General features: G+C 37.3%; 91 protein-coding genes and 1 rRNA gene. 34 read left to right on the top strand and 58 right to left on the bottom strand.

The genetic code is table 11. From position 1 onward, the window contains the following. Nucleotides 1–3 precede the first annotated feature (3 nt). Nucleotides 4–115, top strand: a 5S ribosomal RNA gene (gene rrf, locus D0T08_RS17760). 856 nt (nucleotides 116–971) lie between these two features. Further along, on the top strand, nucleotides 972–3,200 hold the full coding sequence (locus tag D0T08_RS17755) for an LruC domain-containing protein (protein ID WP_158561288.1): 2,229 nt from the start codon (nucleotides 972–974) through the stop codon (nucleotides 3,198–3,200). Between the two features lie 177 nt (nucleotides 3,201–3,377). On the opposite strand, the gene D0T08_RS17750 is transcribed toward D0T08_RS17755, so the two are convergent. The 3 genes from D0T08_RS17750 to D0T08_RS17740 form a co-directional block, all read right to left on the bottom strand. Then, nucleotides 3,378–5,045, bottom strand: a complete 1,668-nt coding sequence (locus D0T08_RS17750; RefSeq protein ID WP_116984013.1) for a glutamine--tRNA ligase/YqeY domain fusion protein — start codon at nucleotides 5,043–5,045, stop codon at nucleotides 3,378–3,380. Nucleotides 5,046–5,245: 200 nt separating this feature from the next. After that, nucleotides 5,246–5,416 carry a hypothetical protein gene (locus tag D0T08_RS17745; RefSeq protein WP_158561287.1) on the bottom strand — a complete coding sequence of 57 codons (171 nt, stop codon included), beginning with the start codon at nucleotides 5,414–5,416 and terminating at the stop codon, nucleotides 5,246–5,248. 33 nt (nucleotides 5,417–5,449) lie between these two features. Next, the gene (locus D0T08_RS17740; protein ID WP_116984011.1) at nucleotides 5,450–5,779 is read right to left on the bottom strand and encodes a hypothetical protein; all 330 of its coding nucleotides are present in this window, start codon (nucleotides 5,777–5,779) and stop codon (nucleotides 5,450–5,452) included. 467 nt (nucleotides 5,780–6,246) lie between these two features. Between D0T08_RS17740 and D0T08_RS17735 the strand changes: the two genes are divergently transcribed. The 3 genes from D0T08_RS17735 to D0T08_RS17725 all read left to right on the top strand — a co-directional run bounded on the left by D0T08_RS17735 (nucleotide 6,247) and on the right by D0T08_RS17725 (nucleotide 8,150). Continuing rightward, entirely contained in the window at nucleotides 6,247–6,612 is a 366-nt protein-coding gene (locus tag D0T08_RS17735) for a VanZ family protein (protein ID WP_116984010.1), read from the top strand. Between the two features lie 146 nt (nucleotides 6,613–6,758). After that, entirely contained in the window at nucleotides 6,759–7,649 is an 891-nt protein-coding gene (locus D0T08_RS17730; RefSeq protein WP_116984009.1) for a hypothetical protein, read from the top strand. Between the two features lie 42 nt (nucleotides 7,650–7,691). Further along, nucleotides 7,692–8,150 carry a PA2169 family four-helix-bundle protein gene (locus D0T08_RS17725; RefSeq protein WP_116984008.1) on the top strand — a complete coding sequence of 153 codons (459 nt, stop codon included), beginning with the start codon at nucleotides 7,692–7,694 and terminating at the stop codon, nucleotides 8,148–8,150. Here D0T08_RS17725 and D0T08_RS17720 read toward each other — a convergent pair whose 3' ends face one another. The 3 genes from D0T08_RS17720 to D0T08_RS17710 all read right to left on the bottom strand — a co-directional run bounded on the left by D0T08_RS17720 (nucleotide 8,151) and on the right by D0T08_RS17710 (nucleotide 11,831). Continuing rightward, on the bottom strand, nucleotides 8,151–10,562 hold the full coding sequence (locus tag D0T08_RS17720; protein ID WP_116984007.1) for a penicillin acylase family protein: 2,412 nt from the start codon (nucleotides 10,560–10,562) through the stop codon (nucleotides 8,151–8,153). A gap of 155 nt (nucleotides 10,563–10,717) precedes the next feature. After that, on the bottom strand, nucleotides 10,718–11,047 hold the full coding sequence (locus tag D0T08_RS28240) for a LytTR family transcriptional regulator DNA-binding domain-containing protein (protein ID WP_116984006.1): 330 nt from the start codon (nucleotides 11,045–11,047) through the stop codon (nucleotides 10,718–10,720). A 106-nt stretch (nucleotides 11,048–11,153) separates the two neighbouring features. Then, nucleotides 11,154–11,831 carry a response regulator transcription factor gene (locus D0T08_RS17710; protein ID WP_116984005.1) on the bottom strand — a complete coding sequence of 226 codons (678 nt, stop codon included), beginning with the start codon at nucleotides 11,829–11,831 and terminating at the stop codon, nucleotides 11,154–11,156. A gap of 137 nt (nucleotides 11,832–11,968) precedes the next feature. Here D0T08_RS17710 and D0T08_RS17705 point away from each other — a divergent pair, with 137 nt between their 5' ends. Both D0T08_RS17705 and D0T08_RS17700 read left to right on the top strand, forming a co-directional pair. Then, the gene (locus D0T08_RS17705) at nucleotides 11,969–13,897 is read left to right on the top strand and encodes a histidine kinase (RefSeq protein WP_116984004.1); all 1,929 of its coding nucleotides are present in this window, start codon (nucleotides 11,969–11,971) and stop codon (nucleotides 13,895–13,897) included. Nucleotides 13,898–13,956: 59 nt separating this feature from the next. Continuing rightward, on the top strand, nucleotides 13,957–15,852 hold the full coding sequence (locus D0T08_RS17700) for a sensor histidine kinase (protein ID WP_116984003.1): 1,896 nt from the start codon (nucleotides 13,957–13,959) through the stop codon (nucleotides 15,850–15,852). Here D0T08_RS17700 and D0T08_RS17695 read toward each other — a convergent pair. The 4 genes from D0T08_RS17695 to D0T08_RS17680 form a co-directional block, all read right to left on the bottom strand. Next, complete coding sequence (locus D0T08_RS17695) at nucleotides 15,849–17,765, bottom strand: T3SS effector HopA1 family protein (protein WP_116984002.1); 1,917 nt, start codon at nucleotides 17,763–17,765, stop codon at nucleotides 15,849–15,851. The two genes, D0T08_RS17700 and D0T08_RS17695, sit on opposite strands and share 4 nt — an antisense overlap. Beyond that, nucleotides 17,762–18,829: a phosphotransferase gene (locus D0T08_RS17690; RefSeq protein ID WP_116984001.1), complete on the bottom strand. Its 1,068-nt coding sequence runs from the start codon at nucleotides 18,827–18,829 to the stop codon at nucleotides 17,762–17,764. Before D0T08_RS17690 ends, D0T08_RS17695 begins: the two co-directional genes overlap by 4 nt. Nucleotides 18,830–18,900: 71 nt before the next feature. Continuing rightward, a complete protein-coding gene (locus tag D0T08_RS17685) occupies nucleotides 18,901–19,296 on the bottom strand; it encodes a hypothetical protein (protein ID WP_116984000.1) in 396 nt (131 codons plus the stop codon). A 167-nt stretch (nucleotides 19,297–19,463) separates the two neighbouring features. After that, on the bottom strand, nucleotides 19,464–20,117 hold the full coding sequence (locus D0T08_RS17680; RefSeq protein ID WP_116983999.1) for a response regulator transcription factor: 654 nt from the start codon (nucleotides 20,115–20,117) through the stop codon (nucleotides 19,464–19,466). A gap of 252 nt (nucleotides 20,118–20,369) precedes the next feature. Here D0T08_RS17680 and D0T08_RS17675 point away from each other — a divergent pair, with 252 nt between their 5' ends. Further along, a complete protein-coding gene (locus D0T08_RS17675; protein ID WP_116983998.1) occupies nucleotides 20,370–21,332 on the top strand; it encodes an alpha-E domain-containing protein in 963 nt (320 codons plus the stop codon). Between the two features lie 129 nt (nucleotides 21,333–21,461). Continuing rightward, on the top strand, nucleotides 21,462–22,199 hold the full coding sequence (locus tag D0T08_RS17670; RefSeq protein WP_116983997.1) for a peptidase: 738 nt from the start codon (nucleotides 21,462–21,464) through the stop codon (nucleotides 22,197–22,199). 2 nt (nucleotides 22,200–22,201) lie between these two features. Here D0T08_RS17670 and D0T08_RS17665 read toward each other — a convergent pair whose 3' ends face one another. The 9 genes from D0T08_RS17665 to D0T08_RS17630 form a co-directional block, all read right to left on the bottom strand. Continuing rightward, nucleotides 22,202–24,379, bottom strand: coding sequence for a sialate O-acetylesterase (locus D0T08_RS17665; RefSeq protein WP_158561286.1), 2,178 nt, complete (start codon nucleotides 24,377–24,379; stop codon nucleotides 22,202–22,204). Nucleotides 24,380–24,660: 281 nt separating this feature from the next. Continuing rightward, nucleotides 24,661–26,832, bottom strand: coding sequence for a 3-coathanger stack domain-containing protein (locus tag D0T08_RS17660; RefSeq protein ID WP_116983995.1), 2,172 nt, complete (start codon nucleotides 26,830–26,832; stop codon nucleotides 24,661–24,663). 590 nt (nucleotides 26,833–27,422) lie between these two features. Further along, nucleotides 27,423–28,832, bottom strand: coding sequence for a phosphoglucosamine mutase (gene glmM, locus D0T08_RS17655; protein WP_116983994.1), 1,410 nt, complete (start codon nucleotides 28,830–28,832; stop codon nucleotides 27,423–27,425). Between the two features lie 172 nt (nucleotides 28,833–29,004). Next, nucleotides 29,005–29,844, bottom strand: coding sequence for a transglutaminase family protein (locus D0T08_RS17650; protein ID WP_116983993.1), 840 nt, complete (start codon nucleotides 29,842–29,844; stop codon nucleotides 29,005–29,007). 42 nt (nucleotides 29,845–29,886) lie between these two features. Continuing rightward, nucleotides 29,887–31,065: an efflux RND transporter periplasmic adaptor subunit gene (locus D0T08_RS17645; RefSeq protein ID WP_158561285.1), complete on the bottom strand. Its 1,179-nt coding sequence runs from the start codon at nucleotides 31,063–31,065 to the stop codon at nucleotides 29,887–29,889. A 12-nt stretch (nucleotides 31,066–31,077) separates the two neighbouring features. Next, the gene (locus D0T08_RS27975) at nucleotides 31,078–32,286 is read right to left on the bottom strand and encodes a TolC family protein (RefSeq protein ID WP_229238986.1); all 1,209 of its coding nucleotides are present in this window, start codon (nucleotides 32,284–32,286) and stop codon (nucleotides 31,078–31,080) included. Beyond that, entirely contained in the window at nucleotides 32,283–35,405 is a 3,123-nt protein-coding gene (locus D0T08_RS17640; RefSeq protein ID WP_229238985.1) for an efflux RND transporter permease subunit, read from the bottom strand. The genes D0T08_RS27975 and D0T08_RS17640 overlap by 4 nt, the downstream gene beginning before the upstream one ends. 116 nt (nucleotides 35,406–35,521) lie before the next feature. After that, nucleotides 35,522–35,908, bottom strand: a complete 387-nt coding sequence (locus D0T08_RS17635; protein ID WP_116983991.1) for a hypothetical protein — start codon at nucleotides 35,906–35,908, stop codon at nucleotides 35,522–35,524. A 118-nt stretch (nucleotides 35,909–36,026) separates the two neighbouring features. Beyond that, a complete protein-coding gene (locus D0T08_RS17630) occupies nucleotides 36,027–37,019 on the bottom strand; it encodes a glycoside hydrolase family 43 protein (protein WP_116984027.1) in 993 nt (330 codons plus the stop codon). A 399-nt stretch (nucleotides 37,020–37,418) separates the two neighbouring features. On the opposite strand from D0T08_RS17630, the gene D0T08_RS17625 reads away from it, so the two are divergent. Both D0T08_RS17625 and D0T08_RS17620 read left to right on the top strand, forming a co-directional pair. Next, nucleotides 37,419–39,566: a glycoside hydrolase family 97 protein gene (locus D0T08_RS17625; protein WP_116983990.1), complete on the top strand. Its 2,148-nt coding sequence runs from the start codon at nucleotides 37,419–37,421 to the stop codon at nucleotides 39,564–39,566. Between the two features lie 261 nt (nucleotides 39,567–39,827). Then, entirely contained in the window at nucleotides 39,828–42,104 is a 2,277-nt protein-coding gene (locus D0T08_RS17620) for a PQQ-dependent sugar dehydrogenase (RefSeq protein ID WP_116983989.1), read from the top strand. 42 nt (nucleotides 42,105–42,146) lie between these two features. On the opposite strand, the gene D0T08_RS17615 is transcribed toward D0T08_RS17620, so the two are convergent. Together D0T08_RS17615 and D0T08_RS17610 are read right to left on the bottom strand one after the other, a co-directional pair. Then, nucleotides 42,147–43,217: a Gfo/Idh/MocA family protein gene (locus D0T08_RS17615; protein WP_116983988.1), complete on the bottom strand. Its 1,071-nt coding sequence runs from the start codon at nucleotides 43,215–43,217 to the stop codon at nucleotides 42,147–42,149. Between the two features lie 74 nt (nucleotides 43,218–43,291). Next, nucleotides 43,292–46,777: a M4 family metallopeptidase gene (locus tag D0T08_RS17610; RefSeq protein WP_116983987.1), complete on the bottom strand. Its 3,486-nt coding sequence runs from the start codon at nucleotides 46,775–46,777 to the stop codon at nucleotides 43,292–43,294. Between the two features lie 574 nt (nucleotides 46,778–47,351). Here D0T08_RS17610 and D0T08_RS17605 point away from each other — a divergent pair. Beyond that, a complete protein-coding gene (locus tag D0T08_RS17605) occupies nucleotides 47,352–47,894 on the top strand; it encodes a hypothetical protein (RefSeq protein WP_116983986.1) in 543 nt (180 codons plus the stop codon). A gap of 20 nt (nucleotides 47,895–47,914) precedes the next feature. Next, a complete protein-coding gene (locus D0T08_RS17600; RefSeq protein ID WP_116983985.1) occupies nucleotides 47,915–48,844 on the top strand; it encodes a c-type cytochrome in 930 nt (309 codons plus the stop codon). A gap of 292 nt (nucleotides 48,845–49,136) precedes the next feature. Here the strand turns inward: D0T08_RS17600 and D0T08_RS17595 are convergent, their stop codons facing one another. The 5 genes from D0T08_RS17595 to D0T08_RS17575 form a co-directional block, all read right to left on the bottom strand. Beyond that, nucleotides 49,137–49,904 (bottom strand): LytTR family DNA-binding domain-containing protein, encoded by a 768-nt coding sequence (locus D0T08_RS17595; RefSeq protein ID WP_116983984.1) that lies wholly within the window; start codon nucleotides 49,902–49,904, stop codon nucleotides 49,137–49,139. 116 nt (nucleotides 49,905–50,020) lie between these two features. Next, nucleotides 50,021–51,073: a sensor histidine kinase gene (locus D0T08_RS17590; RefSeq protein WP_116983983.1), complete on the bottom strand. Its 1,053-nt coding sequence runs from the start codon at nucleotides 51,071–51,073 to the stop codon at nucleotides 50,021–50,023. Beyond that, on the bottom strand, nucleotides 51,063–52,133 hold the full coding sequence (locus D0T08_RS17585; RefSeq protein WP_116983982.1) for a sensor histidine kinase: 1,071 nt from the start codon (nucleotides 52,131–52,133) through the stop codon (nucleotides 51,063–51,065). The genes D0T08_RS17590 and D0T08_RS17585 overlap by 11 nt, the downstream gene beginning before the upstream one ends. A 74-nt stretch (nucleotides 52,134–52,207) precedes the next feature. After that, nucleotides 52,208–55,222 (bottom strand): two-component regulator propeller domain-containing protein, encoded by a 3,015-nt coding sequence (locus tag D0T08_RS17580; protein WP_116983981.1) that lies wholly within the window; start codon nucleotides 55,220–55,222, stop codon nucleotides 52,208–52,210. A gap of 217 nt (nucleotides 55,223–55,439) precedes the next feature. Next, complete coding sequence (locus tag D0T08_RS17575) at nucleotides 55,440–55,709, bottom strand: hypothetical protein (RefSeq protein ID WP_147322796.1); 270 nt, start codon at nucleotides 55,707–55,709, stop codon at nucleotides 55,440–55,442. Between the two features lie 381 nt (nucleotides 55,710–56,090). Here D0T08_RS17575 and D0T08_RS17570 point away from each other — a divergent pair, with 381 nt between their 5' ends. The 3 genes from D0T08_RS17570 to D0T08_RS17555 all read left to right on the top strand — a co-directional run bounded on the left by D0T08_RS17570 (nucleotide 56,091) and on the right by D0T08_RS17555 (nucleotide 58,091). Continuing rightward, nucleotides 56,091–56,645, top strand: a complete 555-nt coding sequence (locus tag D0T08_RS17570; RefSeq protein WP_116983979.1) for a cupin domain-containing protein — start codon at nucleotides 56,091–56,093, stop codon at nucleotides 56,643–56,645. Between the two features lie 137 nt (nucleotides 56,646–56,782). Continuing rightward, a complete protein-coding gene (locus D0T08_RS17565; protein ID WP_116983978.1) occupies nucleotides 56,783–57,316 on the top strand; it encodes a cupin domain-containing protein in 534 nt (177 codons plus the stop codon). Nucleotides 57,317–57,524: 208 nt separating this feature from the next. Beyond that, nucleotides 57,525–58,091 (top strand): dihydrofolate reductase family protein, encoded by a 567-nt coding sequence (locus tag D0T08_RS17555; RefSeq protein ID WP_116983976.1) that lies wholly within the window; start codon nucleotides 57,525–57,527, stop codon nucleotides 58,089–58,091. A gap of 125 nt (nucleotides 58,092–58,216) precedes the next feature. Here D0T08_RS17555 and D0T08_RS17550 read toward each other — a convergent pair whose 3' ends face one another. From D0T08_RS17550 to D0T08_RS17540, 3 genes are all read right to left on the bottom strand, one after another. Continuing rightward, a complete protein-coding gene (locus D0T08_RS17550; protein WP_147322795.1) occupies nucleotides 58,217–61,237 on the bottom strand; it encodes an ELWxxDGT repeat protein in 3,021 nt (1,006 codons plus the stop codon). A gap of 308 nt (nucleotides 61,238–61,545) precedes the next feature. Continuing rightward, nucleotides 61,546–61,935, bottom strand: a complete 390-nt coding sequence (locus tag D0T08_RS17545) for a hypothetical protein (RefSeq protein WP_116983974.1) — start codon at nucleotides 61,933–61,935, stop codon at nucleotides 61,546–61,548. Nucleotides 61,936–62,175: 240 nt separating this feature from the next. Further along, nucleotides 62,176–63,426, bottom strand: a complete 1,251-nt coding sequence (locus D0T08_RS17540) for a hypothetical protein (RefSeq protein WP_147322794.1) — start codon at nucleotides 63,424–63,426, stop codon at nucleotides 62,176–62,178. A 127-nt stretch (nucleotides 63,427–63,553) separates the two neighbouring features. On the opposite strand from D0T08_RS17540, the gene D0T08_RS17535 reads away from it, so the two are divergent. Continuing rightward, a complete protein-coding gene (locus tag D0T08_RS17535) occupies nucleotides 63,554–64,375 on the top strand; it encodes a DUF3298 and DUF4163 domain-containing protein (RefSeq protein WP_116983972.1) in 822 nt (273 codons plus the stop codon). Nucleotides 64,376–64,400: 25 nt separating this feature from the next. Here D0T08_RS17535 and D0T08_RS17530 read toward each other — a convergent pair whose 3' ends face one another. The 10 genes from D0T08_RS17530 to D0T08_RS17485 all read right to left on the bottom strand — a co-directional run bounded on the left by D0T08_RS17530 (nucleotide 64,401) and on the right by D0T08_RS17485 (nucleotide 73,109). After that, nucleotides 64,401–64,721: a hypothetical protein gene (locus tag D0T08_RS17530; RefSeq protein ID WP_116983971.1), complete on the bottom strand. Its 321-nt coding sequence runs from the start codon at nucleotides 64,719–64,721 to the stop codon at nucleotides 64,401–64,403. A 122-nt stretch (nucleotides 64,722–64,843) separates the two neighbouring features. Beyond that, nucleotides 64,844–66,037 carry a M20 family metallopeptidase gene (locus tag D0T08_RS17525; RefSeq protein ID WP_116983970.1) on the bottom strand — a complete coding sequence of 398 codons (1,194 nt, stop codon included), beginning with the start codon at nucleotides 66,035–66,037 and terminating at the stop codon, nucleotides 64,844–64,846. 200 nt (nucleotides 66,038–66,237) lie between these two features. After that, nucleotides 66,238–67,761, bottom strand: a complete 1,524-nt coding sequence (locus D0T08_RS17520) for a flotillin family protein (RefSeq protein WP_116983969.1) — start codon at nucleotides 67,759–67,761, stop codon at nucleotides 66,238–66,240. A gap of 14 nt (nucleotides 67,762–67,775) precedes the next feature. Continuing rightward, nucleotides 67,776–68,456, bottom strand: a complete 681-nt coding sequence (locus D0T08_RS17515; RefSeq protein ID WP_229238984.1) for an NfeD family protein — start codon at nucleotides 68,454–68,456, stop codon at nucleotides 67,776–67,778. Between the two features lie 115 nt (nucleotides 68,457–68,571). Continuing rightward, nucleotides 68,572–69,828 carry an asparagine synthetase B gene (locus D0T08_RS17510; RefSeq protein ID WP_116983968.1) on the bottom strand — a complete coding sequence of 419 codons (1,257 nt, stop codon included), beginning with the start codon at nucleotides 69,826–69,828 and terminating at the stop codon, nucleotides 68,572–68,574. Between the two features lie 219 nt (nucleotides 69,829–70,047). Continuing rightward, nucleotides 70,048–70,449 carry a VOC family protein gene (locus tag D0T08_RS17505; protein WP_116983967.1) on the bottom strand — a complete coding sequence of 134 codons (402 nt, stop codon included), beginning with the start codon at nucleotides 70,447–70,449 and terminating at the stop codon, nucleotides 70,048–70,050. Nucleotides 70,450–70,542: 93 nt separating this feature from the next. After that, nucleotides 70,543–71,388, bottom strand: coding sequence for a ThuA domain-containing protein (locus D0T08_RS17500; protein ID WP_116983966.1), 846 nt, complete (start codon nucleotides 71,386–71,388; stop codon nucleotides 70,543–70,545). A 109-nt stretch (nucleotides 71,389–71,497) separates the two neighbouring features. Next, on the bottom strand, nucleotides 71,498–71,728 hold the full coding sequence (locus D0T08_RS17495) for a DUF4287 domain-containing protein (RefSeq protein ID WP_116983965.1): 231 nt from the start codon (nucleotides 71,726–71,728) through the stop codon (nucleotides 71,498–71,500). A gap of 153 nt (nucleotides 71,729–71,881) precedes the next feature. Beyond that, nucleotides 71,882–72,277 (bottom strand): hypothetical protein, encoded by a 396-nt coding sequence (locus D0T08_RS17490; RefSeq protein ID WP_116983964.1) that lies wholly within the window; start codon nucleotides 72,275–72,277, stop codon nucleotides 71,882–71,884. Between the two features lie 100 nt (nucleotides 72,278–72,377). Then, nucleotides 72,378–73,109: an NrtR DNA-binding winged helix domain-containing protein gene (locus D0T08_RS17485; protein WP_116983963.1), complete on the bottom strand. Its 732-nt coding sequence runs from the start codon at nucleotides 73,107–73,109 to the stop codon at nucleotides 72,378–72,380. Nucleotides 73,110–73,297: 188 nt separating this feature from the next. Between D0T08_RS17485 and D0T08_RS17480 the strand changes: the two genes are divergently transcribed. The 3 genes from D0T08_RS17480 (at nucleotide 73,298) to D0T08_RS17470 (ending at nucleotide 76,162) form a co-directional block, all read left to right on the top strand. Continuing rightward, nucleotides 73,298–74,254: a TolB family protein gene (locus D0T08_RS17480; RefSeq protein WP_116983962.1), complete on the top strand. Its 957-nt coding sequence runs from the start codon at nucleotides 73,298–73,300 to the stop codon at nucleotides 74,252–74,254. 19 nt (nucleotides 74,255–74,273) lie between these two features. Further along, nucleotides 74,274–75,680, top strand: a complete 1,407-nt coding sequence (locus D0T08_RS17475) for a Gfo/Idh/MocA family protein (protein ID WP_116983961.1) — start codon at nucleotides 74,274–74,276, stop codon at nucleotides 75,678–75,680. A gap of 116 nt (nucleotides 75,681–75,796) precedes the next feature. Then, nucleotides 75,797–76,162 carry a hypothetical protein gene (locus D0T08_RS17470; RefSeq protein ID WP_116983960.1) on the top strand — a complete coding sequence of 122 codons (366 nt, stop codon included), beginning with the start codon at nucleotides 75,797–75,799 and terminating at the stop codon, nucleotides 76,160–76,162. Nucleotides 76,163–76,310: 148 nt separating this feature from the next. Here D0T08_RS17470 and D0T08_RS17465 read toward each other — a convergent pair whose 3' ends face one another. Together D0T08_RS17465 and D0T08_RS17460 are read right to left on the bottom strand one after the other, a co-directional pair. Next, nucleotides 76,311–76,850, bottom strand: a complete 540-nt coding sequence (locus D0T08_RS17465) for a DinB family protein (protein ID WP_116983959.1) — start codon at nucleotides 76,848–76,850, stop codon at nucleotides 76,311–76,313. A 75-nt stretch (nucleotides 76,851–76,925) separates the two neighbouring features. Beyond that, entirely contained in the window at nucleotides 76,926–77,867 is a 942-nt protein-coding gene (locus D0T08_RS17460) for a YafY family protein (RefSeq protein WP_116983958.1), read from the bottom strand. A gap of 257 nt (nucleotides 77,868–78,124) precedes the next feature. Between D0T08_RS17460 and D0T08_RS17455 the strand changes: the two genes are divergently transcribed. After that, nucleotides 78,125–78,670 carry a fasciclin domain-containing protein gene (locus D0T08_RS17455; RefSeq protein WP_116983957.1) on the top strand — a complete coding sequence of 182 codons (546 nt, stop codon included), beginning with the start codon at nucleotides 78,125–78,127 and terminating at the stop codon, nucleotides 78,668–78,670. Nucleotides 78,671–78,792: 122 nt separating this feature from the next. Here the strand turns inward: D0T08_RS17455 and D0T08_RS17450 are convergent, their stop codons facing one another. Further along, a complete protein-coding gene (locus D0T08_RS17450; RefSeq protein ID WP_116983956.1) occupies nucleotides 78,793–79,191 on the bottom strand; it encodes a DoxX family protein in 399 nt (132 codons plus the stop codon). Nucleotides 79,192–79,280: 89 nt separating this feature from the next. Continuing rightward, on the bottom strand, nucleotides 79,281–80,222 hold the full coding sequence (locus D0T08_RS17445; protein WP_116983955.1) for an NADP-dependent oxidoreductase: 942 nt from the start codon (nucleotides 80,220–80,222) through the stop codon (nucleotides 79,281–79,283). Nucleotides 80,223–80,311: 89 nt separating this feature from the next. Here D0T08_RS17445 and D0T08_RS17440 point away from each other — a divergent pair, with 89 nt between their 5' ends. Beyond that, a complete protein-coding gene (locus D0T08_RS17440; RefSeq protein WP_116983954.1) occupies nucleotides 80,312–81,154 on the top strand; it encodes an AraC family transcriptional regulator in 843 nt (280 codons plus the stop codon). Here the strand turns inward: D0T08_RS17440 and D0T08_RS17435 are convergent. The 3 genes from D0T08_RS17435 to D0T08_RS17425 form a co-directional block, all read right to left on the bottom strand. Then, the gene (locus tag D0T08_RS17435) at nucleotides 81,151–81,744 is read right to left on the bottom strand and encodes a phosphatase PAP2 family protein (protein ID WP_116983953.1); all 594 of its coding nucleotides are present in this window, start codon (nucleotides 81,742–81,744) and stop codon (nucleotides 81,151–81,153) included. The two genes, D0T08_RS17440 and D0T08_RS17435, sit on opposite strands and share 4 nt — an antisense overlap. Before the next feature lie 12 nt (nucleotides 81,745–81,756). After that, nucleotides 81,757–82,302: an acyl-CoA thioesterase gene (locus D0T08_RS17430; protein ID WP_116983952.1), complete on the bottom strand. Its 546-nt coding sequence runs from the start codon at nucleotides 82,300–82,302 to the stop codon at nucleotides 81,757–81,759. A gap of 491 nt (nucleotides 82,303–82,793) precedes the next feature. Next, nucleotides 82,794–85,556: a hypothetical protein gene (locus D0T08_RS17425; protein ID WP_116983951.1), complete on the bottom strand. Its 2,763-nt coding sequence runs from the start codon at nucleotides 85,554–85,556 to the stop codon at nucleotides 82,794–82,796. A 444-nt stretch (nucleotides 85,557–86,000) separates the two neighbouring features. Between D0T08_RS17425 and pfkA the strand changes: the two genes are divergently transcribed. Continuing rightward, a complete protein-coding gene (gene pfkA / locus D0T08_RS17420; protein WP_116983950.1) occupies nucleotides 86,001–86,975 on the top strand; it encodes a 6-phosphofructokinase in 975 nt (324 codons plus the stop codon). Nucleotides 86,976–87,006: 31 nt separating this feature from the next. Next, complete coding sequence (gene upp / locus D0T08_RS17415) at nucleotides 87,007–87,651, top strand: uracil phosphoribosyltransferase (protein WP_116983949.1); 645 nt, start codon at nucleotides 87,007–87,009, stop codon at nucleotides 87,649–87,651. Between the two features lie 4 nt (nucleotides 87,652–87,655). Here upp and D0T08_RS17410 read toward each other — a convergent pair whose 3' ends face one another. The 3 genes from D0T08_RS17410 to D0T08_RS17400 form a co-directional block, all read right to left on the bottom strand. After that, a complete protein-coding gene (locus tag D0T08_RS17410; protein ID WP_116983948.1) occupies nucleotides 87,656–88,258 on the bottom strand; it encodes a DUF4230 domain-containing protein in 603 nt (200 codons plus the stop codon). Nucleotides 88,259–88,333: 75 nt separating this feature from the next. Continuing rightward, nucleotides 88,334–89,281 (bottom strand): MlaD family protein, encoded by a 948-nt coding sequence (locus D0T08_RS17405; protein WP_116983947.1) that lies wholly within the window; start codon nucleotides 89,279–89,281, stop codon nucleotides 88,334–88,336. A 107-nt stretch (nucleotides 89,282–89,388) separates the two neighbouring features. Continuing rightward, on the bottom strand, nucleotides 89,389–90,147 hold the full coding sequence (locus tag D0T08_RS17400) for an N-acetylmuramoyl-L-alanine amidase (RefSeq protein ID WP_116983946.1): 759 nt from the start codon (nucleotides 90,145–90,147) through the stop codon (nucleotides 89,389–89,391). A 194-nt stretch (nucleotides 90,148–90,341) separates the two neighbouring features. On the opposite strand from D0T08_RS17400, the gene D0T08_RS17395 reads away from it, so the two are divergent. From D0T08_RS17395 to D0T08_RS17375, 5 genes are all read left to right on the top strand, one after another. Next, nucleotides 90,342–93,305, top strand: a complete 2,964-nt coding sequence (locus D0T08_RS17395) for a putative LPS assembly protein LptD (RefSeq protein WP_147322793.1) — start codon at nucleotides 90,342–90,344, stop codon at nucleotides 93,303–93,305. Between the two features lie 121 nt (nucleotides 93,306–93,426). Further along, the gene (locus D0T08_RS17390) at nucleotides 93,427–94,275 is read left to right on the top strand and encodes an N-acetylglucosamine kinase (RefSeq protein WP_116983944.1); all 849 of its coding nucleotides are present in this window, start codon (nucleotides 93,427–93,429) and stop codon (nucleotides 94,273–94,275) included. Then, nucleotides 94,265–94,909 carry a carotenoid biosynthesis protein gene (locus D0T08_RS17385; protein WP_116983943.1) on the top strand — a complete coding sequence of 215 codons (645 nt, stop codon included), beginning with the start codon at nucleotides 94,265–94,267 and terminating at the stop codon, nucleotides 94,907–94,909. Before D0T08_RS17390 ends, D0T08_RS17385 begins: the two co-directional genes overlap by 11 nt. Nucleotides 94,910–94,931: 22 nt before the next feature. Beyond that, a complete protein-coding gene (locus tag D0T08_RS17380; protein WP_116983942.1) occupies nucleotides 94,932–95,756 on the top strand; it encodes an amidohydrolase in 825 nt (274 codons plus the stop codon). A gap of 109 nt (nucleotides 95,757–95,865) precedes the next feature. After that, nucleotides 95,866–96,612, top strand: a complete 747-nt coding sequence (locus D0T08_RS17375; RefSeq protein WP_116983941.1) for a glycosyltransferase family 2 protein — start codon at nucleotides 95,866–95,868, stop codon at nucleotides 96,610–96,612. A gap of 135 nt (nucleotides 96,613–96,747) precedes the next feature. On the opposite strand, the gene D0T08_RS17370 is transcribed toward D0T08_RS17375, so the two are convergent. Both D0T08_RS17370 and moeB read right to left on the bottom strand, forming a co-directional pair. Continuing rightward, on the bottom strand, nucleotides 96,748–97,206 hold the full coding sequence (locus tag D0T08_RS17370) for a transcription elongation factor (protein ID WP_229238983.1): 459 nt from the start codon (nucleotides 97,204–97,206) through the stop codon (nucleotides 96,748–96,750). Between the two features lie 39 nt (nucleotides 97,207–97,245). Then, entirely contained in the window at nucleotides 97,246–98,373 is a 1,128-nt protein-coding gene (moeB, locus tag D0T08_RS17365) for a molybdopterin-synthase adenylyltransferase MoeB (protein WP_116983940.1), read from the bottom strand. 131 nt (nucleotides 98,374–98,504) lie between these two features. On the opposite strand from moeB, the gene D0T08_RS17360 reads away from it, so the two are divergent. The 4 genes from D0T08_RS17360 (at nucleotide 98,505) to D0T08_RS17345 (ending at nucleotide 104,830) form a co-directional block, all read left to right on the top strand. Beyond that, on the top strand, nucleotides 98,505–99,248 hold the full coding sequence (locus D0T08_RS17360; RefSeq protein ID WP_116983939.1) for an FKBP-type peptidyl-prolyl cis-trans isomerase: 744 nt from the start codon (nucleotides 98,505–98,507) through the stop codon (nucleotides 99,246–99,248). Nucleotides 99,249–99,422: 174 nt separating this feature from the next. Then, nucleotides 99,423–101,498 carry a carboxy terminal-processing peptidase gene (locus D0T08_RS17355; RefSeq protein ID WP_229238982.1) on the top strand — a complete coding sequence of 692 codons (2,076 nt, stop codon included), beginning with the start codon at nucleotides 99,423–99,425 and terminating at the stop codon, nucleotides 101,496–101,498. Between the two features lie 267 nt (nucleotides 101,499–101,765). Beyond that, nucleotides 101,766–102,116: a PadR family transcriptional regulator gene (locus D0T08_RS17350; RefSeq protein ID WP_116983937.1), complete on the top strand. Its 351-nt coding sequence runs from the start codon at nucleotides 101,766–101,768 to the stop codon at nucleotides 102,114–102,116. 17 nt (nucleotides 102,117–102,133) lie between these two features. Beyond that, nucleotides 102,134–104,830, top strand: coding sequence for an ABC transporter permease (locus tag D0T08_RS17345; RefSeq protein WP_116983936.1), 2,697 nt, complete (start codon nucleotides 102,134–102,136; stop codon nucleotides 104,828–104,830). 175 nt (nucleotides 104,831–105,005) lie between these two features. Here the strand turns inward: D0T08_RS17345 and D0T08_RS17340 are convergent, their stop codons facing one another. The 5 genes from D0T08_RS17340 to D0T08_RS17320 all read right to left on the bottom strand — a co-directional run bounded on the left by D0T08_RS17340 (nucleotide 105,006) and on the right by D0T08_RS17320 (nucleotide 109,604). Then, the gene (locus D0T08_RS17340) at nucleotides 105,006–105,455 is read right to left on the bottom strand and encodes a hypothetical protein (RefSeq protein ID WP_116983935.1); all 450 of its coding nucleotides are present in this window, start codon (nucleotides 105,453–105,455) and stop codon (nucleotides 105,006–105,008) included. A 76-nt stretch (nucleotides 105,456–105,531) separates the two neighbouring features. Beyond that, complete coding sequence (locus D0T08_RS17335; RefSeq protein WP_147322792.1) at nucleotides 105,532–107,112, bottom strand: hypothetical protein; 1,581 nt, start codon at nucleotides 107,110–107,112, stop codon at nucleotides 105,532–105,534. 77 nt (nucleotides 107,113–107,189) lie between these two features. Further along, complete coding sequence (locus D0T08_RS17330; RefSeq protein WP_116983933.1) at nucleotides 107,190–107,729, bottom strand: RNA polymerase sigma factor; 540 nt, start codon at nucleotides 107,727–107,729, stop codon at nucleotides 107,190–107,192. Between the two features lie 142 nt (nucleotides 107,730–107,871). After that, nucleotides 107,872–109,305, bottom strand: a complete 1,434-nt coding sequence (locus tag D0T08_RS17325) for a PepSY-like domain-containing protein (protein ID WP_116983932.1) — start codon at nucleotides 109,303–109,305, stop codon at nucleotides 107,872–107,874. A 74-nt stretch (nucleotides 109,306–109,379) separates the two neighbouring features. Beyond that, the gene (locus D0T08_RS17320; protein WP_116983931.1) at nucleotides 109,380–109,604 is read right to left on the bottom strand and encodes a DUF2905 domain-containing protein; all 225 of its coding nucleotides are present in this window, start codon (nucleotides 109,602–109,604) and stop codon (nucleotides 109,380–109,382) included. Between the two features lie 414 nt (nucleotides 109,605–110,018). On the opposite strand from D0T08_RS17320, the gene D0T08_RS17315 reads away from it, so the two are divergent. Then, nucleotides 110,019–110,696, top strand: a complete 678-nt coding sequence (locus D0T08_RS17315; protein ID WP_310586265.1) for an NUDIX domain-containing protein — start codon at nucleotides 110,019–110,021, stop codon at nucleotides 110,694–110,696. A 65-nt stretch (nucleotides 110,697–110,761) separates the two neighbouring features. On the opposite strand, the gene D0T08_RS17310 is transcribed toward D0T08_RS17315, so the two are convergent. Beyond that, nucleotides 110,762–112,243, bottom strand: coding sequence for a Gfo/Idh/MocA family protein (locus D0T08_RS17310; protein ID WP_116983930.1), 1,482 nt, complete (start codon nucleotides 112,241–112,243; stop codon nucleotides 110,762–110,764). Between the two features lie 328 nt (nucleotides 112,244–112,571). Further along, the gene (locus tag D0T08_RS17305) at nucleotides 112,572–113,102 is read right to left on the bottom strand and encodes a M23 family metallopeptidase (RefSeq protein WP_116983929.1); all 531 of its coding nucleotides are present in this window, start codon (nucleotides 113,100–113,102) and stop codon (nucleotides 112,572–112,574) included. Between the last annotated feature and the right edge of the window lie 88 nt (nucleotides 113,103–113,190).

Raw genomic sequence — 113,190 nt, 5'->3', positions numbered from 1 at the left:
CTTCATGGCGTCCATTGGGCGGGTGTTCACCTCTTCCCATCTCGAACAGAGTAGTTAAGCCCCGCACCGCTGATGGTACTGAGTTCATCCTCGGGAGAGTAAGTAGATGCCAGGATTTTATTATAAAAGCTCCAGAAGTAATTCTGGGGCTTTTTTTGTGCCTTAACACCTCTTCTCACCTCGAACAGAGTAGTTAGGCGCGGACGGCCAGTCGGGGGACGCCTAGTCCGGGGACGCCTAGTCCGCACCGCTGATGGTACCGGCAAACGCTTTGTGACAGTGCGACTGCCGGTTCATCCTCGGAAAAGTAAGTAGATGGGCTGGCCGGGGGCGCCTAGCCGTCCACCCAGTTTTTATTACAAAAGACTCTGAGAGAAATCTTAGGGGCTTTTTTTGAATAATAACCGGCAAAATGGTCACAAAAGATGCAGGTTTTCAAATCTTCATAGTCCGATTCCGCAAATTATATAGGTTATGTTTTCTAAAATTCATAGAATTATAAATTTTAGCGCCTATTTTCCTCTTCCATTAATGTCAACATTGGCTCAGATTTAAACAATTTGCAAAATCGTGATACATATGAAATCTAACTATGTAATATGGTTAGTTTGACTCAAGTTCCTGTTTTCTAATTCGGGTAAAGCTTTTTCTCTACAATCCCTTCTATTTTACATAATTCTTCTCTCCCCTACAAATTCGAGTCCAAAAGCTTGAAAATAACCAAATTCCGGCTTGTTTATTCCAAACATCGAAAATCTAAGTTGAGTCTACATTACTATTAGCAACTTTGTATAAATAGTTAGGAAAGAATGTAGCCGTTTAATAAATCTAGTCTTCTTTTTTCCTGTTTTTCTTTTTCCAACTTAAATTTTCAAATCTTTGGTATAAGATTTGGTCGATAAAGCCAATAGTTAAATATTTTTAAATAGGCCACAAGTATTAATTACTTCACTACCATGCGCACAAAATTTATGCACAAAAAATTTAATTTTCATTTTTTTCTATTAGGTTTAACAGGAATTATTCTATGGTGTACAAGCTGCGTCAAGGTAGATTTCTCTAAGGAAACACAAAAAGCTACTCCAAAATTGTTTACTAATGGAGCGACAGTTCCTTCAGACTTTAAGTGGTCATCAGTAAAGACAATAGATTTTAGGGTTACTGTCGATGATAAATTTGCAGGAAAGTATTTTTATCGCCTGGAATTGTTCGACAACGATCCGAAATTGGGAACAAAAGCTAATTTGTTAGGGGCTGGTGTAGCTAAAAAAGGACAGGATTTTACTGGTAAAATAGTAATACCTACCTTATCTCAGTATGTATATCTGAAACAAACTTCACCTGTTGGCATCGTTTCTGTTACTATGCTTAAGACCGCTGGCGTTACTTCGTTAATAGCTTCTCCGAACGGACTTAGAGAAGGCAATATTAGTACATTTTCTTCATCCAGAATAGCATCGCCAACAGATTCTTCATCCAGAATAGCATCGCCAACAGATGTTGTTGTTCCTCCAGCCGCATTACCTTTAACTGGTGGTGCAACAGTTGTAGTAGAATCAGGTAAATCTTACGTGATTAAATCTGGAATTACTTTCACGGGGCAAATCAATGCTAATAATGGCACAACTGGCGTGAAAATCTACGTTGAGGGAACATGGACTAACAAGAGCTATACCATGACCCTGGGTAATAATAACGCTCTTTATACCACTGCTTCAGGTAAAATTGATCTGAACAACGTAATTCAGAATACAGAGGGAGCTTTCTTAAATTATGGAACAGCTTCATTAGCAGATTTAAGTACTTCTAATCAGGCTTTATATGTAAATTATGGAACTTTAACGGCCACAAAGGCTACTTTCTCAAATGGCAGCTTTACTAATTTTGGAACGGCTACATTTCAGAGCTTGAAGAGTACTACAGCAACTACCAAGATTCGGAATGAAGGGAATTTAACGGTAACAACAGCCGATCTTACTAATGCTACTTTAGAAGCCGCGTGTTATACAAAAATAGGAACCTTAATCACAAATACCGCAATCGTCAATGTAATTGACAAGGCCATTTTAACTATTACCAATGTAGATGGTAGTGGAACGAAATATAATATTGCCTCAGGGGGTATTCTGGAAATAACAGGTATTGCAGAGTTTAGCAGTAATAGAAATTATATAAATGGCCCTTCAACGGGTAAGGCTTTGGCTCGCTTAAAAAAGGTAGATGTGACCAAGCAATGGCAGGCAATTACTTATGGTGGTAATCTTGAGGTAGCTTGTTCTGATCATACGCCTAATGGCGAGTGGAGTACCTATTATATTGTAGAGAGCCCTGCAACAATAGTTGCTTTTGACAAATCCACTGTTGTTATTGCAGGAACCACTTGTAACGCAGGTGGAAATAATGACAAGGGAGCAGGTACAACTCCAACTGATCAGACTGTATCAGAGATTAATCTTGGCACATTTTCTTACGCATTTGAAGACAACTGGCCTGAACTTGGTGATTATGATATGAACGATGTTGTTGTGGATATGAATATTGTTAAGTATCAGAATACTTCAAATAAGACAACAAAAGTTATTTTAAAGGGTAGTCTTATCTCTGTTGGAGCTTCTAAGCGTAATTCGATTGCAGTACAATTGGATGGTATACCTACCGGAAGTGTAAAATCAGTTACCTATTCACGTATAAATTTAGTTGGTAATAATTTAAAACTTGGTTCAAATGGGGTAGAATCAGGGCAGACCAATGCTGTAGTGACTATTGTTGACGATGCACACAAGGCTTTTGGAGTTTCAGATACACCATTTATATCTACGCAAAATGGTGGCAGTCATAAGCCCGTAGATGTAGTGATTACTATAGAATTTACCACACCCCTTGATAATTTCACTTATCAGACATTGAATATGTTTATTATCAATAATACCGAGAATAGCACCGGAAGAAGTGAAGTGCATATGGTAGGTTATGCTGCAACAGATAAGATAGATAAACGTTTGATTGAAAACATGACAGGTAGTAAATTATCATCTGACCCATTCAAATCAGTTAATAATGAGCCGTGGGCATTAAGTACGCCTATATCGTTCTCTTATCCGTTGGAAGGGAAAAATGTTAAGGAATCATATACTAAATTTGAAAGTTGGGCGGTCAGTGGAGGAATTAAAGATACAGATTGGTATTTATCGAAAAAATAACACTGTATAAGTATTCTCAAATGATGCTCTTCTCTGCTTAAATGTAGAGAAGGGCATTTCTGGTTTAAAAGCTTAGCTATTTCTTAAATTTTAGACAATGATTTAAATAAGTTATCCAAAAATCATTATACATAATAAGGCCACACTTTTACATGGCCTTATTATTATTTATAAAAATCATTTTCCGGTTTCTTTTGCCCAGGTATCTTTCAAGCCTACTGTGCGGTTGAATACCAATTGAGTGTCAGTTGAATCTTTATCTAAAGAGAAGTAGCCTTTGCGTAAGAACTGGTATCTGGTGCCTACAGTAGCCTCTTTTAGAGATGGTTCAACATAGGCAGTAATAGTTTGTAAAGACTCGTTATTGATATAGTCCTTAAAATCACCTTCTTCATTACCTGGGTCTTCTACTTTGAAAAGACGGTCGTATAATCTTACTTCTGCTTGTAGTGCATTAGCAATTGATACCCAGTGAATCGTTCCCTTTACTGAAATTCCTGAAGTATCTTGTCCACTTTTTGAGTTTTCAATATATGAGCAATGTAATTCTACTACTTCGCCATTTTCATCTTTAATCACCTCATCACAACGAACAATATAGGCACTTTTCAAACGTACCATTTGTCCCGGAGCTAGACGGAAATATTTTTTTGGAGGATTTTCAAGGAAATCATCTTTCTCTATATAAATTTCACGGCTAAACGGAACATTACGCGTACCGCTATCAGGATCTTCCGGATTATTTTCAGTCGTTAAAATTTCTGTTTCACCTTCAGGATAATTTGTAATGACTACTTTTAGTGGGTCGAGTACAGCCATTACTCTGGCAGCTATTTTATTTAGCTGTTCTCTTATACAAAACTCTAATAAACCTACACTTATCAGGTTATCACGTTTTGCTACACCGATTCTATCGCAAAAATCACGAATAGCTTCCGGTGTATAACCTCTACGGCGTAAGCCTGAAATAGTAGGCATACGAGGGTCGTCCCAGCCACTTACGTGGCCTTCATTAACCAATTGTAAGAGCTTACGCTTGCTCATAACTGTATATGTCAGATTCAGGCGGGCAAACTCATATTGTTTCGAAGGGAAAATCTCTAAGTTATCTATACACCAATCATACAATTCACGGTGAGGTACAAACTCTAACGTACAAATAGAGTGTGTAATACCCTCAATCGAGTCTGATTGACCGTGAGCAAAATCATACATCGGATAAATACACCATTTATCACCAGTACGGTGATGTTTGGCAAATTTGATACGATAGATAATAGGGTCACGCATCAGCATATTCGTTGATGTCATATCAATTTTGGCCCTTAATACATGCGTCCCTTCTGCAAATTCCCCATTTTTCATTTTTTCAAACAGGGCTATATTTTCTTCTATGGTTCGATTTCTATACGGGCTGTTAATACCAGGTTCTGTAGGCGTGCCTTTCATAGCTGCCATCTCTTCCGAAGTGCTGTCGTCAACGTAAGCCAAGCCCTTATTAATCAGCTTCTTAGCAAACTCATATAATTGCTCAAAATAATCAGAGGCATAAAATTCATTAGCCCAATTAAAACCTAGCCATTGTACATCGTTTTTAATTGATTCAACGTATTCTGTATCTTCCGTAACCGGGTTTGTATCATCAAAGCGCAAATTCGTTTGTCCACCATATTTCTGGGCAGCTCCAAAATTTAAACAAATAGATTTTGCATGCCCAATGTGAAGATACCCATTAGGTTCAGGAGGGAAACGGGTTAGTACACGTCCGTCGTATTTTCCTGATTCGAGGTCATTCTCAATGATTTGCTCGATGAAGTTTAAAGATTTTTCTGTCGCTTCTGCCATGATTCAATGGTGGTATTGTTGCTATGTCTGCGAATTTAATATTTTTTATTGTAAAGAATTTGAGTTGTATGCCTTACAACGCATTTTATTCATTAAATATTAAAAAAAATTAGAATCATTATATTTATATAATTGAACTTGTTTAACCTTTTAGGGCAAGGATGTAAAATGATACTGTACACCATCGCTCCAAAAGGTTCCTACCGAATTGGTAACCTTTTTTCGGTTCCACTCTGGTGGTTCGGTACCTGCAAACTATCGCTCCCCTCGGTCAGAAAGGTATTCACTGTATTGGCTACCTTTTCCAGTTCTACTCTGGTGGCTGGTACTTGGAAACTATCACTCGCCTCGCTCCAAAAGGTTCCCACCATATTGGTAACCTTTTCTGGCTCCACCTTAGTGGCTTATACTTGGAAACTATCGCTATTGTCTTCCAAAAAGGTTCCCACCACATTGGCAACCTTTTTTGGCTCCGTTTTAGTGGATGGTACTTGCAACTTATCGCTATTGTCATTTAAAAAGGTTCCTACCATATTGGTAACCTTTTTTTGCTCCCTTTTATTGGCTTGTGTTTTGATAGATTCCTGAAAATCCGAATACTTCTCTATCCATTTTACTATGGTAGTAGAAGATACCTCAAAAAAACGGGTAAGGGGCGCATAGATTGCACCTGGCATGCAATAATTGTTCGTCATAGTTACTAATGCCTCTGTCCTGATTTTCTTTTTCTCCATATCAAAAGTGGTTATGTGCATTGTAATCCAAGATTGGCATCCCAGACTTGGCATCTCTTATATTTCCGATTTTGAATTTTGTTTTCAAAGTGTTCAAGGAGTTTTTTAGTATAATCAGACTATTGGAGAGACTTTATATAATGATTACGTTGTTTTGTACTATCAATACTTTCAGGTGCTTTGTCAGATTTTGACAGGGCACTTGATGTAATGAAGCGTTTTATAGTTAATATTTTTCATTTGATTGTTTAGGGTTTTCACTGCTATTTGAAAATGTAGTACTTTGAACAAACCCAAACACCACATTTTTAAAGGAAAGGAATAAGCTAACATTAGATATTTATTAGCAATAATCTTGCAAAACTCTTTTGATTATATTGTTAGTAAAAAAATAATAGTATAACCTGTTTCTTAATTCTATTTGATGTATTTTTAGGACTGTATTTACTAATAAAAAGCCATTCTTAATGAGTTTCAAGTCAGATATTAATCGGTTCTTTTCTAATAAATATTTAGCTTTCACTATCTCATTAGTTATTTTTGTTTTGTGTAGTTTTCCAAGTACACATCTTCCGGTTGCTCCTAGTCTGAATGATAAAGCAGAACATTTTCTTGCCTTTGCAGCATGGGCATTTTGCTGGCAGGGGGCCTTTGGTAAATACACCCAGACTATTCTGTTGGGCTTCCTGTATGGTATACTGATTGAGTTCTGGCAGGCAATACTTCCTGAATCATTTCATCGTAATTTTGATTGGTACGATGCTGTTGCCGATAGTATTGGTGTACTGATTGGAGTTGCTTTGTGGAGAATAAAAGGCCTTTTGAATCTATAAAATAACTACTTTGGCATAATATAGCCTAATTGGGGTGTTAATTCCTCACTTCGCTGTTTATCTATTGTTAAGACATGCTTTAAAAGCTTGATGGAATGCTTTTTTCATAATTATAAGGGATTGAACCCCTTTAAAAATTTAATATTATGAAAAATTACCTTAATAGCATTCTGCTATTGTTGCTATTGGCAACAGTGGCAACGGCCCAGTCTCAGAAAAATACTACTAAGCGTTTTAGTCAGGATTTTGCACTTCAGAATACTGTATCTGCCTCAAGTCTTATGTACCATGTGTTTACTAATTATGAGCAGATGAACTACTTTTTTAAACCTGCGATTATCAACGAAGCTAATGCGGCTCCTGCCATTAGCAGTAAAGATTTTGTGAACAACTTTATAGTAGCTATATCAGGCTCAAAATCAAGCAAAACCAAACCCGTTATCACAACCGTACAGCCTAAGAATAATAGCCTTTATGTGTATTACGAAGAGGTGAAATCATCAGAAAATGATAAATCGGCCGTGGTGGCGGTGGCAAAAGATGATTTTAAAGAAATTGTTTTTGTAGACAGAACTTCTAATAATCAGAAAAGAATTTACTACAACGACGTGCCCCCGACAGTATCGAAAATTGTATTATCTTATTTAGATATGCCATCTTCAGATGCTTATAAGCATGAGTATCAGATTTCGATAGATGAAATGGGTGAGGTGGTTGTAGTAAAAGATGAGAATGGCGAAATTACGAACAGAACTAATTTTACGGTTGATGAAAAAGCCTTTGAAAATTTGAAAGCCAGTACTATTAATTTAGAGAATGGTGGAGAAAAGATAGATAGAAGCTTGGAAAAAGGCAAAAATTATAGAGAAATTCTGTTGTTAGATGATTCTAATCAGGTTGTGTATTCATTAACATGGGATAATACCAATCAGGTTAACGGAGCTACTCAGAAGTTTGTACAAGCTATAGAAAATCTTGTGCCTGAGAGAGCCATCAGCTTTAAGAGAACCAGAAATCTAGAAGTTGCAAGAAATTAATCTGGCAATTAAATATGAGTTATCAACTAAATTCATACGACTATGGAAAACGCGAAAATAGTAAGAGAAGTGAATTATATTATTATTCATAATCTTGATGCCCAAGAGGTGTATAACGATGCTGCAGGCAATGTAGAGAATGATCAATTACGCAAGGCCATGCTCGACGAAGCAGAAAGAAGAGGAGGCTACGCCAGAGAATTGCAACGAGAAATTAAAGATTTAGGCGAGGAAGTAGCAGATGACACCAGTACTGAAGCTGCCTGGCGTAGAATATGGCTCGACCTCAAAGATATATTTACTACAAAAGATGACGTGGCTATTGTAGAAGAGTGTAAAAAAGCCGACGATGAAACTGTCATTGCTTACGATACCATATTGCAGATAGGTGACGGTTTTTTACCCTCGCGAATTTACAATATCATTAAGCAACAACGAAAAGAAATAGGCCTGACTTACCAGGCGCTGTTAAAATTTCACGAATTGCATATTGCCCATTAATCAGGGTCTAAAAACGATTTTCCCTGTTTGTACTTTTTCAATTTCGGTTCTGTTCATTAACTCAGCGCGTGAGCCACCCTCCACAAATAGGCGAGCCTGGTCGTCATAGTGCTTGCTCATAACATTGCCAGACTGGCCTGTAGGTAGTACACTTCTGCCCTGCTTAGGGTTGCCAAAATCAACAATCCGGCGTAGCGCAGGGCCGTAGCTTACTTCATAGTTGCCAGTAGAATCAATCGGAAAATCTAAGTTATTGATGGTTTCTCGCCCACCTGGCGCTGGAAATGGGCCAACATTAAAGAAACTTCCAACTACAGGCAGAATTCCCAGCGGATGTTTATGCGTAAGTGTATGTACATTTTTCCACTGCCATTGGTCTATATTATTACCTAATTGTTTTTCAAGGCTTGCTACTGCATCATTCAAAGACTTGGTGAGCACTTGTCGGCGAGTTTCCCGTTCTTTAGTATGGATATTATCCCACCAAGGAGAATCCTCTTTCTTGATTAAGGCGATCATATTTCTTTTGAAATTGACGTTATGTTCAAGAGCCTTGAAAACTTCATTACCTAGTTCATCTTTTACTGTATTTGCCAGTATATAGTAGACAAATCGGTAGAAAATAGTTGGTTCGACCTCTTCTAAGCCATGTGTGCCACCCCAGGAAATTAGTTTTGCAATTGATTTTTTAGCCAATGGCGATAATTCTTCCGCAAAAATAATAGGGATAATATCTTTTAATAAACCTTTATAACCAGGAGAGGTAACATCGTTAATAATCTTCCGTACTTCTTCTTGTGTCCAGTCTTTTTTATCAGTGAATAATAATTGTTCAATGCGTCGGGCTCTGTCTCCCGGTACATAATAACCGGGTACAAATCCAGTACCCATGTCGGCAGGTTGATTATTAGCAGTATATAAAACTCCTCTCTGTGGATTCAGAATCTGTGGATTTTGCGAGAAATCATACCAACCCGTTGGATCATCGTTACCAGTTGAACCATCTAAAATCAGCATCGAATTTATGTGTGCCGGTCGCTTAGGTAATTTGGCAGCTGCCCACCAGGCAATATTACCTTCGGTATCTGCCCACATAAAATTTAATCCGGGTGCTGCCAGTTTACTTACAGCTTTACTAGCTTCTGTCGCATTTTTGGCATGAGACATCTCGTAAAAAATCTCTAAAAAATGACTTGGAAATTGATTAAATACCCACCACATAGCAATAGGCTCTTTCTGGTCGGCCATTTGGTCAAAACTATCATTCATCAAAATGCCATGACGAGAGCTTTTGATTGCAATTTTTACATCTGTTTCACCTTTTACTTTAATGTTTTCTTCATATACTTTCAAATCTTCCCAGTGATCTTTATACCAAACCTGATTCGGGTTTTGTGGATTTGCTTTTTCTCTGAAAAAATCAACATCATCGTTCTCAAACATGGTTAGCCCCCAACCGCCGTATTGTGAGTGACCTAAAGTTGCCAGAGGCGTTCCGGCTAAGAAATTACCATAGAATTTAAAATTCGGACATTCAATATGGGCTTCGTACCAGACAGAGGGTTGTGAGAAACCAATATGGGTATCGTTAGATAAAATCGGCTTACCAGACTTTGTTTTAGTACCACTAATGACCCAGCCATTGGAGCCATGATAGGGTGGGAAAGGGGCTGTTTTTTCTATATTAGCCAATTGATTAGCCATCATTGCTAAAGCCTTAGCTGCTTTTGCTACAGAATCCCCTGCTTGTACAGGAATAATCGGCTCACCCTTTGGCCATTGAGACCAGACATCTTTCAGATAAGTATCTCCATATTTACTGTGGATTAAAGTAGCAATAGACTCAGACCTGAAAGCTTCGGCAAAAGTGAAACCCATATAGCCGGCAATAATATAAGTATCTTCTATAGTAAAAGGTGTTTTAGGAATACTGGCTAGTGTAAATTCAAGAGGCGTTTTACCTTGTTGAATATATTCATTGATACCTTTAATATAAGCTTCTGAGGCTTTTACAAAAGGGGCATCATGGTTCTTTTTTACTAAAGAGTCAATTGTCCATCTGGCGTGTTTGCGTAAGCCTAGAGTACGGAAGAATTTATCTGAAGCTAGCGCATCTTTACCAAAAAGCTCGGCTAATCTACCATCAGCCAGGCGTCGGAGAAGTTCCATCTGAAACAGGCGGTCTTGCGCATGCACATACCCAAAGGCATAGAATAAATCTTCTTCATTTTGTGCATAGATGTGCGGCACACCATAATCATCATACAAAACCTCAACCGGATTTTTGAGTCCTTTTAATTGTAATTCTGTATTTAAATCAGGTTTAAAGCTATTTAACCAGAGGAAGATGCCAATTGATATTAAAACAACGAGTATTAATAAACCAAATAATATTTTCTTAAAAAGCTTCATTGATGGTAGAGATAAAGGTCTTATATGCAGTAGCTTTCGCTTCTATCAGGCAAGCAATTTAAAAAAAAACTTTTATATCGGAGACAGCAAATTGAAGCGATCATAAAAAAGCACCTTTAAGACTTCTAAAGGTGCTTTTGGCGAGTAGAGATTAATTAGTTTAATTCTCTGAGTCTGGTTTTTATTTCCTTCCTTCGTCTTCGAGACCAGTCGATTGTTTCATTATTTTTTAATAAAAGACCATTGGAAGTTTGCTGAAGCACGTAAGCCAGATTAATTACATTTCTCCTATGAGTTCTTATGAATTGCCCATGAGGAAGAAGCACTTGGAGTACTCTACTTATAGTAAGTGCCACCATATATTGTTTCCCATCGACTAAATAAATAGTTGTATAGTTAATTGAGGCAACTAACTTAATTACGTTAACAGGCTGTACATATAGCTCTCCGGCTATGTGCACACGGTTTGATGGTGCTGTATTCATTTTTTTGGTTTGATGTCAATGATAGCTTAATAAAGCCATCTTTATAAGACTCGATTTTAATAAACAGTGAAATTAAATTATCCGATAATACATATTTTTGCGAGAGTCAGACCAGCTCCCAGCGATGCGCAAAATTGACTATACTTGCTACATTACGCGCATTTAATTTGCGCGTAATGTTTTTCCTATAGGTATCTACCGTAAACTCACTCACACATAGCTTATTCGCAATTTCGAAGGAAGAGAATTCAAGTGCTATCAGTTTAATTACTTCCACTTCTCTGTCTGTAAGGCTGTATCGATTAATTAATTCCTGCTGAAATGGCGTGATAGAATAAACGTAATTATTTTTAAAAGAAAAACAATTCTTCTTACCCTGATGTACCTCTTCAATTGTATTATGAAGTTGAGTACTATTTGATGTCTTTGGCAAAAAGCCATCAGCATCTATCTGAAGTTTTTTAAGTAGATTCAGGCTTATGGAATCATATAGGATTAGAATTTTATTGGCATAGTTGCCTTTTAAATTCTGAATAAACGGGATATTGCCCTGGAATATCAGGTTAAAGTCAATCAACAAAATGTCAGGAGTAGTTTTTTTTAATCCAGCTAGTAGTTCTTGTTGATTATGGGCAATACCCGTTATTTCGAATTTCTCTGATGAAGCAAGGATAATAGATAGTCCTTCCAAAAATAAGGAATAGCTATCTGCAAGGAAAAGTTTGGTTTTGGGTGTCATAGCAAGGGTCATTTTGGAGCCTTCGGTTAATGATACAAAGTTCATAGATACCTCTAAATTGTTCAATACTCCATTACCAGTATATTGTCTACTGTCTTGACAGTATTTTTAATGAAACGAGTAATAAATTATCAAATAAAAATCTGTACTTTCAATGCGAAATTGCTATAGCTTATGACTAAATGAAAAAACTTATACTTTTAACTCTGCTTTGCTTGGGCGTTACTAGCCTATCAGCTCAATCAAAAAAACAAATTGATAGTTTACGCTTGATTTTATCTGCTACAAGTAAAGTTGTTGATACTACATTAGTAAATATTTACTGTCAATTAGGTAAAGAGTTTATCAAACTTAAAAGTGATTCTACTATTTATTATCTACAAAAAGCACTGACTCTTGCAAAAGCGAGTAACTATAACTTGGGCCTATTAAAAACGTATATACAATTTGGACAATATTATTCTATACAATTTTTACCTGCCAAAGCCATAGAGTATTGGTTTAAAGCTTTAGTAATTGCAGAGCGACTCAAATTATCTTCCGAAATAGGATATATAACAAATAGGCTTGCTGAGGCATATATGAGTATGGGCGATTATAATAGGTCTTTAACTTATTTCAAGAAATACGCTGCTATGTGTAAAATAGCAGGAAAAACAGAAGCTTATCTTTTAAGTCTAAATAGCATTGGGACACTCTATTTTAGTAAAAAAGATTATATCCATGCATTGCGTTACTTTAGGTTATGTGATAGCCTTAATAAAGATTTAAATAGTGCTAAAGCCCAGACAGCAGCGCTAATTAATATTGGAAAAACACAGGTTGAATTAAAAAATTATGATGAAGCACTGGAAAGATTTAAAAAAGCTATTAGAATTGAAGATAATTATATCGATAGAATCGCTTTTGTAGGGAATGAAATAGCCAAAGTCTATTTATTGCAAAATAATAATAAAGAAGCACTTAGGTATGCAAACCTGGCTCAAAATAATATAGCAAGAACTAGTGCTAGAATGAACAGAGATTTAGCAAAAACACTCTCTAAAATTCATGAAAGGATTGGAAATTTACATTTAGCTTATAAATATCATAAAGACTATACAAAAATTAGTCTGGCAGAAGACTCTGTAAAAAATGCACAACTTCTTCGTCTGGTTCAGTTAGATTATGAGAATGAAAAAAGTAATGAAAGGATAGCCGGGTTAAATCTGAATATTCAAGAAAGGCAAAGCAGAGGAAGAATGATGACAGGGGGAATGATATCTTTATTATTATTAGTTATAATTATTGCAGTATACTCTCGATCACTTTCTAATAAAAATAAACTGATTGAGATACAAAAAACCGATATTCAACAATTGAATGGTTCACTCGAAAATAAGGTGGCGGTTAGAACGGAAGAATTAATGAATGCCAATAAAGAGCTTATAAAAAAGAACCAGGAGATAAAAGAGGCAATGTTAAAGGGCCAGACAATGGAACGTGAAAGGGTAGCCTCTGAACTGCATGACAATATTGGAAGTACGCTTTCTGCACTAAAGTGGCGTTTCGAAGCTTTAGATAGAAATAGCCTATCAGAAAAGGAGAAGAAAATTTATGATGGTATATTAAGAAATATGCATAAAGCATATGGAGAAATTCGGCTGATTTCTCATAATATGTTACCAGCTGAGTTTGAGGAACGAGGTTTGATAGGTGCCTTAGAGAAATTCGTAACAGATTTGAATACCTCATCTAGCTTATCAAAAACAACATTTTTGCTTGATAATTCAAGTCTATATAAAGTAATTAGACAAGATGTAGCGCTTGAACTGTATATCTGCTGTTTTGAGACTATTAATAACAGTATCAAACATGCCGAAGCAACAGAAGTAGCAGTGATTCTAAGAGAAAAAGAAGGTGGAGATTTAGAAGTAATTGTTAAAGATAATGGTAAAGGCTTTAGTGATACTTTGAATAATAATGGGAAAGGACTCAAAAATATTAATAATAGATTGGAGAGGATAAATGCTAAACTTAGTATTATAAGTGCCGCAAATGAAGGTTCCCGGATAGTCATATCTGTTCCGGAGTCACTATGGGAAACACATAATAATCTTACTTATATTTAAAATAACAAATTTATGACCCTGGAATTTTTACCTTATACCTGACCTTATCCAAATCTATTATGAAAAAGTATGCTTTTTTTCTCATTTTATTGCTGTGCGCAATAAATACTTTTAGCCAACAAATTTATAAGCAAAAAACAGATAGTTTGAAGAAAGTTTTAGCTGGACTTTCTGCACAAGGAGTATCTTTTGCTAGTGATACTATACGGATACAAGTATTGTGTGAGTTAGGGGAAAAAGGGTTAAAGGAAAATGTAGATTCTTCATTATTATTATTAAAGGAAACACTTACTTATTCTCAAAAAATAAATTTTAAAAGAGGGATACTAAAGGCCAATATAATTTTGGCCGACTATTATAAAAGCCAATCTTTAAGGGCATCAGAATATCTTTTTAAAGCATTACACATTGCCGAAGACTTAAAAAGCTATAAAGATTTAATTAAAGTTTACCTTATGATTTCATTTAATTATACTAAGCTTGATGATTTAACGAACGCATTGAAATACTGTAAGCTACATTCAGACTTATGCAATAAATATGGCACAAAAGAAGACTACTTAATGAGTATAAATAACATTGCTATTACATATTTCGAACAAAAAGATTATGAAAAAACACTGGAATACCTTAATAAATGCGAACTCGCTAATAGATTAGTGAAGAGTAATAAAGTAACAACTGCCACTTTAATAAATAGTGCCAAAGTATATATGCAGACCCAACAATATGATTTAGCTTTGGAAAGATTAAAAAAGGCAATTAATATAGACGATGGCTATAAAGATAGAATTACCTTTATAGCGTATGAAATTTCTCAGATTTACCTTTTAAAGGGAGACTTAAATGCCGCACTTTTCTGGGGAGAAAAAGCGTATGATAACAGAGAAACTGCAGATAATATGGTAGTTGCAGAAATCTCTAAAAACTTATCTGATATTTATGTAAAACTAAATAGAAAAGATTTGGCTTTCTCTTATTTGAATAGCTATATTAAAGCCAGGCTTTACGAAGATTCAATTAAGAATTATCAACTCAATAGATTTATTATCCTTGATTATCAATCTGAAAAACAACTTCAACAAATAGAAGGATTGAATATAAAAACAGAAGAACAAAAAAATGAGAATACTATTCTGGCTATTGGTATAATAACTACAATAATCATAATTGCGGTTATTTTACTACTATATAGGTCGTTATTCTATAAAAGCAGACAAATACGATCTCAAAAGGCTATTATAGAAAATTTTAATAAAGATCTAGAAAGAAAAGTACAGGAAAGAACTCAGGAGTTATCAAAGGTAAATGAAGAACTTGTGAAAAAAAATGAGGAAATACTTGAGGCACTATTTAAAGGACAAAGTATTGAGCGTAAAAGAGTAGCGATAGAATTGCATGATAATCTGGGTGGAACGCTATCAGCAATTAAATGGAGACTAGAGGCGCTAAATGGGAGCAACCTGACTGAGAAAGAGAGAAATATATATGATGGAATATTAGGCATGATGAAAAATGCCTATGCCGAAGTACGTCTTATCTCACACAATATGTTACCTGCCGAATTTGAAGAGAAAGGTTTAGTTGAAGCCATCAGAAAACTTTGCAAAGATGTAAATCAAAGCGGCAAACTTCATATTAATCTGATTTCAAAAGGAGACTTTCAAAACCTTGACAAGCGAATTGCTCTGGAATTATATGGTATCTGTATGGAGTTAATTAATAATATTCTAAAACACTCAGAAGCTACTCAGGCAGAAGTTAGATTAACAATTGATGATAAACAGAATACTTTAATAATTAAAGACAATGGAAAAGGCATTTCAAGTACTTCAGCAACAAATGGAACAGGATTGAAGAACCTTAAAGCCCGCCTTGAGGCGATTAATGGAAAGGTTGATTTCAAAAGTAGTAAACTTTGGACTACTGAAATTATAATCGAAATCAATTCTTAACAAAAGTCAAAAGGAAGCGCCCGAAATGATTTTGAATCATATAAACGCAAGAAAAAATATCCTAATAGGGCATATCCATCCTTAATTGTAGCACAAAATTCATCGGTACCTAAAGCATTGCCAAAAGGGCGTTCTACATCAAAATACTCTTTAAGTAGTTCATCAACTATTTTTAATTCTTCTTCCGATAAGATGAATTTATCAGTACTTACTACTTTATCAATTAAATCCTTAAACTTTACTTTTCTCCAGGCATTAGGCCTTCTTTTTATTTCTATGTTAAAAGGGCCACTATTTTTGGCAATTGCTTTTGCTTTTTTAAAGAATTCTACCTTTAGGGTTTGTTTATCCTCCATTTCATTAATTACCCAGCCTAGTTGGTCAATATATTTACTGTCTGGCTTTTCAGGTAATTGATTTAAGGCTCCTTCTAGTGCTCGATAGCTCGTCCTGTAAAGTGTTTCATCTTTGTACGCCCTATATAACTTTCTTAAGAAAAACGCCACACCCAGACGCCCCTCTACGAAAGTTTCATTAAGTGCCACAAATTGATACCCTATTTTATCTGATAAACTATTAACAATGGTTTCATTAAAACTCATCCAATTACAATTAAGAGGATAGTTATATGATTCATTATGATATTTAGCGCCAGCAGTATTTGGATCTCTCATGTAGTCTTTAGGATCATACCAGATAGCTTCTTTACAAAGCATATTTCCAATTTGTACAGCTGTCTGTAAGTATTTTTTTGTTTTACTGTCTCTATTTTCATAAAGCCAATCATTTTTTATAGATAAGTCGCTCGGAGGTGTTATAATCAGCTGTTTATTATATTTGTAAGTCCTTTCGAAAAACCTAAATTCTTCACTATAGTGAAAATTTGAGAATTCATTTACATAGAATCTATTGCTCCAATTAGCATTATTCTTATTAAGCGACTTAATGATGTCATCAACAGTTGGTAATTCTTTTTTCTTTTGAATAGTATGAAAATCAATAATTGCCATAGCAATATGTATGGCACGATAGCTGCCAAAACTTGTATAGCGTCTATCGTCAGGATTTTCGCCAAAGCTAAGGCCCTTAGCAAGGGAGTAAGTATACATAGGAGAATTGTCTACAAAGAATTTTTCGTCAATAAATTCTTTATGAATATCTCTAACTATTTCTAAACAAATAAGAATGTGTTTTCTGGGTAAGTACAGAACACCTACATCAGAATGAGCCTTATAGTCATTTATATCACACAGAAATTTAAATTGAAAGGGGATTCTACTATTATCAAAACTGGTTTGAATAGCTTTAAGAAATTTTGTTATAATTTTTTTGTCAGGATAAAAATTCCAATAGAATCTGATGAAATAATCATCGACAAAGTCATATTTGCCATTTATCCAATTATACCGCTGTTTGTTATCTTCACTCATATCATTAAATGTATGAGTAGGATGAATCTTTTCGGCATTCTGATAGGGTTTGCCATCGAGCGTATTGGTATCGTTTATTAATTCCTTTTCGTAATATCTGCCCTTAGTTTCAAGTTTTTTTATGCTTTCTTTTCTTAAAAGACCAAACTGGCTATCATACTGCCAGTATGAACTCTGCCAGAATAATTCTTTAACAGGTCTGTTTTCTTTAAAATAGCTATTAAAGTCATCAGTAGGAGTATTATCCAGATACAAACTAATATCCTTATCGCAATGACTGTAAATTTTATAAATAAATTGATGTAAAGCATTAGTAATAGTATAATATTCTCTAAATGTACTATAGTATTCTTCGCTTAGTAGTACTCTTACAGCAGTAGAAGAACTCGAATTTGATGATTTAAAAGTAATTGAATTAGCAAAAAAATCTACTTCCTTTATTCGATCTAATATTTCTTGAAGACAGATAGTAACAGATTTCATTGTGGCAGATAGTTTAAATAAAAATTTTCATCATTGTTTCTTTCAATTAGGTCAACCAAATCAAAAACAACTTGATGATCTTCTTGATTACCATTGATTAAAATTTTAACTATATGGTTTTCAATAATGTTGATTACAGCTAATTGAAGAATTTTCTTTAAATAAGGAGTATCAGGTGGGAGCTTAGTAGAAAACTTCTGATGATAATAAGTAGTAATAAGCCTTTTAATGATTTGAAGCGATGCGCTGATTGTAAGATTAGGATTAATCAATGAATTGCCTTTAATCTTCGTGTCTTTAAGAAATATAGAACAAAAAACGGCAACATCCCAGTCACTATCACCAATTGCCGCCATTTCCCAATCAATTAATTTAAAATTACTTGTACGTAGAAATGGATTAAAAATGAAGTTCTGATATTTTGCATCACAATGAATTATTGTTTCGTAGTCTTTCCATTTGATAGCATCAAGAATGTTTTCAATAGATTCTATTTTATCAGCTATATCTCTTAATGATTTGCTTTCTAGTTTTTTTATTCTTTCTAAAAGAAGATTCCTTTCATCCCGAATTAGTAATTTCGGCTTAAATACATGAAAATAACTAGTTAAGTAAGCACTATGATTCTGTAGTTCATTGTGAATATTGAACAGGGTTTCTGCGAACTTATCAATATAGAAGAAACTATTATTCAAATTTAGAAAGATACTACTTTCAATTGCTTCGTAGTCGGCATTCGTTTCAAAAATCAATATATTGTTTGCCGTATCAAAATAATTAAAATCACCTACAGAAGACAAGAAAATAGATTTTTCTTTGAGGAAAGTATAGAAGTCAGCCTCGTTTTTAATAGTTTTTAAGAATCTTTTATCAGTATTATGTGGCTGTTTCAGAATAAGCGTCTTTTGCGGAGATTGTACCTTAAAAACATTATTTCTACTAGTTTTAAAATGCTCTCTTATTTTTAATTTTCCATCCTTTAAAGAACTATATCCAATATTTGTATCCCGATTTGGATGGTTTATTATATATTGAAACACACTATATCCTGTTATAAGCCACATAATTACTTGATTTAAAATACTATTATACGCATTTAACTTTTTGGGGAATGATAGCCGTATAAAGCAATAATTTATAAGTGGCCATGAGTATAAGTAACCAGCTCTTCTCTCCCAAGCGCTGCGAAAATGTCAGCTGCGTCGAATAGTTGCTTACCTTCTGTTTTATTAATGGCAGAAACATTTTCTTTTCTATCCAAAAGAACCAGAAGAGAAGAACCATCCCAACTTACAAAATCCTTTTTGTCAAACGTAATACCGATTCCTTCAGGTGACTCATTAAAGTAGGCGCATTTTTTAGTAGTACTGTTTACTACATCTCCTACAACTCCTACTCCTCTTAGTTCAACAGTAAGAACTTTCAAACCGGATAATTCGTCGAGAATTGCGGATAGTGAATTATTAGTTACAGCATCTTCAACAGTTTGTGAAGAGTTTCTTAAGCGTTCAATGATTTCTTCTAAAGTCATGATTTTATAAGGGTTTAAATATTAAAAAATTGTTTTAGTGCGCTATTGAGCAAATAAAATCTATTAGAGCCCTGCAATAGGAGTCTATTAAATAAATTAAGTGATTTACTTAAAGATTTCAGTCTAAGGTAAGTACCTTGTGTCAGGATAATAAAACTGTATTCGACTCAATCAATTAAGCCATGTTTCATGGCATACTTATACAACCCAAGAGCCGTATTAACCCCTAGTTTCTTCATCAGATTCCTTCTATGGGTTTCAACTGTAGTAGGGCTGATATATATTTTTTGGGCTATTTCAGCATTCGAAAATTCTTGTACTATCAGTTTCAGAATCTCTATTTCTCTTGGAGTAATTGGAATATTTTCGCTTATTTCCTCTCTACCACTTGGAGTATTCAGATTCGGAATTTCAGCCAGTCGCATTACGGCTTCATCACTCAAATATTTTTTTCCGCTTGCCACAGTTTTAATAGCCGTTTCTAGTTCGGCTTTTTCTATCTTCTTAACAATGTATCCTGAGGCTCCGGCGGTCAAAGCTTCTTTAATAATAGCAGGCTCTTCAGACATGGTTAATAGCATTATACGTACATCAGGATATTTTTCCCTAACTCGCATAGTGGTTTCTATGCCATTCATGAGTGGCATGTGATAATCAATCAGTATAATGTCAGTTTCCTCACTTTCTAAAAACTTTAACACTTGTAGACCACTATTTTTTATTCCTACTACTTCAATCCCATTTATAGTATCAATTAAAAAACCTAAACTTTCGGCAACAATAACGTGATCATCAGCAATTAAAACTCTGATTTTTTGCATAGAAAAATAAATAAAAGGTAAAGTCTAAAGAAGTGGATAAGTGATTTTAATAATCGTTGTGGTTTGTCAGTTCGGCGCAATTTTATGACAAAGCTAATATAGGAGAAAGTAAAATAAAATACCTATAAGTAGTGAATTTTTCATTGCTAATATTTATCCTATATATACAAACGGAATCTTCATAATATTTTGCTTGCATTTCAAAATTCGTTTACTATCTTTGGCTACCATCAATAAAAACCAAAGAATATTATGTTGAGTCGTGTTGCCAATTCCATTTATTGGATAAGTCGCTATATAGAGCGGGCAGAAAATTATTCCCGCTTTGTAAGTGTAAATCTGAACCTTGCCCTTGATGCTCCCGGTATTTTAACAGAACAATGGGAACCCCTACTCATTGCTACTGCTGATAACTATAGTTTTTTTGAATATCATAGTCGGGCTAATCGTAATAATGTGATTGACTTCATGACTTTTGATAAACGTAACCCCAACTCTATCTATAGTTGTTTATCAGCTGCCCGCGAAAACGCCCGTACTATACGTGAGAGCATTACTAAGGATATGTGGGAACACATCAATATTTTCTATCTGAAAATTAAAGAAACGCAATCAGCTAAAAACTGGGATGTAGAGCAGCTTCAGCAATTCTTTACTGAAATCAGAGATGGATGCCAGCTTTTCTGGGGAATTGTAGACTCAACAGTAACACGCAATGAGGCTTTTCATTTTGGTCGAATGGGGCGTTTTTTAGAGCGTGCTGATAAAACATCACGTTTTTTAGATGTACGTTATTTTACTTTATTGCCTGATGATGAAGCCTTTGGCTCACCACAAGAATTACTAATCTGGACATCTGTGCTGAAATCGGTAGGAGCATTTAATATGTATCGTCAGGAACATCGTGTCATTAATCCATCTCATATTGTTGAGTTTTTGGTTTTAGATAAGAGTTTTCCACGGTCGGTTTTTTACTGTATTCGTCAGGCAGAACTTTCTTTGTACGAAATTTCAGGGCATAAAATGACCGAAGGGTATTCAAACCCTGCTGAAAAATCATTAAGTAAGCTGCGCCATGAGATAGAATTTACAGAGGTAGAAGATATTTTTGAGAAAGCGTTGCACCCATATTTAGACGAGTTTCAGATTAAAAATAATAATGTAGCAAAGAATATTTTTGATACTTATTTTGGTTTAAAACCGATTGAACAATAAATTAAAATATTAGTTATAGTAATTACTAAATTAGCTTTTTATACTTTTGTGTTTGTTTTTTTGTACATCGGTAATGAATGCTGCTTTCATTGCTAAGAATCGAGGCGGCGATCCGCTCAACGTTATGATATGACTTTTTGTCTTGGAGTAAAAGTAGCTAAAGGGCTTGTGGCCATAGCTGATACACGTATCACTTCTGGTAGCGAAGTTTCTACGAATAAAAAAGTATTTATTCATCAATCGAACCATCATTCGATGTTTATTATGACGGCCGGCCTTCGTTCGGTTCGCGATAAAGCAATCACTTACTTTAAGGAAGCATTAGAGCAGCAAGACCATAAGTTTGATAAGATGTATAAGGCCGTTAATGCCTTTGGTGAACAGGTGAAGAGAGTGGCCGCAGAAGATAAGTTTTCGCTGAAAGAAGCCGGATTAGCGTTCAATCTGTCGGCCTTAATAGGAGGGCAGCTTGAAAATGACGACGAACATAAATTATACATGCTTTATCCGGAAGGTAACTGGATAGAAGTTACTGAAGGGTCTCCGTTTATTATTATAGGGCAATCTAATTATGGAAAGCCCATTTTATACCGCAATCTAAAATATAATACTTCGCTGCAAGAGGTGCTGAAACTAGGCTTTTTAGCTTTTGATTCCACACGTGTTAGTGCCAATGATGTCGACTTTCCGATTGATGTGATTCTTTGCGAAAAGAATAGTTTTAATATAGTAGAACATCGCTATGAAAAACAGGATTTAGAGCAAATCTCGTATCAATGGAATGCCCTGCTGAATGCTTCTGTACAGAAACTTTCAACAGATTGGATGGAGCCTATTTTCAGCAAATCATTAGAAGTAGGAGAGTAGACCTACTTCTCAATCCAGATATTTCTAGACTCCGAAAACTTGCTATTCTGCAATCGGATAATGTATTTGCCACTTTCCAAGAAAGAAAGGTTTATCTGTCTGCGCTCTGTGAGCGACGGCACAAGTGTAGAATAAACAAATTTCCCACTAACATTATACACTGTTAATAATAAGTCGCTCAGGTCGTCCCGGGCTTCAAGGTATATAATCCCATCCGGAGCCGGGTTAGGATATACTATAAGGTTTTTGATCTCAGTACTCGGAATGAAAGAAAAAGCCTTTGACGCAAGCGAACGACATCCCAATGTCTGACTGCCGCTGATAGCGTAGTTTTTAATAGCCGTTGCCGTGAAAAAGCCAGGTTTAGCAGACTTTATTATAGCGGCTCTTGTAGTCAGGAATGCGTCGTCTTTTTTCCACTCATACGCATCAATCTTTTCAACCTTTTGCTCAGCTTCTAAGCTGAATGCACCAATCTGTGCAATAGTAGGCTGCTCAGGACGAGGCTTAATGCTGGCTTTCATTATATCAGAAGGAGGAGATACACAACCATTATCATCTCGCACTTTTACAGAAACACTATAATCGCCTGGTTTTGTAAATGATATACTTCCTGTACTATCATTGGTACTCCAGAAACTTTTTCCAAAACCAGAGGCATAAAGTATAACCGAAGACCCTTCACACACAGTTGGTCCATTGCCTATAATAATATTTGGTTTAGGCGGAGATGCCAACAATCTCGTAATTACTTCATTAGACGGAGGAGAAAAGCAATCTAAAGAATTGATACCTCGTACAGTAAATGTACCTGAAGTATTAATAGTGATTGAATTATTGGTTTCACCTGTATTCCAACGGAATCGGGTGTAGTGAGTGTCATTGGTTACTAATTCTGTATTTCCGCCTACGCAAAAATTTGGATTTCTTTTTGAAGTAGCAAAAGGAACAGTACTAGGAGGTAAATCTTTGATATTGACAGTATTTGAAAAGAAATAATTGCCTACTCCATCGCGCGCAATGGCATAATAACTGCCCTTATTAGCTGTAAGAGAAGTTTCGGTAGTATTATCAGACCATCGTTGAGAGCTGAAAGTACCAGGTAAACTTAGCTTTGCCGTTTCTGAAAACTGACAACTTGCCTGTAGAGTAATAAGTGATGATGAAAGAAAAGGAGTAGACTTATTAAAGAAATTGTCGTTTAGTTTTGTATCCCAGGCTTTAGCTAAGGAAGAGATACCATCATTAGTACCACCAAGGTTTTTGAAGTGAACGCCTTCTATACGAGGCACCTGAATAGAGTCAGTATAAGGGCCTTCAAACACATTGGCTATATCTTTAATTAATCTATTTTGCGCTCTGATAACATTTGCGTTTGTGTGCACGTTAGCAAAATCGTTAAGCGAGGTACGGCATATCACCCAGCTCAGATTCTTATTTGCATCAGCACGACTCCTTTCAATAACTGTTTTTACATTATTATAATAAACATCTTCGCCCGTTTCAGAATCGTCTTCACCCTGTTCCCATAAAACAGCGCGTATACCCAAGTAAGAAGCATAAAATTGTAGTGAAATTCTAAGACCTGAATAAGGCGCCCCGCCAATATAGGGTAAGTGGAAAGCATTCTGCGTAGGTCTACCAAGAGCACTGCTATACCAGTTTTCAGAAGAACTACCACCATAGGCAGCATTTAAAAATAAAATAGGCACATTCAGGCGTTGTGCCAGATGATCACCCAATTCTCCCCAACACCATGAGCCTTGCCCTTTAGGACCAACCATCGTATTGGTTTCGATATGAGAAAAACTACTGAAATAAGGATAATCCCATAAGTTGTCTTGTACTCTGTAATTGAAGCAGTTGACACGGTCATCAAGAGAAGGTTTCGCCCCATAGTCTAAGACACCTTCGGCATTAGATTGTCCGGCTATCATAAAAACTTCTCCGATACCCACTCGGCTTACCGAACCTTGAATTACAATACTTTCATTGAACCAACCTCTTACTTGCAAAGTATACCAGCCACCTTGTCCTTGTAAGGCTCCAACAAAATATCCTCCTTCGGGCTTTGTAGCAATGATTGTCCAGTCTGTCGGTACTCCCTGCGTAGATTTTACGGGCACTAATCGTGCTTCAACTTTATCTAGTTCACCATCAAAATTCCCTGAAATATTCACCAATGCAGTGTTCTGATTATTTCTTTGAAAAACACTTCTATCTTTAGGGAAGCTAATTTGTATTTGACTAAAACAGGTAGATGTTAAAATTAATAAAATAACAATTAAACTCAGGCTTCGCATTTCTCCAATTCTTCGTATTAAGGTAATATCATATTTAGGTAATAAAGTACAAAAATAATGAGGAAAAACTGAAATAAAAAATCCTTACTTAACAGACTGTAAGTAAGGACTTTATAGGTATTATTTTTCGGTTCTTTGATATGAGCCAAATATACGTTTTATTCAACTTTTCGGAGTTCGACCCTAACAGCTCCATGGCACGGACGATAAGTCGCAAATACCCCGGGCTGTGCCTGAAGATGTGCTGGGAATCCGTTAATACGGCCTGTCATTGTTTTTCCATTTTTCGATATCATGGTTACGTTATCATTATACCACTCTAAAGTCTGGTCAGGAATTAATTCACCTGTCCAGGTAGCAGTAAACGTATCTCCCTCATTATAATATTGCTTATCTAGTATAACATTATCCGTATTTTCCGGACAGTTCAGAGGAGCATCATCATGATCACAAGTACTGGTATAACCCTGAATTACAAAATCTTTATAACCATTTCGGGAAACAGTCAGCAGATAATAGGCATTATGGTTATCCGGCGAATTGTTTTTAGTAATTAATGCATTACCTGAAAATTTAAATTCAATTGACGGGTCAAGATTCTGAATTGACATACGGTATTGCGATAAATCATTATCAGGAGTAAAAGGATGAAAAGTAAATTTCATACCTCCCTCTCTACACGCATTGTTAGTTTTTATTTGAATCGGAATACCGCTGATGCCTGCTGTGCCATTTGTACAACCCTGGAGATTCACCTCCAGAACGCTTCCCGGTTCTATATTGAAACCTGCTGTAAGGTCAACATTTTTATTGGCTGAATATCTTACCGAAGAGTTGTCGCTGATTCTGTCTGAACTATGAATACTTTCAGAAGCAATTACATCGGTGTTAGCAGAAACTAAATCTATACTGGTTGTTACCTCAGGTTGGCAAGGATAACTTAATTTCACTAGCCATATATCGCGTGGGTCTTGTGAACTAGCATGATTACCATTGACATCGCCATTAAAAGATTTTGTAGTACCTGTCGTAATCAGTGTTTCATCTGTTGTTTCCACTAATCCACTGCCCTCATCATCTTCTGAACCACCCATGGTTTTTTCCCAGACAATATCAAAGCTTGAATTTATTTTCATCAAAAACACATCAAATTTGTCGTTGTTATTGCTTGGTATTCTGTTTCTGTCGGTAATGCTTCCATTATTAGAAGTAGTAGAACCTACAAAAACATAACTACCATCGCGTGTCAGAATCAAATCGTTAATAAAATCTCTACCAGAACCTCCAAATATTCTTGAATCAACAAAATTTCCACCAGAATTTAACTTGAATAGCCAGGCATTTTCCTGATAATTATTTGGGAAATCATTGTTAGGGTCTTTGAAGAAATCATCGGTTAAAGAGTTAGAAACAATACCTACTACGAGATCTCCATTAGGCAAGGCTATTACACTACGTGCTTCGTCGTTCTGATTTCCACCATAGGTTTTCTTCCAGATTGTGGCTAGTGATTCATTAATTTTAAGGGTAAAGATATCTTTAGCACCTTTGTTTGGGCCTAAAGATCCATCATCAGAGTTAGTGCTACCAACAATTACGTAGTTGCCATCTGATGTTCTTTTCATATCAAAAGGAAGATCGTCGTTATTGCCGCCAAAACATTTTTTAGACATAATATCTCCATTCTGGCTGATTTTAGCTACCCATATATCACGGTTATAAGAAGCGGTATTCTTTCCTGAATCATTCATGTCCTGGTCGGCAGAAGTAGTATAACCAAGAAGCATGATATTATTGTCTGAGCTTGGTAAAACTCTGATAGGCATATCCTCTCCTGCACCTCCCAATATCTTGAACCAAACTCTCTGTCCCTGAGCATTCAGTTTGGTTATTAAAATATCATAATAACCCTTAGAGAATGTATTATCAACATTACGAAGGTTTGTGCTAACAAAGTTAAGCCTTTGTACACTGACTACTTTTGCTATCAGAATATATCCACCATCTGAATTTTGGATGATGTCTACACCCCTGAATCCGGTATAAATCTGGTTATCAAAAATAATAGTTTCCCAGAGTAATTCCCCTCTGGAGTTTACTTTTGAAGCTACGATTGATTCATAACCGTTCAGCGTTTTTTTGCCGGTAGTTATGTAGTTTCCATCTTGTGAAGGGGCTATTCGCACGCCTTCATCACCATACCAGCTATCCCATCCATAGCATCTTTGCCACTCTATGGCAGTTGCTGAATTCTGGGCGTTCGTTTGTAAAAAAACGGAAAGGGCAAGGAGACACGTAATGAGTGATAGAACTGTTTTTTTTCCTGACATGACAATGATACTTCTAATTTTTAAATGCACGAATTACTTTTATAAATGCTTAGCGAACATTTTAATTGAATCCACATTTGTACTTAAAGTACAATTTTAAAGAAACCGACATTTCTTTAAAATTTATAATTTACTGACGAAAATAATAATGACAAAACTTAGAAAATTGTTTTATAAAAACACGTATTCTTTTCTAAAGGTACCATTTATTATATATTTTACTGAAATATCAGCTTTGGTCGAATATTGATTTTGTTCAATATTCTTAAAGAATCACAAGGAGTATTTTCTTGTATTATTTATATTTTTAACATATAAACATAAAGAGCACTTTCCCTTTATTTTTAAAGGTATCAAGAGTTGTCTTTTAAATCAGTGCAACAGTTAAAATGCCTTTTAAATCTTGTGGCACAAAATTGATGCCAAAAGCAAAAGGTGGTTAAGTAGACATAGACAGTTGTGGAAGTTAAAAGAAGTAGTAGCTAAGATTATAGCTGCAAAGCTAATGAAAAAAGCGTATGTAGTGCTTAAAATACGATTAAAATCGTGGTAATTCCTTAAAATAAGTACGAAATTACCACGATTCTCTATTAAACTCTTTGAGAAATTAATTCTTTAATATCTCTGATAATTTTATCTGCCAGATTAGAAGCAGTAGTTTCAAACTCAGATTCGGCATAAATACGGATGATAGGCTCTGTATTAGACTTACGTAAGTGTACCCATTCTTTCTCAAAATTAATCTTTACACCATCTTCTGTATTAATCGGATAACGCTCATATTTAGATTTAATATCTTCCAATACTTCATCTACATTAATCTCTGGCGTTAGTTCGATTTTCTTCTTGGCTATGTGGTAATTCGGGTAAGTTTTTCTTAAAAAACCTACTGGTTTACCGAATTTTGCCAATTGTGTTAAGAATAAGGCGATACCCACCAATGCATCTCTACCATAGTGTAGTTCAGGATAGATAATACCTCCATTGCCTTCTCCACCGATAATCGCTCCGATTTCTTTCATTTTAACTACCACATTCACTTCACCTACAGCGGCTGATGCATGCTCACCACCAGCCTTTACAGTAACATCTTTCAAGGCGAGAGTGGAGGAAAGATTCGAGACCGTTTTCAAACCTTTTTTCTTTTTTGTATTAGCCAAAATATAATCAGCTACTGCTACAAGAGTATATTCTTCTCCAAATGGCTCACCATCTTCACAGATAAAAGCTAATCTGTCAACATCAGGGTCTACTACAATACCCAAATCATAGTTACCTTTGCGCGTCTCTGAAGAGATCTCTCTAAGGTTTTCAGGCAGTGGCTCAGGGTTATGAGCAAATATGCCTGTAGGCTCACAGTTGATTTGCTTAATTTGTTTTACCCCCAGTGCCTCTAGCAACATTGGTACTGCTATACCACCACTAGAGTTAACGGCATCTACAGCTACTTTAAAATTAGCTTTTTCAATGGCTTTTTTGTCTACCAAAGGCAAGTCTAAAATTAAATCAATATGTTTCTTCAAATAGGAATCATCATAAGTTACTTTGCCTAAGTGCTTAACATCGCAGAATTCAAATGATTCATTCTCAGCAATTTCAAGCAATTCGGCTCCATCACTCGCTGAAATAAACTCACCTTTTTCGTTCAACAATTTCAATGCGTTCCATTGAATCGGATTATGACTAGCTGTGAGAATAATACCGCCGATAGCTTTCTCTAAGGGAACAGCTATTTCAACAGTGGGGGTAGTAGAAAGCCCCAGATCAATTACATGAAAACCCATACCTACCAGGGTAGAGCAAACAAGGTCTGAAACCATTTTACCTGATAAACGAGCGTCTCTTCCAAGAACTACTTTGTGCTCGGCATTCTGATTTTTTTTCTTAAGCCAAGCCCCGTAAGCAGCAGCAAACTTTACAATATCTAAAGGAGTTAAGGCATCACCACTTTTACCGCCAATTGTTCCGCGGATACCAGAAATAGATTTAATAAGGGTCACTTTAAATGCGTTTTGGGAAATTTTAGGAAATAGGTATTATACATTAATCGAAGATAATTCCGAACTAATATAGTGATTGACTAAGGTTAATCACGGACAAAGATAAAAAAAAACTGAATTTTTTCTAGCCTTTATTTTTCAAGGATTAAAATCTATTTTTACAAACGAAATATCAGAGACGTTTAATATTTACATTCGCATTTAATTGTGATTTAGCGGTACCTCTGAATCCTCCTGTGATAGGATTAATTAATTCAGGTTGTGCAGAAGAAGCTAAAGTTATATAGTTTTCATCTACTATTTTGCCTTCAGTAGGGTCGAAACCTCGCCAACCTGCACCAGGCAGATATACTTCAACCCAGGCATGTAATTCATGCGCTTGCAGCAGGCTTCCATAACAATAACCACTTACAAAACGGGCAGCAATACCCAATGCTTTACAAGTGGCAATCATCAGCACGGCATAGTCACGACAAGTGCCCTTTCTGTTTAATAGTGTTTTTTCAGCAGCATTGGCCGGGCCTTCAAGGCGTTTTTCATACACAAAACTCTGTTTGATGTATTTCGAAATCCGGGCAAGAAAATCGGTTGTTTTCCAGTTCGCTTCTGCGGCTATCTGACGGGCAAACTGATGTATCAGGGTAGTTACTCCTGTCAGATTCAGATAGGGGTGGAGCAATAAAGCCTCTTTTTCAGGGTAATTAAAAGGCAGCTTCTCTGCACTAAATGGGAAATAAATAAAATGATAGGGGTTCGTAGACGCTGATTCTATCTCAAAAGTAGCCTTAAATGTAAGTTCCTCGCAAGAAGAATTAATATAGGCAACGTATTGTGCGTTGCCTTCTACATCTATATTTTTATAAAGAATATTTGCTACAGGATTAATTTCGAGTTCAAAACTGCTTACCTCCTGATGTGGAGATGCTTTAGGCGACAAATAAATATAATGAGGCGTCAGAAAAACGGGTTGTGAATATTTATAATGTAAGGTATGTTCAACACTTAGAATCATAAATTGTTTATTGTGAATGGTAAGCTAAAACTGAACAAAATTTTAATCTTCAACAGTTCCACCCATGCCTGATAAAAAATGTCCCTTTTCGATAACTACTAAGGCTGAACTACCTAACTCTTCTGCTAATTGCACTTCAATATTCTTCCCTTGAGTGGCGCCTAATTTAACTGGTATTTTCCTGAAAACTACCTCTTTAGTGTTTTGTTTTTCAAGAACAATAATAGAGTTCCCATCAGACTCGCGCAATACTGCGCTTTCAGGCAATGTCTTAGTTGTGCGAGTGCCTGTTAAAATCTTAGCATTAACAAACATACCCGGAATAAGCTTCTGCTCTATTTGTTTATTATCCAAATGAGCATGAATATTGATTGCTTTCGTATCATCTTCAAATGTTTGTCCGACCATAAATACCGTGGCCTTAATATTTTCACCTAATCGCTTATCGTCTATGACTATTTTTTGCCCTTTCCGGATTTTGTAGGCATCCTTTTCCAGAACTTTCAATTCTACATGCAAATCATCTTTGCTGATAAGCTCAAATAACACATCGTTAGATGTTATAGCTTTCCCGGTATTGATATGGGCAGCCCTGACATATCCGTTAATAGGCGCCACAATATTAATTATCGTCGAAATATCTCCTTTTTTTAAGGTATTGGCATTCACGCCTAATAATTTCAGTTTGGCTTCTAAAGCTTTTATCAATGCCCGATTGCTATTGAATTCGGCATCTGCCTGTTGTAATTTTTTCTTTACGCCTATATCTTCCGAACTAAGTGTTTGCTGACGCTCCAGTTCTTTTTCGAGGAAAGCCGAATGAGCCACAGCCTGAAAATAATCTTGTTGCATCTGGATAAACTCGATGGACTCTACAGTAGCTAAAATCATGCCTTTAGTAACAAACTTACCGGATAATGTTGTATTGGCAAAAATGGTTTTAATAAACCCATTGGTTGGAATGCTGATAAAAACCAGATTTTCTGGTGGCACTTCAACCGTACCTGTAACCTTTATTTCTTCATTCATGACAATCTCACTGAAATTGCCTAAGCTGAGATTAAGATTTTTAAATTGCTCGGCCGTAATTTTTATTTGCTCCGATTTTGGTTGAGCCTTAGTTGTATCAGCGACGGTTGCCTTAGCAGGACTTTCTGTTTTCTTCGAACATGAAGCAAGCCCTGTTAATGCTAATACCGATAGAAAAAAATATATTTTCATGAGAGTGTTCATTTATTCGATTCCTAAAAGTGTTTCTATCTGAATGATAGTATGGTTAAAATCTAAAACAGTTGAGAAATAATTATCTTTGATTTGCCATGCCTGCTGATTGGTTTGTATGAGTTCTACATACTCAATCTCGCCACTCTGGTAGCTTTTGATGGCGTTTTTAATCATTAATTCAGCCTGGGGCAGAGCAAAGTTTTCGTAATACTGAAGCGAGCTTCGATGCTTCTCATATGTCATTTTCAGCATATTCAATTGTGCATTCAATTGTGTCTCTATATGCTTTAATTGAGATTCAGCTATTTTTTCATTGACTTTCGCCGCCTCAACTCTGGCCTTCTGCGCTTTGGTGAAAATAGGTAAACCTATACCCCCCGAAACAACCATTTGATTATAATGATGCTCAATACTCTGGTTGATTAATCCAAGTCTGAAATCTGGCTTAAGTTTCTGTTTTTCGACATTCGTTGTTTGCTGACTGATAACTGTTTGTTGCTCAAATACTGAAAGAAGCGGGTTATTAGTCGGTGATAAAGCATTGATAACTACAGATGTATCTCTTTTTAGAGGAATATTGAAATCAAGTTTAAAATCCTGCTGACTATTTAACAAAAGCTTGAAATGCTGATAGGCTGTTTCTTCATCTTTCGCCAAAACTCTCAACCGATTATTAATTTCCTGCAAGCGTACCTCTGCACTAATCTTCTCCAATGAATTGGTTTCACCTGTCTTATACCTTGCTTCTGCAATACGCAAGGTATTTTGGTAGAGGCTATCCTGCTGCGCAAGTATCAGACGTAATTGCTGATAATAAAAAAGTTGATAATAGACTTGTTTCAGATTCCCCACTACCTCATTCTTCTGCAATGCTTCATTTTTCTGGCTGGCAACTACGCGGCTTTTTTGTAAATCGGTTTGTGCCTGATAAAGTTTGGGGTGCGAGAATTGTTGTACAAGCCCTAAGGTATAATCATTGGTATAATAGGTTTGAGTACGACCTAGCTGCACATCAAGATTGGTCTTTGCCAATTCTCTGGTTGTTTTCACCAATAATTGCTGTCCTTCGGTCTCTAAGCCACTAATTTTTAGCTGATAATTATTTTTATAAGCTAATTCAATACTCTGCTGTAAGGAAAGCGTCTGTGCTAAAACGCTATTGCTTGTGCATACAAGTAGCAGTAATAATATCTGATAGTATTTTATATAAGCTTTCATTGAACTTTGTCTTTATTAAATAAACTGTAAATAACAGGCAGTACAACGAGTGTAAGCAGAGTAGCTGAAATCAAGCCACCAATCACAACCGTAGCTAGGGGCTTCTGAACCTCGGCGCCTGCCGAGTGGGAAATAGCCATAGGCAAGAAACCTAGAGACGCCACGGAGGCAGTCATCAATACAGGACGGAAACGATTCTTAACACCTTGGAAAGTACGTTTGTAAATATCCAGATGTCCTTCATCTTCCAGCTGATTCAGGTGACTGATTAAGACAATTCCGTTAAGTACTGCTACACCGAATAAGGCAATGAACCCGACTCCAGCTGATATACTAAATGGCATGCCCCGAATCCACAGGGCTACAATACCCCCGATAGCCGACAGTGGAATGGCCGTGAAAATCATGAATGCCTGCCTGAATGAACGGAAAGTAAAATAGAGTAGCATAAAAATGAGCAGAAGCGCAATGGGTACAGCAATACCCAAGCGATCTTTGGCTTTTTGCAGATTTTCAAATGCACCGCCATAGACAAAATAATAACCTGCAGGCAGTTTTACCTGCGCATCTAATTTTTGCTGAATCTCACGCACCAGACTTTCTACATCGCGGTTTTGCGGACTAACACCAATGGTGATTCTTCGACGGGTGTTTTCGTGCGAGATTTGTGCAGGAGCTGTTATATAAGAGATTTCTGCTACTTCTTCAAAATTGATATAAGAACCGTTAGCAAGTTTTACATAAAGTGCCTTTACCCCTTCAATATCATTCCGATAAGTTGAATCCAGCCTCAATACCATATCGAATCGTTTTTCTTCTTCAAATACAGTTCCGGTTTTTTCTCCGGCAAAGGCTGTTTTCAGAACCAGATTCAGGTCTTCTATATTCAAGCCATATTGCGCCAGTTTTTCACGCTTATACACCACTGAAATCTGCGGTAAACCCACCAGACGTTCTATTTTTATGCTAGCTACGCCTTCAATTTTCTCAATTATTCTGGCACAGGCATTGGCTCTTTCGGCCAGTTTATCTAAATCGTTTCCGAAAATTTTTACCACAATTTCAGATCTTGAACCAGCAATCATTTCATTGAAACGCATTTGGATAGGCTGGGTAAATTCCACACTCATGCCTGGTACTTCCTGTTCAATTACTTCTGCCATTTTTTCGAACATTTCTTCTTTCGATTCTGCCGAAACCCATTCTGGTTTTTCCTTCATCGAAATCATCAGGTCCGACATCTCAACAGGCATAGGGTCGGTTGGTACTTCAGAAGCACCAATACGGCCTACTATCTGGTCTATTTCAGGAAAATGTTTTTTTAGTGTGTTTTGGGCCTTGGTAGTGGCTTCAATAGTGGCGGTTAAGGAGGTTCCAGGTGGCGTCTGGAAATCAATGGCAATATCACCTTCTTCCAGACTCGGGATAAATTCTCCACCTAATAGAGAAAAAACGACCAGACTGACTACGAACAAACCGAAAGCAATGCCTATCACCAGTTTTTTCTTCATCATTGCCCACTTGAATAGGGGACGATACCCATTGAAAATCGTATTAACGATTGTATCAGATAATTTGAAATGTTTGTTGCCTTCATTTTTTAGCAATAAGGCTGAAACGGCAGGTACGTAGGTTAAGGATAGTATCAAGGCCGATACAATAGCTAAACTTACTGTAATAGCCATAGGTTGGAACATTTTTCCTTCTACTCCTGAAAGGGTTAATAGCGGGAGGTAAACTGTAAGAATAATGATTACTCCAAAAATAGCCGAATTAAGTATTTTTGAAGCAGCTCTGAATACTAACCCGTCCATCTCTGATTGGGATAATTGTGCTTTTTCGGGGATATGATTTTTGTCTTGCAGATAGTGTAAAATTCCTTCAACCACTATAATGGAGCCATCAATAATAAGTCCGAAATCAATAGCCCCCAGGCTCATCAGGTTGGCCGAGATACCCAGAGTATTCATTAAACTCAAAGTTACCAACATGGACAGCGGGATAACTGAAGCCACCAATAGTCCTGCTCTGATACTTCCCATTAATAATACCAATACAAAAACCACAATCAATCCCCCTTCTATGAGATTGGTCTCTACGGTATGAATGGCTTTATCAATTAGTTTTGTGCGATCGATAAAAGCGCTAATCTCTAAGCCCTCCGGTAGTGTTTTCTGAATGCGATCGATGCGCTCCTTTACACCTTTAATAGTTTTTTCTGAATCAGCTCCTTTCAGCATGAGTACTACTGCACCCACAGTTTCACCTTTACCGTTTTGAGTCATGGCACCAAAGCGATTGGCGTGTCCAAACTGTACAGTTGCTACTTCTCTTACTAATAAGGGCGTACTGCCAACCGTCTTGATGACGATATTTTCAATATCTGATAAGGTTTTAGCTGTTCCTTCACCTCTGATAAAGTAAGCCTGATTATTTTTCTCAATATAGCTACCGCCTGTATTAGCATTGTTGCGGCTCAAGGCATCATATAATTCAGCCAGACTGATGTTATTAGCCCGCAAACGCTCCGGATTGGCGCTAACCTCATATTGTTTCACATATCCCCCGAAACTACTGATTTCAATCACACCTTTTACGCCAGCTAACTGGCGTTTGATAATCCAGTCCTGAATAGTGCGTAGGTCAGTCAGCGAATATTTATTTTCATATCCTTTTTTCGGAAGAATAGTATATTGATAAATTTCGCCTAGTCCTGTTGTAATAGGTGCTAATTCTGGTTTGCCAAAATGCGTAGGGATTTTATCTTCGGTTGCTTTTAGCTGCTCAGCTACTAATTGCCTTGCTTGCAGCATTGGCATAGATTCATCAAATACAATAGTAATAACCGATAGGCCCAGGCGTGAAGTAGAGCGTATTTCTTCAACGCCTTGCAGGTTTGCCATTTGCTGCTCAATAGGAGAGGTGATGTATTGTTCAACCTCCTGAGCGGCCAGTGTAGGCGTTTGCGATAGAATAACAACCTGATTATTAGTTACGTCAGGAATGGCATCAATAGGCAATTGAGTAAGCGAATAACCTCCCCAGCCAACCAGCGCCAATACCATCATACCAATAATGATTTTATTATTGATACTGAATTTTATTATGGCATCAAACATGATGAGAATACTAAATAAGAATAAGCAATTGTAAAATGATAAATACAACAACCAGCCCTAAATCTGTGCGCACAGATTTACAGCCCATTGTGATTCAGAAAGAAAATGACAATTGCTTATGCTCGGGGAGGATTCAAAAGGCTTTTCTCAGCAGAAAAGACATAATTATTTAACCAACTGAAATGGTCTTCTTTTTCAACAAAAGACAGCGTAGGAGTATCGTTCGAAAAAGAAATAAACGAAGGAATGACATATAGATAGCTTACACCATGCATATCAAAAGAGGGTAGACTGGGGTGCTTGGTTTTGGCATGTGGTGAGTCGGCGGAATAGTGCATTACCAGAAAATCCCATACGTTAAAATTTTTAGGCGCGTCTCTTTTGTGTAGATAATAATGCGAAACAAGTTCCGAAAGCTTAATGGATTGACCCCAGTTAACTTTCGGAACCAGACTACCTAAAAAGATAGTAACAAACAATATGACGGCAATAAAGCGGCGCAACTATTGAGAAATGTTTTTACAAATATAATAATCTCCCTACTTATGAATCATTAAAATCGACCAAAAGCACTTTTCAGGGGATTTTTGTCGATAATTCATAATAATTTAAATAGTTACCTTACTTAATACTGCTTTTCTCAACACCCTCATTAGTAATGATCACAGGCTTGATTAATCCTTGCTCGTCAAAATACATTTTATCTATACAGGTTGCTCTTGAATTACCATCTTTTTCGCTTAAAGGTCTTCTATGATACACAATATACCAATCCTTGCTTTTGGGGTCATGAATCACCGAATGGTGGCCTGCACCAGTAGCAATTTCAGGGTTTTGTTGCAATATTTTGCCGATACGCTTAAATGGCCCGAAAGGAGAGTCAGCAATAGCATAGGCTACACTATAATTAGGACCTGTCCAGCCACCTTCCGACCACATGAAATAGTATTTTCCATCTTTTTTGAACATAAACGGCCCTTCAACATAACTTTCAGGAGTTATTTCCTTGAATATACTTCCATCTTCAAATGGGATAAAACCTGTGAAATCTTTTTTCAAGTGAGCAATATTACAGTGTCTCCAACCGCCATAAATCAGGTAATATTCGTCTTTGTCTTTATATACAAACTGGTCAATAGGTTGTGCGCCATTGTGAAATTTGTCAACTAAAGGTTTTCCAAGAAGATCTTTATACGGCCCCTCGGGCTTATCTGCAACAGCTACACCAATACCTCCCAATTCTTTATCACTCTGAATATCATTAGCACCGAAAAACAGATAATATTTTTTGTCTTTTTCAATAATCGAGGGTGCCCACATAGCACGTTTCGCCCATTTTACACTGGCTGTATCTAATATTCTTTCGTGCTTTGTCCAATTGACCAAATCAGGTGAAGAAAAGGCATCAAAGAAAACCTGCTTACCATAGGGAGCAGAGAAAGTTGGGTATATCCAGTACTTTTTGCCAAAAATGATAGCTTCCGGGTCGGCATACCAGCCTGGAAAAATTGGGTTGCCAGATGTTTTCTTATCCTGAGCATTGGTCTGGTAATTGATCGTAACTATTAAAAAACTAAAGAGTAAGGTTTTAAGGTTAAATAAGTTTTTAAGCATCATGATGTTTAAGCATTGATATTATTTAAGGACGTAAATATACAGGCAATAACGTACGAATAGAATATAACATTAAAAAATGATGGATAATTTGGTATATACGAAGCTTAAACCCGTAAAACTTTATATTCAATCCTGAAATTTTTGGATTATCTTTACCATTGCTTTGATATAAACAAGAAAAGTTCTCTGCTCCAGTTGTATTGGTAAAGCTTTTGTTGTGTTCAGTTACGCAAGGCATTGCACAAAATTAGAATTATTAAATTTGTCAAGAATTTACCTGTTGAACCAAAGTATAAACTCTATACGTTTGGCTGAAATATCCATTGCTTTATAGATACTTCGTCGTGCGTTCTGAGCAAATCTTCGGTACAGAGGTTGAAAACATTTATCCCTCTTATGAGTAACCGACTCCTACTTATTTTATTAAGTGCTTTCTACTTTTCCACATTACAAAAAACAACCGGACAAAGCTGGAGCGTATCTTCTCCCAATAGTAAAATCAGGGCAACAGTTGAATTAAGGCAACCTGATAAAAATCTGGTCTATTATGTGGATTATATAGAAAACGCAACGACTGACCAGGTGGTAAACCCATCAGATTTGGGTGTGCGAAGAATGGACGAGCTTTTTGCCAGTAACTTCAGCTTTGAAGGAATTACCACCCGAAGCATCGATGAAAATTATCAGAATGCATCAGGTAAAAAGCTAAATCTGAGAAATCATGCCAATGAAATGACTGTCAGTTTCAAAGTCAATAATAAATTGATGAATGTCGTTTTTCGTGCCTATGATGATGGTGTGGCTTTCAGATATGTGTTTCCCGAAACATCCGGTGGAGATTATTATGTAACGGGTGAAAACACGACTTTCCAATTACCAACTGATGGAAACGCCTGGATACAGGAGTATGCCAGTTTTCAACCGGTGAACGAAAAGTTTTTTACTAATGGCACAACAATGAACCAAGGCATCGGGACTCATTCAACATTTCCGGCGCTATTTAAAACTTCGAAGTTCTGGCTTCTTCTGACAGAGGCAGATTTACAGGATAATTTCTTTGCCAGCCATTTTGATGTTTATTATGGTAACGGCACTTTCAGACTTTCGCCACCTGACCAGAATGATGGTAACGGGTTTGTTAACTTTGCTAAGTCGAGCTTGCCCTGGGTAATGCCCTGGCGTGTAATTGTGATAGGCAAGGAGAATAAGACCATTGTAGAGTCAAACCTGGTAAGTAATTTAAGTGCGCCCTCAACCATTGCAGACATTTCGTGGATTCAACCCGGTTTAACGGCCTGGAGTTGGTGGTCAGACCTTTATAGTCCAACTGATTATATAGATTCTAAAAATTATATTGATTTTGCTTCTACTTTTAAATTACCATATGCATTAATAGACGTAGACTGGAATAAAATGAGTAATGGTGGCAATATCAATGACCTTATTAATTATGCCCATACAAAAAATGTAAAGATATGGCTCTGGTATAATTCGGGAGGGCCATCTAATCAGATAGATGCTCAGCCAAGAGACCTTATGCACGTAAGGGAAATAAGAAGAAATGAGTTTCAGCGCATAAAGAATCTGGGTGTAAAAGGAGTAAAGGTAGATTTTTTTCAGAGCGATAAGCAGGAGATAATCAAACTATATTTAGATATACTAAAAGATGCGGCTGATTATCAGTTAATGGTAAATTTCCATGGTTGTACAGTGCCTAAGGGGTGGGAGAGAACCTACCCTAATTTAGTAACGATGGAGGCAATAAAAGGAGCCGAAGCCTATATATTTGACGGAGATAATTTTAGGCCTAATACACCTGCTCATCATACTATTTTGCCTTTTACCCGCAATGCCATTGGCTCAATGGATTATACACCTGTGATTATCGGAGAGGGGCGTGGAGTAGTTCATTATACTACCGATGTACACGAAATTGCCTTGCTAAATACCTTTGAATCAGGCCAAACCCATCTGGTAGATATGGCACAGAGCTACTTGGGCTTGCCACCTATTGCACAGAAAATGGTTCAGGAGTTCCCGACAACCTGGGATGAAACGCATCTGATAGACGGTTACCCTGGTACTCATGTCATAATGGCGAGAAGAAAAGGAAATAACTGGTATATTTCGGGCATTAATGGCTTGAATGAAGAAAAAACAGTCAATCTCAGTTTCTCACTTATTTCTAGTGGAGAGTATACCAAGCAATCTTTAAAAGATGGCAATACGCCAAGAGACATTGTTTCGACAGAAACAAATACTGCCATTCAGACAAACTTTAATATCAACGAAGTGATGAAACCTTATGGCGGTTTCCTTATAGTTTTAAAAAGAAAAGGCTGTCAGGAATCCTATACGATTACCGGCGCAGCTAATGATTTAATGAATGAATATAAAGTATCCAATAAAATAACTTCATCGGTAGAAATACTATCTAATAGAAATGTAATCTACGACGCAGGCAAATCAATTGACTTAATAAATGGTTTTGAAGTAAAGCCAGGAGGAAATTTTACTGCTAAAATGGGAGGTTGTAATAATTAAGATTTAGACTTTAGGTAAAAATCAAGCTAAAATTCGTACCAATTGCTATTGTATTAATAGCAATTAGTGCGAATTTTGGCTTTAAAAGCGACTTGAAAAGTATAGAAAAAATAAATAATTAAAATTTAATTTATCAGCTATCAAACCATTTTAGTGTAATTGCAGTCATAAATTTAATACAAGGTAAATAGCCTTTTATTCGTTATATTTAGAGACTAAACATTACATTCCCGTATTATCCTATATTCACTACAACCAAATATGAAACGACCAGGTTATTATCTACTTTTTTTCTTGTTCTTTTTTTCACTACAGAGTTTTGCGCAACCTACAGGTTTTGTTGATGAACAGGTTTCAGATGGCTGGACGATACCAGTAGGCTTAACCTTTGATAAACAAGGTAGAATGTTTGTATGGGAGAAAGCAGGCAAGGTATTTATGGTTGAAAATGGCGTAAAGAATCCTGCGCCGATTATTGATATTAGTAAAGAGGTTTTAGATTTCAACGATCATGGACTGAATGGCGTAGCACTTGACCCCGATTTTCTGAATAATGGCTATATTTATTTGCTATATGCAGTAAAACGTCACCATGCTTTATATTTTGGCACGCCAAATTATGATACTACCAATGCTGATGGCTTCAAAACTACAATCGGGCGTTTAACGCGTTATACACTTAATAAAGCTGATGGTTTCAAAAAGTTTAATGAAAGCAGCCGGAAAGTATTACTAGGAGAGAGTATCTCGACAGGCATTCCGATTTTGGTAGATAATCATGGGGTAGGTTCTTTAGTATTTGGTACAGATGGTACTCTGTTGGTTACTGCAGGCGATGCTGCTCTTGCCAGTGAGCCACCAAGTGACGATACCCAGAATCCCTGGTTTTTAGAGGCTATATCAGTAGGAATTATTACTGCCGAGCAGAATGTGAATGCTTACAGAAGCCAGGTATTGAGTTCGCTGAATGGCAAAATGCTACGCATTGACCCTGCGACGGGGAATGGTGTAGCTTCTAACCCATTTTATGAATCTAATAATCCTCGTTCTTCCCGCTCGCGTATCTGGGCTTATGGCTTGCGTAATCCGTTTCGTTTTACTGTACAACCCAAAACAGGGAGTACTAATCCGGCAGATGGTAATCCGGGGACAATTTTTGTGGGGGATGTGGGTTGGAGCCATCGGGAAGAAATTAACATTATCAGCAAAGGCGGTCAGAATTTTGGTTGGCCATCTTTCGAAGGTATCAGTTATACCAATGAATCGTACAGCAACCCAACTTTTAAACCAACTAATCCTGTATTACCAATTATTGAATGGCGGGGGCCTCTGGCGCAGGCTCTGGTAAATAGTGAGGTGTATGGGGTAGGGTCTGCTCAATTTAAGGGAAGAGCGTTTACTGGGAATTCTTCTATCGGTGGGGTATTTTATGACCTGACTGCCTTTCCAGAGGCTTTTCGGAATCTCTATTTTCAAGGCGATTATGAAGGTTGGGTAAAAGCTTTTCGTTTAGATGAAAAAAATAATCCGATAGAAGTAATTGATTTTACAGATAGGGTTAATCCTACTTGTTTTGCTGTGAATCCTGCTGATGGGAGCCTTTATTATGTAAGCTACCTTTACCCGGATATACATGAAGTAAGAAAGATAACCTTTGATCCGAATGCTAATTTAAGGCCTGTATTAGTAGCCGAAGCTTCACCAATCTATGGTACCAGCCCATTGACAGTTAATTTTAAAGCTAGTGATTCAAAAGACCCTGAGAATGGTCCTTTAGGCTTCTTCTGGGATTTTGGGGATGGCAAAAACTCAAACCTGGCTAACCCTACGCATACCTATATAGCTGTGTCAACCGAGCCTCAAATCTTCAAAGCAACATTAAAAATTACAGACAATATAGGGAAGTCAGATACAAAGACTTTTGTAATCTATCTGAATAATACACCGCCGACCATTACGAATACAAGCATTGATAAAGTCAATTCATTTGACAATAGCAAAGACTTTGAAGTTAACCTTTCAGCTACGGTAACAGATAAGGAACAAACTGATTTGACCTACCAGTGGTTGGTTGTACTTCATCATGATGAGCATACGCATTTTGTAAGCAGTTTCAGAAAAACAGAGGGAAAAATAGTGTTAGGACAAGTACCTTGCGATAGCCAGGCCTACTTCTACAGAGTAAGTTTGACAGTAGCTGATCCGTTGGGTTTAAGTGCTATTTATTACAAAGATATTAAGCCTCTTTGTCCGGGTGATACAACTTCTGATCCAGATACAGACCCGGTGATTTTGAGTGTTTATCCGAATCCGACAAAAAATACGATTGAATTGCTGGCAAGTAATGATCTAGATAATCATCTGATTAGACTGAGGTTATTACGCAATACAGGGCAATTAATCAGTGAACGAGAGGGCTATTGGAAAATACTCAAAGGACAACTCAATAATGATTTATCAGACCAGAGTTCTGGTATCTATTTATTAAATGTGAGGTTTGGAGAGAAGAATAAAATTTTCAGGATTTATAAGGAGTGAGAAAAAGCCGGATAGCAATGAATGTTATCCGGCTTTTTCGTTTTATAGAAGTACAACTTGTCCTGTTCTTACTGATTCATCGCAGGCAAAAGCAATTTTTAAGCTATTTACTGCATCCTGAACATGGTCTGTCAGGTCAACGTCTTCCTGAATAGCTTTCAGAAAATAGCGTTGTTCTCTATTACAAAGTTCCTGATGGTCCGGCTCATCTGTCAGATTGATCCAGGTATCTTCTTTAACAAAGTTATTGCTGGCATCAATATCTGCATGGTGGAAACGCAAAGATTCTGTTTTGGTATGAGAATCTACATTATCTGATTTCCCACTACCGCCTGCTTCTTTAGCAACAATGGATACACAACCCTTAGGGCCAATTACGTCTTTCACAAAAAAGGCCGTTTCGCTCATCATCGGACCCCATCCTGCTTCATACCAACCCACTGAGCCATCTTCAAATCTGATTTGTAGCTGACCATAGTTATAATTGGTATCAGCTATATCATTAGTTAAACGTGCACCAATAGCTGTCACCTGTAAAGGTTTCGAGCGGGTCATCTGGCACATCACGTCAATATAATGCACGCCGCAATCAACAATCGGGCTCAGACTTTTCATGAGATTACGATGTACGTCCCACATATTGCCATGACTCTGTTGATTCAGATTCATACGCATTACCAAAGGCTTGCCTAGTTGGTGAGACAATTCTACGAATTTCTCCCATGATGGATGGTGACGCAAAATATAACCTACAACTACTTTTTTACCTGTTTGTTTGGCTATAGCAGCCACCCTCTCGGCTCCCTCTACCGTATCTGCCAATGGTTTTTCAATAAACACATGGGCACCACTTTCAAGTGCTTTGATAGCAAATGCTTCGTGGGTATCAGGATAGGTTGAGATACAAACAGCATCCGGTTTGGTTGCTGCAAGGGCTTCTTCATAATCTGAAAATAAATCATAGCCACCGCCTAAACGTTCGTTTAATACTTCTTTGCTTTTTCCGGTTGAAACAATTCCACAAATTTCAAATCCATCATTGGTGTGATAAGCCATGGCATGAGAAGCACCCATGTTTCCACAACCAACTACTAATACACGAATCGGACTCATAAGTTTGATTTTAGGGTTGTACAAAATCAGCAGGCTTTGTTGCCTGCTGATACAAAATTACCTTAATTTTATGATTATTCTCTTATAATTTTTCTCGACACGCTACCATGCGAGGTTTCTATTTTCAATACATACATTCCTTTCGCCAATTGACTTATATTGAACGAATTATTAGCTGATAGCTTGTATGCGTGCATTGCTCTAATTCCGGTCGGAGCAAAGAATGTAGCTTCTTTAAAAATAACACCTGCAGGCAGATCAATTTTCAATTCATCACTGGCAGGATTAGGATAAAGGCTTACTTTGATGTTTTCATCTAATTCTGTAGCTAATACCACAGGTTTGACATTCACTGCTGTAGATAAAGCACTGGCACAACCATCATCTGTAACCGATCTTACGGCATAATTCCCTCCGGCATTACTTGGGGTGATGGTAGCTTGTGTCAGACCATTTACGGCATTTCCGTCAAGATACCATTGATATTTGGTGCCACCGGAAGCTACTAAATTACCACCACTAGCGGTTATTTTTGGTGTAGAGGGTACAACGCAAAAAGTTTGAGAGGCACTTGCCGAGTTGAACTGACTATTACCTACCTGGAATGCCTGAACTTTTACTTTCCCAGGCTTTGAACCCAATGTTATTCTACTCCCATTAACAGTTGCGTCACCTGATTCAACAGCATATTGTACCGGTAGTTTAGAACTTGCAGTAGCTGCAAGGGTAAAAGAGGTACTTGGGTTTTTGTCAGTAATAGAGCCAAAAGAAATAGTCTGGTCAGTTTTAGTAGGTAAGGCTCTGTTACCTTGCGCATACCAAACTGCCCATTTGGCATCAGTTATCCATGTTTGTACACTGCCGGAAGGTGAAATCTTGTTTTTCTGTAAATTAATATACTGAACTATTTCCTGATCATCATTCGTAGAATTAAAGATTAATTTATCATCTAAACGCGTATAGCCCGGATAGCCAATATCATTATTTTCATTAATAATATCAATGTCATTATTCTCAATATCTACACCTATCTGATAATAGACATCAGGTTCATCGGAAGAAAAATAGTCAAACGCAATAATGTTCTGGTTGTTTTTTGATAAAGCAGGATTACCGATACTTTCACCCTCTTCTAAATCTGTAAATAGTTTTTCTATTTTTCCATCTCCAAAAGTTTTTTTAGCGGCATCCCATACTCTGATCAGACCTACATCCCAGTAATCAATTTCACCGGATACGCTGCTTAATTTGTTAAAGGCATCATAAATAATAATTTCACCCGAGTAATCCCATTCGAACGAGTCAGCAAAGAATACTTCACCTGTACTAACCCCTGATGAATAGGTTGGATTATATAATTTAAACTTAACTCCTTTATTATTATTTTCAAGGTCGAATACATACATATAAGGTTCTTCCTCTTTTGTTAATCCTGCCACTCTTTTACCATCTTTCGAAATCGCTACATTATCCCAAGCAGCGTCGCTGGTTAATTTGTCCTCCTTAAAAGTGCCCGTCAATGCAATGCGGCGGATATTCTGATCTTTTCCGACAAAATAAGCATATTGGCCGTCGTCCGTAACACTAGGTTTGCTTAAACAACCACTAGAAGAGATCAGCTTAAATTCTATGTTATGAATTTTTGTGACATCATTGATTTTTGCCGTATAGAGCTTATCACTAGCAGGGTCAAATACCAAAACAAAGTCCCCACCATTATTTACAGGGATAGTCTGTGGCGTTGGGTCTGGGGTAGGATTACCCGTATTACCCGATGGGTCGGCAATACCTACCGAATCAAAGGCTGCTTTAGCCGCATTTACAACAGCAGAATTAGCACCATATAAATCAGTAGCTGCTCTTACTACTGCCAGACGTGCATCAACAAACTTAGATGTACGGGTTAAGTAATTGGTTAGTGCTCTGTAATATACCAGTTCGGCTTTGTCTTTGCCAACAGATGCATTGGTAGCAAACAAATAAAAAGCCTGATTCGGAATGCCGCTATTAATATGTACTCCACCATTGTCTTGTTCCTCTGTATTTTCCAGATACAAGTATTGCGACATATTTTTAGGCTGATAACCCGGGTCTTTTGTGCCGCCCTGATTAGGATTCTGTAAACTACGCAAAGCACCTGATGGATAAGCTCCGGCCTTAATTACATCTTCTCCTAAAGTCCAGTCGTCGCGGTCAATCATAGCGCCAAAAATATCAGCAAAAGATTCATTTAAAGCTCCCGATTGATTCTGATACTCTAAACGCGCTGAGGCTTCTACTACCCCGTGTGTCATTTCGTGTCCTGCTACGTCTAATGCTCCTGCTAAAGGTTTGAAAGCATCGCGGCCATTACCATAGCCCATAAATGCCCCGTTCCAATAAGCATTGTCCATACCCTTGCCATCTTCGTCAGCGATATTAATTACCGAAATTACCGTACTTCCTTTACCATCTAAAGAGTTACGGTTGAATTTTGTACGATAATAATCATAGCAAAGACCAGCATTATAATGTGCCGAAACAGAATTGGCATTCCAACTCGTACCGGTACTTGATACAACATGAGAATATTTGGTATTATTTGATGGCGTATTTTTGGCATCAATCGTCAGAATACCACCAATGGGGTTATCAGGCAGTTTAGAGGTAGCTTTATTATACATGGGTCTTTGGGTGTCAATCATGTAATAAGTGCCTCCAAATTGCTGAATATTTACGGTACGTGTCACATTGTTGAGGTCTTTGGCCGAAGCTGTAAAAGGCCCGTCTAATGCACAGGTATGATTAAATTTCTTGAGAATTTCGCCACTGTTAGCATCTATAAAATATACCCAACGCTCCAGTATATTCGGTCTGATAGTGAGGTAATAAGTAAGTCTTGCATCTAATCCCTTTTCATCGGTATGATAAATCATCAATTCAGATGCATGGTCTTGTTTGATGAAGCTATTACTTATGTCTTTTTGTACGATTGATTTCTTGGCTACATCTGCCATTGCCAGTTCCATAGCTTTTGCTTCCGAAATTTGTGGTTGTACAGATGCCATTTTGGGAGTTGCAAAGTTACGGCCATTCAGCGTTTCTATTTTGTTGTCTCTGGAGTGCAGCCATATTTCGCCACCGTAGATAGGTACATTCTTGTACTTTTGTTGCAGTTGCATGTGAGTCATGCCTATGGCATCAATTTCAGTGGCTTGCACTACCAATTCCTGGTTCGGGTCTTGTATTTGCAAAGTGGTTTTTACCTCAGCTAAAAAGTTGGTCGCCAAGGCCTGCGCACTCAAACGGGTTTTATTATCAGGCTTTGAGAAGTTCTCAATCATCAGTATTCTGCCTGTTTCAGGGTCTTTGGTAACTTTGTATTTACTGATGAGTTTGGTTGAAAGCCCTTTAGTACCTAGCTGTCTCGCATTTTTATCAATCTTCTCGCCTTGAATTTCCAAGAAATCACCTGTTGGTTTATGGCTTTTATCTGCTGTTGATTTGTGTTTTCGCTCAAATCCTTTTTGGGCCAGCGTAGAAGTAGTAATAAATAGTAAAAGAATAAAGGTTAGTCTCATAATAGGCGCGTTTATTAGTTCAAAGTACTAAGTTTTCTGGTCTTAAATGAAATTATATGTAGCTATTGTATTGATATTCAGATAAATACGTATACAGTAAATTTGAAAGATATACGAGTGGTTGTAATTATATTGAACCGTTTTATTGGTCTTTGATAACTGTTGATGTTGCGTAGAACAAAACTACAAAATTTATGGCGAGTACAATAAAATTGCTCTTAGAAAAAAGAAAATAAAGAGGAGATTTTTCTACATACAATTCATTTAACAATTGAAAAGAGAGCAAACTGGTATTTGTTCTATGGTAGCATTTCAAAGAAAAATATTATAAATGCTTTTTATTGCGGGCAGGTAAGTACGAAAATTTCAAAACCCCATCTGGATATATTTACAAAGCCAAATTTCTTCCTGAATCTAACATCTTTAGCTATAGTTAATCAGGCTCTTTTTTCTTGTAATACCCTCTTCTCAAAAAAATACAGTTCGTTCATTAATTGCCCCAACTCATCCTATTTATCATTTCTTCTATCAATGAGCCATAATAGTTTTGTCGAAGAAACTAAAAAACGAATTTATGAAAAAGTTATTTGTAACAATCACCGTATTGTTTTCCTCATTGCTGATGAGCTGTGAGGTAGACAATATCAAGGCTGAATATGGAAGAGGCCCCAGGACGGAAGTGCCTATGAGCATACAAGGTAGCTGGATGTTCGGGCAGTTTTCTATGACCGAATACTGGAGCCAAGATCCTGCATCTTATGCAGGTAATGCCTTACAACTGGCTATTGCCTTTAAGTTTAATGATAATGGCACTTATGAACAATACTTTACCTCTGGTACTACCAATACCACAGGCCAAACCTATCAACAATCGGTTACTAAAGGGACGGTAGAAGTAAATGCCTCTGCCAAGACTATTACTACACACGCCTACTCTTCTAAATATCGTCGCACGGTTAATGGAAAAATAGTTGAAGACCGTGAGTTGGGCGAAAATGAAATGACTAAAGATAATACGTATCACTATACTTTAGATACAGAAGCAAACGGTACAAGAGTCATTAATCTTACCATCGACGGTACCAATAGTTCATTGCCATTTCAAAAGAAATTTTAATTTAAAATATCCAGTTAATCATGAAAACATTTCTTAAAATCTTAAAATGGGTAGGTATTTCTCTAGTGAGCTTGGTTGCAGTATTTGCAGTGGTAGTATCATTACGCCAGAATCTTACTTATGAAGCACCTTATCCAAATATCACAGCCAGTAAAGATAGCGCTATCATAGCACATGGACGTAATTTAGCCTTGGGACCAGCCCACTGTGCTTCTTGCCATAGTACTGAAAATGCAGATTCATTAATAGCACTAGGCCAGGAAGTACCGTTAAGTGGAGGATATGCCTTTAAAATACCTCCGGTTGCTACTATATATACGCCTAATATTACGCCTGATTCAATACATGGTATTGGGAAGCGTACTGATGGAGAGATAGCCCGTGCACTACGTTACGGTGTCCGTGCTGATGGAACAGCAATGTTTGACTTCATGCCTTTTCATAATGTATCAGATGAAGATTTAACAGCACTCGTTTCTTATGTGCGTTCGCTAAAACCTGTCAATAAACCAAGAAAAGAAAACGAGTTCGAGCCTATGGGTAGAATAGTAAAAGCATTTCTGGTAGAACCTGTCGGGCCTGATGAAAAAATCCAGAAATCGGTGAAGATAGATTCTACTGCAGAATATGGACGCTATCTCGCACACAATGTGGCTAACTGCGTGGGTTGTCATACACGCAGAGGCCTCGCTGGCGGCTATACAGGTGAATTATTTGCCGGTGGCAATAATATAGGAGGACTTATTACACCAAATATTACGACTGACAGTTCGAGCCGGATTTATGGATGGAGTGAAGAGGCTTTTATTGCACGCTTGAAAGGTGGCAAGGTTATTCCGCAAAGCGAAATGCCCTGGAACTCATTCAAAAGAATGAATGATACTCAATTAAAGGCTATCTACAGATATTTGCAAACTGTGAAGCCTGCCAAGATGCCAAAAGAGGGATAAAAATTGAATTATAGTGTTGTTTTATATAGTTAGAGTATTTAGAAAATAAAGTGAAAATCAAAAAGGTCGAGACTTCTGGTTCCGACCTTTTTTTATAGGCTATATTCTAGGATATGAATAAGATGGTTCGGATTACAATAATTTCAAATGACAAGCATTTAAAATGAAATATCCCTACCGGGCACACCAGTAGGGATAATATATCAATAGTAAAGGTTAGAAATTTTTTAAAGTAATGTCTCGCTGATAATATATTTTAGAACTTAATCTATTTCACCAAACAGGTAGAAATTTACTTGCCCATCCATTTTTTAAAATCAGTTACTTTTTCACGGCTAACGATGGATTCTTTATCAACTGCCGGATTCAAAGTTAAAACTAATCGATTACCAAAATAGTCTTCAATTTTGGTAATACATCCAACAGATACATAAAATGAACGGCTGATACGGAAGAACTGTTCAGGTTCAAGCATATCTTCCAGTTCATCCATCGTATAGTCTACTGCGTATCTTTTGTTGTCAGGTGTTTTAAAGAAATTAAGGCGCCCATCACTATAGAAATAACAGATGTCTTTTACTTCAATACTCACCAGTTTGGCGCTATATTTTACCAGGAATCGCTTACGGTATTCTTTGGGCTGCAATTTTTGTTGAAGCTCTTTTACAATTTTTTCTAGTGAATTATCTGCTGGTTTATAAGTAGTGGATAGCTTTTTGAATTTCTCCAGAGCAGCTTGTAACTCATCATTCTGTATGGGTTTCAACAGATAATCTACACTATTTACCTTGAATGCTTTAAGGGCGTATTCATCATAAGAAGTAGTAAAAATAACCGGACATTTAATGTCGATAAGGTTAAATATCTCGAAACTTTGTCCATCAGCCAATTCAATATCCATCAGAATTAAATCGGGCGTAGGATTGGTAGAGAGCCATTCTACGCTGCTTTTGATACTATCTGCCACTCCTACTACATTGGCAGAACCGTCTACAGTTGCAAGTGTTTTCTGGAGTTTTTTCACTGCCAGATCTTCATCTTCAATAATTAAAATTTTCATAAACCAATGTATAGAAAGAGTTATACTGAGTATTTTTGTACTAATTTAAAAACCGCTTATGTGTCATCATACAGGTTTAAGCACAATTGGCTTAATAGTGGATGAATTGCGGTTTTTTATGAATGAATTGTATTTGGCTTCCATATCAGGGGTAAAACCACGGTAAAATTTTTATTATCAGATAGAATCTGAAAACCTGGTTGATTTAAAAGATTGTACTTATTTCTGATATTTTCAAGCCCCACACCATTACTGGAAACCTTGATAGTTCGGTGTTGAAGATTATTATTGACAACTAATTGTTTACCTCTGGTAGAGAATATGTCAATTACCAGTGGTTTATTTTTAGACAGAGAATTATGTTTTACGACGTTTTCGACCAGAAGTTGTAAGGTGAGAGACGGGATAAAGTAGCCGTAATATTGCTTATCTATCTGAAGATTCATTTTTACGGCATCACCATGACGGGTCTGCAATAGCTTGAAGTACGAATGGATAAATTTGACTTCGTTTTCAACCGTACTCATGCCTTCTTCATTGTTCTTCAACAAATATCTGTATACTTTGCTTAGTTCGTCAAGAAATTGCTCAGCTCTTTGTTTGTCGACTGCGATTAGCGACGACAGTGTATTAAAGCAATTGAATAGAAAGTGCGGGTTAACTTGGCTTTTGAGTGTATCAAACTCCTGAGTAATTGCCAGTTGTTTAAGTGTTTCCTTTTCAATAGTAGTCTCTTTAAGTCTTATCAGAATAAAATCGGCCTCAAATAAGGTCTCAAAAGTGAGATAAATAAAGAAGACAAAGGCGAAACATTTCCAGAAGTGAGCATTTTGGTACTGATAATCAAAAAGATGAAAGTAACCGTAGACTTTTATTGGGATAAGAATACCTATTAAACAGATAAGTATTAAAGAGATAAATTTTCTTAAAATTCTTTCAGAACTTTGTTGTACCTGCGGGTAAATTCTCTCCAGATACTGATTGTAACGTAATCGTATCAGCCAGACTACAAAACCTAAAACGAAAACCATAGGAAAAGAGTATAGCCACAGGCGGGAGTCATACCAGATGGAAATCTCGAACATAAACAGGTGTGCCACAACAACGATGAATGGCATTGAAAACAAAAAGCTGAATAGTTCAAGCTTGGGTATTGATCTAAAGTTCATCAGGCGCCTCCTTCTCTTTCAATATTAATGGTATTGTGATAGTCCGGCAGGAAGTATTATGCTCGTCTACTAGTATATTTTTTCCTAACAATTGATATTTTTTTACCAGATGATCCAGCCCCGATTCAAAATCTATAACTTCGGTAATGGACTTCGGATTAACTGTGTTTCTGAACAATAAAATCTCTGCACTTTCTGAATGAATATCTATTTTCAGAGGATTAGCTTTACTCATGATATTTTGCGAAAAAGCATTCTCGATTAATACTTGTAAAGTTAGCGGGGCTATCAGGTTTGCTTTTATATCATCAGCAATGTCAACTTTCACTTGCAGACTGTCGCCATACCTGGCTTTCAGAATATGAATATAAGACCTAATAAATTTTAGTTCTGTCTCGAGTGTAACCATCGGGTCTTCGTCGTTTCTGAGCATATAGCGATAAACCTTTGTCATCTCATTCAGAAACTTCTCGGCTTCGTCCTCATCTTCCTGAATCAAGCTTGATAATGAATTTAGGCTATTGAATAAAAAGTGCGGATTTACCTGACTTTTCAGTCCATTCAACTGGCTTTTTTTATAAGCTATACTGAGTTTCTCGGTTTCTTCTTTACTCTTTTTCCACTCATTATACTGCACAATACCTTCCATCAGAAAAGTGATAAAAATATTGAGGAGTGCCAATGATACGTAATTCCAGGCCAGATCGGTCTCCACAAAGTGATAATTGAGAAAACTGAACCAATCTTCCAGTTTATTTAAGTACAGGAAAAGAAACAGAAAAGTCAATAAAAGAAAACAAGTAATGCTTAGTGAAAGACGTGTGGAAATATGCTTCTCATCCGGGAACCGCTTTTTGACCTGCACTGCTATAGCTCCACAAAAAATGAAATAGGCGCCGAACGCTATCAATGTGGTGATACTTAGTATCAGAAAATTAGAGATACTGGCAAAGTACTGTTTAGGGAAATTGTAATAATTGAATATAAATGCAAATACTGGTGTGATTATCGCCATCACCAGATTATCCTTGCCATTATATGCAGGTAGTTTGACTTTCATTGTATAAAATTCCCCAAATTTTTAGTATTTAACCACACGCTTCGGTTGAATCGGGAAAAGTCAGGATTGAAATGTTACAATGCTATCTTTACCTGAACTACCGAATGTTTTTCCTGATGTTGGATGTCCAGATAAGCTTTCAGGTTATCTAGCATCTGTATAATTTCTTTGCTTTCAAAAACGTACTTAACAGATTGTCGATTTAAGTTGCTACTAAAAAAATCAATAGAAAAATCCAGAACAGAGAGCACTACTTTTAATCTGATTTTATAGATTTCCGCCTCCGTGTAAATCAGGTGCTGAATACTCTCTTTAAACAATATCAGCAATTGATGTCTCACACGCATATCCAGTTGTAAGGACTTTACTTTTTCTTCGACCTCGAGCAAAATCTTTGTGTCATTCTCCAGATTAAGCCCTTCTATAAACTCTTGCAGGCGCTCTACTACTTTCTCCATACTATCATTGGCCGGATTGATGCTCCACAACATATCATCCATTGCCACAATCATGCTGCCGCTTTTATCATGAATCTGATCTATAAATTCTTTCGACTTTAAGGGGTCTGTATCAGTTTTTATACGGGCTATTTCGCTTAATACATTGATATTGTTCAGTACCGTGCTGACGTCCTGATGCAGACTATCGGCTATTGTGTTACGCATCTTTACAAGTGCATCCTTGCGCTTCATGCGTTCACTATCCAGCCAGAAAATGATAGCAGCAGTTAAAACAAGTATGCTAATATAAAACCACCAGGTCTGGTAAAAAGGCGGGTTTATTTTAATAGTCAATTTTGTAGTTTGCTTAGATTCATTGCCCTCTTCATCTACAGTTTTGAGTATAAAATGATACCGACCGGGTGGCAAGTAATTATAAATAGCCTCATGCTCTGCTATTCGCCAATCATCGTCAATTTCTTCCAGTTTATATTTAATAATATAGGCACTATTGTATAATAAAGTTGAAAACCGGATGAGTATGGAGTTTTGGTTATGTTCCAGTTCAATTTCTTTGAGTTGAAGCAGAGAATCGAGAGGCAACGATTTATTCAGGACTTTAAAGTCTGTAATCTTGACTTCAGGCGGCGTAATGTTATAATGTATACGTGCAGGATTAAACACCACAAACTGATTGACTGTGCCAAAGAGAAGTCTCCCGTCAGGTAAATGGTAAGAAGCTGACTGAGTGAAATTCTCATTTTCGAGCCCATCTGTCCGATTAAAAGAGCTGAAAATAACTTTAGGTATGTTTAGTTTATATAAACCATTGGTACTGGTTATCCAAAGGTATCCGTTTTTATCTTTTTCTATGTCTGCATTAAAGCCGGAGATTCTGCCAGGTGTTCCAATAGTACGAGACCTGTTCAGCATCATATTATGACATACAACACGGGTGGCTGTAAGAATAACCATGAGTGAGTCGTTGCATTGTAAGAAACCTGCTACTCCTCTTTCGGGGAGTAATTTATTTTCAAAAGTAAGCCGGCGTACTATCTTACCAGAAGTCGGATTAAACACATAAGCACCGTTTTCGGGGGTAGCTACCCAAATATTCCCTCTGGAGTCGGGTAACAATTTATTAATAGAAAATTGGGGGATAGCATCAAAAGCGCAGATTTTAAAGTTATTACGAGGTGATACCTTAAAAATACCTTTGCCGGCAGTACCAATCCATAGTTCCCCATTTTTATCTTCTGTAATATGCCTGATGGGTTCGTTTGCCAGTTCATCCCAGTGAATCCATTTGCAGGATTTTGATCGCTGATTCAGGGCGTACATTCCTCCATCTGTGCCTATCCAGATTGTATTGCTATCAGATGACGCACGCATCGACCACACGTTAAAATTGCCATGCTCTGGTAATCCCTTTATGCTTAATGGTATGGGTTTCAGATTTTTATCATATTCAAAGAGCCCGTCACCCCATGTTCCTACAAGCAAGGTTTGTTCTCTCGTAGGCATAAAAGCGTGTACCCTCCCTGTACCACGAAGCCCCGACTGCCGATTCAGATGAGGCACATTAGTAAAAAACTCCTGCGAGGGATTAAACCGGAAAACACCATTATTATTGGTGGTTACCCAGAGGTTGTTTTCACGGTCTTCGTAAATAGTACGTACTCGTTCATAGGCAATGCTTTTTTCGCTCGTAAATCCATTCGGAATCATGCCAAATTGATGCGTATCTTCCTGAAATGCTGCTAACACAAGTTGTCCTCTTACCCAGATAGTACCGTTGGATTGTTCGTTAAAACCAAAAATATCGTAGTTGCCTTTTAAAACATCATTAAATGAATAGTGGGTAAGAATAGGTTGCCGACGCTTTATATCATAACAACCAATAATGGGAGATGCACCAGTTTGCGTATACCAGAAGCGCTTTTTGCTGTCAAAGAACAATCGGTCATAGACTTCTTTCTGATTCAGTTGGTCGATTAAAATCTCGTGATCAGGGTTATGCTCTGGTTCATTCCAACGCTTTGTTTTCAGGTTATAAACCGCCAGCCCACCATTGCTCAGGCTTACCCAGTACTTGTTGGTATGTGGCTGATGAACAAAATCTACTATTCCCCATTTAACCTTAAAAGGCACGAAATTGTGGAGGTAAGAAAATTCATTGGCTTGTGGGTTATAGGTAGTTACCTCACTACCTCCCATCAGATAAAACATATTACCGGCCTGGTCAGTTATTAAGCGTTTTATATAAGTGTTTGGAGAAACACCTTTATGAAAATGCGTTTTCACTTCATTAAAAGTAAATTTCTTCGTATCGAAGATTCCGACTCTTCCACTTGCTAAAAGTATCCAGAGATTATTTTTTTTATCAATCAGCAATTGCCAGACGGGGTTGGAGGGCAATTGGCTATTGGCCATTTGAAAAGACTTATACTCCTTACCATCAAAACGTTGGAGGCCATTGGTTGAGCCTATCCAGATAAATCCTTCACTATCCTGTACAACTGTATTAGTTTGGTAGGTAAGAAGCCCGGAGGCTGGGGTGTAACGGGTAAAGGTATATTGTCCCTTTACAGGCAGACTAAGCTGTAAAGAAAGAAGAAACAGGGTGAGAAATGGTAGTGTTTTCTTCAAGTGCTTTTTAGCAAAATTAACAATTATTCCTTTTCATCGGAAAATTAAATAATTGAGCTGAAAATCAGACTCTTAGCTAAGATGGCATCAGAAAAAATGTGTATGAATTGAGGAAAAACCTGTATGAATTGTAATAGATAGAAAAATGATTCAGAGAAACATAAACCAAAAGTTCTCGTTTCTCTGAATCTATAAGCTAAGCCTATATAATACTTATTTATTGACAGGCATTCTTGGCAGCCTCTTCAAAATTTCTTCGTTCTTCTGCAGAGATTCCCGGGCAATCGACTACTTTACGCGCTGCATTTACCATCTCTCTACATTTGCTCACGTTACCGGGATCCTGTGCAAATCTTTCGTAGGCTGCCAGATAATCTTTTGTTGTTCTTTCATAGCAACTTAAAGCTACTGGTGAAGGGTCTTCTTTTAACTTACTACAGGAAAACATAGTTGCGGCAATGGTAATAGACATTAATAGCTTTTTCATTTTTTTTATCAGTTTAAATGACTGGTTTATTTGTTTTTCTGATTCAAAATTCAGCCTTTTTTCATGATCAGACTATCCATTCCGGTTGGATTGGCACTTTGGTTGTATCAACTGTAGTATTTGTAGCTCCAACTTTTCGCATCGAGTCAATAGGCCGCGATTAGAAGAATTTGTGTATGAGTTTTATTGAAAATACTTTCAAAGAAAAATCTGTTTGAAGTTTAATTGATTGGTAGTGAGTAGCTTGAAGTACTTAAGGACAATTCAGCGGCATGTTCCTCAATCCATTCATGTCTTATGCTGATTAGACTGAAAGGGCTCTTTTTATCGATAAACAACCTTGAATTTTGGGTAAAATATTAACACAAAAATCAAGAAACCATGAAAAGAAAATTTATTAATCCTGAAATACAGGATGTAGCAACATTTACAAAATTTGCATGTGAAACCGGCGGGAGATTAACTGAAATTGATATTGTCTTACAAGTGGGTGGGGGTAATCCGCTTCATTATCATAAGACCTATTCAGAGACTTTTACGGCTATAGAAGGAGAATTAGGTGTAAAAATTGGTAAGAAGAAAGAAATAAGGATTTTAAAGCCTGGAGAATCATTTACAGTACCAGCTAATACGCTACATTGCTTTTTTAATCCGGGTAAAGAGCAAATCAGATTTAAAGTGACCATTGCTCCAGGACATGAAGGCTTTGAAAAGGCAATAATGGTTGGTTATAGCCTAAGCGAAGATGGCCTTCTCAGAAAGAATCTTTTAAGAAATATGGCCGTACTTCTTACTATTAGTGATATGAATATGCCAGGATTGTTTTCAATTTTCGAGCCTGTTTTGAAATGTATTGCTTACTTCTCGAAAGACTATGAAAAAGCATTGGTGAAAAAGTATTGTGCGCAGACAGTGACTGTAGATGAATTAGTGTGATAGGGGGCATTATTTGTTAATAATAGATGATAATGATCGGAAACCGTCTCAAGCTTATTTGAGGCGGTCTTTTTTTACAGATTTTCGGACTTGAAAAGTTTGAAATTTACAAAAGATTAAAATAAAAATTTATAATCATGAAAAGGAAATTTAATAATCCAGCAATGCAGAATGAAGTAACATTCATACAATTTGCCTGCGAATCTGATGAAAAAGTGACAATCATTGAAAATGTTTTACAAGCAGGAGGGAAGAACCAGCTTCACTGCCATAACACGTATTCAGAGACTTTTACGGCTATTGAGGGAGAGTTGGGCTTAAAAGTTGGGAAAAAGAAAGAAATTCGAATTTTGAAGCCCGGAGAATCATTTACATTATCTCCTAAAATGCCCCATTGTTTTTTTAATCCAGGTAAAGAGGCTATAAGATTCAGGTCTAAGACTGCACCTGGCCATGGTGGTTTTGAAATGTCAATTATGATTGGATTTGGCCTGAATGCAGATAGAATCTTTAAAAAGAATCTGATAAGAAACCTATCAATAATTCTTTCAATTAGTGAGGTGAGTATACCAGGAGCGCTTTCTATTTTCGAGCCTGTGTGGAAATGTATTGCTTATTTATCGAAAAGCTATGAGAAAGCTTTAGTGAAAAAGTATTGTACACAAAGTTAAAATGTGGATCGAATTGGAAGCAACCATCTCTCGGTTCATTCTGCAAATTTATCAGATAATTCAACCAAAGCCGTCTCAGATTGTTTTTGAGACGGCTTTTTTTCATAATTTCAGATTTATAATAGATTGGGCGTATTTACCCCTAACGAATGTCGCTTTCGCCCCTCTCATGATTAATTGAGTTTACCTAACTTTACAAGAAAAGACCATGCGAAAAATAATTGTTACCGAATTTATCACACTAGATGGTGTGATTGAAGCACCTGGTGGTAATGAAACTCCTCATCCTCATGGTGGTTGGCAGGCTCATTATAGATCATCGGAGGGAGGAAAGTATAAAATGGATGAGCTTTTAAGTGTAGATGCCTTACTATTGGGCAAAAATACGTATGAACAGTTTGCCAATTACTGGCCAACCCAAACTGGCAATGTGTTCGGCGGTAGCATGAATCAGTATCCGAAATATGTTGTATCTACCAGTCTGCAAAAAGCAGAGTGGAATAATAGCTATATTTTTAGGGATGTAGATAAAGAAGTGGCTAATTTAAAGAAGACCGATGGAGGTAATATTCTTGTCTATGGAAGTGCTACACTCGTTAAATCTCTGCTTCATCACGACCTTGTCGATGAGTTGCGGTTGATGGTAGTTCCTGTTGTTGTAGGTGGTGGATTGAAACTATTTGAAGATAATCTGGAATTAAAGAAATTTGGGCTTATAAGTTCGCAAGTGATGGAAAATGGTGTTATAATCCTACATTATGAGCCAATTAAATAAGTATTAGTGGAAGATTCTAGCGCATGGGAAAATTTAGCTTTATTTATATGGTTTAAAAGCTAATAGGTATGAATGGTTATTCATACCTATTAGCTTTCTCAGCTTATATTTGCTTTTTTGAAGGCCTAATTATCAGTTGTGCTATGCACACAGGCTTCTATTTTAGCTTCAAAAATCGAATTACTATCAGCTACAAAACCGGATGTTAACTCAATAGATTTGCCTGCAATTAATTTATAAGACTTATCAGCTGTAATGGTATTGCTACTCTTAATAGTATCATAAGCTTGAGTGTATAGATAATTAATATCCCCAGCCAATATAGCATTATTTTTACAGTCTTTGAAAACATGAATCTGATGCGTGCCGTTTGGGAGAGCTATTCTCGTAAATATAAGGCCATTGTGCCCTACAAAATATTGTGGAAGTGAATGCCCGTTAGGTACAATATTAGCCAACAACCTTTTAGATGCAGAAGTAGACTCAATTTTTACTGGTTCTGAATCCGAACCTCCATCAGCAAAATACACACCTCCTCTGGCAGCGTAGGCATATATATTAGTAATGTCAGAAAGAGGTATGGTGCCCTCTGGGGTCAAATCAGATTTAAATAATTGCCTGCCATTGGCTGGTGTAGAAGCAAGGAAATAGACGTCGTCTTCAAATACTGCATATTTAATCTTATTCGCGTAATTTATAGGTGAGCCTGAACCTGTACCCGGATAAATATCTTTTACAAGTTTAGTGCCGGCTACTGTTCCATCGGACTTCCAGAGTTCAGATCCATTTTCACTATCATAGGCCTGAAAAACCAGAAGCGAATCTTTAAAATTAGTAAGGTAGCTCGGACAAGATCCGGCAGTTCCAAATGAATGTAGAAGTCTTGTATTAGCTTCAGTGCCATCAGTTACATACAATTGACACCCTTCAGCCGAACTAAATTTGGTATAATAAAAGCTATTGCCTACAACCTCTGTTTCTGAGCTAAATATATACATATTTTGCCCGGGTATCGCATCTTTCACCAGCGATATATTCCCTCCATCATATTTATATACTTCATCGCCATACATAGTCGAATATCCTATAAAATACAGCTTATGATTTATGGCTCTTAATCCTCTTATATAGTAAGAATCATTAGGGCGGGTATTATCAACTACTCCCACTTTTGTAGTGCTTTCAGGGCTTCCAGCGGTTTGCCATAATTCATTAACCACATTGAAATAAACCAGACCATTAGCTGCTTCAAATTTATTGGAATAACCTAACTGACTAAGCCTTGGGCCTTCATAGAGTTGTATAGGCGGATATATTCCATTGGTTATCCATATTCCTTTATAAGTCATGATATATATCTGGTCATTAAATTCATATAAATCCCAGAATTTTGAAGAATTGCTATAATAATCAAAGGCATCTTCTTGGGCTATAGTTGTCTCCGGCATTGGGTAGGAGTTCAAATCTGAAAACAAGCTAGTACCCACTTGTTTGCCATTGGTTTTCCAAAGTTCCAAACCATTTTTACCATCATCAGCTAAGAAAAATAAACCGTTTGAGTTACTAACCGTTTTAGAAAAATTGTAATCATTACTTTTATAGGTGACATCAATATCCTTTACAAAGGTATTCGTTATACCGTTTGATTTATAAAGCTCGTAGCCTGTAGCAGGATTATAAGCAGAAAAATAAAACCAATCACCGGATTGTACCAGGGGATAAACGTTATCAATGTTCAGATCGGGAGTAAGGTTTTTTACCAATACTGCATCACTGCCATTATCCGTTACATAGCATTGATTTTTCCCCTCAATATCATTCGTAATAAAAAACAATTTATTATTAAAGGTTCTGACGTAGGAATAATTTCCAAACCATAAATTCAGAATATTCGTAGTTCCCTGCTGTGTTCCATTAGAAAACCAGAGTCTGTATCCTGGCGATGTTTGCCCGGTAAAGAAATAAATATTTCCGTTAGATGTAGGTATCAGTTTTCTTTTCTCAGGATTAGTGGGAAAGGGATCAATATTTGCCCCGGTTACTTGTATCAGATGTGCAATTTCTGAATCTACAGACGATTCAATCACTCCTAAATTTGTTTGTCCGCCAGAGTTATTAATTAAAAGAAATAATTTATCGTTAGAAACCGTAAGGTTTTCGGCTCTCCAGCTATAATAAGTAAAATCGTTGGCTATAGTAACCGGTATAGAATTATTATCTATATAATAAAGATTTCCTCCACTTGAAGGACTTGTTGTAAAATATACTTTCCCATTAAAGAGCGTTAGATTGTCTGGATTTGCAAAACTGCTTCCGATTGAAAAAGTAGTATTAAATGTGCCTGCTGTGCGTACTAATATTGTAGTGTTGACTAATGTACCATCTTTTAAATTAACGAAAGCAGTATTATCATTGACTACTATTTTACTGTTGTTGACAAATGAACTGTTGCTTCCGGGATAAATATCTTTTACTAATTCGGTTCCTGCTTCAGTGCCATCAGTTATCCAAAGTTCACGACCATGTGTTGGTTCAGTGGCTGAGAAAAGCACTTTATCCTGTAATTGCACAAAATCTGATGGTAATGAACTGTTGCTTCCGGGATAAATATCTTTCACTAGTTTAGTCCCGTCAGGCGTGCCGTCAGTTACCCAGAGCTCTTCGCCCAATGTTCCGTTGTTGGCACTGAAAAAGGCTTTAAGTGCTCCCTTGCCAGAAACGACTTTGACATTCTTAATATCAGATGCTCTACCGGGAGTATTAATATCTTTTAGCAGAAAAGTACCTGCGGGTGTTCCGTCTGTTATCCATAACTCAAAGTTTAAGTTATTATAATAATCAGAGGCTATTAAAAGAGCCTTATTACCAAAAGGGATAATATTTTCTTTTGTCCGGATGTTGGCCTGAGGTCGGGTTCCGGTTGTAGTAATGATTTTAGTGGTGCCTCCGGGTGTTCCGTCTGATTTCCAAAAACCATAATCAGGTGAATTGGCCATACCTGCCACAAAATAATAAGTTCCATTTACATCTACTCCATAGCGTGGATAAGAACTTTGTGTTGATGATTTGATTTCTGTTAAAAGAGAAGTCTGAGCGAAGCCAGCAGATATGAAAAGAGAAAAAACGATTATTAAAAGTGCTTTCATAGCTTTTTGTTTTTGATTTTTGGTCAAAATTATCTGCTAATGAAAATTTGAAAATAGCCTCATGCATGAGGTGAAGATATTTAGGGATGAAGTGAGGATTTATTTCCGGTGAGAAATAGTTTTTAACTGCTACTTGATGGATTAAGCGCAGAGTTTCTTTATAAGGCTAAATAAGATTTCGGAGTATTTCATATATATATCAACACTTATTTCCTGCGGAATAGACAAACTCAATTCCGCGGTTGCAATCCTAAAACCTTACTGGAATTTCTCTTTTACTCAATAAAATTACTTGAGAAAGCTTATTCTTACTTTGTTGCAGGCACTAAATTCATTAACTCTTTGTGCAATTCTTTGGCTTTTTCAGGTACTTGAGTATTGGGTCTTCCCCAGACTGCCGATTGGGTCTGTTGATCTTTCTGCAATCGTACAAAATAATACATGTTACCGGGTTCGTTGATGCCAGATGTCTCCTGAAACAGAGCTTCTGATTCTTTTAAAAGCTTTTTGACAGTTTTCCCTTTTTGTTTACCTAAATCGGTAAAGATCGTATCGTTATTCTTTCTAAATAAGAGGCGCTTATTTTCCAGCAACCTGTATTCGTTGACCTGATTAGCAAATCCACCACCACTCCCAAAAATCAATTGACCCTTAGTGTAGGTTAATGGGTTTATTTGCTTGTTACAAGAACTGAGCATAAGTATGATAATTCCAAGAAGGAAAAGGGTAGAAATATTTGTGATTTTCAATTTTTTCTGAAATTTTAGTTTTACTTGTAAAATTAGAATTTATAGGATAAATAGGTTATTTTGTATTAATTGACTAGATTATATATTTTGAATATTCGATATTCTTTAGTTGTTTTTTTGAAAGCCAAAGCATAAAAGTTTATTAATTTGACAATCAATATTACAAAATTTACTCAAATAATAGTAAACTTATATATTAGCTTGCTTGTTATGTGCCAGTCGGATACTCTTTGTCCAGTTAAATAGTTTGATAAAAGAAATGAGCAGAATCAAACCAAATAGGAGAGCTGTGTATTCCGGTTTGAACGGATTCAGTCCAAAATATTTATTCATTCCATCTACGTTGGCTAAATGTGCTACCGAAATCATAGCAAATAGTGAATATTGCCCAGTCATCAGTGCATAAGCAAAATACAAAGCAATGGCAGGGTAGGAGTACCTCTCGTGCATCTGGGTATTCACAAAAAAGAATAAGGTGGCTATAGTGGCAGCAGTAAGCCATACCAAAGCGTAATAATCCCTATCAGCCAATTTTTTGAATCTTACTAAAATATACGTTCGGAATAAAAGCGGTATAAATACTAAGGCAGATGAGCCAAAAAATAGGAAAAATCCCCATTTTTTGTAGGTTAAGCCTGCAAAAGTTAGTGTATCATTTAATAAAGTAGGGTCTTCTTTAATCAGGAGATACCATAAATTATAGGCATTCCAGGATACTCTAGGGAAAAAGCCCACTGATTCTCTCACTACCTTAACGAAATTCCAGAATGTACCTCCCACTATAAACGGACTTAATAACCAGAGTTGGGTAAGCAAAGAAATACCTAACATTTTTGCTAAAAGCCATTTATCAAATTTTTGTGAGAATTGATAAACCAATAAGATCACAAAAAACGGCACAAATATGATGGCCTGTAGCTTTACATAGATAGAGAGTGTACAAAAGAATGCCGCCCAAAGCATTTTTCGTTCATAAAGGCAGATAATCCCTAAAACAACCATAGTCGTAGGTACGCTATCTAACTGCCCCCAGATAATTGTACAATAGAGATAACCCAGATTGAATAATAAAAGATACTCAATAAATTTAACTGAATAGTATTTTCTTAATGCCCAGGCCAGAGATAAGGCACAGCCAAAATCAAATAATAGAAAGAAGTATTTAAGCTGATAACTATTGCCATAAATCAACTCTTTGCTGCCTTGCATTTTACCGAACCAATAGAGTCCATGCAGGTAAAAGGGCATATAGTTGGTATCAGAATTATATATTTGACTTAAACCATGCTCAAAGGCGTAATAAGACCAACGAGGCCAGTCGTTGTTTAAATCAAACCAAAAACCTGTGTGAGGGATAACAGCTACTAATAGAATATAAAACAAAAAATGATGCCACTGTATAGGTAAAGAGTTATCGCTTAGTCTTTGAAAGATTTTCATTCCGTGGTATTTGTTTATACGCGCCATGCCTGATGGCTTTTTGAGCCCTCAAATTTCAGCATTTTGTTTTATATTCCGTTCTCAAGATTAAAGAAACCTTTATATTTGGCAAACAAACTCCTGATAAATGAAAAAAATAATCTACTTAATGGTTTTAGTAGGGGGCATTTCAGCCTGCCAATCCGGGAAGGAATCTACAACCACTACTGCCCCAATTGCGGTTGATAGTGTGAGTTTCAAACAAGAGAGTGCACCGTATTATACTTCAGGCGGTGATACGTTAATCTCTACTTTAGATATCAGGTATCCTAAACTTACTGGAGGAAATGATTCTATTATTAGTAAAATTAATGCTTTTATGGCAGCCTTGCCACTCAAAGGACTCTCCGGAGTAGCAGACCCTGAAGGTAATAATAAAACAGCCGGTAATTTATCAGAAGCTTCAAAGGCATTCTTTGTTGCTGTAGAGCAGGCCAGAAAAGAAATGCCTGATGCTCCCAATATGGTTTACACCTATGAGGCTTTAGGAGATACTTTGTGGATTTCACCAGGTGTAATTTCATTATATTATAACGAATCTACTTATACAGGTGGAGCACATGGGAATTATTATACTTCTTTCTATAATTTTGATGCTCTTACCGGTAAACTATTGGAATTGCATGAGATAGTTAAAGATACATTGGCTTTAAATAAACTCGCAGAAATAAAATTTAAAGCAGAAGAAACCGCAATGGCAAAAGAGAATGGCATGGAGTTTAAAATGGAAGATTACTTTTTCCCTGAAAACAAGTTCATTTTGCCGCAGAATATAGGTATTTCCAAAGAAGGATTACGATTATTATATAATCCTTATGAAGTAGCCGCTTATGCCCGCGGGATGATTATTTTGGATATACCTTGGCAGGAGCTTAAGGGTATTGTGGTTGAGAAATATGCAGGTAAATAAAAGAAAATAAGGTGCACGAGGCACCTTATTTTTTTGCTCTGATTTTCTGTATAAAATCAGTCAGATTTGCGATGAGTAAATAGGCAATGCCGAAAACGATAAGAGGTAAACAACTAAAGAAAATGGCTCTTTTAGGATACCCCTCTAAGAAATTTGTCCAAGACCACCAATAGCTGCTGCCGAGAATAAATGGATAAGTGAAAATTGCCATAATAAAAAGCCAGGGCAGTTGCTTTCTTATAGGCTTAGTGGGGTTAAAAACTATAAAAGATAAACCCGCCATTGAGAACCACGGAAATATAGTGATGGCTCCCAATACTTGTAATAGGATAATTAAAATTTTCATAAACTTTTACTATAACTTTAACAGTTGACAAAGTAAATAGGAGCAGTTTAAGGGCATAATTTTACGAGCAAAAGTTCACGAACAAAAGTTATATGGTATAAGGTTAAACTAACATTATGTAGTTATTGTTTGGCTAATTCACGGATTGCTAGCCATGACATCAGCCCGGGACCTATTTCAAGTGCAGTTTCGTCAACATCAAAAGTAGGTGTATGCACGCCTGAAACGATGCCACGGGCTTCGTTACGGGTACCTAATCTATAAAAACAGGAATCTACTACCTGTGAATAAAATGCAAAATCTTCACCTGCCATCCATAAATCAAGATCAATTACATTTTCCCTGCCCATATATTCGATAGCTTCATTCTTCATACGGCGGGTTAATTCCGGATGATTTTTCAGGAAAGGATAACCCTTGACTATTTCAAAATCACAAACCCCACCCATCGCTTCGGTAATACCTTCAGCCATTTTTTTCATTCGACGCAGACCGTCTTCTCTCCACTCTTCATCCATACAACGGAATGTCCCCTGAATGGTTACCTCATTCGGAATCACGTTGGTAACCCCATCAGCTATAAATCGTCCGAAGGACAATACCGATGGATTGGCAGGTTTACGATTACGAGAGATAATCTGTTGAAGTGAGACTATTACATGAGATGCAATAAGTACAGGGTCAATTAATTGGTCCGGCATCGCGCCATGTCCACCTTTACCTTTAATGGTCATATACAATTCATCGGTACTTGCCATGTACATTCCCTCACGGAAACCAATCTTTCCCACCGGAATATTAGGTGCTACGTGTTGCCCAAGCATGCCTGCAGGCGCAGGATTTTCTAAAACACCCTCTTTAATCATGATAGATGCTCCACCGGGTGCTTTTTCTTCGGCAGGTTGGAACACCAATTTTACAGTTCCCTCAAACTCCTCACGCAATTGGTGCAAAATTTTTGCTGTACCTAATAAGGAGGATGTATGTACATCATGCCCGCAAGCGTGCATTACACCTTCGTTAATAGATTTATAAGGCACCTCATTTTTTTCAAAAATGGGCAAAGCATCCATGTCAGCTCTTAAACCTATCACTTTACTTTCAGGATTTTTTCCTTCAATAATGGCTACTACTCCGGTGTCTGCAATGCCTTCTTGTGGAGTCAAACCAATATCTTTGAGCTTTTGCGCTACAAAACGTGCAGTATTATATTCTTGAAAAGAAAGTTCGGGGTTAGTATGTAAATAACGACGATTAGCAATAGTTTCAGACGCATATTCCTGTGCTAAACGTTTTATTTTTAAGTCAATTGACATGAGTAAAATTATCTTCGGTAAATAATATTAAATCAGCCATTTTCAAAAATAATGGTGATTTATAACAAAATCATAACCTTTTCTCAAAGGGACTGCTAAGTTACATATAGAATGTTTTTTTACCATCATTTTTAACAAAAATAGTGCTATCACTCATTAATGAGTGATAGCACTATTAGAATTTTAATGATGAGATGTATCTATTTTTTGGATTTCGACTCCTCTTTAGGAGGTTCCGGCTGTTCTTCACCTTTCAGATAAGTAGGTAGATTAAGTCCCGCCATATTGAATAAATCATTCAGAGGGGGAACTGTTTTCATCATACCTGATACAAAATTGGCAGTACTTGAATTGCCATTCTCACCTGTACCATTGCCCGAATCCCAAACCGTAATTTTATCAATTTTGATATTTTTAACAGCTTCTACCTGAGTTTTTACTAATTCAGGCAATTTTTCAATCAATAATAACTGAAAAGCTTTGGTTGGGTCGCCGCCCGCAGCAGCTACCACTTCTCTGTAGCCCTCGGCCTGTTTGGTTAAGATTTCGTAGAGACCTTTGGCTTCTGCTTCCATTTTGGCAAAAATGGCATCGGCTTCCCCTTTGGCATTCTCTCTGATTCTTTCAGCATCGGCCTGAGCTTCTATAATGGCTCTTTGCTTGGCTATTTCAGCCGGAATCACAATATTGGCGATCTGTGTAGAACGTTCTCTTTCCGAACGCGCTAACTCAGCTTTTTGCTCGGCCAGGTAGGCTTCTTCCAGAGCTTTGGCCTGCTGTACTTTTTCAGCTGAAATAGCTATACGAAGCGCTTCTGCTTCTTTTTCTCTTCTTAAAGCCTCTGAATTGGCTATGGCAATTTTCGCTTCATTTTCTCCTTTTACAGCTATCGCATTGGCTTCTGAGGTTTTTACACGGGTATCTCTCTGCGCTTCTGCTTTACCGATGGCTTCGTCTTTTCCGGCAGCGGCAATGCTGATTTCCCGGTCTTTCTGGGTGATAGCTATTTTTACGTCGCGGTCCCTATGGGTTTCTGCAATCTGGGTATCTCTTTCGCGGTCAGCTATCGCTTTTCCGGTTTCGCCGATTTTCTCTTGTTCTGCCACGCTGATTTTTGCTTCGTTGATAGCTTTTGCTGCTGCTTCTTTACCCAGAGCGGCTATGTACCCCGATTCATCTTTAATATCAGTTACGTTTACGTTAATGAGTTTCAGACCGATTTTCTTCAACTCTGTATCTACGTTTTTAGAGATATTTTCAAGGAATTTGTCTCTATCTGAGTTAATTTCTTCAATAGTCATGGTAGCAATTACCAGACGTAACTGGCCAAAAAGGATATCTTTTGATAACTCCTGAATTTGTTCTGCTGTCAAACCTAATAATCTTTCAGCTGCATTGTTCATACTATCTGCTTCGGTTGAAATCGCAATGGTAAAACGGCAGGGTACATCTACTCGGATATTCTGACGGCTCAGGGCATTAGTCAGATTGGCTTCAATAGAGATTGGTTTCAGGTCCAGAAAGGCATAATCCTGAATAACAGGCCAGATGAATGCACCACCGCCGTGAACACACTTTGCAGAGGTTCCTCCGGTTCTACCATAAATAACCAGAATTTTATCAGACGGGCATCGTTTATACCTTGAAATAAGTGCGGTAATTGTCACAAACAGAACAATAGCAGCCACAACAATAATAATGAGTGGAGAAGATAACTGGAGCATGTGTTTATATAAGGTTAAATTTTTTCTACAACAAGGGTATTGTTTTCGATGCCAATGATTCTTACAGTTTCATTGGTTTTGATTCTGCCGTTTTCTGTAATGGCATCTAATTCATGAAAGGCACCTTTGATACTTATCTGCACTTTGCCTTTGCCACTCTTGTGTTCAGGAATGCTCAGATAAACCGAACCCACCTGATTGACGGCGTTGTTAATCTGAAAAGTATTATCTTCAGACAGCTTACCGATTTGTTGGATGATAAAAAAGAATACAGCCACAAAGGCAATGCCGATAAGAAAAGCAATGACGGTTAATACAAAGTGATTGCCGATATGATTGTAAAAGGAGATCCCCATCCAACTGAAACCTAATAGGAAATTAATCAGATTTCGGAATGAAAAAAGCTGAAAGGGCTCTTGAGAATGACCCAGATCGCCATTAAAATCGGGTTCCAGACCATCAGCCGCATCAACTCCGGCAAAGGTCATGATAGTCTGAATCAGAAAAATCAAACTGGTAGGAATGGCAATGTACCAGAAAGTACGAAGCAAAGGCTCTAAGGTATGAAAAAAGTCCATAGGGTTTTCATTAAGGTTATGTGTAGGAATCAAAGGTTTTGTTTTACCAATATACGAAATTTCCAGCCATTCTGACCAATTAATTTTTGATAAATGGCTATATGAATCTTCAGACAAGGCAAAAAACTATTTGTCTATTACATAAACGTAAAGATAAACTCTATGACAAAATCATAGAAATGATTGTTCAGGAAAGAAGCTGAAATTTTATTAAATGTATCTTATAGGAGACTCAGGTTTTTCTTTTCTTTTTCCTGGCTGATGGGAATAAAACATTATTAAGAATAAGCCTGTAGCCGGGTGAATGCGGGAAAAGGTTCAGGTCGGTAGGGGTGCGATGAAATCCTCTTCGTCCTTCAGGGTCATGGCCACCGTAGAATACCCATTGTCCTAAGCCTAATTCTCCGTATATGTAGCGATGAGATTCTTTGCCTTCACCCATTACCAGTACGTTTGATTTGACTGTTTTTTTGTTGAAAGAAGAGGTTTGCCCCATAAACTCTCTGATAAGATGCTCGTGGTTTTGCCCCAGCATGGCCGGAATTACGTCCCATTTGGCAGAGAAATCAAATAAGTCGAAATAAGAGGTTACTTCATCATCAAATCTGCCAGACCAGACATTAATATCTGAAAACGACATCGATCCATAGCCTTCTCCATCATTCAGATATAAGCTGTAATTTTCAAAAGCTAATGTTTTACTGAAATCTAATTTAGATTGCGCATGCGCATCAATATCGTCACCATCAAAGCGGCTGCTGACAATATCTGTTCCCTCGGCTGATAGGGCAATATCCAAGGTTTCAGCACCTGAACACATGGCAAACAAATAGCCACCACCCATACAGAATAGCTTAATCATTTTGGCTACATCCAGCTTTAAAGCCGAAACTTTTGGATATTTCAGTCTTTTGGCAATGTCTTCCTGAGCTTTCATATCCAGGGCTGACATGCGGCGCATATTACGGCCATATTGTCCCGTAAAATCTTCGTGGTGCAGGTGAAGCCAATCGTATTTGGCCAAATCACCTCTCACGATTTCTTCATCATAAATCACTTCGAAAGGAATTTCGGCGTATTTCAGAACCAATAAAACTGCATCCGTATCTTCAAAATTAGAAAGACTTACTTTAATAGGAGAATATACGGCTATTTTGGCGGCTTTATAGAGCCGCACTACTTCCATATTTATATCAGGATCTGAAATTTCTTTGAGCATAGCTTGGACATTAGCTGTAGAAACTACTTCAAAAGATACACCTCGCACAAGACATTCTTTCTCTAAAGCAGGGGTATAATCGAATAGGAAGCTACCTCCACGATAGTTGAGGAGCCAGTCAAGCTCTGTATTGTGTTGGAGTGTATTATAGGCTATACCGTAGGCTTTCAGGTGATTAGACTGTGTGTCGTCCATTGGTACCAGTATTGAGTTGGCAAAAGTTTGCCACGAACTCAACAAGAAGAGCAGAAGTAGTAGTTTTCTTGCCATGACTCAATCTTATTTTTACCAAATATACTAATCAATTGTCAGGATTTATTTTTTGCCGGAATATTTTTTACGACCTGATAACCAATATTTTACAGGTGTTTTGACGAAGTACTTCTTGATGAAAGCGAAAGCATTTCAAACACTTCTACATAGTATACTATACGTAGTTTTGGATTAAAATAAGAAAGAGCCTTAGAGGAGCTAATTCATGACTGAAAATTATGTACTTTTCTTAGATTCTATAAAATCCCAGAGATTGCCGTATAAATCTTCAAATACGGCTACTGTACCATATTCTTCTTCGGATGGTTGTCGTATAAATTTAATTTCGTTGGCAATCATATTTTTATAATCCCGCCAGAAATCGTCGGTGAAGAGGAATAAAAACACCCGTCCGCCTGTCTGATTACCTACTCTGCTTTTCTGTTCTTCGGTTGAAGCCTTGGCCAATAATAAATTACAGCCCGAAGTACTGCCGGGAGGACTGACAATTACCCAACGTTTGGTATCGCTAAGTGGTGTATCTTCAATCAGCTTGAAATTCAGCTTTTGCGTATAAAATTCTATAGCCTCATCATAATCATTGACTAACAAAGAGATATGTGCGATTTGTTGTTTCATGTGTCTGGAATTGAGTGAATGGGTGATTTAGTGAATGAGTGATTAAAGTTTTTAAATATAATCACTCATTCGCTCATTCACTAAATCACTAAATTATTTTTTCTTTTTCCCATCCCCTAACCACAACAACGCATCCAGGAGAAATTTGTTCTGGGTTTCGTTGTTGAAGGTGAAAGATAGTTCTTTATTGGTTTTGCCTTCGTAGTCAATATCATTATGCCCCATATTGGCGTATATCATCTTGTATTTCTTATTTGTCCATACTACCGGATAGTAGCCACTATGCCAGATCTCGTGCTGCTTTGGCCCTGTACCCAATGGGAAACTTGTCGAGTCAATAGATACCAGAATTTCTATATCGGGGTTCGCCTTCAAGTCGTTTTTCCATCTATACCACTCATTTGGAGATGATTTAAAGGTTTCAGGTAGGTGCTTCATCGCAGGATGCTTTCCTGCTTCTACTCTTAAAACGGCCGACGTTGGTCGCCAGGTATTACTTCTGTATTCACCTGAGCCTAAAAACTCGTTATGATACCAGTCCCAATCCTGATTAAAGGATGATTTATTCAGAGCAAAGGCCGCAAAATGGAAGCCCATCCATCCACCACCATTCTCCATATATTGTCTGAAAGCCTCTCGTTGCGCCGGGTCTTCCGGACGGGTATCCAGGAAAAGAACTACCTGATATTGTTTCAGAAATTCGGCATTAAGGTTGCTCCAGTTATTGGTTGAGTCGTAGGTGAAATTATTTTCCTGTGCCATTTTCAGAAAGCCCTTGTTAGCTTCATGCACATAGCTGATATGAGCTCTGTCATTTTTGGCTGTATAAAACGCAATGACTTTGAATTTTGGTTTTTTACCTTGCGCTGTTGCACTCATGGAAAAACCAATAGGAAAAAGCAGAATAAAAAATAAAGAGATACGCTTGAAAGGAATCATGGGTTTGTGAATAGATGGTATATGTTGAAAAATAATAGCTTAATGCCTTATCCAAATGAATAGGCGATTATAGAAATATATTGTCGATTAGGAATTTAATATGATAGAATTACTTCTTTTCCTTAGCCTTAATTTTATCTACTTTCGATGGGTCTAAAGTTGTGTATATAGCCATAGCATGGCCGTGTCCTAAGTCAAAATCTTCTTTTAACCAAGCTACAATCTCACCTGCTTTTATGCCAGGTTTTAATAAGCCTTTTTCTTCGGCTAATTGTTTGAAATCTTCAGGAGTCTTACCTGTTTTTTGTTTGATATTATCTATATATGCTTGAAATGACATAGGTTTATTGGTTTTGTGGCATGAATAAAATTAACTCAATACTATGAGAAATTGCTTGGACATGCAAAATTTAAATGGGTATTTAAAGCTAAGTAAAACCGTATTTAATAAAGGGCTAAAGTGACACATATATTTCATATTTTGCTCAAAGATTTACTCAATGCACTGAAGTACATTATTTGCTCCTTTTACCAAGTATTCATTAAATGGTGAATCACCCAAAAACTCAATTTGACTGGTAATTGCTTTTCTGAATAAACCTTTTACTTTATCATTTTTTGTATTAATATGAGCGCAGAGACTAGTTATTCTATTGCTTTCAACAAACCAGTAGGTTAAAAGATAACCATAGCTAAAAAGTGCATGGTTATTAAATATTTCAATAGCATCTACAACTTTTTTGGTAAACTCTTCATTGGGATAATTCTGCATAATTAAAAATAATGATTGACTTAATCCTTCTGATAAATAATCAGAATCATAAATTTCGTCATTGAATCCATAGCATAGAGTATCGAAATCGTCAATGGTTAAAAGTCCTTCATTCACTAATTTAAAATATCTTCAAACACCTGATAATCTTCAGTATTTTTCAGTTTGCGTGATGCTATTATCAGCTCTTTATTTAGTTTGTTTTCCATAAATATTCCTAATCATTCTTCTTAAACCGATATAAATAAGGCGCCTTATTCTGCGCTCCTGTAAATTTCTTTTCAAGCCGCTCTAATACATTAAGGTCAAGGATTTTCTTCTGGAAATTGTTCATGGCAAATGGTTTGTCATAAACTGCCTCGTATAATGCCTGAACTTCGCGCATAGTAAAGGTCTCTGGCAAAAGATTGAAGCCAATTAGTTTCTGGTCAAGATTCTGGCGAAGGGCTTCAAGAGCAAAGGATAGAATCTCATTGTGGTCGTAAGTCATTGCCGGAACATTCTTAATGTTTCGCCATTCAAGATATTCATCAAACTCTCCGGTTTGCGGATTTACCTTGTTAATATCAACCAATGCATAATAGCCGATACAAACAAACCGGCTGGTTATCCATTCAATTGTTTCAGGGTCAAATCTTTTGCTATCATAATTTGATAGCCCCGATTTCATAATTTCTTTGTATTCGCTGTTGATAATACGGTTTTCATCACCAAATACCCGGAATTGTTCGAGATATATGTTTTCTAAATCTGTTCGTTCTTTCAGAATCCTACTGGCGGCTTTATCAATACTCTCGGTTTTCAGGATATACCCACCGGGTAAAGCCCAATAATCTTTTCCGTATTTAGGCTTAGAAATCAAAACTTTTAGCTCTTCATCCTTATATCCAAAAATCACACAGTCAATTGATAAGTGTGAGATATATTTATTAATACCAAATTTCTCCATTAATGCTAGGGTTTGTCTAAGAAACAAGCGCAAAGATAAGGCTTATACTGAGTATTTGTAATTTTTGAAATGTAATTATTTGAAGATTTGATAGTAATAAAATTTATTATCTAAAAAATAGATAATAAAAAAATAAATACTACATTTGTTCATTCAATCTAATTTTTTGAATCTGAATAATTTACTCTATGAAAAAAACATCATATTTATCAGCTCTGGTATCGCCTTTTCAGGTAGCTTGTGTAGCTATTCTCTGCGTACAATTTTCGTCGGTTGCTATCGCGCAAACCAAGAAAGATACCACAAGCTATATTCATACTGTGGATATAACTACCGGAAAAATTGATACAATTCTTGCTATTAAAAAACACTTTGAAGCGCCTAACTGGCATCCTGATAATTATCTGGTTTTGAATAGCTTCGGAAAGATTTTTACCTTAGATTTACATTCAAAGAAAATAACAGAATTGAATACCGGATTCGCTAAACAAAATAATAATGACCACGGTATTTCACCTGATAAAAAATGGCTGGTAGTTAGTAATCATGATAAAAATCATCCGTCAACAAAGCCTTATAAATCGGCTCTTTATATACTGCCGATAACAGGAGGGGAGCCCAGATTAATAACACCGGAAGTACCTTCTTTCTGGCATGGATGGAGTCCAGATGGTAAAACTCTTGCTTATTGCGCTGAGCGAAATGGTAATTTTGATATCTATACAATTGGCATTGAAGGTGGAACTGAAAAGAGATTAACAGAGACCACAGGCTTAGACGATGGCCCGGATTATTCATCAGATGGGAAATATATTTATTTTAATTCCTATCGTAGTGGTCATATGCAAATATGGCGTATGTTTGCAGATGGTACACAACCCGAACAATTGACATTTGATGAGAATTCCAATTGGTTTGCTCATCCTTCACCCGATAACAAATGGATTGTTTATATTGCCTATACTTCTGACGAGAAACAAAGCCATTTATTCGGAAAAAATGTTAAACTTCGTTTGATGAATTTAAAGACCAAAGCTATCAGAGATATTACACCAGTTTTTTTTGGCGGACAAGGCACAATTAATGTACCTTCGTGGAGTGCTGATAGTAAAAAAATCGCCTTTGTAAGTTATTTAGTTAAATAAATCAACCTTAATACGAAACATGAAAAACGATAGTGCATCTTCCAGAAGGAAGTTTCTACAGCAGATTGGTGCTACCAGTTTAGTGGCTGCGTCATCGCCGTTTGCTTCACTCGCTGCCCAACAAAAAGCAGAAGAACGTATTCTGACTTATGACAGAAAAATTACAGCCAACGACAAAGTCAGAATTGGTGTAATTGGCTTTGGCGTTCAGGGACATTATGATTTGAATTCTGCCTTGAAAGTACCCGGAGTTGAATTGGCAGGTATCTGTGATTTATATCCAGGCAGACTTGAAAACGCTAAAGAATTATATGGCAATGACCTGTTTGTGACAAGGGACTACAGAGAATTGCTGAACAAAAGTGATATTGATGCCGTATTAATTTGTACTACCGATGTATGGCATGCAAAGATGACATTAGATGCGCTGGCAAAAGGCAAGCATGTATATTGTGAAAAACCCATGATTTATAAAATCAGTGAGGGTGCTCCGGTAGTTGCAGCCGCTAAAAAATCTGGTAAAGTTGTGCAGATCGGTAGCCAGCGCGTAAGTAGCATTGGTTTAGCAAAAGCAAAAGAATTATTAGCTTCCGGAGAGATTGGTAAGCTGAATATGGTTAATTCAGTAAACGACAGACAAAGTTCTATCGGGGCATGGGAATATACTATTCCGAAAGATGCCAGCCCTGAAACCCTTGACTGGGATAGATTTATTTCTATCACTGGTAAAAAAATACCTTATGATCCGAAGAAGTTTTTCTGGTGGAGAGCTTTCAAAGATGTAGGTACAGGTGTGGCAGGTGACTTGTTTATCCACTTACTGAGTGGTACGCACTTCATGACCAATTCTAAAGGACCAGAGGCTATTGTAAGTACCGGACAATTCAGCTATTGGAAAGATGGCCGCGATTTACCTGATGTGATGTCTGGGGTTATGCAATATCCGGATACACCAGAACATCCTGCTTTCCAATTGACTTTACAGGTTAATTTTATCAGTGGAACAGGTGGACAAGAACTAACCCGCCTAATAGGTTCAGAAGGGATAATAGATGTAAGAGGTAATACTATTACCGTAAAACATAGTATTATGCCGGAGGCTCCGGGCTTTGGTGGATACGATTCTCTTTTCACTTTCTCAAAAGCTATGCGTGAGGAAATGCAGAAAGATTTTGATGCTAAATGGACGCCTGAACAACGAAAGAAAAAAACAAAAGAAGATATTGTGTTCAACCCACCTGCAGGTTATAACGAGCATGTAGACCACTTCACTAATTTCTTTGATTCAATAAGAACTGGTAAGGTGGTGGTTGAGGATGCTGTGTTTGGTTTCAGAGCAGCAGCTCCGGCTTTGGCTTGTAATGAAAGTTTATTGACAAAGAAAATAATCAAGTGGGACCCGGTAAATATGAAGTTGAAAGTGTAATAAGATAATCCTTGTTAAAAAATTAATCGTCCTTTTTGTTCAATTTGCTTGATTCAAAAGGGCGATTTTTATTAATTATCTGCAAAAAATAAGCTAGCAAGACCAATAGATGAAATATGGCATTTAAAAAGCGAGGAATTGTTAAACAAGAGCAAACGAAGATTGCTTTAAAATTCTATTTCAGTTTATTAGTTGTTAGTTTAATCTTAGGTTATCCAATATACTTTTTAATTAAAAGTGGGGTAAGAAGTTATCAATTGTCGAATAATAGTAAAACGATAAAAGGAATAGTGATCGATGAAAAAAACTTTACCGGGCATAGTCCTGTAAATCATCAATTCTATTATTCTTATGAGTTTTGGGTTGATGGTACAAGGTATAAAGGGAATACCGGAAACTCTAAGTATAGTATTGGTGATAGTGTAGAGATAAGATATTCTATCTATAATCCTTCGTTCAATGAAGTAGTTAAAATGCCTTGAAAATTAGCGATTTTATAATTTTCAAAAGAAAAAATAAACCCCTCCACGCACGTGCTAAGCATAGAGGGAGTTTATCTGAGTTAATTGTTGTGGGAATTTAAAAGTTGTGGATTGGTAGCGGTTATTCCCCTTAAGACACCTAAAAGTTTTAAGCTAACACCCGCTCTCGCGAGAGGTAGTACATGTAATTGGTAATTGGTGGATCTGCAAGCCCAATAAGAAGAGCTATGTTAGTTATTTGTACCCTGTGGTAGGTACTGTGGTCAAAACAAAGTTGTATGAGTTCAAATCTTGGAATGTCACAGTCTAAAACATTCGGTATATAAACATGTGTGGTTGCTTTTAATTCGGTTTCTTCGAGGTCTAAAATATAATCCGCAAATTTTTCGGATTGCTCCAATAAACCCTCAAATATTTCATCTGCCGAAGAGTTACAAAGCTGTTCGTAAGGTAGAAGAGCAGACGTTTGCTGCAAACAGGCAAACCATGATAGTTCTACCTGCCATATATGAATTAAAGTTTGTTTAAGGCTATTAGCGCTTGAAGGAACTTCTATATCAAGTACATAAGTCGGTTTAGTTTTCAGCCAATTGATAATCCTCTTATTTGCTACCTGATTATAAATAGCATAATCTTTTAGAAGCGTATGTAGGTTTTTGTCAGTCGTTGCTGTAATTTCTTGTAGCATACCCTTTTCCGTTTAGTGCTACAAAGTAAATACCAGCTAATGACAGCCCTATGTCAGTAGGGCAGAAGAATTTTTTTAAAATTTAGAAGAAATATTTGAAACCATCATTTTTAGCTTGTCTTTGAGACTTTTTGGCGTAAGAATCTCAGCCTGATCAGCAAAAGTAATATACCAACGGGCAAAAACATCTAGTGAGGCACTCAGAAAAGTCATCTCCATCGTTTCGCCCTTATCGGTTTCAGAAACAAAGCCGTTAAAATATTTTTGCTCCAGTAAAAATCGTAGAGCGGGCTTGTTTACCCTAATGACTACTGTTTCAAGATTCTCATTTTCGGGCATACGCTCTAAATATTCTTTTAAAGAATAATGTTCTTTTTTGAAAGATTCTTCAATCAAGGCAATTTTCGAAATGCGGTCGGTTCTGAAATGCCGATAGTCGTTCCTTAGATGGCAGAAGGCAATGGTATACCAATAATTGAACTCATGGTAAATGCCCACAGGCTCTATTTTACGTTGCAGCGGTTCGCTTGAATTGAAGCTGGCGTACTCCATTTTTGCAATCTTTTTTTCGGAGATACTATTCAGAATAATTTCAAGTGTATTGTTGATTGATTTATTGAAAGGAGTAGTTCGTTGCCGAACTTCGATGTTTTCTTCAATGCTATCGAGCATGTCTTTTTCGGTACTTTTCAATACCGCTTTCACCTTATACATCGCCGATTTATAACTGGCTTTAGTAGAAAGATCAGTAAAGCTTTCCATTAGTTTTTCGGCTGTTATGAAGGTGCGGGCTTCTTCACGCGTAAACATGACAGGCGGTAGACGATAACCATCCATGATAGAATACCCAACACCCGCCTCTCCAATAATAGGTACACCGGCTTCTTCCAGCGAACGCACATCTCTATACACCGTTCTTAAACTGATATTAAAACGGTCGGCAATATCCTGTGCTTTTACGATTTTTTTCGATTGTAATTGAATGAGGATGGCAGTGATTCTATCGAAGCGATTCATGATTTTGGGCAAAAAACTCTTACAAAAATCTGAAATAATTGGAATAATTGTTGCGATTTTCTTTTTTTCTTCAATTAAACCTTAAAAATACACCGTTTAATCAAATAATCTACGTTAAAGCCTTGATTGATAGCAGCTTAAAAAAAGTTAAGAAAAAATTAAAGTACTTTTCAATCCAAATGCCGGATAATCCCGTTAGTTGAGATATAATTCAAAAATTACAATAAATAACTCAATCTAAAAAAACAAAAATTACCATGAAAACTTTAGCAATCAGCTTTGTAGCTGCCTTCATTTCTATTGCCTCATTTTCACAAGAAAGAACCGTAGAGGTGGGTGGTGCGCCCATGTATCCATCAAAAAACATTGTTGAAAATGCCGTAAATTCTAAAGACCACACCACGTTAGTAGCAGCAGTAAAAGCAGCAGGCTTAGTAGAAACTTTGCAAAGCGCTGGCCCATTTACTGTATTTGCACCTACAAACAAGGCATTTGACAAACTACCTAAAGGAACAGTAGAAACATTGGTAAAACCAGAGAACAAAAGCACATTGACAAAAATTCTTACCTATCATGTAGTTTCGGGTAAGTGGAGTGCTGAAGACCTGATGGGGAAAATCAAGGCAGGTAATGGTAAGGCTATGTTGACTACCGTACAAGGAGGTACGTTAACTGCCTGGATGAAGGGTAAAAATGTTTGGATTACAGACGAAAAAGGTGGTATGGCAAGAGTAACGATTGCAGATGTAAACCAAAGCAATGGTGTAATACACGTGATTGACACGGTGTTGATGCCTAAGTAATTTGACTTTGTCTTGAACTGTGATTTAGCTGATTGAATTGATTACACTGATGATTTGTGAGGGAAAGGATTTTAATTTCAAATAAATCATCCAATCAGCTAAATCATAGTTCAAAGACGAATTTATCTCTTCAAAGCATTATCTACCGAGTAAGCATTATAATTCAGATAAGAAAGTAATACTGCGAAAAAGAAGGTATGAATCATTTGTGAAGGTAATGCACCCCAATCTTCTATCATTCCTGATCCAAAAATTAATGCTACCATTGTGAATCCTCCGATAATCAGGGATAATCTCGTAAATAAGCCTATCAATAAGAGTACACCTATTACCAGTTCGATTATCGGAAGGACATAACTGAACGGTATTACCAGTGCCTCTGGGAGCATTGAATTAGTAAATTTTTCAAGCATCCAGGCACTGAATTTGGGGAGTTTTACCACGCGCACAATTCCATGGCAAAACATACTGGTACCGATAGCCAGGCGTAATATTACAAAGGTAATGGAGTTGTTAATCATAAAATTTGTTGGTTTGAATAATTAGAGTGTTAATGAAAACGGCACATGTAGACAAATCTATCATGTGCCGTTTTCATTAGCAAATATTATCAGGGTTTAATAATAATCTTTCCTCTCGTTGAGCCTGTTTCTATTTGCTGATGTGCTTTACCTATCTCATCGAAAGAATATACGGCCGATACATGAGGTTTAATAATGCCTTTTCCGAGCAAATCCGCCAACTGTTTCATATCTTCTCCGTTCGATTGTACCATAAAAAAGAAACCATTAATGCCTTTCGCTTTGGCTTTTTCAACAATCCCTTCTGAGGTAGCTGAAGGCAATGTAATAACTGTACCACCTTTCTTTACCACTTCAAACGAGCGCTCAATATTACTACCACCAATTGTGTCTAATACAATATCTATATCGCTAATGGCTTCTTCAAAAGGTTTTGATTTATAGTCAAAATACTCATCAGCACCTAAACTCAATACTAAATCTTTATTAGCAGCTGAGGCTGTACCAATGACATAAGTGCCAAAGTGTTTGGCAATTTGTACGGCAAAATGTCCTACACCTCCTGCCGCTGCGTGTATTAAAACTCTGTCGCCCGGATTAATTTTTATGTGAGTATTGAATGCCTGCCAGGCGGTTAAGGCAGCCAGAGTTGCTGCTGCCGCTTCCTCATGTGAAATATTAGCAGGTTTTAATGCTAGATGTGCAGCCGATGCGGCCACATATTCGGCATATGCTTTGCCATGACCGGGGAAATTGACCATTCCGAATACTTCATCGCCAATCTTGAAATCTTTTACATCATTACCTACCTGAGCTACTACACCCGAAACATCCCAACCCAGAATTATAGGGTTTTCGTCTTTCAATCGGGTAGCTAAAGCCTTACCCGAACGGGTTTTTATATCCACAGGATTAATACTTATGGCTTTTATTGCTACCAATACTTCATTATCCTGAATAGTTGGTTGCGGAATTTCTTCAACGACGAAATTATCTACACTTCCAAATGCTTTTAATACGATTGCTTTCATTAATTTAATTATTTTGATGAGGCAAAATTAGTGTGGGTTATTCATAAATTACTTGTACAATCATTGGTTTGTCTTGTATATTTGCAGGTATGCAAATAAGAAATTTATACGAACCATTCGAGATTGAATACCTCGAATCATGCGAGTGCCCTATGGCCGCTCACAAACACAATTTTTTTGAGTTAGTATATATTGTTGAGGGTGCAGGTATTCAGTGCATCAACAAAAATAACTGGACTTACGGCCCCGAAAAACTGTTTTTACTAATGCCTCAGGATTGCCATTCTTTTAAAGTTGAGAAAAGTACAAAATTTTTCTTTATCCGTTTTAATGAAGTTTATATTAAATACCAGAACAAGGAATTAATAAAAAAGTTGGAATTTATTTTTCAGAACCATAATCGCTTGCCCGGTTGTATCTTAAAAAATAAGGCTGATAAACCTTTGGTTAAATCACTAATAGAGGCCTTAATCCGCGAATATATTAATCAGTACCCTTACCAGAGAGAGCTTACCCAACAGATAGTAAATACTTTGCTGACGGTTGTGGCAAGAAACATCTCTTTGAGTTCACCTGAAATTCAGCGAAATGCAGAGTCTAAGGATTTAAGTATGTTAAGCTATATACATCAGAATATCTATTCGCCAGAGTTGCTGAAAGCCGAGGAAATGGCGGCTAACTTTAATATTTCGCCCACTTACGTAAGCGAGTATTTCAAGAAACTAACAGGTGAAAGTATGCAGCAATATATTACCAACTATAAACTGAAATTAGTAGAGACTCGCTTGCAATACAGCGATATGCGTATGAATGAAATAGCTTTCGAATTAAACTTTACCGACGAAAGCCACCTGAACCGCATATTTAAGAAGTATAAAGGTATGAGTCCTTCAGAATTCCGGAAACAGAAAATGGCAATAGCCAGTAACTAATGCTGTTTCTTTTTCTGTAGCCATCGGTTGACTTTATAACTTGCCCAGGCCGAACCTGCACCTATCAAAGCACCTGCTAATACATCACTCGGATAATGTACACCTAAATGCAAACGAGAATAGGCTACTGTTCCGGCCCAGAGATAGGCAGGTACAGTTACATACCATTTTCTGGCTGTTAGACTTAGTGAAGTAGCTGCTGCGAAGGCCGCTGTTGCATGCCCTGAGGGAAAGGATGGGTCTGTCTCAACAATAGCTGGGTGTATATAAGGATATTCCTGAAAGGGTCTTGGTCTATCCACTACTTTTTTCAGGATATATGACGTTCCTAACGAAACTACTAGTCCAGCTCCTGCGGCTAAGCCCTGTCTTTGTAAGTCTTTATCTTTTTTAATTAAGCCTACTCCTAAAATACCAATAGGAATGGCCGCGCTGATAGGGTAAGTGGCTTTGCTGAAATTCTCGAAAGTATGGTCTGAATTCTGTGTCCTGTTACTTTGGATGTCTTTGAGGATATTAATGTCTATATTTTGTGCAGCCAGATTGAATGAAATTAAGCAAGTGAGGATTATACTAAAGAGTTGTTTCATAGATAAGTCGAATTATGGATTAATAATGATTCTTTCGTTTGCTAACAAATGCAGGTCTTTCTCTACATGAAGCTCTGAAATTTCATTGTCGAAATCATCTTTATATACTTCTTTTAATTGTTTACGCTTAATGGCTTCCAGACAGCGCCTGATGTCTTCTTTCGTTTCTAATATTAATTCTGGTACTTCGGTAGGCTTTCCGGTTACATCATCTTTGGCTACCATCGTAAAGTATGATGTATTGGTATGTTTTTTCTCTCCGGTTTTTACATTTTCCGATACCACTCTTATGCCAATCACCATAGAGCTACGCCCTACATAATTCACAGAGGCATGTAAGGATAGGAGTTCACCCACTTCGATGGGTTGCAGAAAATTAACGCCGTCTACAGATACGGTTACTACATAAGTTCCGGCATGTTTAGAGGCGCAGGCATAAGCCACTTTGTCCATTAAAGAAAGCAGGATGCCTCCGTGAATTTTTCCCCCAAAATTGGCATAAGAAGGAATCATCAGTTCGGTAATGGTTGTACGTGAGTAGGAAATAGATTTAGGCATGGAATATATTGAGTGATTTAGTGATTGTTTTAATTGCGAATTAGCGAATGGTGAATAATTGTGTCGCATATTATACCTTTATGAATAGAACCAAGGAATAGAAATAATGCAAATGGATATTTTCACTTAAGAATATTCACTAATTCACCATTCGTAATTCACGATTAATTACTAAGTTATGAGATGTAAATAAATGTAAAAACGCCACGATAATCAAGTATCATGGCGTTTAACAATAAACCCTAACCCATAAAAATCAATATTATGAAACTATTGATATTGCATTATTTTAATAATTACTATTGCAATTAGTGTGCCAGATTTTATTTAAATGAAATATTTATTAATAAGAAATTTGACACAAAAATTAATTTTTTTAAAGTTATCGGATAGAAAATACTGGTTTTCTATCCGATAACTTGTAATCTGTGTAAAAAAGAAATGTAAAATTAGGAAAACACTGTCGGACTTTTTCACTCAAAAAGGAATTGTTACTTTTGTGTTTTTTCAAGATTTTTTACTTTCTTGTCCAATTCCTCAATCTTTTTATTTGCTTCTATTAAATAGAGCGTTAATTCTTCTATTTTCTCCATTAATTTGGCACTGGTTTCGGCTACATCCAATCCTTTTTGCGCCATTTCTTCAGCTGATGGTACGTTTGGTAAGTGTCCATTATATTTGATAAACTTCTCAACATCTTTCAGTTTCATCAATTTATAATCTGGTTTGAACACATAATCAGCCCAACGTTCTGAATTAGCCAGAGCTACTCTCACTCTTTCAGTTAAGATACCGCCTTTCACAAACAGACTGTAACCATCAGGATAAGAGTTGATGCCTGTACCAATTACAACTTTGCCATTATTTGCATTGTGTAAGCGGCCATCAATATTATTCCAAGAGTTTTCTACATTACTACCACCGTCAGTTACCAGAATCACATTTCCGCTGTCATCTACCGATAGTACTTTACCATAGGCATTCCCTGCAGGAGACGAAGATTTTAAGCGTGTTAATTGTAAACCACTTTTATTGTCTTCATTACTATTGATAAAGATGCCTCCGCTATTATTATTTACAATTCCAATGCCATTATCGTTGTTTTTCCATAAAGAATTTCCGATACCGCCACCACCGGTTTGGGTAGGTGTGTTTACCAAGATTATTTGTCCATTAGCATCAACCGAAAGGACTTTTTGAGTAGTTACCGAAGTAGGAGCCTCACTATTCAGTTTTGTCAATACCAAGCCATTAGAAATATATACATTACCTGAATTTTTATTAGAAATATTATTATCATTCACAGCCCAGGCGGATGGTTCAGTTGATGGAATAATAGGTACACCACCTGTATTAGTAACAGTGGCTATTGAGTCTCTGACCAAAATTAGATTCCCTAAGTTGTCTACTGAAAGTACTTTGCCCGTTGGTTTACCTGCTGTAGCACTAGAGGTCAACTGTGAAAGAGTCAGCTTTCCTGTTTCTATTTTAATACCGTTTTTGGCATTCAGACCATTGTTAATGTTTACGATACCTGCATTATTATTGCTGATGGCATTACCGCTTAATGTCCAGTTGCTTTCTCCACCACCTCCAACAGGAGTAGGCGTATTACCCAAAATCACATTTCCTTGATTATCTACTGATAAAACCTTTTGTACAGTAGTACTTACGGGCGTTTCACTAGTTAGTTGAGGTAATCTTAAACCTGTATTAATTTGAACAATACCCGAATTATTATTTGAAATATTATTACCACTGATATTCCATGAAGAAGGGCCTCCACCGCCTCCACCAGTACCTACAGAGTCTCTTACCAGAATCAGACGTCCGTCATCAGTAACTGTTAATACTTTTCCATAGGGGGTAAAGGCCTGGCTATAGGCAGTCAGGTTTTTCAGCCTTACTGTACCTCTTAGTTCCAGCGTACCATTGTCATTAATATTATTTACTGTATTATTATTTTCTTCCCAGAAACCATCTACTACAGCAGTTTGGTTTTTAGATGTTCCCACAGAGTCTTTTACCAGAACCAGCAAACCATTGTCATCTATTGATAGCACTCTACCGTTGGATTTACTTAATGTAGATGTAGGACGTAGGTTTTTGAAGCGGATATTACTCACCACTACATCTCCGGCGTTGTTATTTTCAATAGCATTCCCTTTGGTAGTCCAGTAATTTGTGCCCGGACTTGTAGGTATCGTAGAACCTAATCCAATTGAATCTCTTACCAGAATTATTCTACCTTTATCATCTACTGATAATACTTTCTGGTTTGGTCTGCCGGCTGGTGAAGCACTGGTTAGTTGCTTAAACTGCAAACCGCTGATATTAGCCGTTTTACTATCAATAGTAAGTGCCGATTCAAGTGCTTTTGTATTGATACCTAGGAACCCTTTCGAGAAGTCACCATAAATCAGCGGACCATTCGGGCTACCATTCTCTATATATAATTTGTTATTGCCTATTTCGTTGATTCCGGCGTTATTTCCGATGAAAACATTGCCGTCTCCCACCGATTTCTGTCCTGCCTGTGTACCTATAGCGATATTTTGTGAACCAACTATGTTGAAAAACAAAGCACTTGTACCTACCGCTACGTTGTCGCTACCTGTCTGGTTATTAGGCAATGCCTGGTAACCTACGGCTATATTATTTAAACCCATGCTTACTTCGTGTAAGGCATAGGCACCGATAGCTACTGAGTTAAATCCTATACTTCTATACCCTGCTCTATAACCAAAATACGTATTACCATATTTATAGTCTATAAAGCCTGATCTGAAATTATTTACCCTGAAAGATAAAGAAGAAGTATCTGTAGTACCCATAAAATGCAAGTCTGAATTGGTACCTGCATTACCGTTGATACTCCAGGTGGCATCGTCTGCAACAGAATTTTCGCGTAGAGATTTTCCAATAGTGTTGGCTGCCAGACTTTTCCATGCCGTGCCATCGAAATAGTAAAAACCCGGTACATAATCAGTCTGATAAATCATTAAACCGCCAGCCGGGTTCGTAATTTTGCCGCGTTGGGCCAAAGTCATACGGGGGATTAGTAAACCTTTAGTGGTTGAAGAAAGGTCCAGAATAGCTGATTTGTCGGGTCTGGTAGTTCCAATACCAACATTTTCAGCACCTTTATCTGTTACTTTGTTTTGTGCCATTAAAGGCAAAGCACCTAACAGTAGACACACAATTGTTCCTATAAAAGAACCGCGTCTTTTTTGAATTAATTTTATTCCTGACATTTTGTAAAAGTTAATTATAGCTAACTTAATTTAGTAAGTGGGATTGGGCCGTAATGACTTCAGATAATCAGTTTCAAATAGTATGCCAAAATGTTGTTTTTTAAGTTTTAACTTATAAGTAACTGATAGTGAGAGAGTTATATTTCGGGCGAAAAGAAGATAGAAAATAAGGTAAGGGAAATTATTTTTTTTTAAAATAATTTTACCAAGGCAAAGACATAATTGGGCTTTTAAAGATGATATTGTTCAAATGTTTCTTAAAATAGTTATATAAAAGAATATTGTTTCGATAAAATTACTTTTAGCAGAATAATCATTAAATACTAATAACAATTAAAATTTGGGAGAAGTAAATAAAACTAATTACTTTTGCAGTTAAACGATACAACCTTATTAAACTATTTTTATTTTAATTCTAAGCCAAAATAAAGTACCTATATTAAGATGAAACGAATTGCAGTTTTTACCTCTGGTGGTGATGCCCCGGGCATGAATGCTTGTATTAGAGCGGTAGTGCGGGGAGCTATTTATCATGGATTAGAGGTATTTGGTATCAGGAGAGGATATAGTGGGATGATTGCTGGAGACATTTTTCCGATGACATCACAATCTGTCAGCAATATTGTACAAAGAGGTGGCACTATCCTGAAATCGGCACGTAGTAAAGAGTTTATGACCCCTGAGGGAAGAAAAAAAGCCTATGAGAATCTGATGAACGCAGGCATTGAAGGCCTGGTAGCTATTGGTGGAAACGGGACATTTACAGGGGCAGAAGTTTTTTATAATGAATATGAACTCCCGACAGTAGGTTGTCCGGGTACTATTGATAACGACTTATATGGTACTGATTATACCATTGGTTTTGATACTGCAGTAAACACAGCCTTAGAGGCCATTGATAAAATACGTGATACAGCTGATTCTCACGACCGTGTGTTCTTTATTGAAGTGATGGGACGTGACTCTGGTTATATTGCTATCCAGTCGGGTATTGGTGGTGGTGCAGAAATTGTAATGGTGCCGGAGACACATACGCCACTGAAAAAAGTAGTAAGCACCTTGAAAGATGGCTGGACCCGCTCAAAATCATCGTCAATAGTAGTAGTAGCTGAAGGAGACGAAGAAGGACATGCTACTGATATTGCCGATAAAATCAAAGAGCAGGTAGCCGACAAACTGGATATTCGTGTGACAACCTTAGGACACATTCAGCGAGGGGGTACTCCCACAGCTTATGATCGTATTCTGGCAAGCCGTTTGGGATTAGGAGCAGTAGAGGGTTTGATTAAAGGAAACAAAAACGTAATGGCTGGGATAGTGAACAATGAAATGGTATATACACCTTTTATTGATACCATTAAAAAACCTAAGCCAATCCACGACGATTTGCTAAGAATGGTACATATTTTAAGCCTATAAGCAGCCTTAAGGCGTATTCAAACAACAAACCATGTTTGTACTGACCGAAACCTACTCTATTGCCAATCATTTTTTGGCAGAACTACGTAACCAGGAAACACAGAAAGACGCCATGCGATTCAGAAAGAATATGGAGCGTCTGGGTGAAATCTTTGCTTATGAAATCTCTAAAACGCTGACTTATCAGAACCGGGATGTGGAAACACAATTGGGTGCAAAGATTACACAGCAGGTTTCGCAACAGGTGGTTCTGGTTACTATTCTTCGGGCAGGCCTACCACTACATCAGGGATTACTCAATTACTATGATAAAGCCGAAAACGCTTTCATAGGCGCCTACCGTGGCAAACATGATGAAAAAGAATCTTTTGAAATAGAAATGGACTACATCACAAGTCCGGATATCCAGGATAAAGTACTAATTATTAGTGACCCGATGTTAGCTACCGGAAAATCTATCGAAAAAGCTTATCATGCCATGCTTCGCTATGGGATTCCGGCCAAAACGCATATTGTATCTGCCATTGCCAGTCGTAGAGGCGTACGTTTTATTAAGGCTCGTTTGCCGCAATGCCGCTTATGGATTGGGGATATCGACGAAGATATGAACAGCAAATCTTATATAGTACCAGGCTTAGGCGATGCCGGAGATTTGGCCTATGGTGGAAAAGTATAATTGATTACTTTGGATTATCTAAAGTTGCTTTTAGCTGAAATTGTAATACTACTTTCTTTTTAGATATATTTTCAAGAATTGGTCTCAGAACCAAATCAGCATTCTTTCGGGTTTGTTCTAAGATGCCCATTTCAAGGGCTGACTGTTTTATTTTTTCCTGTGCCCTGCTATAAGCTTCATTCAGTAAGGTTTGCTCATTCATAAACGCATATTGCGTATCATAAATCCTGGAGTTTTTGTGGTCTATGCTATAATGGCAAAGCTCAGGGTCGGGTAGATGCACAATCAGTGTATCGTCTTTAGTAGCAACATCTTCCGGTTTTACTTTAGCTAAATCTATACAGCCTACCGCATTTCCCTGTACAATCAGAATAGCTTTTGGATTGGGCAGATAGTTAAACTTTAGTTCCTGCTCTACTACATCACGAAAGGTAAAATTAGCCAATTCTATTTTCCCTAGAACCAACATTTCTTTTAAAACCATGTTATGGGTAGTCTTAATTTCCTGCTGAGTAAAAGGGTTGAGAGACTTACCTTTTTCCCAAAGGAAAACCGAGCCAATAACAATAAAGAAAATGATAAGAATACTGCGTAGGCCTCGGAACATGATTATGGATTTTGTCTTCGAATAATTACGTCAGCATAACGGAGAAATAGAATCTTTTAGCTCGAACAAAGCTATTTATTTCTTTTTTTCTTTATCCTTATCCTTTTTTCCTCCGAATAAAGAGAAATGAACATACCGCTTAGGATTGGCTTTCAGATCAGCCATTAAAGCAGCAAGGTTGGCAGCAGTCCTATCCAGGTTTACATAAAGCGAATCGTCGCTAGCTAGTTTCCCTATGGTACCTTTGCCCTGATTAATGTCTTTCAGAATGCCTTGTAAACTAGCGACTGAATTATTGAGTTGTGACACAGTTTGTCCTAAGCGAACAGCATTCAAAGAATCGGCAAATGTATTAGTCTTTTGAAGAATAGGCTTGATTTGCGCATCCAGATTGTTAGTAAGACCATTCAGATTTGAAGTAAGGGTTGCTGCATTGGCTGTGATAGCTGATAGATTTTTAGCATTCGAAGCTACTACAGCATTGACACCAGTAGTTGCCTGATTTGCATTGGCTACAAGCGCCTTTAGAGCTACACCCGTCTGGTCGAATTGTTTAACAATGGTTGTAAGCGTAATAATTAGTGAGTCTGCGTTTTTCAGTACAGGTGCTGCTTTTTCACTTAAACCACTCATCAATCCACCTTCAATCTCACTTTTTAGAGTACCTTCATCTTTTAACGGATTACCTGATTGAATAAGCAATTTTATCATTTTACCGCCCAATAATCCATTATCAGTCAGAATAGCTACCGAATTATCATTAAGTGTAATATCTCTTTTTATCGCCAAAAGAACCTTGACCCGATTTTGATTTTGTTCAGGAGTTACTTCTACTACTCTTCCTATTGTTACACCATTGTACATCACAGGATTAGAAGTCTGCAGACCTTCTACATTTGAATAGTAGGCATAGTATTCGTTTTCTGTACTAAAAACATCTAAGCCTTTTAAAAAATTAAATCCAAGATAGAAGATTGCGAAAGTAACGATACCCAACAGACCTACTTTAACTTCTTTTTTCATATAAAAAACCGTGTGATATGGTGAATTAAGGACGAATACGAATAAATATTAACAATTCTGCAAAAATACATTTCTGCATTCGTGTTTCAACGCTTCGCATCTGATATTTATTTTTCAACCTCTTCTTTATAAATTTTCAGCGCTTTTACAATGGCCTCAGCGATTTTCTCATGCCCGGCTTCGCTTTCCAGAATTTTTCTGTCGGTGGCGTTAGTCAGGTATCCAGTTTCTATATAGATACCCGGCATGGTGGTTTCCCATAAAACCTGAAACCCTGCCTGTTTTACCCCTCTGCTCTTACGGCCTGATTTCTGAAATTGTTTTTCAACCTTAGAAGCTAAGTCTAAACTTTGTTTCATAAAGGCATTCTGATAGTTTGCCATCTTGATATGAGCCAAAGGAGAATTAGGATCGAAATCATAGTTCTTTTCATAATTCTCCTCCATCAGAATTACACCATTTTCCCGTTTAGCCAGTTCCAGGTTCTCTTCAGTTTTATGAAGCCCCATCGTATAGGTTTCAGACCCATATATTTTTGACGAATAGGGATTAGCATTCACATGAATACAGATAAACAAATCAGCCTTATGACGGTTAGCAATAGAGCCTCTTTCGTGTAAAGGGATAAAAACATCTTTCTTGCGGGTATATACTACCTTTACTCCTAGCTCTTCTTCAATCAGCTTTCCTACTTTGAGTGTAATACTAAGCGCGATATTTTTCTCTTTCAATTTTCCGTAACTGGTACCAGGGTCTTTCCCTCCGTGACCAGCATCTATTACAATGGTTTTTATCTGACGCCTTTGTGCCTCAGCCGAACCGTAAGCAATAAGGGCGATAAATAGTACTTTAAGAAATTTTAACATGATTTTACAGGCAAACGTTCTGTCTCTCCTATTAATAAGCTAATTTTGTGCCACGACTAATCGTTATAGAGCTATTAGAACGAATTTGTTTACAAAAGTACTATTTTTGAGGCGACTTAAAATATAATCTTTTAGTAAACCCACTTGTAAGTCGATATGTTTTTGGTTATAATTCTTTAAATTGTCATAATCGCTTGAAGTTTTTCCTACTTGTCTGTAGTTTGTTTTTTAGTGTTTCAGCCTTTGCACAGTTCCCGTCGATAGACCCACTCCGACGTGCGGGTAACAGCACAGGAGGGAACAACGGCTTTGGACAACCTCTCCCTGAAAATACCAGAAAAACCCGTACCATAACGGGTAATAAACTCTTTGCCGAAAAGCAGGATACCGTTAAAGTGGTTATACCTGACTCCCTGAAGAGTAAAGACAGCAGCCTGCAATCAACTGTAAAATATACCGCACAGGATTCAACAGTAATGGAGGTAGATGGTAAGACTGTACACCTGTACGGGCAAGCCAAAGTTACTTATGGAGATATTGAATTAGAAGCCGATTACATCAGATTAGACTGGGGTAGGAATGAGATTTTTGCCCACGGCTCGCCAGATACAACCAAGCAAGGTGAAAAAGTAAAAGGTAAGCCTATTTTTTCGCAGAGTGGAGACAAGTATAATACGGATACTATCCGCTATAACTTTAAATCCCGAAAGGCGATTATCAAGAATATAGTCACACAACAGGGAGAGGGTTTTGTGCAAGGTGAAAAAGTAAAAAAAGACCCTGATGATAACCTTTATCTGGTGCATGCGAAATACACTACCTGTAACCTGAAAGAGCCGCATTTTCATATAGCTGCCCGAAAAATCAAACTAGTTAATAAGAAGCAGATCATTTCGGGGCCATTTAATTTTGTGTTGAGTGGAATACCATTGCCTATTGGGCTGCCCTTTGGCTTCTTCCCAGTTCCCAAAAAGAAAGAAATTGGTACCTCGGGAATTATTATGGGGTCTTATGGAGAAGAACCCCGCAACCGTGGTTTCTACTTTCGCGACTTCGGTTATTATTTTGCTATCAGCGAAAACATCGGGGCAAAGATATTGGCACAGATATATTCAAAAGGTAGCTATGGTGTGGGTATTCAGTCAAGCTATTCCAAACGTTATAAATATGCAGGGAATTTAAGTTTTCAGTATAATTATAATAAACCTGTAGCCGAAGTACTTGATCCTGATGCTTCGCAATCTGCCGCTAAAGACTTTAGCTTAAACTGGTCGCACTCACCAGCCAATAAGCGCTCGGATAGAAGTTTCTCTTCTTCGGTAAACCTGAGAAGTAACGGCTTTAACCGCAATAACGTGAATACGGTTGATGTAAGTAACTATCTGAGTAGTAGTTCAAACTCTTCTATCCAGTTTGGCCGTACGTTTGCACAGAAAGTGGTAACAAGTGGAGGTTTGAATATTTCACAAAACTTTACTACCGGGCAAATGGATGCCTCATTAAACTATAGCATCGGTGTCAACCAGTTTAATCCATTTGTACCTGAGAAAAAGATGATAGGCCGCTGGTTTGAATCTTTCAGAGTAGGATTCAATGTGAATGGAGGGTATCAGGCCACCAATAGTAAAGTAAACAGTATTACCAGTTATTCAGAATACAAAATTGTTCGCCAATTGGGTGACGGTAGCTATGAGTCAATTGAAGCGAAGCCATTAACCAATGAAGAAATAAGACTCCGTGATGCCAATCCATTAACTTTATCAGAAGAAGATCGTGCCAGACAAAAAGCATTACAGGAGAGACTAAACAATGTAAGAAAAATTAATAGCTTAGATGCTTTGAGTGATATATTGGCTGACGGACAGTTCCGTACAACATACTCTTTGCCTATCACTTTGCCTAACTTCAAGATTGCACGATATATCAACTTCACGCCAAGTGTTTCTTTGCGAGGTGATATTTTTACACAATCACTCAGCTACAAATATATCGAAAGTGAGAATGCCGTAAGAATAGATACGGTAAAAGGCCTTTTCCCTACTTACCAGACATCAGTTTCGGGGAGCATGAATACCCGTGTATATGGAACTTATCAGTTTAAGGGTAAAGGACGTCTACAGGCTATCAGACACACTTTAGCGCCATCTATCAGCGTCAGCTATGCACCTGATTTTACCAAGAATCTTTTTGATTATAAAGTAGTACGCATCGATCAGGATACTGTTAATGGCGTAATTACTCGCACAGCTATCAATAAGCTACTAGCTAGGTATCCTACTTTAGGGGCATCAGCCGGAGCATCCGGTAGTATCGGATTTGGTATAACCAATCAGTTAGAAGCTAAAATCAGGTCAAAATCTGACACTGCTGCCAAAGCTTTTGAAAAGATTTCTCTCCTGGATAATTTTGGTATCAATGGAAGTTACAATTTATTAGCTTTAGGCGACTCAATGAACCTATCGAATATTAGTATGTCGGCTAATACGAACTTGTTTAAAAACTTAATCAACCTTAACTTTTCAGGCAGTTTTGACCCGTATTATTATAGACCTGAAAATACAGCAGAGCTAAGGGCTTTGAATCCGGCTGGTCGTATCACACGTTTTTATAAAGTAGCCGAAGCCGGAAAATTCAGTTTGAGTAATCTGGCTACTTTGCGTTCGGCAAACATTGCTATTGCTACCCGTTTATCTCCTGAAACTTTTGATAAATCAAAAGCGAAGCCAAGAGAAACAAAATCGACAGACCCCGCGATGGATGCCATGAAGAAATTTGTAGCGGCCAATCCTGAATTATATGTCGATTTCTCAATTCCATGGACTTTGAGTTTGAGCTATAACCTTAACTATAATAAGCAAGGGTTGGCAGATGCCCAGATAACGCAAGCAGTTACGGTGCAGGGGGATTTTAGCCTTACACCCAAATGGAAAGTAGGCTTTAACACTGGTTGGGATTTTCAATTTAAAGCAGCTACTTTAACAAATATCAGTTTACATAGAGAATTGCACTGCTGGGATATGAGTTTCAATTGGACACCTATTGCCGGAAATAACCTTCGTGCAAGCAACTATTCATTCGATTTGCGTGTAAGAAGTACTTTATTACAAGAGTTGAAAGTAAGCCGCCGCCGCCAGACCTATGGGCAGGGTGGGTTTTAAGAATTTAGTGAATGTGTGATTAATGCGTATTTATTATCAGCGATTTTAATCTTTGTTGACAATTTATATATTTTCCTTATTCACACAATCACTAAATCATTCATTCACTAAATTATAAAAGATGATATTAATTGCAGACAGTGGTTCAACCAAAACAGATTGGCGAATTGTAGATGGAAACAAGATTGTAGGGCAAACCCAGACCGTGGGTTTTAGTCCCTATTATCAGGATGCCAATTCTATAGCTACTGAACTGCAGACCAGCCTGGTACCTCATTGCAACGATAGAATCACACAGGTTTTTTATTATGGTACAGGTATTACCAATGATGAAAAAGCAGCTGTATTAAGAACAGCCATTCTGAAAGTTTTTAAAGAAATTGAACATATAGATGTGCAAAGCGATGTTCTCGGTGCTGCAAGAGCTTCCTGTGGGCATCAGGAGGGGATAGGTTGCATTTTAGGTACAGGCTCTAATTCGTGTTATTTCGATGGAGAAAAAATTGCCTTTCAGGTACCACCTTTAGGTTTCTGGTTAGGTGATGAGGGAAGTGGAGGACACCTGGGGAAATCTCTGCTATTAGCTTATCTTCATAAAGAAATGCCTGCCAATATCAGACAACTATTTGAAGCACAGTATGGCGCAATGGATAGGCTGATGGTTTTAGATAATGCTTACTACAAGCCATTTCCAAACAGATACTTTGCCACATTTGCCAAGTTTATCTCAGATAATGTGCAAGATCAGTTTTGCCATGATTTAGTAGGGGATTCTTTCAGACTATTTTTTGAGAAATATATTCTCAAATATCCGATGTGTTTTGAGGTAAAACTTAATTTTGTGGGGTCTATCGGGTTTTACTATAAGGAGATTTTGAGAGAATTAGCTGAAAGTAAAAAACTGCAAATCGGAAATATATTGGTAACTCCTATTGATGGATTGGTAAAATATCATACTAATGCTATTTAAAAATAACTCGACTAACCCTATATCTTATTTAGTCTTACTCACAGCGATGTATATAGCCGGGTTAATAGGCCTGAATATCCCGCAAACAACACATCTCTTTCAATGGCTTACACCTTTTAATCTGCTGGTCTCATTGGGTATCCTGCTTTATTTCCATCAACAATGGAACCGTAGTTTTATCATATTTTGTGTCATTACCTTTCTTACTGGTTTTTTTATAGAGTTAGCAGGTGTAAAAACTGGAGTTATATTTGGAGAGTATCAATATGAAACGACATTAGGCTTTAAGATTCTGGAAGTGCCACCTGTTATAGGTGTAAACTGGCTTTTATTAGTTTACTGTGTTGGTAGCTCTTTTTGCCAAACGTCTAAACCTATTTATATTAAAGTACTCTATGGTGCTTTGCTAATGACCATGCTCGATTTCCTGGTTGAGCCTGTTGCCATTCGCTTAAATATGTGGTCGTGGAAAGAAGCAAATCCTCCCATTGAGAATTATATAGCCTGGTTTATCGTTTCAGCGGTTTTGCTAACTTTATTTCATAGTATGAGATTCAGAAAAGACAACCCGATTGCACGTTGGTTATTGATTTTGCAGATTTGTTTTTTCGGCATACAAAATTTTATCTATTAATCTATCCTAACTCTTGATTTCAATGACTATTGATGCACACCAACATTTCTGGTATTATAATGCAGCAGATTATGCCTGGATTGATGATTCAATGAAAGCCATCCAGCGTGATTTTTTACCTGCTGATTTAGAACCCATTTTACAAAAGAATGGATTTGATGGCTGTGTGTTGGTGCAAGTGAATCAGACTGAGCAAGAGAATGATGATTTTCTGAAATTTGCCGATTTATATGATTTCATCAAAGGAGTAGTGGGCTGGGTTGATTTAAGAGCCGAAAATTTATGGGAACGCTTGAGTTATTTTAAGCAATTTAACAAACTGAAAGGTTTCAGACATATTGTGCAAGGTGAGCCCTTGGGCTTTATGCAGCACGATAGTTTTGTTAAAGGAGTAAAGAAATTAGTAGATTTTGACTACACCTATGATATATTGATTTATCCGAAACAATTAAAAGATGCCTTGCATCTGGTTCGTGAATGTCCTGATAACAAGTTTGTGATAGATCATATTGCCAAGCCGGATATTAAAAATAAAGAAATCAGTAAATGGTCGAATTATATGAAAGAGATTGCGCAACATGAGCATGTATTCTGCAAGATTTCAGGTATGGTAACAGAAACTGATTGGCACAAATGGAAAAAAGAAGATTTTTATATTTATCTGGATATGGCGTTAGAGTTTTTCGGTACTGATAGAATCATGTATGGTTCCGACTGGCCTGTTTGCTTAGTAGCAGGTACTTATGAAGAACAATTATCTATTGTGCAATCTTATTTTAATAAATTGAGTAAAACCGAAAAAGATAAACTTTTTGGAGAAAACGCTACTCGTTTTTATGGGTTGTAAAGAACAAAGTAGCCGAAAAACTCCTTTTCTATGTTTGTCTTTTGTATTTTTGTCACGTAAATCATAATCTCCTCTAAACAGAGTAAATCCTAAAATCTGACATCACTTCATGAAGATTTCAATTGTTACTGCCGCTTACAATTCTGCCGCTACTATCCGCGATACTATTGAGAGTGTACTTTCTCAAGATTATCCGGATATTGAATACATCGTTGCTGATGGTGCTTCAAAAGATGGCACGGTAGACATTCTGAAATCATATGGTGATAAAATCAAGTGGGTATCTGAGAGGGATAGTGGTATCTATGAAGCCATGAGTAAGGGTGTAGCAATGGCTACAGGAGAGGTAGTAGGCATTATGGGTTCTGATGATTTTTATCCGGATAATCAGGTGATTTCTAAAGTAGCAAAAGCCTTTCAGGAATCAAAAGCTGACTCAGTATATGGAGATTTATATTATGTAGATAACGAAGATGTCAATAAGGTAGTGCGCAACTGGAAATCAGGCAAATACGACAAAAAGAATTTTCTGATGGGTTGGATGCCTCCGCACACGGCTTTTTTTCTAAAAAAATCGGCGTATGATGCCTATGGCTTGTATGATACTTCTTTCAGAAGTGCAGGTGATTATGAATTAATGCTCCGCATGTTATATAAACACAACGTTTCTTCCTTTTATATTCCAGAAGTATTGATGAAAATGCGTACCGGAGGAACAAGTAACGCATCTCTTAAGAACCGAATCAGAGCCAACAAAGAAGACCGTCGTGCCTGGACAATGAATGGTCTTACACCACGTTGGTATACCCTCTATGCCAAGCCCTTATCGAAAGTATTACAATGGGTGGTGAAGTAAAATTGAGTGATTTAGTGAATGTATGATTGAGTGATTATTTTCTTGAGCTATTATTAGCATTACTCATTTAGATATTCTATCAATTAAAATAGTTATAATTTAATCACTCAATCAGTAACTTACTTAATTGGAATATCACTCGATAGATTCAATCATATACCTTTTCCCCCTAAACTCAAAAGCTTCCTGAGCAGCTTTACCTATTAATATCTGACCAATTGGAGCTTGGGGAGAGATAACCATAACATTCTTACCATTTAAGGCTACAATGCCTGCACCGACGGCTACAAAAAAATCACCCATCGTTGTTTTAACCATTGAACCTAAGCCCACATTTGGTTGGGTAATCTGAGGGTTTATTTTTTCTAAAGTTAATCTTTCCAGACGAGCTTGTTCGTACATTCTGCCATTCATTTCGCGGTCTATTTGTCCCATTGCCCGGGCAGTTTCATATTTATCCCCAGCAGAACTTTTTCCCTCTTCATTGGCCGAATTTTTCGCTGCTTCCATGGCTTGCCAGGAGGTGTCCATTCGTTTTTCTATAATTTCTTTTACTTTTTCTAATATCTCCTCTTTCATAAATGAATGTGCCATTTGTCTAACTATGAGGTATAAGTCAATAAAAATTCCCCTTTAGGGCGGTCCGACGTATCGGTTAGGGGCATCCGACATAGCATTTAAGCCTCCTGCAAAATTAAGCAGATTTGTATACCCATATTGTTCTCTTAATAAATTTATAGCTCTGCGACTTCTGATACCGCTCTGGCAATGAATGATTACAGTTTTATCTCTTCTTATTTTAGGAATATGTTTTTCTAATTCAGAAAATGGCATTAATTCACCTCCTATATTATAGGTATTGAACTCGTATTGTTCCCTTACATCAATTAATTGAAAGGATGATTCTTTACCGTACTTAGCGTTAGCCACTAAAGTAAGATACTCGTCATAATTTATTTCATCGTTTTCTTTATTTACGGCACTAACACCACAAAACAATTCATAATCTATCAGCTTGTCTATTTTTAATGCACCAGGTATTTTAGGTATTTTAAGCATTCTGCTTTGCATCGATAGCGTATCAAGCATTAATAATTTCCCTACCAATGGTTCGCCAATTTCAGCAATAACCTTAATGGCTTCTAATGCCTGCATAGAGCCAATAATGCCGGGCAATACGCCTAATACACCAGCTTCAGCACAATTGGGTGCCTGCTCGGGTGGGGGAGGGGTTGGAAATAAATCGCGGTAGGTAGAAGAACCTTGATAATTAAATACAGCAACTTGTCCCTCAAACCGATGAATAGCTCCATAAACAAAAGGCTTATTCAATATCACACAAGCATCATTTACCAAGTAGCGTGTCGGGAAATTATCTGTGCCATCAACTACAATATCGTAGTCTTTGATAATAGCTAAGGCATTAGCAGAAGTAAGGCGAGTTTCATACTTATGAATCGTAACCGAGGGATTTAGTTCCTTTAAGCGGTTTTCAGCTTCCTGCAATTTTGATAATCCTACCTTATCCGACGAATATAGAATCTGTCTTTGCAGATTACTCAGAGCAATGGTATCATCTTCAACAATTCCTAATGTGCCAACGCCAGCTGCAGCTAAATACAACAATACAGGACTACCCAATCCGCCGCAACCAATCATTAGAACTTTGGCTTGTTTCAACATTTCCTGGCCCTCTAAACCCAGTTCGGGCAGGAGTATTTGCCTGTCATATCGCCTGATTTCTTCTAAGCTTAAAGCCATGTTAAAAATTCTTAAAATTTAAGGAAAATTAATATTTTTTATAGTTTTTTTTCAAACACGTCTAATTTTTCAGCTAAAAGTACGTTTATTTGTTACTCTTAACAAATTTCTAAAAAACAGCGTTTCTAAAAATGAAGAAAATTATAGTGGCCCTTTCCCTTAGTTTATTTACCGCACAATTTGCTGTAGCACAAACTCCCAAAACTCCAGTTAAAAAGGCTCCTGCGGCAGCAGCAAAACCAGCAGCTCCTAAATCAGTTGCGGCAAATACAAGTGGCCCGATGAAAAATACTTTAGATTCATTAAGCTATGCTATCGGGATGAATATCGGAGCCAATCTGAAACAACAGAATATCAAATGTAATACAGATTTGTTGGCAAGTGCAATTAACGACATATTAAGTGGCAAGCAAACAGCTTTAGAGCCAGGTGCAGCCAATGCTTATATACAAGGCTATTTCCAGAATGAATCCATGAAAAAAGCTGCTTCGAATCAAAAAGCCGGAGACGCATTTCTGGCTACAAATAAATCAAAAGCTGGAATCATAACTTTACCAAGTGGCCTGCAATATCAGGTGGTAAAAGAAGGAACAGGAGCAAAACCTGTGGCGACTGATAAAGTAAAAGTACACTATCATGGAACAACGATTGATGGAACAATTTTTGATAGTTCAGTACAAAGAGGTGAGCCTGCAGAGTTTGGTGTAACACAGGTGATACAAGGTTGGCAGGAAATATTACAGATAATGCCGGTTGGTTCTAAATGGAAAGTATTTATTCCGGCAAATTTAGCTTACGGTCCACAAGGTCCGCCAAGCATTGGCCCAAATCAGGTATTGATTTTTGATCTGGAGTTGATAGATATAGTAAAATAATATAAGAGCATTGTAGGAGAGAGATTATAAAATAGGCAACTATATCGGTTTGATAATTGTTAACAATTTAGTAATTCGCTTACAAATAGCTTTTTAAGGCATATAATTTAACAGAGTTGTCATATTTTAAATCAAAACTCTCCTTTAGGGGATGGGGTTATTATGCTAGAAATTATGAAAAAAATATTAGTCCTATTCACCCTGACAGGGCTTTTCGGGTGCTTTGAGAATAAGGCTCAGAATACCAAGGCATCTACCGCGCCAACGTATGGCTATAAGGAGTTAATCCCTACTCGCACACAAGAACAGGTGGAGCAATTTGCTACACAGTTTTTGAGTTATCATCACTATCAAAAATTCAAACTGGATGATAATTTTTCCTCAAAAGTGTGGGATAATTTCCTCAAAGATGTTGATGGGGGGCATTCCTATTTTACAAAAGCAGATGTTGAGTCTTTTGAAAAATACCGTTATGGTATCGACGAAGATTTATTGGAGGGTGATTTGACGGCTCCTTTTGAAGTGTTTAATCTTTTCAGAAAGAGATATAAAGACCGATATGACAAAATCATGACTTTGCTTGACAAGCCTTTTGATTTTGCAAGTGATGAAACTTTTGAAACCGACAGAGATAAAGCTCCATGGGCAACATCAGAAGCAGAATTAGATGATGTTTGGCGTAAAATTGTAAAAAGTCAGGTATTAGATTTGAAATTGAGTGGAAGTAAAGACAGCGCTATTACAGCCACCCTGAAAGACCGTTACAAACGCTGGGAGTCGAGAATTGCTAAATGGCGTTCAGAAGATGTATTCCAATCTTTCATGAACTCATTCTCTGAAAGTATTGACCCGCATACCAACTATATGATTCCAAGTACGGCGGCACAATTTAATATTGAAATGAGCCAGTCGGTAGAAGGTATTGGTGCTTCTTTGAAAAATGAGGGTGACTATGTAACTATTGCAGAGGTGATTCCAGGTGGACCATTGTTTAAAGATGGTAAAGCCGTGAAAAACGACCGAATTGTGGCAGTATCACAAGGTGATAATGGAGCATGGCAGGATATTGTGGGTTGGTTGACAGACGATGCCGTGAAGCTAATCAGAGGTACTAAAGGAACAGTGGTACGTATCCGTTTATTACCGGGCGACGCGCCTGCAGGTTCTGCTACTAAAGAATTGAGATTGGTACGTGAAAAAGTAAAACTGGAAGAGGCTGTTGCCAAAGGTGAGGTTGTACCTGTTAAACATAATGGTAAAGACTATAAACTGGGAGTGATTGATATTCCGATGTTTTACCGGGACTTTGAAGATGCCCGTAAAGGTGGAGATTTTCAAAGTACTACCAAAGACGTAAAAAGATTCCTGGACGATTTTAAAGCCAAAGGTGTAGAGGGTGTTGTAATTGATTTGAGAAACAATGGCGGTGGTTCGTTGACAGAAGCGATTAATCTGACAGGTTTGTTCATTAACAAAGGCCCGGTAGTACAACGCCGTGATAATAATGGGGGAGTAGATGTAGAAAGCGATACTGACCCGGAACTGGTTTATAATGGTCCATTAGTAATTCTTCAGAACCGTTTCAGTGCTTCGGCATCAGAGATTTTTGCAGGTGCTATTCAGGATTATAAACGTGGGTTAATTGTAGGTGAAAAATCTTTTGGTAAAGGTACTGTTCAACAATTGGTTGATTTGGACCAGTTCTTATTGTCGCCACGTACTGCTTCTACAGATAAAAAAGCATCAGCTAATGTAGGTTTTGATCAGAAAGAAAAATACGGTCAGTTGAAATTAACTACTGAGAAATTCTACCGTGTAACTGGTAATAGTACACAACGTAAAGGAGTATCAGCTGATATTGTTCTTCCAAGTCCTTTTGACCCGGAAGAAATGGGAGAAAGCTCTCAGCCAACGGCTTTACCATTCGACCAGATTAATACTTCGACTTACGAGAAAACTAATATTATCAACGAGAAAGTTATCGCTAAGTTACAAGAGAAATATAATGAGCGTTTAAACTCTGACCCTGCTATGAAACAATTGGTAGCAGATCTGGCCGAATACCGTAAGACAAAAGACATCACTGTGGTTTCTTTAAACGAAGCGAAACGCAAACAGGAAAGAGATGAAAACGAGAAACACAGAAGTGCCGTTAACAAGTTGAGTACCGGAGAAAAAGACGGTAAAGACAGAGATCTAATATTAAGCGAATCTGAAAGAATCCTTTGCGATTTAATCAGTAATAAATAACATAAAGGACTTTTGAATCGTACGGGTTCGATTCTCGTCTGAAACAAAAGAAAACGAGTTGCACAAAATAAGTGTAACTCGTTTTTTGTTTATATACCAGAACTCAAGAATCTAACCTCCTATGTCCACTTCTGGACGATAATTTGTCCGTTTCTGGACAGTCTTATTCTTTGAAATGTACGCACAGACGCTTTAAATGATGGTTTTTAGATATGGCACGTGATTTGATTTACAATATTGTATCTAATCAATCATTTATAAATTTCTATGAAAAAAACGATACTGGGAGAGTTAGAAGAACTGGTGCTTCTGGTAGTTGCGGCCAGCACTGAAGAAGTGTATGGTGTACCTGTGCTGGAACAATTACAAGAGCAGACTGGCCGGGACTTTACCATCAGCGCAGTGCATACAACCCTTTACCGATTAGAAGAAAAAGGTTTTCTATCTTCATCGGTAGGAGGGGCTACAGCACAGAGGGGAGGGAGGAGCAAGCGCCTGTTTGCTTTAACTGCTGCGGGTGGACAAGCATTACGGGAAATACAAGAAACACGCAGCCGACTCTGGCAGTCCATTCCTGAAAGCAAACGCCCGCTTTTAGCTAAACTGGATTTGTCCTAACCATTAACACAACTCCTATGAAAAAGCAACGAGAACATTTATCAGACCACCAGTCCTATCCACAAGAACCTCCCCGATGGGTTGACAGATTATTGGAGTGGTTTGTTGCGCCTCATCTGTTAGAATATATACAGGGAGACTTATATGAGCACTTTCAAAAACGAGTAGTTCAAATAGGTTTGAAGCGCGCCCGTCGAGAATATATATGGTCGGCACTGCATTGCCTGACACCCTTTTTTTTCAGAAGAAGAAAGACTAATAGCTATTACAACCAAAATTCTAATCCATCATTTAAAGACATGTTGTCAAACTATCTGACCATCGCTTTTCGCAATTTATTGCGGCACAAAGGTTTTACGGCTATCAATATTCTTGGATTAGCTGTAGGAATGGCCTCATGCCTGTTGATTGTCCTTTTTGTAACGCACGAACTAAGCTATGACCGCTACCACGCCCATTCAGACCGGATGTATAGAATGACCTTGCATGGAAGAATGGACGAAAAAAAAATTAAGCTGGCTTATACTTCTGAACCGGCAGGGGAGGCTTTATTACGAGACTTCCCGGGTATTGAGGCTATGACCCGTATTCGCAATGATGGTGGTTTGCTTGTTAAAAATGGCAAAGATGTTTTCAAGGAAGAAAAGGTAGCATTTGCTGAACCGAATTTCTTTTCGTTTTTCTCTATTCGAATGGTCAAGGGTAACCCTGCAAAAGCATTGATAGACCCTAAAACAGTAGTATTAACAGAAACAACCGCCAGAAAATATTTTGGCATGGCTGACCCCATCGGCAAAACCCTCACGATGGGTAACCTGGGCCTTTTTCAGGTAACAGGCGTCTGTGAAGATATTCCCTCCAATACGCATTTTCATTACGATATGCTAGGCTCTTTTAAGTCTGTCAACGGAGGTACAAAATGGTTAGCCAGTGGCGCACATACTTATGTGGTACTTCGGGAGGGTTATTCTATCAAGCAATTAGAGGCCCAAAGTGAGGCATTAGTTAATAAATATGTTTCTACAGAAATCAAGGAGTTTTTTGGGTTGAGCTTTGCTGAATTTCTGAAAAAAGGTAATCAATTTGGGTTCCCTTTTCAGAGAGTAACGGATATTCATTTGTACTCTAATCTGGATGATGAGATAGAAGCCAATAGCGATATAAAATATGTGTATATTTTTTCAGTAATCGCGTTCTTTATTTTGCTTCTGGCTTGTGTTAACTTCATGAATCTATCTACGGCAGGCTCAGCAGGGCGTTCTAAAGAAGTAGGTATACGTAAGGTTTTAGGTTCTGTTCAAACACAGTTAGTTGGGCAGTTTCTGACAGAATCTGTTTTGGTGACTTTTCTGGCATTACTACTTGCGTTTGGATTAGTTATTTTGCTGTTGCCCAACTTTAATGATTTAACCGGAAAAGTCTTCACCCTAAGCTCAATTTTCAATTGCCGCGTATTAGGAGGAACTATCATCGGATGTTTAGCAATTGGCTTATTAGCAGGTAGCTATCCGGCTTTTGTACTATCATCGTTTAAGCCTATTACGGTTCTTAAGGGAAAAGTTCAAGCCGGCTTCCGGAGTGGTTGGCTGCGTAATACCTTAGTTACAGGTCAGTTTGCTATATCGATTGGTATTATTATAGCTACTATCGTTGCCAATCAGCAATTAAAATTTATGCAGAATAAGAAAGTGGGTTTTGACAAAGAACAGGTATTAGTCCTGCACGAAACGCAGGTTTTAGGAGAGAAGGTAAACGCTTTTAAAAATGAATTGGCTAAACTATCTCCGGTTGTCAGAGTATCGTTAGCAGGATTTTTACCGGCTGGTATCTCCCGTAAAAGTGTGGATGGAGTACAGGTAAAGAATGGAGAACGCATCGTTACTCACCGCACTAAAAGCTATTATATCGACGAAGATTATTTGCCTACACTAGGAATGAAAATAGCACAGGGACGAAATTTTTCGAAGACATTTCCTACAGATAATTCGGCTATTCTAATAAATGAAGCGGCTGCTAAGGCCTATGGGTTTAAGAACCCGATTGGTGAACAAGTTTCTCTGACAGGAGACGGCTCAGATGGAAGTAAAAAGAAATATACCATTGTTGGTGTAATCAAAGATTTTCATTTTGAAACTATGCACCAGAATATTGCTCCTTTAATAATGTTTTACGGAGGAGATAATGCTCAATTGGCTTTACGCATAAAGACTGACGATATACCAACTTTGCTCTATAATATTGAAAAATTGTGGAAAGGGCAGACTGACAATCCTTTTGTGTATTCTTTCTTGGATGAAAGATTTAATAGCATGTATCAAGCCGAACAAAGAATCGGGCAACTATTTGGAATTTTTGCAGGTCTGGCAATATTTATTTCCTGTCTGGGTTTATTTGGTTTAGCTGCTTTTGCAACCCATCAACGCACCAAGGAAATAGGTGTCCGAAAAGTGTTAGGAGCTTCTATTAGTAGTATTGTTTCCTTATTATTGGCGAATTTCCTTAAGCTAATTCTGATTTCGATTCTGATTGCTTCGCCTGTTGCCGGTTATGTGATGAGCCAATGGCTACATGACTTTGCTTACAGAATAGATTTATCCTGGTGGATTTTTATTTTAGCAGGAATGTTAGCAATTTCTATTGCTGTACTGACGGTCAGTTACCAGACTATCAAAGCCGCTTTGGTGAATCCGGTGAAGAGTTTGAAGACGGAGTAACAACGCGCAGCAACTGCCCTCGAACGCAGCGGCAGATCGCCTCTAAAGGCGAGCTGCTTACGCACGCTTTCATTTAGCTGATTTTCTTATTTCCTAAAATATCTTTGCCTAACACGCTTCTGTTTCGTGTTCCACAAAAAATAGTGCGTAAGCAACTCTCCTTTAGGGGTGGGGGTTATAATGTCGAATCAGATTTGGCTGAATCTGCCGGTACCACTTGCTGCTGTGGTTGCGGTAGTGGCAGATTAGTTGGTAGCTGTGGTTGTTCTAAGAATTCAACATCAACTATAAAATATTTGGTATCACCATTCCAGGGAAAGCGGAAAAACTTCTCTCGAAATTTTAGCGTTACACGTTCTCCTGTTTTTAAAGCTTTTTGCAACTTAGGTGTAACAGAATCTAACTTACATGAAAAATCCCAATATCTTGGGGTAAGTGTACCTGTCTCGCCCGAGTATCCTCCCTCATTCAGAACCCCTTCAAATGTTTTAAAAACATATCCACGCTCACTGAGTTTTGAGATAGTCCCGGCTCTTTCTCCTTTTGAATAATATCCGGCTGTCAAATAATAAAATATTCCTAAGACTAACAAGAGTAATATTATCAGAAAAATTCTCAGTTTCATTGCGTTATCGTTTAAATCTATTGATGGTGCAAATGAAATGATTTTTAAGAGAATTGCAAAGATTAGCAGTTCATTATTAAATGAAATTGATGCGCAGGTTAAGCCCGATATTATAAGGGCGTATCTTCAGATAATTATTAGCATCGAATGATTGAGAAAGGCTATATCTGAATGTAGGTTCAATCCAGAGTGATTTTCCACCTTTGATGGGGTAAGACACACCTACAGAAGCATTGACATAGTAACCAAAGTCTTTGTTATTAAGCACATGTACGGCCTCTGCACCACCTATGGCATATACACTGGTTTTTTTCCGGCTAATGAGGTAAGCATTATCTAACTTCAAGCCTAAAGTCTGCATGAATTGTTTTTGCGCTACCTGCTCGCCAATACCTACCAAAGTATAAGAACCATTATCGGCTGTTTGCACTTCGTAGTCGCCACTGTTTATCTCATAATTCGCCCATTGTTGCAGGCCTGTATAAGTTCCTGAAATTCCCATAGCAAAGCGCTCTGACAGTGGCTTCATGGCACCCGTTCTCACTTGAATACCTAATCTTTGGTTATCAATGGCATCCAATCGACCAACCTGTTGAATATAAGTGTTCGTTTGAGGCAAGATCGTAAACGCCTGATAAGTTTGCAAAGGCATCAGACTAGCAGTAAAGTTAATCTTCCGATGCACTCTTTGTTCTGGTTCTTCTACCTGATAAGGTCGTTCTGCATTATAAGCAATGGCACTAAAAGGTTTGCGAATCGCTTTTGGTTTAAATTCTTTGCCTGATAATTGTTCTAATTTTAACTCTTCGGCTGTATTATTTTCAGAATTATTATTAGCTAGTATCTCATTTTCATTATTAGCTTCCGAGGTGATTTCTTCTTTATTCGAAACAGGAGGTTTCACACCTGAATCCTGGTTGTTTTTACGATTAGGTTTATTGTTCGCTATAAAAGATCCTTGATTATTGTTCACTACTCTTCTTTGCCCTTTTGTGGCTTTCTTATCTCCAATACTAATGTTTTTATTAGATAAGTTACTTTTATCTGTTTTGGAATTTGTAGTATTAGCAACTACATTTTCATTAGAAGTAGACTGTAATAATGGTATCTGCTTTTCACCAGGTTTTTCCGCTGATTGGGTTTCTTGTGTTTGTCTTTTTTGCATATTCGCTGTATCTCCTGCTTTAGTACTTATCGGTTGACTTGCAGTAGTAGGTTTTTTATTGTCAGAATTAACAGCAGTCATGCCTGCATTCTCTTTGCTATTCAACAACCACCATAAACTACCCAACAATAGTACAAGTCCTGCAGCTATACCCACACGATAGAAGAGCGGAATGATGATGCCACGACGGCGTTTTTTAGGCTGAATAGCCTCTTGTATTTTCAGCCAGCTAATGGCTTGCGGCTCTGGTTCGTAATCTTTGAATTTCTGAGCCAGATCAACACCTGCACGAATCTTATCCCATGAGTCTTCCTGTGGCTCAGGCTCGTACTCCTTCATTTTTTGGCTAAGGTCAATACCTGCACGGATTTTTTCCCACGATTCATCCTGTGGTTCAGCTTCGAAATCCTGAAACATCTGTGAGAGTGGCATAGACGCAAGAATCTTGTCCCATGATTCTTCCTTGGGCTCCGATTCAAAGTCCTTAAACATTTCTGACAGTTTTTTCTTTATTTCGTCGTCTGGCTGCATATTGTATTCCCTGCGGGAACAAACCTACGTTTTATTTTTTAAACAGTTACACCCATTTCTATGAGCTTTTTTCTTAAATGTACTTTAGCCCTTGATAATTGAGATTTTGATGTACCTTCTGAAATTCCTAGAATTTTGGCTATTTCATTGTGTTCATAGCCATCAATCAGGTACATATTTACAACCATTCTGTATCCGTCTGAGAGCTCGTTAATCACCGCTACAATTTCTTCATGACCCAACTGAGATATGGCACTTATATCAGTATTACTGGTATCTTCCAGCAAATGGTAATCGACAAACTGTCTTTCATTGGTATTCTGCCGATAATGGTCAATGGCTGTCCGGATAACCAACGATTTTACCCAATATTCCACCGATTCAGGTTTTTGTAAATCCTGAATTTTATTAAAAACTTTAATAAAAGCCTCCTGAAAAATATCTTCGGCTTCCATAACCGTACGTGCATAACGCCGACAAATACCCAATAACCTACCTTTATAAAGATTATAAAAGGCGGCTTGCGCTCTGGGATCTTTCCTTTGGCATCCAAGTACTAATTCAATTTCATTGGGCATTCTCAAAAGGATTGCGGTGTTCTTAGTAATAACGTTTAAAACTGGTTGAGATAAATTCTTTAAATAAAATAAGATTCACTCAAACAGATTTTTTTAAATAGGCTAGCATTATCTGCCCTAAATAATAGCAACGAGTAAGGGATTAACCCTTTCTTGCTGCCACAAAATTTCCATTTGCATCAAAGCTTAAAATATAATTTTCATTACCCACTTTGATTGCAATTATGTATGAAAATAACTGACTGTCTACATAGTGCATCAGACCAGCCTTAAATACCCAACCTGGATAATAAGTATTGAAATACGCTCTTATTTTACTCGGAATGTCATTATCCTGCATGTATTTCGCTACAAGCTTGCCACTACTGAATTTCAACGGATTCTCAAAGGCACCCAGTACTTTACCTTTATCGTCAAAAGAATAGTTGATAACGAAATTGTCTTTCACAATAGCTACCCAATAGATTTTCTTGTCTTTATCGGTAATAAGAGAGGTCTGTATATAAATAAACTCCTTATAACGATTAGACAGGAACGTAGTAATCGTTTCAGGTAAATCTTTGGGTTGAATGGTTTTTATCTCATATTTGCCGCTGGATGCCCCTGGCGCGCCGCATACCTGAGAGCCACGCCCGTTTTCTCCGTTTGAATCAAACTGTACGGCGAATTGTTTTTTCTGAGAAGTGATTAGAATATAATAGCCTTGTAGAACTCCGTTCTGTGAAAATGTAATGCCATTTTCATAGGACCACTCTGCGAAGTTCGCACTCAAAACATCTTTGATTTTCTGAGGTAAGTCCGGGAACGATAAAGGTCTGTAATCTAACTTATACACAGGCACGAGAAGCCCCAATGTACCTGACCTTAATATATTTCCTTTTTCATCGAACAGGTATTCAAAGGTGGTCAGGTCTTTGGTAATGACCACCGAATAAAGTTTGTTTCCACCCTGAATTGATACCGCAGCTTTCACAAAGGTGTAATTCTGATGCTTCTCTAATAAATAGGCCTTGATAACCTCAGGTAAATCTTTTTGCTCAATGAAATAGATTTTAGGTGGGCCACCCATGCCATTAGGTCCACCGCCCGGCCCGGGTCTGTCGTTTGATGCCACCATAATTAATGTTCCGGTGCCATCAAAAATTACTGCTATATCTTTGCCATCCGTTAGGGTTACAATTACTTTATAACCTATAATAGCACCAGTATTAGGGGCTACTTGCTGACAGATATTCTTGATTGTTGAACCCGGGAAATTGGTATTGATATAGGTCTTGGCATTATCAGGCAATTGTATGCCGTTGGTTACCTTATAAGTCTCGGTAATTTTTCCTATATTATTGACTATGGCAGACATACGGTCAACCTTAAACTGGAAATTAGACTCCCATAGCTTATCTTTTTCAAGTGTGGAGAATTTTATCTGCGTAGCTTCCGGAAACTCTTGTTTAATGGCATTTACTGCTGCCTGCGGAACTGCCTCACCCGGATTAAAAGTAGGCTGAAGATCCTTCACACTATCGCACGCTGATAAAATACAGCCTACCAGCAACAGGTATATGTAGAGTTTTTTCATCTTAAGCGCTAAAATCTTCTTATCGGTTTACAAATACAGACGCACCCCAATGAAAATTGGTTGCACAGCATTATCTAGAAAAATTTCTTAATGAGGTAAATAATGAGATTAAGCAGTAGGCTAAGTAATATCATCGTAACAACGGGAAAATAGATACGTGTATTGCCTTTTTCATAAAGTATATCGCCCGGGAGTCGACCAAACCAGTGTAGTTTGTCGGCAAAAAAATAAATGACGATGCCGATTAAAATTAAGATACCCCCAATGAAGATGATGTACTTTCCTATGTTTTGATTCATGTACTGAACTCGTTTAACATTTTTAATTTATAGATGCCAACTAATCTCTTGTAGGTCGGGAATCTCAACTATTGTAACCGTCCTCATTCAAAAAGGTTCCCCCCATATTGGTCACCTTTTCAATAGTTGTTATGCAGACGGCCAGTTGTGAATTGTAATTCAAGACTGGGAGTCGCCGACCAGGCATCCCTAAATTTCCGGTTTTGGATTTTGTTTTCAAAGTGTTTGAGTAGGTTTCTGAAATAATCAGACTGTTTTTTCCTCTTTCAACAGGACATTTGTTATCAATGAAAGAGTATAAAGTTGCTATAAAAATTGGAGTGTTCTGAGTGAGCTAAATCAACAGATTTTTAGCGGAAAGGAACAATCCTGAACTTCATTATGTATTTTTGCAGAAAAATCAGAAAATATTTCATGATCCAGGAGAAACTCGAAGACGCCCACAAATTTAAACTTTGGAAAAGAAATTTAGTAGAAAATGGACTTAAAATCAACCAGATAGACCAGCATTATACTAGATACCGCTACAACGGAGAAATACTTTTTTCACTCCTGATGCTGGATGCTGAAACTCCCGAGGGAGATAAAATACCGCCAATATGTTTTTTAAAAGGGGAGGTCGTATCAGTACTTACTTGTCTGATTGATAAAGAAACACAAGAAAAACACCTGTTATTAGTAAAGCAAAGAAGAATTTCAGAGGGTGCATTTACTTATGAGCATCCGGCAGGTATGGTTGATGGCACTAAAACACCTTTAGAAATTGCCATAATGGAGGTAAAGGAAGAAACGGGTTTAACGATTACTGCTGAACAACTGATTGATGTGACACCACAGAAAAGACTTTTTCCTAGTACTGGCACAAGCGATGAAGCGATTTATTTATACTATTGTGAATTGTATATGAGCGCTGACGAAATAGCAGAACTCAACGAAAAAGAAATGGGTACTGATTATGAGTTTGAAAAAATTACGACACATATTCTGCCTTTTGTAGAGGCTCATCGCTTAATTGTTAATACAAATGCCGTATTACTGAATTATTTATATCTGGCTAAAATAAAAGATTTTGAATTGATGGCTCAACTCTAATAGAAACTAAAAATCCTGTCTGGCAAAAGACAGGATTTTTGGTCTTATATGCATAAGAATGATTCTTACACCAATTTCCAACCTTCACGGTATTGACGTTGTACAAATTGGTTGGCCTCATCGAAGTTAGTAATCTTCATGTTAGTACCATCCCACAATAGTTTTTTACGTCCATCGTAGTTGAAACCATTTTTACCATTTGACTTACGCAGGTTATAGCTACGGATAGCCAGATTACCCATCAATACAGTTTCAGTCAATGGCCCTGAATAATCGAAAGAGGATGAAAGTGCTTTGTGCTCTTTGCTGTTGAAACCTGCTTTACACGCCTCAGCCCAAGATGCCTGGTGTCCATGCTCTGGAAGAGGTTTCACGTTCGGGTCAGCTTTTGGCATAATGTCTATTTTCTCTCCGTTTTTCAGATAAATTTTAGGCGTATTACCATAAGTACCGCAAGTCATTACACCTTTCGTACCAATCATCAATACACCATTGCTGCTATCGGCTTCTGCTAATGGCTCGTTAGCCGGAATCCACTCTGGGTGGAACGGACGGATACCACCGTCTGTCCAGTACATAGTAACAGGGGCGTTATTGCGTTTGGTAGCAGGGAATTTAATCTGAACGCTTGAAGATGGCGGACATCCTTCCGGATTATATTCTGGTTGCCAGTCTTTCAGGAATACCTGTCCAACACTACATTCGATTTCAGTTGGGTAACCAAGACCTAATACTCTGAAAGCAGGGTCAATCAAGTGACACCCCATGTCGCCTAAAGCACCTGTTCCAAAGTTCCACCAACCTCTCCATTTAAATGGGTGATATAATGGGTGATAATCAACCCATGAAGCAGTACCTACCCACAAATCCCAGTCTTTTGGAGTCATCGACTCAATCAAGGCAGGTTTATCAGTTGGAGCAGGATTACCTTGTGGCCATACCGGGCGATTAGTCCAGATATGTACATCACTTACAGTTCCGATAGTACCTTTATCCAACCACTCCATCATTACTTTTTGGGTTGGATTAGAAGCACCCTGGTTACCCATTTGAGTTACTACTTTGTATTTTCTGGCACCTTCAGTTAGTTTACGGGCTTCGTAAATATCGTGTGTCAATGGTTTTTGCACATACACGTGTTTGCCTCTTGACATAGCATCCATAGCTGCTACTGCGTGTTGATGGTCGGGAGTAGAGATAGTAACTGCATCAATATCTCCTTTCATTTCATCAAGCATTACTCTGAAATCATTGTAGCGTTTCGCGTTAGGGAATCTGTCAAGACTACCCGGGTTAGTTGCGGTACCTTTGCAACGAGCAAAGTCTACATCGCAAAGCGCTACTACATTATTTACACCGTTATTGTAGGCGTTATTAATGTCTGATCCACCTTTACCACCGCCGCCAATAGCAGCAATATTCAGTTTGTCGCTAGGGGCAAGAAAACCTTTACCTAATACATGACGAGGTACAATAAAGAATCCACTAGCAGCAACAGCGCCGCTTTTGATAAAATCCCTTCTGTTCGTTGTCTTTTTGTTTTGCATTATTGAAGAGTTGAATAGTGAAAATTAGATTAAAGTATGTAAAATCTGACCGAGACTTTACTATTTTCAAAGCTTATTTTATATGCTTTATATTTAGTTCAAACTTACAAAAAAAACTGTTTGCTTGGTAAAATTTGTAAGATTTACATGAAAAATATTGTTTTGTTTATAGCCGAAAGCCTCCTAAACATAAAAATAAAAGCGAGCACTGTTAATACTCGCTTCTACTAACGACAGGCTATTGAATTTAAATATTTATCTTACTATTTTAAGTGCACATTAATATTTTTTGTAGACAAACATGATACTTTTAGAGTTATTGGCTATTTCAGGAGAGGGCTTGATTAAGATAAGTAATAGGATTCAGGTAAAACATTTTCTTCCAACCCTGTTTAGAATTATCTATTTGCCAGAAATACGGGAAAAGGGTTGTGATAGAATAATGAAGGTGGGGTATCTTGCCCTTTGCATTGCCTGTATCGCCTACCGTACCAATTATATCCTGCCCATTTACATAAGAGAAAAATTTTGTTGTAATGGTGTCTAAATGGGCATAATAATGCACACGCCATTTAGGACCTAAAACCATTACTACTTTGCCACCTCTGCCTAATTGACCTTTATAAATAACGAGACCTTTGGTGGCAGAATTAACAGCGATTCCTTTATCGGCAAAAATATCTACCCCCTTATGCGTACCTGATTTGCCCCAGGGATAATACCAATAAGATTCCTGATTAAAGCTCGATTTCGTGGCACCTTTGACAGGAATCCGGAATGTTTGAGGAATAAGAAAACCTGCAATTATAACAAACAGCAGGATTTGAAACTTTCTTTTGTGCGCAGCAAAGCCTCTCATACATTGATAGATTAGAATACAAAGCAATTTAAAAAAACGTAATTAATAATTATAAAAGCCAGTGAAAAATCTTTTATAACCTTTATCA

Origin of the sequence: Emticicia sp. C21 (assembly GCF_003418935.1) — a bacterium.
Lineage (GTDB): Bacteria > Bacteroidota > Bacteroidia > Cytophagales > Spirosomataceae > Emticicia.
Note: the sequence above shows the minus strand (reverse complement) of the source record. Positions and strands in the feature narration are given on the sequence as shown.

Bases quoted from the DNA above. Each gene is read 5' to 3' on its own strand.
- D0T08_RS17755 (WP_158561288.1), top strand. From the start codon at position 972: ATGCACAAAAAATTTAATTTTCATTTTTTTCTATTAGGTTTAACAGGA.
- D0T08_RS17750 (WP_116984013.1), bottom strand. From the start codon at position 5,045: ATGGCAGAAGCGACAGAAAAATCTTTAAACTTCATCGAGCAAATCATT.
- D0T08_RS17745 (WP_158561287.1), bottom strand. From the start codon at position 5,416: ATGGTGGGAACCTTTTGGAGCGAGGCGAGTGATAGTTTCCAAGTACCA.
- D0T08_RS17740 (WP_116984011.1), bottom strand. From the start codon at position 5,779: ATGGAGAAAAAGAAAATCAGGACAGAGGCATTAGTAACTATGACGAAC.
- D0T08_RS17735 (WP_116984010.1), top strand. From the start codon at position 6,247: ATGAGTTTCAAGTCAGATATTAATCGGTTCTTTTCTAATAAATATTTA.
- D0T08_RS17730 (WP_116984009.1), top strand. From the start codon at position 6,759: ATGAAAAATTACCTTAATAGCATTCTGCTATTGTTGCTATTGGCAACA.
- D0T08_RS17725 (WP_116984008.1), top strand. From the start codon at position 7,692: ATGGAAAACGCGAAAATAGTAAGAGAAGTGAATTATATTATTATTCAT.
- D0T08_RS17720 (WP_116984007.1), bottom strand. From the start codon at position 10,562: ATGAAGCTTTTTAAGAAAATATTATTTGGTTTATTAATACTCGTTGTT.
- D0T08_RS28240 (WP_116984006.1), bottom strand. From the start codon at position 11,047: ATGAATACAGCACCATCAAACCGTGTGCACATAGCCGGAGAGCTATAT.
- D0T08_RS17710 (WP_116984005.1), bottom strand. From the start codon at position 11,831: ATGAACTTTGTATCATTAACCGAAGGCTCCAAAATGACCCTTGCTATG.
- D0T08_RS17705 (WP_116984004.1), top strand. From the start codon at position 11,969: ATGAAAAAACTTATACTTTTAACTCTGCTTTGCTTGGGCGTTACTAGC.
- D0T08_RS17700 (WP_116984003.1), top strand. From the start codon at position 13,957: ATGAAAAAGTATGCTTTTTTTCTCATTTTATTGCTGTGCGCAATAAAT.
- D0T08_RS17695 (WP_116984002.1), bottom strand. From the start codon at position 17,765: ATGAAATCTGTTACTATCTGTCTTCAAGAAATATTAGATCGAATAAAG.
- D0T08_RS17690 (WP_116984001.1), bottom strand. From the start codon at position 18,829: ATGTGGCTTATAACAGGATATAGTGTGTTTCAATATATAATAAACCAT.
- D0T08_RS17685 (WP_116984000.1), bottom strand. From the start codon at position 19,296: ATGACTTTAGAAGAAATCATTGAACGCTTAAGAAACTCTTCACAAACT.
- D0T08_RS17680 (WP_116983999.1), bottom strand. From the start codon at position 20,117: ATGCAAAAAATCAGAGTTTTAATTGCTGATGATCACGTTATTGTTGCC.
- D0T08_RS17675 (WP_116983998.1), top strand. From the start codon at position 20,370: ATGTTGAGTCGTGTTGCCAATTCCATTTATTGGATAAGTCGCTATATA.
- D0T08_RS17670 (WP_116983997.1), top strand. From the start codon at position 21,462: ATGACTTTTTGTCTTGGAGTAAAAGTAGCTAAAGGGCTTGTGGCCATA.
- D0T08_RS17660 (WP_116983995.1), bottom strand. From the start codon at position 26,832: ATGTCAGGAAAAAAAACAGTTCTATCACTCATTACGTGTCTCCTTGCC.
- D0T08_RS17650 (WP_116983993.1), bottom strand. From the start codon at position 29,844: ATGATTCTAAGTGTTGAACATACCTTACATTATAAATATTCACAACCC.
- D0T08_RS17645 (WP_158561285.1), bottom strand. From the start codon at position 31,065: ATGAAAATATATTTTTTTCTATCGGTATTAGCATTAACAGGGCTTGCT.
- D0T08_RS27975 (WP_229238986.1), bottom strand. From the start codon at position 32,286: ATGAAAGCTTATATAAAATACTATCAGATATTATTACTGCTACTTGTA.
- D0T08_RS17640 (WP_229238985.1), bottom strand. From the start codon at position 35,405: ATGTTTGATGCCATAATAAAATTCAGTATCAATAATAAAATCATTATT.
- D0T08_RS17630 (WP_116984027.1), bottom strand. From the start codon at position 37,019: ATGCTTAAAAACTTATTTAACCTTAAAACCTTACTCTTTAGTTTTTTA.
- D0T08_RS17625 (WP_116983990.1), top strand. From the start codon at position 37,419: ATGAGTAACCGACTCCTACTTATTTTATTAAGTGCTTTCTACTTTTCC.
- D0T08_RS17620 (WP_116983989.1), top strand. From the start codon at position 39,828: ATGAAACGACCAGGTTATTATCTACTTTTTTTCTTGTTCTTTTTTTCA.
- D0T08_RS17615 (WP_116983988.1), bottom strand. From the start codon at position 43,217: ATGAGTCCGATTCGTGTATTAGTAGTTGGTTGTGGAAACATGGGTGCT.
- D0T08_RS17610 (WP_116983987.1), bottom strand. From the start codon at position 46,777: ATGAGACTAACCTTTATTCTTTTACTATTTATTACTACTTCTACGCTG.
- D0T08_RS17605 (WP_116983986.1), top strand. From the start codon at position 47,352: ATGAAAAAGTTATTTGTAACAATCACCGTATTGTTTTCCTCATTGCTG.
- D0T08_RS17600 (WP_116983985.1), top strand. From the start codon at position 47,915: ATGAAAACATTTCTTAAAATCTTAAAATGGGTAGGTATTTCTCTAGTG.
- D0T08_RS17595 (WP_116983984.1), bottom strand. From the start codon at position 49,904: ATGAAAATTTTAATTATTGAAGATGAAGATCTGGCAGTGAAAAAACTC.
- D0T08_RS17590 (WP_116983983.1), bottom strand. From the start codon at position 51,073: ATGAACTTTAGATCAATACCCAAGCTTGAACTATTCAGCTTTTTGTTT.
- D0T08_RS17585 (WP_116983982.1), bottom strand. From the start codon at position 52,133: ATGAAAGTCAAACTACCTGCATATAATGGCAAGGATAATCTGGTGATG.
- D0T08_RS17575 (WP_147322796.1), bottom strand. From the start codon at position 55,709: ATGAAAAAGCTATTAATGTCTATTACCATTGCCGCAACTATGTTTTCC.
- D0T08_RS17570 (WP_116983979.1), top strand. From the start codon at position 56,091: ATGAAAAGAAAATTTATTAATCCTGAAATACAGGATGTAGCAACATTT.
- D0T08_RS17565 (WP_116983978.1), top strand. From the start codon at position 56,783: ATGAAAAGGAAATTTAATAATCCAGCAATGCAGAATGAAGTAACATTC.
- D0T08_RS17555 (WP_116983976.1), top strand. From the start codon at position 57,525: ATGCGAAAAATAATTGTTACCGAATTTATCACACTAGATGGTGTGATT.
- D0T08_RS17550 (WP_147322795.1), bottom strand. From the start codon at position 61,237: ATGAAAGCACTTTTAATAATCGTTTTTTCTCTTTTCATATCTGCTGGC.
- D0T08_RS17545 (WP_116983974.1), bottom strand. From the start codon at position 61,935: ATGCTCAGTTCTTGTAACAAGCAAATAAACCCATTAACCTACACTAAG.
- D0T08_RS17540 (WP_147322794.1), bottom strand. From the start codon at position 63,426: ATGAAAATCTTTCAAAGACTAAGCGATAACTCTTTACCTATACAGTGG.
- D0T08_RS17535 (WP_116983972.1), top strand. From the start codon at position 63,554: ATGAAAAAAATAATCTACTTAATGGTTTTAGTAGGGGGCATTTCAGCC.
- D0T08_RS17530 (WP_116983971.1), bottom strand. From the start codon at position 64,721: ATGAAAATTTTAATTATCCTATTACAAGTATTGGGAGCCATCACTATA.
- D0T08_RS17525 (WP_116983970.1), bottom strand. From the start codon at position 66,037: ATGTCAATTGACTTAAAAATAAAACGTTTAGCACAGGAATATGCGTCT.
- D0T08_RS17520 (WP_116983969.1), bottom strand. From the start codon at position 67,761: ATGCTCCAGTTATCTTCTCCACTCATTATTATTGTTGTGGCTGCTATT.
- D0T08_RS17510 (WP_116983968.1), bottom strand. From the start codon at position 69,828: ATGGCAAGAAAACTACTACTTCTGCTCTTCTTGTTGAGTTCGTGGCAA.
- D0T08_RS17505 (WP_116983967.1), bottom strand. From the start codon at position 70,449: ATGAAACAACAAATCGCACATATCTCTTTGTTAGTCAATGATTATGAT.
- D0T08_RS17500 (WP_116983966.1), bottom strand. From the start codon at position 71,388: ATGATTCCTTTCAAGCGTATCTCTTTATTTTTTATTCTGCTTTTTCCT.
- D0T08_RS17495 (WP_116983965.1), bottom strand. From the start codon at position 71,728: ATGTCATTTCAAGCATATATAGATAATATCAAACAAAAAACAGGTAAG.
- D0T08_RS17485 (WP_116983963.1), bottom strand. From the start codon at position 73,109: ATGGAGAAATTTGGTATTAATAAATATATCTCACACTTATCAATTGAC.
- D0T08_RS17480 (WP_116983962.1), top strand. From the start codon at position 73,298: ATGAAAAAAACATCATATTTATCAGCTCTGGTATCGCCTTTTCAGGTA.
- D0T08_RS17475 (WP_116983961.1), top strand. From the start codon at position 74,274: ATGAAAAACGATAGTGCATCTTCCAGAAGGAAGTTTCTACAGCAGATT.
- D0T08_RS17470 (WP_116983960.1), top strand. From the start codon at position 75,797: ATGGCATTTAAAAAGCGAGGAATTGTTAAACAAGAGCAAACGAAGATT.
- D0T08_RS17465 (WP_116983959.1), bottom strand. From the start codon at position 76,850: ATGCTACAAGAAATTACAGCAACGACTGACAAAAACCTACATACGCTT.
- D0T08_RS17460 (WP_116983958.1), bottom strand. From the start codon at position 77,867: ATGAATCGCTTCGATAGAATCACTGCCATCCTCATTCAATTACAATCG.
- D0T08_RS17455 (WP_116983957.1), top strand. From the start codon at position 78,125: ATGAAAACTTTAGCAATCAGCTTTGTAGCTGCCTTCATTTCTATTGCC.
- D0T08_RS17450 (WP_116983956.1), bottom strand. From the start codon at position 79,191: ATGATTAACAACTCCATTACCTTTGTAATATTACGCCTGGCTATCGGT.
- D0T08_RS17445 (WP_116983955.1), bottom strand. From the start codon at position 80,222: ATGAAAGCAATCGTATTAAAAGCATTTGGAAGTGTAGATAATTTCGTC.
- D0T08_RS17440 (WP_116983954.1), top strand. From the start codon at position 80,312: ATGCAAATAAGAAATTTATACGAACCATTCGAGATTGAATACCTCGAA.
- D0T08_RS17435 (WP_116983953.1), bottom strand. From the start codon at position 81,744: ATGAAACAACTCTTTAGTATAATCCTCACTTGCTTAATTTCATTCAAT.
- D0T08_RS17430 (WP_116983952.1), bottom strand. From the start codon at position 82,302: ATGCCTAAATCTATTTCCTACTCACGTACAACCATTACCGAACTGATG.
- D0T08_RS17425 (WP_116983951.1), bottom strand. From the start codon at position 85,556: ATGTCAGGAATAAAATTAATTCAAAAAAGACGCGGTTCTTTTATAGGA.
- pfkA (WP_116983950.1), top strand. From the start codon at position 86,001: ATGAAACGAATTGCAGTTTTTACCTCTGGTGGTGATGCCCCGGGCATG.
- upp (WP_116983949.1), top strand. From the start codon at position 87,007: ATGTTTGTACTGACCGAAACCTACTCTATTGCCAATCATTTTTTGGCA.
- D0T08_RS17410 (WP_116983948.1), bottom strand. From the start codon at position 88,258: ATGTTCCGAGGCCTACGCAGTATTCTTATCATTTTCTTTATTGTTATT.
- D0T08_RS17405 (WP_116983947.1), bottom strand. From the start codon at position 89,281: ATGAAAAAAGAAGTTAAAGTAGGTCTGTTGGGTATCGTTACTTTCGCA.
- D0T08_RS17400 (WP_116983946.1), bottom strand. From the start codon at position 90,147: ATGTTAAAATTTCTTAAAGTACTATTTATCGCCCTTATTGCTTACGGT.
- D0T08_RS17390 (WP_116983944.1), top strand. From the start codon at position 93,427: ATGATATTAATTGCAGACAGTGGTTCAACCAAAACAGATTGGCGAATT.
- D0T08_RS17385 (WP_116983943.1), top strand. From the start codon at position 94,265: ATGCTATTTAAAAATAACTCGACTAACCCTATATCTTATTTAGTCTTA.
- D0T08_RS17380 (WP_116983942.1), top strand. From the start codon at position 94,932: ATGACTATTGATGCACACCAACATTTCTGGTATTATAATGCAGCAGAT.
- D0T08_RS17375 (WP_116983941.1), top strand. From the start codon at position 95,866: ATGAAGATTTCAATTGTTACTGCCGCTTACAATTCTGCCGCTACTATC.
- D0T08_RS17370 (WP_229238983.1), bottom strand. From the start codon at position 97,206: ATGGCACATTCATTTATGAAAGAGGAGATATTAGAAAAAGTAAAAGAA.
- moeB (WP_116983940.1), bottom strand. From the start codon at position 98,373: ATGGCTTTAAGCTTAGAAGAAATCAGGCGATATGACAGGCAAATACTC.
- D0T08_RS17360 (WP_116983939.1), top strand. From the start codon at position 98,505: ATGAAGAAAATTATAGTGGCCCTTTCCCTTAGTTTATTTACCGCACAA.
- D0T08_RS17355 (WP_229238982.1), top strand. From the start codon at position 99,423: ATGAAAAAAATATTAGTCCTATTCACCCTGACAGGGCTTTTCGGGTGC.
- D0T08_RS17350 (WP_116983937.1), top strand. From the start codon at position 101,766: ATGAAAAAAACGATACTGGGAGAGTTAGAAGAACTGGTGCTTCTGGTA.
- D0T08_RS17345 (WP_116983936.1), top strand. From the start codon at position 102,134: ATGAAAAAGCAACGAGAACATTTATCAGACCACCAGTCCTATCCACAA.
- D0T08_RS17340 (WP_116983935.1), bottom strand. From the start codon at position 105,455: ATGAAACTGAGAATTTTTCTGATAATATTACTCTTGTTAGTCTTAGGA.
- D0T08_RS17335 (WP_147322792.1), bottom strand. From the start codon at position 107,112: ATGTTTAAGGACTTTGAATCGGAGCCCAAGGAAGAATCATGGGACAAG.
- D0T08_RS17330 (WP_116983933.1), bottom strand. From the start codon at position 107,729: ATGCCCAATGAAATTGAATTAGTACTTGGATGCCAAAGGAAAGATCCC.
- D0T08_RS17325 (WP_116983932.1), bottom strand. From the start codon at position 109,305: ATGAAAAAACTCTACATATACCTGTTGCTGGTAGGCTGTATTTTATCA.
- D0T08_RS17320 (WP_116983931.1), bottom strand. From the start codon at position 109,604: ATGAATCAAAACATAGGAAAGTACATCATCTTCATTGGGGGTATCTTA.
- D0T08_RS17315 (WP_310586265.1), top strand. From the start codon at position 110,019: ATGATCCAGGAGAAACTCGAAGACGCCCACAAATTTAAACTTTGGAAA.
- D0T08_RS17310 (WP_116983930.1), bottom strand. From the start codon at position 112,243: ATGCAAAACAAAAAGACAACGAACAGAAGGGATTTTATCAAAAGCGGC.
- D0T08_RS17305 (WP_116983929.1), bottom strand. From the start codon at position 113,102: ATGAGAGGCTTTGCTGCGCACAAAAGAAAGTTTCAAATCCTGCTGTTT.